This window comes from Pseudomonas sp. GM25, assembly GCF_000282255.1.
In the GTDB taxonomy this organism is placed as follows: Bacteria; Pseudomonadota; Gammaproteobacteria; order Pseudomonadales; family Pseudomonadaceae; genus Aquipseudomonas; species Aquipseudomonas aphyarum.
On the sequence record NZ_AKJQ01000038.1, the window covers coordinates 115145 to 227337 of the forward strand.

The 112193-nt window shown below is 59.4% G+C and carries 115 protein-coding genes, 1 pseudogene and 1 riboswitch (2 of these 117 running past the window's edge); of the genes and pseudogenes, 57 read left to right on the plus strand and 59 right to left on the minus strand.

Going from position 1 to position 112193, the window contains the following annotated elements:
- Positions 1–202 carry the 5' end (the start) of a transcriptional regulator GcvA gene (locus PMI24_RS14725; protein WP_007955203.1) on the minus strand. Its footprint begins 686 nt before the window's first position, so 202 of the gene's 888 nt are visible here — the first part of the coding sequence; its start codon is at positions 200–202; its stop codon lies off the left edge, out of view.
- Positions 203–310: 108 nt separating this feature from the next.
- On the opposite strand from PMI24_RS14725, the gene gstA reads away from it, so the two are divergent.
- Positions 311–922 (plus strand): glutathione transferase GstA, encoded by a 612-nt coding sequence (gene gstA / locus PMI24_RS14730; protein ID WP_007955212.1) that lies wholly within the window; start codon positions 311–313, stop codon positions 920–922.
- Positions 923–945: 23 nt separating this feature from the next.
- Here gstA and PMI24_RS14735 read toward each other — a convergent pair whose 3' ends face one another.
- A complete protein-coding gene (locus PMI24_RS14735) occupies positions 946–1632 on the minus strand; it encodes an alpha/beta hydrolase (protein WP_007955214.1) in 687 nt (228 codons plus the stop codon).
- A 176-nt stretch (positions 1633–1808) separates the two neighbouring features.
- On the opposite strand from PMI24_RS14735, the gene PMI24_RS14740 reads away from it, so the two are divergent.
- Complete coding sequence (locus PMI24_RS14740; protein WP_007955216.1) at positions 1809–2405, plus strand: paraquat-inducible protein A; 597 nt, start codon at positions 1809–1811, stop codon at positions 2403–2405.
- The gene (locus tag PMI24_RS14745; protein ID WP_007955218.1) at positions 2402–3073 is read left to right on the plus strand and encodes a paraquat-inducible protein A; all 672 of its coding nucleotides are present in this window, start codon (positions 2402–2404) and stop codon (positions 3071–3073) included. The genes PMI24_RS14740 and PMI24_RS14745 overlap by 4 nt, the downstream gene beginning before the upstream one ends.
- Position 3074: 1 nt before the next feature.
- On the opposite strand, the gene PMI24_RS14750 is transcribed toward PMI24_RS14745, so the two are convergent.
- Positions 3075–3824, minus strand: coding sequence for an SDR family NAD(P)-dependent oxidoreductase (locus tag PMI24_RS14750; RefSeq protein ID WP_007955220.1), 750 nt, complete (start codon positions 3822–3824; stop codon positions 3075–3077).
- Positions 3825–3987: 163 nt separating this feature from the next.
- Between PMI24_RS14750 and PMI24_RS14755 the strand changes: the two genes are divergently transcribed.
- The 13 genes from PMI24_RS14755 to yfcF all read left to right on the plus strand — a co-directional run bounded on the left by PMI24_RS14755 (position 3988) and on the right by yfcF (position 17106).
- Positions 3988–4884 (plus strand): LysR family transcriptional regulator, encoded by an 897-nt coding sequence (locus tag PMI24_RS14755; RefSeq protein ID WP_007955222.1) that lies wholly within the window; start codon positions 3988–3990, stop codon positions 4882–4884.
- Positions 4885–4985: 101 nt separating this feature from the next.
- Positions 4986–5837 (plus strand): putative selenate ABC transporter substrate-binding protein, encoded by an 852-nt coding sequence (locus PMI24_RS14760; RefSeq protein WP_007955223.1) that lies wholly within the window; start codon positions 4986–4988, stop codon positions 5835–5837.
- On the plus strand, positions 5834–6631 hold the full coding sequence (locus PMI24_RS14765; RefSeq protein ID WP_007955224.1) for a phosphonate ABC transporter ATP-binding protein: 798 nt from the start codon (positions 5834–5836) through the stop codon (positions 6629–6631). The genes PMI24_RS14760 and PMI24_RS14765 overlap by 4 nt, the downstream gene beginning before the upstream one ends.
- Complete coding sequence (locus tag PMI24_RS14770; protein ID WP_007955225.1) at positions 6625–7452, plus strand: PhnE/PtxC family ABC transporter permease; 828 nt, start codon at positions 6625–6627, stop codon at positions 7450–7452. Before PMI24_RS14765 ends, PMI24_RS14770 begins: the two co-directional genes overlap by 7 nt.
- Positions 7449–8216 (plus strand): phosphonate ABC transporter, permease protein PhnE, encoded by a 768-nt coding sequence (gene phnE / locus PMI24_RS14775; protein WP_007955226.1) that lies wholly within the window; start codon positions 7449–7451, stop codon positions 8214–8216. Before PMI24_RS14770 ends, phnE begins: the two co-directional genes overlap by 4 nt.
- 418 nt (positions 8217–8634) lie before the next feature.
- Positions 8635–11736 (plus strand): metallophosphoesterase family protein, encoded by a 3102-nt coding sequence (locus tag PMI24_RS28875; RefSeq protein ID WP_007955228.1) that lies wholly within the window; start codon positions 8635–8637, stop codon positions 11734–11736.
- Between the two features lie 246 nt (positions 11737–11982).
- Positions 11983–12339 carry a DUF7079 family protein gene (locus tag PMI24_RS14785; protein WP_045121760.1) on the plus strand — a complete coding sequence of 119 codons (357 nt, stop codon included), beginning with the start codon at positions 11983–11985 and terminating at the stop codon, positions 12337–12339.
- 355 nt (positions 12340–12694) lie between these two features.
- Positions 12695–13054: a DUF6124 family protein gene (locus tag PMI24_RS14790; protein WP_007955229.1), complete on the plus strand. Its 360-nt coding sequence runs from the start codon at positions 12695–12697 to the stop codon at positions 13052–13054.
- 144 nt (positions 13055–13198) lie between these two features.
- On the plus strand, positions 13199–13735 hold the full coding sequence (locus PMI24_RS14795) for an ATP-binding protein (protein ID WP_007955231.1): 537 nt from the start codon (positions 13199–13201) through the stop codon (positions 13733–13735).
- Positions 13736–13859: 124 nt separating this feature from the next.
- Entirely contained in the window at positions 13860–14834 is a 975-nt protein-coding gene (locus tag PMI24_RS14800; protein WP_007955233.1) for a quinone oxidoreductase family protein, read from the plus strand.
- A 36-nt stretch (positions 14835–14870) separates the two neighbouring features.
- Entirely contained in the window at positions 14871–15800 is a 930-nt protein-coding gene (locus PMI24_RS14805; RefSeq protein WP_007955234.1) for a LysR family transcriptional regulator, read from the plus strand.
- Positions 15801–15943: 143 nt separating this feature from the next.
- Positions 15944–16303 (plus strand): c-type cytochrome, encoded by a 360-nt coding sequence (locus PMI24_RS14810; RefSeq protein WP_045121774.1) that lies wholly within the window; start codon positions 15944–15946, stop codon positions 16301–16303.
- Positions 16304–16473: 170 nt separating this feature from the next.
- On the plus strand, positions 16474–17106 hold the full coding sequence (gene yfcF, locus PMI24_RS14815; protein ID WP_007955238.1) for a glutathione transferase: 633 nt from the start codon (positions 16474–16476) through the stop codon (positions 17104–17106).
- Positions 17107–17222: 116 nt separating this feature from the next.
- Here the strand turns inward: yfcF and PMI24_RS14820 are convergent, their stop codons facing one another.
- From PMI24_RS14820 to PMI24_RS14835, 4 genes are all read right to left on the minus strand, one after another.
- Positions 17223–17720, minus strand: a complete 498-nt coding sequence (locus PMI24_RS14820; RefSeq protein ID WP_007955240.1) for a hypothetical protein — start codon at positions 17718–17720, stop codon at positions 17223–17225.
- A gap of 74 nt (positions 17721–17794) precedes the next feature.
- Entirely contained in the window at positions 17795–17992 is a 198-nt protein-coding gene (locus PMI24_RS14825; RefSeq protein WP_007955242.1) for a hypothetical protein, read from the minus strand.
- A gap of 34 nt (positions 17993–18026) precedes the next feature.
- Positions 18027–18482, minus strand: a complete 456-nt coding sequence (locus PMI24_RS14830) for a GNAT family N-acetyltransferase (protein WP_045121775.1) — start codon at positions 18480–18482, stop codon at positions 18027–18029.
- A gap of 108 nt (positions 18483–18590) precedes the next feature.
- Entirely contained in the window at positions 18591–19247 is a 657-nt protein-coding gene (locus PMI24_RS14835) for an O-methyltransferase (RefSeq protein WP_007955244.1), read from the minus strand.
- A gap of 112 nt (positions 19248–19359) precedes the next feature.
- Between PMI24_RS14835 and PMI24_RS14840 the strand changes: the two genes are divergently transcribed.
- Together PMI24_RS14840 and PMI24_RS14845 are read left to right on the plus strand one after the other, a co-directional pair.
- On the plus strand, positions 19360–19992 hold the full coding sequence (locus tag PMI24_RS14840; RefSeq protein WP_007955245.1) for a TetR family transcriptional regulator: 633 nt from the start codon (positions 19360–19362) through the stop codon (positions 19990–19992).
- A 161-nt stretch (positions 19993–20153) separates the two neighbouring features.
- Entirely contained in the window at positions 20154–20510 is a 357-nt protein-coding gene (locus PMI24_RS14845) for a type 1 fimbrial protein (protein ID WP_007955246.1), read from the plus strand.
- 38 nt (positions 20511–20548) lie between these two features.
- Here PMI24_RS14845 and PMI24_RS14850 read toward each other — a convergent pair whose 3' ends face one another.
- From PMI24_RS14850 to PMI24_RS14920, 15 genes are all read right to left on the minus strand, one after another.
- Positions 20549–21751: an EAL domain-containing response regulator gene (locus PMI24_RS14850; protein WP_007955247.1), complete on the minus strand. Its 1203-nt coding sequence runs from the start codon at positions 21749–21751 to the stop codon at positions 20549–20551.
- A gap of 100 nt (positions 21752–21851) precedes the next feature.
- Positions 21852–25484, minus strand: a complete 3633-nt coding sequence (locus tag PMI24_RS14855; RefSeq protein ID WP_007955252.1) for a transporter substrate-binding domain-containing protein — start codon at positions 25482–25484, stop codon at positions 21852–21854.
- 6 nt (positions 25485–25490) lie between these two features.
- Positions 25491–26117: a response regulator transcription factor gene (locus tag PMI24_RS14860; RefSeq protein WP_007955253.1), complete on the minus strand. Its 627-nt coding sequence runs from the start codon at positions 26115–26117 to the stop codon at positions 25491–25493.
- A 138-nt stretch (positions 26118–26255) separates the two neighbouring features.
- Complete coding sequence (locus PMI24_RS14865) at positions 26256–27437, minus strand: EAL domain-containing response regulator (RefSeq protein WP_007955255.1); 1182 nt, start codon at positions 27435–27437, stop codon at positions 26256–26258.
- Between the two features lie 114 nt (positions 27438–27551).
- Positions 27552–28595, minus strand: a complete 1044-nt coding sequence (locus PMI24_RS14870; RefSeq protein WP_007955258.1) for a fimbrial protein — start codon at positions 28593–28595, stop codon at positions 27552–27554.
- Positions 28592–29320: a fimbrial biogenesis chaperone gene (locus tag PMI24_RS14875; protein ID WP_007955259.1), complete on the minus strand. Its 729-nt coding sequence runs from the start codon at positions 29318–29320 to the stop codon at positions 28592–28594. The genes PMI24_RS14870 and PMI24_RS14875 overlap by 4 nt, the downstream gene beginning before the upstream one ends.
- 49 nt (positions 29321–29369) lie before the next feature.
- Positions 29370–31763 carry a fimbria/pilus outer membrane usher protein gene (locus PMI24_RS14880; protein WP_007955261.1) on the minus strand — a complete coding sequence of 798 codons (2394 nt, stop codon included), beginning with the start codon at positions 31761–31763 and terminating at the stop codon, positions 29370–29372.
- A gap of 142 nt (positions 31764–31905) precedes the next feature.
- Positions 31906–32439 (minus strand): fimbrial protein, encoded by a 534-nt coding sequence (locus PMI24_RS14885; RefSeq protein ID WP_007955263.1) that lies wholly within the window; start codon positions 32437–32439, stop codon positions 31906–31908.
- A gap of 242 nt (positions 32440–32681) precedes the next feature.
- Complete coding sequence (locus PMI24_RS14890; protein WP_007955266.1) at positions 32682–35192, minus strand: fimbria/pilus outer membrane usher protein; 2511 nt, start codon at positions 35190–35192, stop codon at positions 32682–32684.
- 90 nt (positions 35193–35282) lie between these two features.
- Positions 35283–36023: a fimbrial biogenesis chaperone gene (locus tag PMI24_RS14895; RefSeq protein ID WP_007955268.1), complete on the minus strand. Its 741-nt coding sequence runs from the start codon at positions 36021–36023 to the stop codon at positions 35283–35285.
- A gap of 87 nt (positions 36024–36110) precedes the next feature.
- Complete coding sequence (locus PMI24_RS14900) at positions 36111–36659, minus strand: fimbrial protein (RefSeq protein WP_007955270.1); 549 nt, start codon at positions 36657–36659, stop codon at positions 36111–36113.
- Positions 36660–36923: 264 nt separating this feature from the next.
- Positions 36924–37988: a fimbrial protein gene (locus PMI24_RS14905; protein WP_007955272.1), complete on the minus strand. Its 1065-nt coding sequence runs from the start codon at positions 37986–37988 to the stop codon at positions 36924–36926.
- Positions 37989–38172: 184 nt separating this feature from the next.
- The gene (locus PMI24_RS14910; RefSeq protein WP_007955274.1) at positions 38173–38799 is read right to left on the minus strand and encodes a response regulator transcription factor; all 627 of its coding nucleotides are present in this window, start codon (positions 38797–38799) and stop codon (positions 38173–38175) included.
- Between the two features lie 225 nt (positions 38800–39024).
- Positions 39025–39924, minus strand: coding sequence for a pirin family protein (locus PMI24_RS14915; RefSeq protein ID WP_007955276.1), 900 nt, complete (start codon positions 39922–39924; stop codon positions 39025–39027).
- Positions 39925–40009: 85 nt separating this feature from the next.
- Complete coding sequence (locus PMI24_RS14920) at positions 40010–40447, minus strand: DoxX family protein (protein ID WP_007955277.1); 438 nt, start codon at positions 40445–40447, stop codon at positions 40010–40012.
- A 173-nt stretch (positions 40448–40620) separates the two neighbouring features.
- Here PMI24_RS14920 and PMI24_RS14925 point away from each other — a divergent pair, with 173 nt between their 5' ends.
- The 6 genes from PMI24_RS14925 (at position 40621) to PMI24_RS14950 (ending at position 46454) form a co-directional block, all read left to right on the plus strand.
- Positions 40621–41535, plus strand: a complete 915-nt coding sequence (locus tag PMI24_RS14925; RefSeq protein WP_007955278.1) for a LysR family transcriptional regulator — start codon at positions 40621–40623, stop codon at positions 41533–41535.
- Positions 41536–41598: 63 nt separating this feature from the next.
- Positions 41599–42507 carry an alpha/beta fold hydrolase gene (locus PMI24_RS14930; protein WP_007955279.1) on the plus strand — a complete coding sequence of 303 codons (909 nt, stop codon included), beginning with the start codon at positions 41599–41601 and terminating at the stop codon, positions 42505–42507.
- Between the two features lie 66 nt (positions 42508–42573).
- A riboswitch (cobalamin riboswitch) is annotated at positions 42574–42779 on the plus strand.
- Between the two features lie 93 nt (positions 42780–42872).
- Positions 42873–44810, plus strand: a complete 1938-nt coding sequence (locus PMI24_RS14935; protein WP_007955280.1) for a TonB-dependent receptor plug domain-containing protein — start codon at positions 42873–42875, stop codon at positions 44808–44810.
- A complete protein-coding gene (locus PMI24_RS14940; protein WP_007955281.1) occupies positions 44810–45169 on the plus strand; it encodes a (2Fe-2S) ferredoxin domain-containing protein in 360 nt (119 codons plus the stop codon). Before PMI24_RS14935 ends, PMI24_RS14940 begins: the two co-directional genes overlap by 1 nt.
- Positions 45166–46113 (plus strand): ABC transporter substrate-binding protein, encoded by a 948-nt coding sequence (locus PMI24_RS14945; RefSeq protein ID WP_007955282.1) that lies wholly within the window; start codon positions 45166–45168, stop codon positions 46111–46113. The genes PMI24_RS14940 and PMI24_RS14945 overlap by 4 nt, the downstream gene beginning before the upstream one ends.
- Positions 46114–46190: 77 nt before the next feature.
- Entirely contained in the window at positions 46191–46454 is a 264-nt protein-coding gene (locus PMI24_RS14950; RefSeq protein WP_007955283.1) for a hypothetical protein, read from the plus strand.
- 56 nt (positions 46455–46510) lie between these two features.
- On the opposite strand, the gene PMI24_RS14955 is transcribed toward PMI24_RS14950, so the two are convergent.
- The gene (locus PMI24_RS14955; protein WP_045121762.1) at positions 46511–46912 is read right to left on the minus strand and encodes a winged helix-turn-helix transcriptional regulator; all 402 of its coding nucleotides are present in this window, start codon (positions 46910–46912) and stop codon (positions 46511–46513) included.
- Positions 46913–47011: 99 nt separating this feature from the next.
- Here PMI24_RS14955 and PMI24_RS14960 point away from each other — a divergent pair, with 99 nt between their 5' ends.
- Entirely contained in the window at positions 47012–47932 is a 921-nt protein-coding gene (locus PMI24_RS14960) for an aromatic alcohol reductase (protein ID WP_007955287.1), read from the plus strand.
- 19 nt (positions 47933–47951) lie between these two features.
- Here PMI24_RS14960 and PMI24_RS14965 read toward each other — a convergent pair whose 3' ends face one another.
- Positions 47952–48542, minus strand: coding sequence for a CGNR zinc finger domain-containing protein (locus PMI24_RS14965; RefSeq protein ID WP_007955288.1), 591 nt, complete (start codon positions 48540–48542; stop codon positions 47952–47954).
- Between the two features lie 127 nt (positions 48543–48669).
- On the opposite strand from PMI24_RS14965, the gene PMI24_RS14970 reads away from it, so the two are divergent.
- The 7 genes from PMI24_RS14970 to PMI24_RS15000 all read left to right on the plus strand — a co-directional run bounded on the left by PMI24_RS14970 (position 48670) and on the right by PMI24_RS15000 (position 53887).
- Positions 48670–49545: an alpha/beta fold hydrolase gene (locus PMI24_RS14970; RefSeq protein ID WP_007955290.1), complete on the plus strand. Its 876-nt coding sequence runs from the start codon at positions 48670–48672 to the stop codon at positions 49543–49545.
- A 255-nt stretch (positions 49546–49800) separates the two neighbouring features.
- Positions 49801–50283 (plus strand): HIT family protein, encoded by a 483-nt coding sequence (locus PMI24_RS14975; protein WP_007955292.1) that lies wholly within the window; start codon positions 49801–49803, stop codon positions 50281–50283.
- A 37-nt stretch (positions 50284–50320) separates the two neighbouring features.
- Entirely contained in the window at positions 50321–50752 is a 432-nt protein-coding gene (locus PMI24_RS14980; RefSeq protein WP_007955294.1) for a bleomycin resistance protein, read from the plus strand.
- A gap of 18 nt (positions 50753–50770) precedes the next feature.
- Positions 50771–51808 carry an alpha/beta hydrolase family protein gene (locus tag PMI24_RS14985; RefSeq protein WP_007955296.1) on the plus strand — a complete coding sequence of 346 codons (1038 nt, stop codon included), beginning with the start codon at positions 50771–50773 and terminating at the stop codon, positions 51806–51808.
- 66 nt (positions 51809–51874) lie between these two features.
- Entirely contained in the window at positions 51875–52198 is a 324-nt protein-coding gene (locus PMI24_RS14990) for a gamma-glutamylcyclotransferase family protein (RefSeq protein ID WP_007955297.1), read from the plus strand.
- A 21-nt stretch (positions 52199–52219) separates the two neighbouring features.
- Positions 52220–52912, plus strand: a complete 693-nt coding sequence (locus tag PMI24_RS14995) for a phytanoyl-CoA dioxygenase family protein (protein ID WP_007955298.1) — start codon at positions 52220–52222, stop codon at positions 52910–52912.
- A 57-nt stretch (positions 52913–52969) separates the two neighbouring features.
- Positions 52970–53887 carry a bifunctional helix-turn-helix transcriptional regulator/GNAT family N-acetyltransferase gene (locus PMI24_RS15000; RefSeq protein ID WP_007955299.1) on the plus strand — a complete coding sequence of 306 codons (918 nt, stop codon included), beginning with the start codon at positions 52970–52972 and terminating at the stop codon, positions 53885–53887.
- Positions 53888–53890: 3 nt separating this feature from the next.
- Here the strand turns inward: PMI24_RS15000 and PMI24_RS15005 are convergent, their stop codons facing one another.
- Entirely contained in the window at positions 53891–55093 is a 1203-nt protein-coding gene (locus tag PMI24_RS15005) for an FAD-dependent monooxygenase (protein WP_007955300.1), read from the minus strand.
- Positions 55090–55611 (minus strand): MarR family winged helix-turn-helix transcriptional regulator, encoded by a 522-nt coding sequence (locus PMI24_RS15010; RefSeq protein WP_007955302.1) that lies wholly within the window; start codon positions 55609–55611, stop codon positions 55090–55092. Before PMI24_RS15010 ends, PMI24_RS15005 begins: the two co-directional genes overlap by 4 nt.
- A gap of 325 nt (positions 55612–55936) precedes the next feature.
- Here PMI24_RS15010 and PMI24_RS15015 point away from each other — a divergent pair, with 325 nt between their 5' ends.
- Both PMI24_RS15015 and PMI24_RS15020 read left to right on the plus strand, forming a co-directional pair.
- Complete coding sequence (locus PMI24_RS15015) at positions 55937–56386, plus strand: hypothetical protein (RefSeq protein ID WP_045121763.1); 450 nt, start codon at positions 55937–55939, stop codon at positions 56384–56386.
- A gap of 199 nt (positions 56387–56585) precedes the next feature.
- Positions 56586–57293: an SDR family NAD(P)-dependent oxidoreductase gene (locus PMI24_RS15020; protein ID WP_007955310.1), complete on the plus strand. Its 708-nt coding sequence runs from the start codon at positions 56586–56588 to the stop codon at positions 57291–57293.
- Between the two features lie 69 nt (positions 57294–57362).
- On the opposite strand, the gene PMI24_RS15025 is transcribed toward PMI24_RS15020, so the two are convergent.
- Entirely contained in the window at positions 57363–57908 is a 546-nt protein-coding gene (locus PMI24_RS15025) for a GNAT family N-acetyltransferase (protein WP_007955312.1), read from the minus strand.
- A gap of 475 nt (positions 57909–58383) precedes the next feature.
- Between PMI24_RS15025 and PMI24_RS15030 the strand changes: the two genes are divergently transcribed.
- Positions 58384–58746 carry a DUF6124 family protein gene (locus tag PMI24_RS15030; RefSeq protein ID WP_007955319.1) on the plus strand — a complete coding sequence of 121 codons (363 nt, stop codon included), beginning with the start codon at positions 58384–58386 and terminating at the stop codon, positions 58744–58746.
- A 781-nt stretch (positions 58747–59527) separates the two neighbouring features.
- On the opposite strand, the gene PMI24_RS28880 is transcribed toward PMI24_RS15030, so the two are convergent.
- The 3 genes and pseudogenes from PMI24_RS28880 to PMI24_RS15040 form a co-directional block, all read right to left on the minus strand.
- The gene (locus PMI24_RS28880) at positions 59528–59941 is read right to left on the minus strand and encodes a hypothetical protein (protein WP_007955320.1); all 414 of its coding nucleotides are present in this window, start codon (positions 59939–59941) and stop codon (positions 59528–59530) included.
- A 302-nt stretch (positions 59942–60243) separates the two neighbouring features.
- Positions 60244–60405 (minus strand): annotated as a pseudogene (locus PMI24_RS28885) (LysR family transcriptional regulator); the annotation flags it as partial.
- 111 nt (positions 60406–60516) lie between these two features.
- Positions 60517–60756 (minus strand): hypothetical protein, encoded by a 240-nt coding sequence (locus tag PMI24_RS15040; RefSeq protein WP_007955322.1) that lies wholly within the window; start codon positions 60754–60756, stop codon positions 60517–60519.
- 144 nt (positions 60757–60900) lie between these two features.
- On the opposite strand from PMI24_RS15040, the gene PMI24_RS15045 reads away from it, so the two are divergent.
- Entirely contained in the window at positions 60901–61710 is an 810-nt protein-coding gene (locus tag PMI24_RS15045) for a DUF1206 domain-containing protein (RefSeq protein ID WP_007955323.1), read from the plus strand.
- Positions 61711–61767: 57 nt separating this feature from the next.
- Here PMI24_RS15045 and PMI24_RS15050 read toward each other — a convergent pair whose 3' ends face one another.
- Together PMI24_RS15050 and PMI24_RS15055 are read right to left on the minus strand one after the other, a co-directional pair.
- Positions 61768–62244 carry a hemerythrin domain-containing protein gene (locus PMI24_RS15050; protein ID WP_007955324.1) on the minus strand — a complete coding sequence of 159 codons (477 nt, stop codon included), beginning with the start codon at positions 62242–62244 and terminating at the stop codon, positions 61768–61770.
- Positions 62245–62528: 284 nt separating this feature from the next.
- Positions 62529–62777 (minus strand): hypothetical protein, encoded by a 249-nt coding sequence (locus PMI24_RS15055; protein WP_045121764.1) that lies wholly within the window; start codon positions 62775–62777, stop codon positions 62529–62531.
- Positions 62778–62938: 161 nt separating this feature from the next.
- Here PMI24_RS15055 and PMI24_RS15060 point away from each other — a divergent pair, with 161 nt between their 5' ends.
- The gene (locus PMI24_RS15060; RefSeq protein WP_007955328.1) at positions 62939–63406 is read left to right on the plus strand and encodes a metallophosphoesterase family protein; all 468 of its coding nucleotides are present in this window, start codon (positions 62939–62941) and stop codon (positions 63404–63406) included.
- A gap of 57 nt (positions 63407–63463) precedes the next feature.
- Here PMI24_RS15060 and PMI24_RS15065 read toward each other — a convergent pair whose 3' ends face one another.
- From PMI24_RS15065 to PMI24_RS15080, 4 genes are read right to left on the minus strand one after another with little or no spacing between them, the layout of a single operon-like run.
- On the minus strand, positions 63464–65074 hold the full coding sequence (locus PMI24_RS15065; RefSeq protein ID WP_007955330.1) for an AAA family ATPase: 1611 nt from the start codon (positions 65072–65074) through the stop codon (positions 63464–63466).
- A gap of 27 nt (positions 65075–65101) precedes the next feature.
- Positions 65102–65623, minus strand: coding sequence for a 4Fe-4S single cluster domain-containing protein (locus PMI24_RS15070; RefSeq protein WP_007955332.1), 522 nt, complete (start codon positions 65621–65623; stop codon positions 65102–65104).
- Entirely contained in the window at positions 65624–66253 is a 630-nt protein-coding gene (locus PMI24_RS15075) for a DUF2997 domain-containing protein (RefSeq protein WP_007955334.1), read from the minus strand.
- A 2-nt stretch (positions 66254–66255) separates the two neighbouring features.
- Positions 66256–67215, minus strand: a complete 960-nt coding sequence (locus tag PMI24_RS15080) for a hypothetical protein (protein WP_238553827.1) — start codon at positions 67213–67215, stop codon at positions 66256–66258.
- 279 nt (positions 67216–67494) lie between these two features.
- Between PMI24_RS15080 and PMI24_RS15085 the strand changes: the two genes are divergently transcribed.
- From PMI24_RS15085 to PMI24_RS15105, 5 genes are all read left to right on the plus strand, one after another.
- A complete protein-coding gene (locus PMI24_RS15085) occupies positions 67495–68115 on the plus strand; it encodes a LysE family translocator (RefSeq protein ID WP_007955338.1) in 621 nt (206 codons plus the stop codon).
- A 117-nt stretch (positions 68116–68232) separates the two neighbouring features.
- The gene (locus PMI24_RS15090; protein ID WP_007955340.1) at positions 68233–68580 is read left to right on the plus strand and encodes a metalloregulator ArsR/SmtB family transcription factor; all 348 of its coding nucleotides are present in this window, start codon (positions 68233–68235) and stop codon (positions 68578–68580) included.
- Between the two features lie 9 nt (positions 68581–68589).
- Positions 68590–69060, plus strand: coding sequence for an arsenate reductase ArsC (locus PMI24_RS15095; RefSeq protein ID WP_007955348.1), 471 nt, complete (start codon positions 68590–68592; stop codon positions 69058–69060).
- 11 nt (positions 69061–69071) lie between these two features.
- Entirely contained in the window at positions 69072–69761 is a 690-nt protein-coding gene (gene arsH / locus PMI24_RS15100; protein WP_007955349.1) for an arsenical resistance protein ArsH, read from the plus strand.
- Positions 69762–69878: 117 nt separating this feature from the next.
- Positions 69879–72263: a DUF3772 domain-containing protein gene (locus tag PMI24_RS15105; RefSeq protein ID WP_007955350.1), complete on the plus strand. Its 2385-nt coding sequence runs from the start codon at positions 69879–69881 to the stop codon at positions 72261–72263.
- Positions 72264–72290: 27 nt separating this feature from the next.
- Here the strand turns inward: PMI24_RS15105 and PMI24_RS28890 are convergent, their stop codons facing one another.
- From PMI24_RS28890 to PMI24_RS15125, 5 genes are all read right to left on the minus strand, one after another.
- Positions 72291–72455 carry a DUF2986 domain-containing protein gene (locus PMI24_RS28890; protein ID WP_081493568.1) on the minus strand — a complete coding sequence of 55 codons (165 nt, stop codon included), beginning with the start codon at positions 72453–72455 and terminating at the stop codon, positions 72291–72293.
- Positions 72456–72569: 114 nt separating this feature from the next.
- Positions 72570–73034 (minus strand): nuclear transport factor 2 family protein, encoded by a 465-nt coding sequence (locus PMI24_RS15110; RefSeq protein ID WP_007955352.1) that lies wholly within the window; start codon positions 73032–73034, stop codon positions 72570–72572.
- Positions 73035–73101: 67 nt separating this feature from the next.
- Entirely contained in the window at positions 73102–74079 is a 978-nt protein-coding gene (locus tag PMI24_RS15115; RefSeq protein ID WP_045121765.1) for a saccharopine dehydrogenase family protein, read from the minus strand.
- Positions 74076–74477 (minus strand): VOC family protein, encoded by a 402-nt coding sequence (locus PMI24_RS15120; protein WP_007955355.1) that lies wholly within the window; start codon positions 74475–74477, stop codon positions 74076–74078. The genes PMI24_RS15115 and PMI24_RS15120 overlap by 4 nt, the downstream gene beginning before the upstream one ends.
- 15 nt (positions 74478–74492) lie before the next feature.
- The gene (locus PMI24_RS15125) at positions 74493–75236 is read right to left on the minus strand and encodes an SDR family NAD(P)-dependent oxidoreductase (protein ID WP_007955357.1); all 744 of its coding nucleotides are present in this window, start codon (positions 75234–75236) and stop codon (positions 74493–74495) included.
- Positions 75237–75374: 138 nt separating this feature from the next.
- Here PMI24_RS15125 and PMI24_RS15130 point away from each other — a divergent pair, with 138 nt between their 5' ends.
- A complete protein-coding gene (locus PMI24_RS15130) occupies positions 75375–76271 on the plus strand; it encodes an AraC family transcriptional regulator (RefSeq protein WP_081493569.1) in 897 nt (298 codons plus the stop codon).
- Between the two features lie 8 nt (positions 76272–76279).
- Here PMI24_RS15130 and PMI24_RS15135 read toward each other — a convergent pair whose 3' ends face one another.
- The 3 genes from PMI24_RS15135 to PMI24_RS15145 form a co-directional block, all read right to left on the minus strand.
- Entirely contained in the window at positions 76280–76975 is a 696-nt protein-coding gene (locus tag PMI24_RS15135; RefSeq protein ID WP_045121766.1) for a tRNA (adenine(22)-N(1))-methyltransferase, read from the minus strand.
- 105 nt (positions 76976–77080) lie between these two features.
- Positions 77081–77677, minus strand: coding sequence for a LysE family translocator (locus tag PMI24_RS15140; RefSeq protein WP_007955363.1), 597 nt, complete (start codon positions 77675–77677; stop codon positions 77081–77083).
- Between the two features lie 51 nt (positions 77678–77728).
- The gene (locus PMI24_RS15145; RefSeq protein ID WP_007955364.1) at positions 77729–78565 is read right to left on the minus strand and encodes an AraC family transcriptional regulator; all 837 of its coding nucleotides are present in this window, start codon (positions 78563–78565) and stop codon (positions 77729–77731) included.
- 167 nt (positions 78566–78732) lie between these two features.
- Here PMI24_RS15145 and PMI24_RS15150 point away from each other — a divergent pair, with 167 nt between their 5' ends.
- Together PMI24_RS15150 and PMI24_RS15155 are read left to right on the plus strand one after the other, a co-directional pair.
- Positions 78733–78927: a PLDc N-terminal domain-containing protein gene (locus PMI24_RS15150; RefSeq protein ID WP_007955366.1), complete on the plus strand. Its 195-nt coding sequence runs from the start codon at positions 78733–78735 to the stop codon at positions 78925–78927.
- A 210-nt stretch (positions 78928–79137) separates the two neighbouring features.
- A complete protein-coding gene (locus tag PMI24_RS15155) occupies positions 79138–80232 on the plus strand; it encodes an alpha/beta fold hydrolase (RefSeq protein ID WP_007955367.1) in 1095 nt (364 codons plus the stop codon).
- Here PMI24_RS15155 and PMI24_RS15160 read toward each other — a convergent pair.
- Positions 80220–81515 (minus strand): OmpP1/FadL family transporter, encoded by a 1296-nt coding sequence (locus PMI24_RS15160; RefSeq protein WP_007955369.1) that lies wholly within the window; start codon positions 81513–81515, stop codon positions 80220–80222. The genes PMI24_RS15155 and PMI24_RS15160 overlap by 13 nt on opposite strands.
- Positions 81516–81625: 110 nt before the next feature.
- Positions 81626–82699: an amidohydrolase family protein gene (locus PMI24_RS15165; RefSeq protein WP_007955376.1), complete on the minus strand. Its 1074-nt coding sequence runs from the start codon at positions 82697–82699 to the stop codon at positions 81626–81628.
- 194 nt (positions 82700–82893) lie between these two features.
- Between PMI24_RS15165 and PMI24_RS15170 the strand changes: the two genes are divergently transcribed.
- The 7 genes from PMI24_RS15170 to dmpG all read left to right on the plus strand — a co-directional run bounded on the left by PMI24_RS15170 (position 82894) and on the right by dmpG (position 90141).
- Positions 82894–83499, plus strand: coding sequence for a TetR/AcrR family transcriptional regulator (locus PMI24_RS15170; protein WP_007955378.1), 606 nt, complete (start codon positions 82894–82896; stop codon positions 83497–83499).
- 169 nt (positions 83500–83668) lie between these two features.
- Positions 83669–84538, plus strand: coding sequence for an alpha/beta fold hydrolase (locus PMI24_RS15175; protein WP_007955380.1), 870 nt, complete (start codon positions 83669–83671; stop codon positions 84536–84538).
- A 9-nt stretch (positions 84539–84547) separates the two neighbouring features.
- Positions 84548–85558: a VOC family protein gene (locus PMI24_RS15180; RefSeq protein ID WP_007955382.1), complete on the plus strand. Its 1011-nt coding sequence runs from the start codon at positions 84548–84550 to the stop codon at positions 85556–85558.
- A gap of 13 nt (positions 85559–85571) precedes the next feature.
- A complete protein-coding gene (gene mhpA, locus PMI24_RS15185; protein WP_007955384.1) occupies positions 85572–87323 on the plus strand; it encodes a bifunctional 3-(3-hydroxy-phenyl)propionate/3-hydroxycinnamic acid hydroxylase MhpA in 1752 nt (583 codons plus the stop codon).
- On the plus strand, positions 87320–88111 hold the full coding sequence (locus PMI24_RS15190) for a 2-keto-4-pentenoate hydratase (protein WP_007955385.1): 792 nt from the start codon (positions 87320–87322) through the stop codon (positions 88109–88111). Before mhpA ends, PMI24_RS15190 begins: the two co-directional genes overlap by 4 nt.
- Positions 88112–88169: 58 nt before the next feature.
- Positions 88170–89111: an acetaldehyde dehydrogenase (acetylating) gene (locus PMI24_RS15195; protein ID WP_007955388.1), complete on the plus strand. Its 942-nt coding sequence runs from the start codon at positions 88170–88172 to the stop codon at positions 89109–89111.
- A gap of 10 nt (positions 89112–89121) precedes the next feature.
- Positions 89122–90141, plus strand: coding sequence for a 4-hydroxy-2-oxovalerate aldolase (dmpG, locus tag PMI24_RS15200; protein ID WP_007955391.1), 1020 nt, complete (start codon positions 89122–89124; stop codon positions 90139–90141).
- Between the two features lie 124 nt (positions 90142–90265).
- Here dmpG and PMI24_RS15205 read toward each other — a convergent pair whose 3' ends face one another.
- The 9 genes from PMI24_RS15205 to PMI24_RS15245 form a co-directional block, all read right to left on the minus strand.
- Positions 90266–91291: a GlxA family transcriptional regulator gene (locus PMI24_RS15205; protein WP_045121780.1), complete on the minus strand. Its 1026-nt coding sequence runs from the start codon at positions 91289–91291 to the stop codon at positions 90266–90268.
- 128 nt (positions 91292–91419) lie between these two features.
- Positions 91420–92910, minus strand: a complete 1491-nt coding sequence (locus PMI24_RS15210) for an aldehyde dehydrogenase (RefSeq protein WP_007955393.1) — start codon at positions 92908–92910, stop codon at positions 91420–91422.
- 1 nt (position 92911) lies between these two features.
- Positions 92912–93814: a dihydrodipicolinate synthase family protein gene (locus tag PMI24_RS15215; RefSeq protein WP_007955394.1), complete on the minus strand. Its 903-nt coding sequence runs from the start codon at positions 93812–93814 to the stop codon at positions 92912–92914.
- A 66-nt stretch (positions 93815–93880) separates the two neighbouring features.
- The gene (locus PMI24_RS15220) at positions 93881–95209 is read right to left on the minus strand and encodes an MFS transporter (protein WP_007955395.1); all 1329 of its coding nucleotides are present in this window, start codon (positions 95207–95209) and stop codon (positions 93881–93883) included.
- A gap of 63 nt (positions 95210–95272) precedes the next feature.
- Entirely contained in the window at positions 95273–96589 is a 1317-nt protein-coding gene (locus PMI24_RS15225) for an NAD(P)/FAD-dependent oxidoreductase (RefSeq protein ID WP_007955396.1), read from the minus strand.
- Between the two features lie 117 nt (positions 96590–96706).
- A complete protein-coding gene (locus PMI24_RS15230) occupies positions 96707–97765 on the minus strand; it encodes a GlxA family transcriptional regulator (protein ID WP_007955398.1) in 1059 nt (352 codons plus the stop codon).
- A 42-nt stretch (positions 97766–97807) separates the two neighbouring features.
- On the minus strand, positions 97808–98830 hold the full coding sequence (gene proX / locus PMI24_RS15235) for a glycine betaine/L-proline ABC transporter substrate-binding protein ProX (RefSeq protein ID WP_007955400.1): 1023 nt from the start codon (positions 98828–98830) through the stop codon (positions 97808–97810).
- A 42-nt stretch (positions 98831–98872) separates the two neighbouring features.
- Positions 98873–99826 carry a glycine betaine/L-proline ABC transporter permease ProW gene (gene proW / locus PMI24_RS15240; RefSeq protein WP_007955402.1) on the minus strand — a complete coding sequence of 318 codons (954 nt, stop codon included), beginning with the start codon at positions 99824–99826 and terminating at the stop codon, positions 98873–98875.
- Positions 99827–99877: 51 nt separating this feature from the next.
- Positions 99878–100912 carry a quaternary amine ABC transporter ATP-binding protein gene (locus PMI24_RS15245; protein WP_007955404.1) on the minus strand — a complete coding sequence of 345 codons (1035 nt, stop codon included), beginning with the start codon at positions 100910–100912 and terminating at the stop codon, positions 99878–99880.
- A gap of 366 nt (positions 100913–101278) precedes the next feature.
- Here PMI24_RS15245 and PMI24_RS15250 point away from each other — a divergent pair, with 366 nt between their 5' ends.
- The 4 genes from PMI24_RS15250 to PMI24_RS15265 all read left to right on the plus strand — a co-directional run bounded on the left by PMI24_RS15250 (position 101279) and on the right by PMI24_RS15265 (position 106280).
- Positions 101279–102238, plus strand: a complete 960-nt coding sequence (locus PMI24_RS15250) for a LysR family transcriptional regulator (RefSeq protein WP_007955405.1) — start codon at positions 101279–101281, stop codon at positions 102236–102238.
- 123 nt (positions 102239–102361) lie between these two features.
- Positions 102362–103702, plus strand: a complete 1341-nt coding sequence (locus tag PMI24_RS15255) for an MmgE/PrpD family protein (protein WP_007955406.1) — start codon at positions 102362–102364, stop codon at positions 103700–103702.
- A gap of 102 nt (positions 103703–103804) precedes the next feature.
- Positions 103805–105040 carry an aromatic ring-hydroxylating oxygenase subunit alpha gene (locus PMI24_RS15260; RefSeq protein ID WP_007955407.1) on the plus strand — a complete coding sequence of 412 codons (1236 nt, stop codon included), beginning with the start codon at positions 103805–103807 and terminating at the stop codon, positions 105038–105040.
- An 85-nt stretch (positions 105041–105125) separates the two neighbouring features.
- Complete coding sequence (locus tag PMI24_RS15265; protein ID WP_007955408.1) at positions 105126–106280, plus strand: MFS transporter; 1155 nt, start codon at positions 105126–105128, stop codon at positions 106278–106280.
- Here the strand turns inward: PMI24_RS15265 and yddG are convergent.
- Positions 106246–107184, minus strand: coding sequence for an aromatic amino acid DMT transporter YddG (yddG, locus tag PMI24_RS15270; protein WP_007955409.1), 939 nt, complete (start codon positions 107182–107184; stop codon positions 106246–106248). The genes PMI24_RS15265 and yddG overlap by 35 nt on opposite strands.
- Positions 107185–107554: 370 nt before the next feature.
- Between yddG and PMI24_RS15275 the strand changes: the two genes are divergently transcribed.
- A complete protein-coding gene (locus PMI24_RS15275) occupies positions 107555–108865 on the plus strand; it encodes an MFS transporter (protein WP_007955411.1) in 1311 nt (436 codons plus the stop codon).
- Positions 108866–108925: 60 nt separating this feature from the next.
- On the opposite strand, the gene PMI24_RS15280 is transcribed toward PMI24_RS15275, so the two are convergent.
- From PMI24_RS15280 to PMI24_RS15290, 3 genes are all read right to left on the minus strand, one after another.
- The gene (locus PMI24_RS15280) at positions 108926–110914 is read right to left on the minus strand and encodes a peptidase U32 family protein (RefSeq protein ID WP_007955412.1); all 1989 of its coding nucleotides are present in this window, start codon (positions 110912–110914) and stop codon (positions 108926–108928) included.
- Positions 110915–111155: 241 nt separating this feature from the next.
- On the minus strand, positions 111156–111536 hold the full coding sequence (locus PMI24_RS15285) for a RidA family protein (protein ID WP_007955413.1): 381 nt from the start codon (positions 111534–111536) through the stop codon (positions 111156–111158).
- Positions 111537–111637: 101 nt separating this feature from the next.
- Positions 111638–112193, minus strand: partial view of a DUF72 domain-containing protein gene (locus tag PMI24_RS15290; protein WP_007955414.1) — the 3' portion only. Its footprint extends 176 nt past the window's final position; 556 of the gene's 732 nt are visible here — the last part of the coding sequence; the start codon falls outside the window, past its right edge; its stop codon occupies positions 111638–111640.

A 112193-nucleotide genomic window follows, 5' to 3' on the forward strand; every position in this document is an offset into this window, starting at 1 on the left:
CATTGCCCTCCTCCGTCAGCGCCAAGCCGTCCTTCAATCGCATGAACAGACGCACGCCAAGTTCATCTTCGAGGCGCCGGATCTGATGGCTGATCGCGGTCTGCGTGACGTTCAGTTCTTCAGCGGCGCGGGTGAAGCTCAGGTGCCGGGCCGCACATTCGAAGGCTCGCAATCCGTTGAGCGATGGCAGTCGGGGGAGCATATGACCTCTTCAGTCCATGAGATTTTGTCATACGCTAGCACTGGATTTGTCCTTTGCGAAGCGGCGCGGCGATAGCGGATTCTGAGGCTCTACCTGCAAGGGGATCCCATGAAACTGTACTTCGCCCCCATGACCTGTTCGCTGTCGCCGCACATTGTGCTGCGCGAGCTGGCGCTGCCGTTCGAGCTGATCCGCGTCAACAACCAGACCAAGCAAACCGCCGACGGCCGGGACTTTCGCCAGATCAATCCGAAGGGCTACGTGGCTGCGCTGATGCTGGACAACGGTGAAGTGCTGACCGAAGGCCCGGCGATTCTGCAGTACCTCGCCGACCTCGTACCCGGTCATTCGATGGCCCCGGCCAATGGCACCTGGGAACGCTCACGCTTGCAGGAATACCTGAATTTCATCAGTTCGGAAATTCATGGGGGCAGCGCGCCGTTGTTCAGCAGCGAAATCCCGGAAACCACCAAAACGATCTTCAAGCACAAACTGTTCAAGCGTCTGGATTACCTGAACCGCATCCTCGCGACACAGCCCTTTCTGATGCAGGCGTTCGGCGTAGCGGATGCCTATCTGTTCACGGTGCTGAAGTGGTTGCCGACATTCAGTATCGCCATCGAAGACTGGCCGGCGCTGGCAAACTACATGACGCGCATAGCCGAACGGCCCAGCGTGCGGGCGGCCATCGCGGAAGAGGAAGCCACGCAACCGGTGTGAAACCTCCGGTTGCGCGGCCGTCGTCAGGCCTTGGCGGCTTCGTCGATCAACGCCGCCACTTCCGCCGCGTGAGAAGCCAACGACGCATGGCCGGCGTTCAAGGTAATGACCTTTTTCGCGTTGAGTCGCGCCGACATGCGCTTCTGGTTGTCCGGATGAATCATCCGGTCCTCGCTGGAAATCTGATACCACGACGGTTTGTTCTTCCACGCGGGATTGTTGATTTCATCGCCGAAGGTGCTGGCCAGCGGCGCCTTCTGCGTGACCGCCATCACCAGCGCTTCATCCGCCGGCAGATCCTGGCAGAAGCTTTCATGGAATTTGTCGGCCTTGAGCCAGAGAAAGCCGTCGCTGTCCGGCGCCAGATTCGGTGCGGCGGCCGGCAAATGTTCCTGAGTGATGGCGCCGGGGCTTTCGCCTTGATCCGGGGCGAACGCGGCGATGTACACCAGGCCCACCACATTCGGCTGATTACCGGCCTGAGTGATGACCGCGCCGCCATAGGAATGCCCGACCAACAGCACCGGCCCGTTCACCTGGGCGACCATCTTGCGCGTGCGCTCGGCGTCGTCGGCCAGCGAGGTCAGGGGCATTTCCACGGCCTGGATCGCGCTGTAGCCCTTGCGCGACAGTTCCACAATGACCTTGCCCCAGTGCGCGGCACCGCCCCAGAAACCGTGCACCAGCACAATCGTCGGCTTTTCACTCATGGCCTTTCTCCTGCTGTTCATGAAGGTCGATTTACCAATGGCGCTCAGGAGTATGGAGCGGTTCTGCCGATGCGCCCGCCGGCCAGACCAAAGGTGCGTTTCGGGATATGACAGTTGTTGAATGCCCCAGCGCTTCTATAGTGAAGGGGTTCAAGCCCTCCTCCATCGAGCGCCCCATGGCCAGCACCGATCAACTGATCATCTGCGAGCATTGCGACTGCGTGTACGAAAAAGTCACGCTGGCCAAACACCAGAAGACCCTCTGCGTGCGTTGCGGCGGCGTGCTCCAGCGCTACAACGGCCTGAGCGTGGAGCAACGTCTGGCGCTGAGTTTCACGGCGGCGATGCTGTGGCTGTTCGCCAATTTCTACCCGGTGATGAGCATCAGCATGAAGGGCCTGAAAAACAGCGCGACCCTGTGGGATTCAGTGCTGGCCCTGAGTCAGGGGCCGATCACCTCCATGGCGATGGTCGCCGCGATCTCGATCATCATCGCCCCGGCCTTTCAGTTGGTTCTGTTGATCTGGGTCTTGAGCTTCGCCCTCGCCTCGCGCCGTTCGCCGGGGTTCAAGCTGTGCATGCGCTGGCTGGAAACGCTGCGACCGTGGAGCATGCTCGAAGTGTGTTTACTTGGCGCGATGGTGGCGGTGTTCAAACTGGCGGGCATGCTCGACGTCATTCCCGGCATCGGCCTGTTTGCGCTGGCCGTGCTCAGCCTGTTGCTGATCCGCATCGCCGGGCGCGACGTGCGCGAACTGTGGGACATTCTATGAAACGACCACCGACGGCAACCGAACTCAACCTCTGCCTCTGCCACAGCTGCGGGCTTGCCTGCGACATGACCGGCGAACCGCACCAATGCCCGCGTTGCGACGCCCCGCTGCACCGGCGCAAGACCAACTCGCTGACCCGCACCTGGGCCTACATGTTCGCCGCGCTGGCGTTTTACGTGCCGGCGAATCTGCTGCCGGTGATGAACACCACCCTGCTCGGCAGCGGCGCCGACAGCACCATCATGAGCGGCGTGCTGGAGTTCTGGGAACACGGCGCGTGGGACATCGCCCTGATCATCTTCGTCGCCAGTATCGCGGTGCCGGGGGTGAAATTCGTGGCGCTGACCTTGTTGTTGGTCACCGTGCAACGGGACAGTCATTGGGCGCGCAAGGAGCGTTCGAAACTGTACCGCTTCGTCGAACTGATCGGCTATTGGTCGATGCTTGATGTGCTGGTGGTCGCATTGGTGGCGGCGCTGGTGAAATTCCAGGCGCTGGGGGATATCGAGCCGCGACCGGGGATTCTGTTCTTCGGTCTGGTGGTGGTGTTCACTATGTTGTCGGCGATGAGTTTCGACCCGCGCGCGATTTGGGATAACGCGCCGGACGAAGAAACGGAAGAACCCCGACACTCGACTGAACAAGTGCCGGGGCATCAAGCGACTTAAATCAGATCTGCGCAGTACCGCCGTCAACGAACAACTCGATGCCATTCACGAAGCTGCTGTCATCCGAGGCCAGGAACAGCGCAGCCTTGGCAATCTCGCTCGGCTCGCCCAGACGGCCGATCGGCACGATAGACGCCAGTTGATCGAACAACCCCTGCGTGTGCTCCGCCGGCACCAGCCCTGCCAGACCAGGCGTGCGTACCGGGCCGGGGCTGATGGCGTTGACGCGGATGCGCCGTGGTTTCAGGTCCAACAACCACGACCGCGCGAAGTTGCGCACCGCCGCTTTGCTCGCGCTGTAGACGCTGAAGTTCTCCGTGCCCTGCACCGAAGTGGTCGATGAGGTCAGCAGGATCGATGCGCCATCGCGCAGCAGCGGCAAGGCCTTCTGCACGGTGAACAGCGTGCCCTTCACGTTGGCGCCGAAAATCCGGTCGAAGTGCTCTTCGGTGATCGAGCCCAGCGGCAGCATGTCCCCCCCGCCAGCGTTGGCGAACAGGATGTCGAGGTGCCCGGCCTTCGCGGCGATCTCGCTGTAGATGCGATCCAGATCGTCCAGCTTCGCCACATCGCCCTGAATGCCGATGGCTCGCGGGCCAATAGCGGCGACCGCTTTGTCCAGTTCGGCCTGACGACGGCCAGTGATAAATACCGTGGCGCCCTGGGCGACGAATTCCTGCGCCGACGCCAGGCCGATGCCGGTGGTGCCGCCAGTGATCAGTGCGATTTTGCCTTCAAGTCTGTTGCTCATGATGAATCTCCAGTAACCGTTTCGAGGAAGGTGACGGGTCGTAGGTGAGCCGTTGGAAGCGACTTTAGGCCGATCGGTTGATCTGAAAAATCCGCCAAATCGGTTTTGTTTGTGCACAGACATGCACAATACTCAGCCAGTCCAATCCACTGAGCCCGAGCCGATGAATCAGTTAATGGCGATCCGCACCTTCGCCCGCGTTGTGGAAAGCGGTTCGTTCACCAAAGCCGCCGACTCGCTGAACCTGCCGAAAACCACCGTCAGCAAACTGATCGGCCAACTGGAAAACCACCTCGGCGTGCGCCTGCTGCAACGCACAACCCGCCGCCTCACCGTCACGGCCGACGGCGCTTCCTATTACCAGTTGACCCAACAACTGCTGCATCAACTGGACGACATCGACCAAGGTTTCAGCCAGGCCCAGGGACTGCCGCGCGGCAGAATCCGCGTGGACATCGGCGGCTCGACCGCAACGATGCTGGTGATCCCCGAACTGCCGAAGTTCTTCGAACGCTATCCGGACATCCAGGTTGATCTGGGCGTCAGCGACCGCCCGGTGGACCTGATCAGCGAACGCGTCGACTGCGTGATTCGCGGCGGCCCGCTGACAGAACAAACCCTGGCCGTGCGCCGCCTCGGCGAAGTGTCCTGGACCACCTGCGCCACGCCCGATTATCTGCAACGCCACGGCACCCCGAGCCACCCGCTCGAACTGGCCAGCCATCAGGTGATCGCCTACCGCTCGGCATCCACCGGGCGCATCCTGCCGTCGAACTTCCAGCGCAACGGCGAACGCCATCAGATCGAAGGCAAAGGCCTGATCAGCGTCAACGAAAGTAACGCGCACCTGGCGGCCGGGCTCGCCGGGCTGGGGATCATCCACACCTTCAGCTACACGGTCAGGACGGCGATCGAGCGCGGCGAACTGGTGCCGATCCTCGAGGATTGGCGGCCGCCGGCGTATCCGTTTCATGTGCTGTATCCGCCGAACCGGCATTTGAGCAATCGGGTGCGGGTGTTTATCGACTGGCTGGTGGAGCGGTTTGCGCAGGTTGACTGAGCCCTCGCAATCGCGCCGTTTCGTCTAACCTGACTTTGCACCCGACGATGATTCCCCATCGTCGGCGCACTGATCTTGGTGCCCACGAAACGGAGAATTCCATGCTCAAGCGAACCCTGGCACTGACCGCTGGTTTGGCCCTGTCCCTGTCCGCCGTGCTGGCGCAAGCCGCGGAGGTGTTGAAGGTCAGCGCGATTCCCGATGAAGCCCCGACCGAGCTGCTGCGCAAGTTCGAGCCGCTGGGCAAGTACCTGCAACAGCAATTGGGCATGGACGTGCAGTTCGTCCCCGTGGCGGATTACCCGGCGGTGGTCGAAGCGTTGGCCACTGACCGTCTCGACCTGGCGTGGCTCGGCGGTTTCACCTTCGTTCAGGCGCGGCTGAAAACCGGCAACGCCATTCCCCTCGTGCAGCGTGAGCAAGACGCCCAGTTCACCAGCAAATTCATCACCGCCGACCCGAACGTCAAAAGCCTCGCCGACCTCAAGGGCAAGACTTTCGCCTTCGGCTCCGTGTCGTCCACCTCCGGCAGCCTGATGCCGCGTTATTTCATGCTCAAGGACGGCATCAAACCGGAAAGCTATTTCAGCCGCGTCGGCTACTCCGGCGCCCACGACGCCACCGTCGCTTGGGTGCAGGCCGGCAAGGTCGACGCCGGTGTGCTGAACGCCAGCGTCTGGCAGAAACTGGTAGACGCCGGCAAGGTCGACACCAACAAGGTCAAGGTCTTCGCCACCACCCCGGCCTACTTCGATTACAACTGGACCGTGCGCGGCACCCTCGACCCGGCGCTGGCGGCGAAGATCAAAAAAGCCTTCCTCGACCTCGACCCGGCCAACCCCGAGCACAAGAAAATCCTCGACCTGCAAGCCGCCAGCCGCTTCATCGAAACCAGCCCGGACAACTACAAAGGCATCGAGGAAGCCGCCCGCGCCGCCGACTTGCTGAAATGACGCTGCGCCTCAAACAGGCTTTTCTGCACCACACCAATGGCGTCGATGCCCTGCGCGGTGTGGATTTGCAGATCGAGGCCGGCGAGCAGGTGGCGATCATCGGCCCGTCCGGCGCCGGCAAATCCAGCCTGCTGAACCTGCTGGCAACCGCCATTCGGCCCAGCAGCGGCGACATCGAAGTGCTGGGCGAGCGCGCCTGGCATTTGTCCGCCCGTCAACGGCAACGCCTGCGCGCCCGCATCGGCCTGGTGCATCAGGCGCCGCCCCTGCCGCCCCGGCAACGGGTGGTGACGGCGGTGCTGGCCGGCAAACTCGGCCAATGGAGCCTGGGCAAAAGCCTGATCAACCTGCTGCATCCGCTCGACGTGCCCGGCGCCCGCGCCGCACTGGCGCGACTGGATCTGACCGACAAACTCTTCAGCCAGTGCCAGCAACTGTCCGGCGGGCAATTGCAGCGGGTCGGCATCGCCCGCGTGCTGTATCAGGCGCCGGAAGTGCTGCTAGCCGACGAACCGGTCTCGGCGATGGACCCGGTGCTGGCCGGGCACACGCTGTCGATCCTGTCGCGCCATGCCCGGGAGCACAACGTCACGCTGGTGGCGAGCCTGCACGCGGTGGAACTGGCGCTGTCGCACTTCCCGCGCATCGTCGGTCTGCGCGAAGGGCAGATCCTGTTCGACTGCCCGTCCGCGCAGGTCAGCCGCGACATGCTCGACACCCTCTACGCCAACGAACAACTGCAACCCCCGGCGCCCGCCGTCGCGCCGCTGGTTGTGCAGATTCCGCGATGCTGAGCGCCGACACCCGCGACCCCGCCGCGCTGCCACGGTTGCTGCTGACCGGACTGGCGATTGCCTTGCTCTGGCCCGGCATTCAGCTCAGTGAGCTGGATCTGGGCGTGCTGTTTCACGCCGACAGCCAGAGCGAAATGGGCCGCTTCATCTCGATGTTCTGGCCACCGGAGCACGATCGCGAGTTTCTTCAATTACTCCTCAAAGCCACCCTGCAAACCCTGGCCATCGCCACCGCCGGCATGGCCCTGGCGCTGCTGTTGGCGGTGCCGGCCAGCCTGCTCGCCAGCCGCGCTTTGTCGCTGACCGCCGCCTCCCGCAGCGGCCGCCCGAGCCTGTTGGGCCGACTGCTGCGCTGGCCGGTGCGCGGGCTGCTGATCTTCCTGCGCAGCGTGCCGGAAATCGTCTGGGCGCTGCTGTTCGTGCGCGCCGTCGGCCTCGGCCCGGCGGCGGGAGTGCTGGCCATCGCGATCACCTACAGCGGCATGCTCGGCAAGGTCTACGCCGAAATCTACGAATCCACCGACCAACGCCCGGCCCACGCCCTGCTCCAGGCCGGCAGCGGCCGCCTCGCCAGTTTCGCCTACGGCGTACTGCCCAACGTCGCGGCGGAACTGCTCTCCTACACCGTCTACCGCTGGGAATGCGCCATCCGCGCCTCGGTGGTCATGGGCTTCGTCGGCGCCGGCGGCCTCGGCCAACAGATCGACCTGTCAATCCGCATGTTCGCCGGCGGCGAAGTCGCCAGCATGCTCCTGACCTTCCTCCTCCTCGTCCTCGGCGCCGACCAACTCAGCCGCCTGCTGCGCTGGAGGCTGGCATGAAACGCCTGATCAATCCGGTGCTGATTCTCGCCATTGTTGCGGCCGTCAGTGCCTCATTCACTTACCTGGGCCTTGATCTTGAAGAACTTGGCAGCCCCACCAGCGTGAAACAGATGGGCCTGTATGTGGCGCGCTTTCTCAGCCCAGACCTTAGCGCTGACTACCTGAGCGCCATCTTGCGTGGGTCGATGGAAACGTTGGCCATGTCTGCGCTGGGCACCCTGCTCGCTGCCGTGTTGGGGCTGTTATTGGCGCTCCCCGCCGCTGGCCGGTTTGGCTGGTTTTTTCAGAGTGCTGCGCGCCTGTTACTCAACGCACTGCGCGCTATTCCTGAACTGGTGTGGGCTGCGTTGATGGTGCTCGCGGCTGGGCTTGGGCCGAATGCCGGGACACTGGCGTTGGCCCTGCACACCACGGGCGTGTTGGGACGGTTGTTTGCTGAAGCGCTGGAGAACACACCGCCGGAGCCGGCGGATGCGATTCGGTTGCAGGGAGGGAATCCGGTTTTGGCGTTCTGTTACGGCACGCTGCCGAACCTGGCGCCGCAGTTGCTGGCGTACTGTTTGTATCGGTGGGAGAACAATATTCGGATGGCTAGCGTGCTGGGGTTTGTCGGGGCTGGGGGGTTGGGGCAGATGTTGTATGTGAGCTTGAGTTTGTTTCAGGAGGCGCAGGCGGGGACGGTGATTTTGGCTATGCTGATTTTGGTGTGGGGGGTGGATTGGTTGAGTGGTTGGGGTCGGGGGCGGTGGGTTAAAGCGTAGTTTTTATCCCCCCCGGCTATCATTTTTTCGAACGCGGTCAGCTACATAGCTAAGTACTTTCAATTGAGCGCAATCTGCCAAAGGCCCTATACGATATATCTTAGAACAGCAATCCACCCAAGCAAACTCGAATATAAAAATTACCACTTGGTAGTGTATGCATCCATAGTGGCACTATGCTAGTCTAAAAATTCAACCTAATAAAAGCAACACTACAGCCGGCGAAGAACATGGAAATAGTTCTCAAACATCTCAAGCCAAATACAACCCCTACTCTACAACTTGAAAAATCTCCAACCACTCGAAAAATCAAGTATTTGCGAGAACACTTATTAATTGAATAATAACTTCCATCTGAAAACTTAGCAAAAATATACTACTTATTAGCATTTATCTAAAATTAGCGAGCCGGATAAAAATGAGAATTTTACACATCTCCGACCTACACATAACAAATAGCGCGGACCATACCCGAACAATCGAAGCCTTGTGCGTAGACATAACTAAAATCGATAAACTAAAAAAAATAGACGCAATACTTTGCACTGGAGACATAGCAAATAGAGGTGACACATCCGAGAGCGCCATTAAGTCTCAAGAAGCCGTCATCCGGAGAATATTACAGTCAACTATCGCTCCCGCAATTTTTTTATGCTGCCCGGGTAATCACGATGTAAACCTGAAGGCAAGGGAAGAAATTTACGAGCCAATATTTACTGGAATTAAGACCCCCGAAGAAGCGAATAAACTAATCGACAACCTAATAAAAAAAGGAAATTCTGAACTATGGGGACACTTACATGGATATATTAACCTTTCAAAAAAAATAGACCCTACAACATATTCCGAAAACATTTTATTCACTACGAAAATAATCAACACCAATTCAATCAAAGTAGGTGTAGCTTCCCTAAATAGCACATGGAGAACTACGGGCGGAGGAAGCAAAGATAGAAATTGCTTGTACGTTGGTGAGCGACAGATTGAATTAGCCTTAGAGCAAATACATGAATGCGATATCAAAATCGCCTTAATGCATCATACCCTGGACTGGCTCACACCAGATGAAAAAAATAGAATCCAGCGCGTACTCTCAAATAATTTCGATGCTCTTCTGTGCGGCCATAATCACAACAACAATGCTAGCCACACCACGTCAACACTTGGGGATCTATTAGTTAGCAATACAGGATGCATTTACGAGAACAGAGACCACTTCAACGGATATTCCGTCATCGACATTTGTAATGATGACGTGTGGAAAATAGAGGCCCGAGAATACTACAGCCAACGAAATGTATTTGACATATCACCAAGATTTTCTGAAAACGGCGTCTGCGAATTTAACATTTCAAAAAGAAACAGCATATCAAAAACAATAATCTCAAGCACCGCAATCAATGCCGCTTTGGAGAAAGCAAACTCAAAACTTTTGTCCTTTTCGGCCTCTGAAATTGCACCTAAACACTTATCGTCAATATTTGTAGAGCCTCCACTAGCCAAGAAAAGCGAGAAAAGCTTAGCAGCCAGTGAGAATATAGATACAGACGATAGTGATGAGTTTGTGAGTCTTCATAGCCTATCCCAAGAAAAGACTGACATCATGTTTATTGGGAAAAGAGAATCGGGAAAGTCCACCCTCCTCAACCATATTGCCGTTAATCGCTTTATGGAATTCCATGGCAACGCTAGAGTTGGAATTCTCGTTGACGTATCGATACTTAACAAACTAACAATCGCTGCCATTCTCACGCAAGCGATTGAGTTCCTTGATAATGAAATAATAAAGCGAGATCTCATAGCCTTACTCGAAAGCGGTGAAGTCCTTGTAATCTTCGACAGTTTCAACATACATAATCCGACACACCGAAAGGTCATTGAGGAATTCAGAGACAAATATCCTGCACCACGTTATATATTAGCAACCAGTGAGGAAATGCAAGACGATCTTAGCCTCGAGAAACTACCCACACTAAAGAAAAACCCCGTAGCCATATACATTCACTCATTCAAAAGAAGACAAACCAGAGAACTTGTCAAAAAGTGGTTTGGTGAGCACGATCAAGGCTCCGAAGAAAAGCTAGCACTTGTAAAAAAGTTACTTTCAAAATTAAACGTACCACAAACACCTTTTTTGGTTTCCATATTACTTTGGGTAATAGAGCAGCAGCCTACTGCAAAATTAATCAATCAAGCATCTGCTGTAGAGGCGTTGATCTATGGATTACTTGAAAAATTTACAGAGTCAAAATTGCGATCAAGCTATGACTCCAATATACAGTCCCACTTTCTATCCGAACTTTCCAGCAACATGGACGAGCAGGGCGTGGAATGGATAGAGTCCAACAAGCTAGAGATTTTTGTTGCATCTTATTTCCAAAGACGCGGACTGGCCGTACCTTCACGCGGCTTCACAGAAGAACTTCTAAGGAAGGGGTTGCTATATGAAAGCAACCAAATGATCACCTTTAAGTTTGACTGCTTTAGAGCATTTTTTCTCGCAAACAAGCTCGCTGAAAACAGTGAGGCTTTAGCTAAAGTCTTGACACCACTATCAATCGCAAAATACACAGCTGAATTGGATCTGCTTACAGGACTACATCGCGGACGCAAAGAAATACTTACAATGGCAAAAGATTGCTGTCAAAAACTACTTTCCCTGTCCGAATTTAATGTGGACATTTCCCTTTTTGAAAACTATGGAAAAGAGCAAGGGATTTTCAATCATGAGGAAACACTGACAAAAATAGAAGACGAGTTTTTAAATGAACCATTCGACGATAACAAAAGAGCACAACTTATCGAAGATGTTGATTTCTCTTCTAAAGCGTCTATTGACCATAATCATGCAAGAAAAAGATATCCGACTGCTCCGCTGTCCAGTCAGATGAACTTCATTGGGGCTCTAAGAGCATATTCAAACATCCTGAGGAATAGCGAACTGATTGACGACGTAGCGCTAAAGACAGCATGCCTAAATGATGTCCTCACCATGTGGTCAAAAGTAATCGTATCAACGATAAATTATATTAACAATGCAGAATCCAGCGAATTCCCAGATGATCTTGGCGACATGACGCCAACGGAGTTCAAAGTATTCGCAAAACTAATGATCCCACAACTCGTATCCTCTTTAATGGCAGAGTCACTATCCACACCAAAGCTTGAAAAATTTATATTGGCCGAAGCGAATAGTCCAGACCAGTGCATCAGTTTCTTATCTACTATGCTGACCATAGAAAACATGAACAAGTCCAGCATACAAGCGATTCAAAAATTACTGAAGGAATCGGGAACCAACAACATCGTAGCGCAAGCAATCTTTATAAGATTATTAACCTTATACCACTACGAAGCCCCATCCTATTCCATAAATGCTATAAGGGAATGCATTGGCGAAGCCTTCATTGTTCTGCGCGGCTCTACCCTTAAAGAAAAATCAGCATTAAAGGGAAAATTTTTACAGCATATTGACGAAAAACGCGCAAGCAATCTTGAAGAGCTCGATGCTGCCGATTAATAATTATTAATGCTATAGGACTTGGGCAGGCTTGTATTCTTTACGCAACTCTGCCCTCCCACCCTAATTTCAAATATATAGTTCACCCATACACTAAAACCCTCTGAAGAATCAAAGATGGCATAATCAAAAGGAACAGATTTATTTTACGCCCCCTTTTCACCAACAGCCCAGAGCTATCCCTCAAGAAATAACCCCATCATCCTGCCCTTAACCACTGGGTGGCGAACTAAAGGAGTTCTGGTTCTGGGACATCTTCTGACTGAGCCGCAGCTGACCGACGTCAGAGCTGCACTCTCCTGGCCTTTCAACGATTTGCCGGTCGAATACGATTATGTAGCGGCGGAGGTCAGAGGCATCGATCCTGACGTGCTCTACAAAATCCTTTATTCAGAGGTCGCGCCGGTGTGCTTCACCAACCTTGTGGCTGCTGTGCCTCCGGTATGGACTGGCTTTGATCCAGACTCGCTCAGGGCAATGATCGAGGAAAGGCTGGCCGCGAGGGAGAACAGCTGGTTTCGCAGGCAGTTTGATAAGGCGTTGGTTCGCTGGCTGCAATACAACTATGGCTACATCTGGAAGGAGATTTCCTCCAGGCTTTGAGCGCTTAAACAGCTTCGTTTAAAGCAATCCGCCGTAACTTCCCCAAGGCTACAACGCCTTGCGTCATTGCCTACGACTACGCCAGAATCCGCCGGCTTGTGCGCCTACGACGCGGGTCTTATCGTTTCCCGGTCACTGAAAAACAGTGATGGGGTTTGGTAGCCCCGGATTATCGTAGGTTGCATAAGCATCATGATGTGCAGTGTCTGAAAGACTCCGCGTCATGGTGGTCATGCACAGGGCGTCTTCGGGCGCGCCGGTTCCTACGTCCCGGTCTACCAACCTGAGCATGGCCGTCACCCATCGTTTGGTAGCGAGAGTGTCGGCTCCCATTTGACGATGTAGGAGTTTCACCATGATCAAACCAACACCCAACCCACCCGAAACCGACCCCACCTCCCCCTACGAATCCCCAAACTCCAAAAAGCTCCACGACGCCGCCGAGCGCGCGCTGGATCACTACCTCTTCCCCGCCGCCGGGATCATGTCGTCCTTGAACGAGCCCGAGCGGATGTACCTGGCCAATCCGAAGTACAACACCGAATGTTTGCTGGCCAACGCCAGCGAAAACTTGGGGGCGGCCAGTGAGATGCTCAGCAATTTCGCGGCAACGCTCGATCCGTCGCATCGCAAGACGGCGATCGGTATCGCGCAGGTGGTGATGGTTGCCGAGCTGGCGGTGAATCAGGCGCTGGATCACGTCGAGGTCGCGTAACCCGGCGATGGCTGTAGGGGCAGTCGGTGGCTGCTTCTACAGCGGATTCGTTGCGGCCCGTTTTGTGGCAGGAACAAGTGCGATACAGGCCGGCATGGGATATCGTGCCGGCCTCTAAATCGACGTGTGTTCATGGAGGATAAAGTGCGGATTTACATTACAGGCGCGTCGTGTGCGGGCGTGACCACGTTGGGGCAAAACCTCGCGGCTCAGCTCGGTGTGCAGCAAGTCGATGTCGATGATTTTTTCTGGATGCCGACCAACCCTCCTTTCACGACCAAGCGCCCTGCCGCCGAGCGTGTGTCGTTGATCCAACAAACCTTCGGGGACGACGGTTGGGTACTGACCGGTTCTTGCATGGTGTGGGACGAGGCGCTGCTGACCCAGGCCGATCTGATTGTGTTTGTCGTGACGCCTACGCCCGTTCGCCTCGAACGGTTGGCGGCACGTGAAAAGGATCGCTTTGGCGATCGGATCGCGCCCGGTGGCGACATGCACGAGATCCACGTGGCCTTTCGGGAATGGGCGTCGGAGTATGACAATCCGGACTTTTCCGGACGCAACCGCGCGTGGCACGAGCGATGGCTAGCCGCGCAAACGGCGCCGGTGCTGCGGGTTGACGGGGTGAACAGTCCTGAAGCGATGGCGGCGGAGGTCATTCGGGCATTGTCGCCAGCGTGAAGCTGAATCCACCCCGAATCTATTGCTGCAATCACTGCACATATGAACTGCATTCAACCCGACTAGTGCTCCAAACGCAGGCCTTTAGACTCTTCCCCACGATCAACGTAAGGGAGCGTCCAACATGGTCACCACCGCCGTCATCCATCAAACCGGTGAGCCTCAAGTCATTCAGTTTGAGCAATCCACCGCGCAAGCACCCGGCCCCGGCGAGGTCTGGCTTGAGCAGCTCGCCATTGGCGTCAACCCGCTCGACTTGAGCCAACGTTCCGGTGCCGCGCCGTTGGCGTTGCCTTCCGGTCTGGGGCTTGAGGGCTCCGGGCGGGTTGTGGCGGTGGGGGCCGATGTGACGAACGTGGCGGTCGGCGACCGGGTCGCTTATGCCACGGGTCCTGTCGGCGCCTATGCCAGCGCCCGCCTCTACCCGGCCAATCGGCTAGTGAAGATCCCTGACAGCCTGAGTTTCGAGGACGCGGCAGCTGTGCTGTTCAAGGGCATCACCGCGCAGTATTTGCTCAAGTCCACTTACCCGGTCGGGCCGGGTTCGACGGTGCTGATCTACGGCGCGGCCGGTGCGCTGGGGCAGATCATGGTGCCGTGGGCGAAGCATTTGGGGGCGTTTGTTATTGGCGTTGTGTCCAGCGCCGAGAGTGTCGAGCGAGCCCGGTTGGCGGGTTGTAATGAGGTGTTGGTGTTCGATGCGGCGACGCTGGCCGACGCGGTGGTCGACATCACCCAAGGCAAGAAAGTGGATGTGGTGTACGACCCGATTGGCCGGGTGTCTTTCGAGGCGTCGTTGAATTGCCTGCGACCGCGCGGGTTGCTGGTGTCGTTCGGCATGGCGTCGGGTGCGCCGGCGCCGGTCGAGATCAGCACTCTGAATGCCAAGGGTTCGTTGTTCCTGACCCGACCGTCCCTCGCGGTCCACACCGCCACGCCGGAGGAATACCAGCAGCGAGCAAAGGACGTGTTGCAAGCGATTGACGCCGGTATCATCCAGCCCACTGTGGGGCGTCGCTATCCGCTGGCGGACGCCGCCCGGGCCCATGCCGATCTGCACCGGGGCGGTTTGCCGGGGGCGGTTGTGCTGGTGCCTTGAGTCTTTTTTCGCGTCATCCACGAGGGTTGTCGTTGCATGGATCTGTTCGATAGCCGTCAGGCCGATGAAGTCGCCACCCTGCTGGCCCTGGCCGAGCACGGCTCGTTTGCGGCGGCGGGCCGGACGTTGCAGCGCCATCCCTCGGTGCTGTCGAAACGGCTCAGCGCGCTGGAGTCGCGGCTGGGGGTGCGGCTGATCGAGCGCACCACCCGGCAATTGCGTTTCACCGATGAGGGGCAACGGCTGGTGGCGCGGTTCGGGCATGCGGTAAGTCTGATCGCCGAAGCGGAGCAGGATGCGCGCGAGGGCGCCGCCGAGGTTCGCGGGCGTTTGCGCATCGCCCTGCCGGCCGCCATGGGCCGGCTGTGGCTGGGCGATATCGTTTCGGCGTTTGCCCTGGCCCATCCGAACGTGGCGCTGGAGGTTGAATATGCCGAGCGCTTCGTCGATATCGTCGCTGAAGGTTTCGACGCAGCGATCCGCATCGGCGAGCTGGCGGACAATCGGCTGGTGGCGAAGAAGCTCTGCGATCACCGCCGAATCCTGTGTGCCGCGCCCTCCTATCTTCAACAGCACGGCGAGCCGAAAACGCCGGCGGATCTTGCCGATCATCATTGCCTGGGGTTTACCGGGTTGCATTCGTATCCCGAATGGCGGCTGACCCGAGGCGACGAGAAACACACTCTGAAAATCCGCAGCCGACTGGTCAGCAACGACAACGAAGCGCAGCTGTGTGCCGCGCGCATGGGCGTGGGGATTTTGGCCGGCGGCGACTGGCTGATGACCAAAGACCTGCGCGAGGGGTGCCTGGTGCGGGTGCTGCCCGAGTGGCAACTGGATGCCGACACGGGGGTTTATCTGGTGCGGCCTTCGGCGCGGTTCAACACGGCGACGACCACGGCGTTCAAGGACTGGATCGAGGGGGCTTTTGCTGAGGGTGCGCCTTGGGTGACGCTGCCCCGCTGATTTACCAGCCGCGATGGGATATCGTGCCGGCCTCGGAATCGACGTGCATTCATGGAGGAAAAATGCGGATTTATAGGACAGGGGCTTTTTGCGCGGGCGTGTCCATACCGGGACGCCTGAGATTCAAAACATTCCTCATCGCCATGTCAGGCTTCTTTGCCCTCCCCCAAACAGCCGTATCCCTTGCGGATACTGCCAACGGAAAAAACCTCTACTCACAGCGATGCGCCGTATGCCACGGAGCCGATATCAAGGGCACCGGGCCGTTGGCCAGGAAAAGCAATCCGCCGACACCTGACCTGACAACCACCGCGTTCAAGAAGCGACTGAGTGATTATCCGGGCGTGATCGTGTCCTCGGTAATACTCCGCCCCAACGGGGATTTGATTCCAAAGACCTTGCGAGAGAATGGCGTGAAGATCCCGCCGCACGCATGGAGCGTTAACGACTTTCGCGACTTGCACCAATATATGAGCGGTGTGATTTCCCACACGGACAAATAAAAATGAAATAAAAATGGGGACAGATCTATTTATCCGGTGGTGAAAAAATAGATCCGTCCCCATTCCTGTGGTACTGCATTCCTGACAGGAATGCCCCCATAAAAAACATGAATTTTATTTAAAGCGTCGAATCTTTTAGCGTCGTCCACTCAGCATATGGAGATGACGCTATGAATGACTCAAGCCTGCGCCTTTACGTCGATACTCAATTCACCAGTCCCTACGCAATGTCGTGCTTTGTCGCCCTTCGAGAAAAGGGGATCGAGTTCGAAATGAGTACCCTGGACCTGGACAAACTGGAGAATCAGGCCAGCGATTACGCCCGTCTTTCGCTGACTCAGAGGGTCCCCACCCTGGTGCATGGCGACTTTGCGTTGTCGGAGTCATCGGCGATCACGGAATACCTGGAAGATGTGTTCCCCCAGACAGCTGTTTACCCACGGCACCCACAGAAGCGCGCGGCGGCGAGGCAAGTTCAGGCGTGGCTGCGCAGTGATTTGCTCCCGATCCGACAGGAGCGCTCTACCCTTGTCGTGTTCTATGGTCAGAAATACGGAGCGTTGTCAGCGTCGGCTGAGGCTGCCAAGCAAAAGTTGTTTGATGTCGCTCAATGGCTGCTGACCGACAATCCGGATTACCTTTTTGGTGAATGGTCGATCGCCGACGTTGATCTCGCGTTGATGCTGAACCGATTGATACTCAACGGGGACACGGTGCCGGCTCAGCTGGAGGATTACGCTCAACGCCAATGGCAGCGCCCGACAGTACAAGAGTGGATCAAGCTGCAACGACCTCGGATGTAACGGCACCCATTTTTTTGAATCCCCATTGTTCACTGGCTGCCGGGAGCCCCCGGCAGCAAATCTGAAAATAAAGCTGCCCCCATTTAAATGAAGCCGGACAACAGCCCCCCTCTGCTTCAGCCCGTCTTTTTGTCGGAGCCTTTTATGTTCTCGATCAGGTCAACGACATAGTCTTGATTGAAGCCCGCCACAAATGACCAGAACAGCAACTTGGCATAGGCCGCATACCCCTCCGCATGTTGGCAAAAGATATCGTTGAAGATTTGCCTCAAACACTGCGGATCATCGTCTGGAACGATCACCGGAAACAGATCGCCCTTGATAACGCCGGAGAGGAACAAAAGATATAAGAGCCCCGCCAAAATCCCGCCGATGAATGAAGGCAGGATCAAGGCGAACCATGATCTGGAGAGGTTTTCGATTTCCGGATCGGTGAGTATCGACAGTCGCCTGTGAAACCCAACGTAGCCCCCGATATTCCCGGCGATACAAACGATAAAGGGCACTTTGTAGTCGGGCAGACTGTAGGTGACGATAATCGCCAGCACCAACAGGGCGATGAAAATCCAGAATATCCGCTTCCAGATGATGTTCAGGTCTTCCTGACGATTCATGATCAGCTCCCTGATCTTGACCCTGTGATGATTTTTTAGACGATAGACGAATCCTGACTCATGATCAGTGGCTGTTACCCGCTGCGAGACAGGATGAGCAAAGCAATGAATGCCACGAACGGTGCGAACAACACCAGCCCACCGACGGCGACCGCCCAGCCCCAGGCAAAACCACTTTCACCCTTGAATCGGCCGCCACTCAGCAAGCCAAGCACGCAGACCCCGATTCCATGAGCCAACCGGTTGAGCAAGATATCGAGGATGTAATCCATTCTTTGGCCTCGTGCCTCTCTGCACTCTGGAGCGTTACAACTCCAATGCCTTCGTCATGATCACCGTACGCTCCGCCCCGTGAAACTCGTCTCGTACCTTTTCAAACCCGAGCGAAGCATAGAAGCCTTCCGCGGTGATTGAAGAAGGCACACGCAGCCGTTTCAGATCTGCATTGATGGCAAGTGATTGAAGCCTCTCCATGAGCTGTCTTCCGATACCCTTTCCTTGATAGCGCGGGTCGACAAACACACTTCGGACAATGTCGTTATCCAGACTCGCGGTTGCAACGATATGACTGCCGGCTGTAGCCACCAGGAATTGACGCTCAGTCAACAGATGAAGGATCGCCAGGGGAGAAAAGCTTTGCGCCACTTGCTCGATGATTTCGGCGGAGTAGTCCTGAACGTTGGACTCGCGCAAAGCACTGAGGATCGTTCGACTGATCGCTGGCGCATCTGCATTCGTAGCGTTTCGAATCAGGTAATCCATCATGGGCCGCTCCTTGCGCGTCATCACTTGATCGTAGCGAAAAATGGGGACTGATCCATTAATCCATGGACCAGTCCCCTTTTTTTGAAGCATGGACAGCAACGGCCATCACCCCAACCGCATCGACACCTCAATATCATCCGCAAACGGCACGCTCACGTAACCATTCACCGGCGAGCGCACATGCCTCAGATACTCCGGGCAATAATCAGTGTTGTCCGCTACCACCAGAGCGCCGGGGCGCAGGTGTTTCTCCACGAGTTTCAGCACGTCGCCATACAGCGCTTTCGCACCATCAAGCAGAAGTAAATCCACAGTCGGTGGCAGATCGCAAGCCAGGGTGACAAGCGCATCCCCTTCGCGAATCTCAATCAAATCACTCACCCCGCCCTCAACAAAATGATGCCGAGCCAGTTCAATCTTCGACGGTTCAAACTCGCTGCCAATCAGCACGCCGCCACCGTTGTCCCGCAGCGCTGCCGCCAGGTGCAGGGTGGACAGGCCAAACGAGGTGCCGAATTCGACGATAGCTTTGGCGCGGGTGCTGCGGGCCAGCATGTACAGCAGTTTGCCGGTGTCGCGGGAGACCGGCAGCCACAGGTCTTTGAGCATGGCGTAGAGTTCGCGGTATTCGGTTTTGCTGTGCATCAGGCGTTCGCGTTCTTCGCCGGATACGTTGTTCAGCGCCGGGCTGGTGGCGGCGCTGGCCTGGGTGTAGAGGCGTTCGATGAGGGGCGCCAGCGGTTCGGTGGTCAGGGTTGTCATGATGGTTTTCCGTGGGTTGAGAGCTAATATGCGAATGATTCGTCGCATTTAAATGATGCGAGCGAATGGCGCTGTTCGCTATTCGCATTCCGTCCCGACGCCCGAGCTGCCCATGACCGATCGCCAGACCGCCCGTATTTCCTCACGCAAACAGCCGCAGCAGGCACGCTCCGCCGAGCTGGTGGCGGCGATTCTGCAGGCGGCTATTCAGGTTTTGGCCAAGGAAGGCGCGGCGCGTTTCACCACGGCGCGGGTTGCGGAGAAGGCTGGCGTGAGTGTCGGGTCGCTGTATCAGTACTTCCCGAACAAGGCGGCGATTCTGTTTCGCTTGCAGAGTGATGAGTGGTTACAGACCACCGGAATGCTGCAGCGGATTCTGGAAAATCATGACGAGCCGCCGCTGGAACGCCTGCGCACGCTGGTGCATGCGTTCATTCGATCGGAGTGCGAAGAGGCGCAGATGCGCGGCGCGTTGAGTGATGCGGCGCCGCTTTATCGCGATGCGCCGGAGGCTCATGAGGTGCGAGCGGCGGGCAAACGGATCTTTGCGGCGTTCATGGAGGAGTTGCTGCCCGGGGCCAGCGAAGCCGTTCGCACGCAGGCCTGCGATCTGATCCTGGCCACGCTCAGTTCGGTGGGGAAGGATTTTTCACTCACCTCACGCACCGACGCGGAAATCACCGCCCGCGCCGAGGGGATGGCCGACATGTTCAGCGCTTATGTGGTGGCGCTCGACGCCCGCTGAAGAGTGGTGCTGAAAAATCAGCCAACTGGACAAACACCATTGCCGGATCTTGTATGAATGGTGCGCGCTCCCTCAACCCGCCAACTCGCCGGCCTCGAAGAGCGCTCAAGTTCTGCCCGTCCGTGACGACGTAGTGCTTACCATCCCGAGGAGTGTCAGCCATGAAGATCCTGCCAGCCGTCATCAGCCTGAGTTTCGTCCTGAGCAGTGCCTGCTGGGCGGCAACTCCGGTCACGCAAGGCGTCATCCGGTTCGAGGGGCGTATCGTCGAGCAGCCCTGCGCTACCGGCACGGACGAGGCTGTCAGCATCTGGTTGAACGACTGCCCGACCTCCATGCGGGCCACGGTGCTTGAAGCACGTAACGTCGACGCATCGAGCGCGGCGTCCAGCATCAAGGTCGAACGGCTGTCCGACAGCGATCATGGCCGTTACCACGATCAGCAATACCGACTGGTCGACGTCGCGGGTTCGCCGGTCAAGGCCGGGAGTTACCTGATCACCATGAGTCTGCCTTGAGCCTCATGACCTAATCGTGTGACTGCATCTGCGTGCGCTCAGCACACGCTCGACGAACGCGGTTGCAGCCAGTTCAGCAGCTCTTCGCCCGCCATCGGCCGGGCAAACCAGTAGCCCTGCCCGACCGTGCAGCCCAGGTTCAACAACTGCTGGCGTTGCGCGTCGGTCTCGATGCCTTCGATGACGACCGACATGTCGAGGGTATTCCCAAGCGCGAGGATGCTGTCGATCACCGCCAGGCAGCGCGGCTCCTGTTCCAGGTTGCGCACGAATTCGGCATCCAGTTTGATTTCGTTGAAGGGCAACTGACACAACCGTTGCATGGACGAGAAACCCGCGCCGAAATCATCGATCGACAACCGACACCCCATCATCCGCAGGCGCACCAGGCTTTCAAGGCTGTCGGCAGGGGCTTCGAGCAGGCCGCTCTCGGTGATTTCAAACGTCACGCCGGCACCGGCGACACCGTGTCGGGCCAGCAGTTGTTTGACCAGTCCGGTCAGTTCACGGTTGGCCAATTGCCCGGCGTGCAGGTTGAACGCCATGTTCAGGCTGAAGCCGCGGCGACGAGCGTCCTCCTGCAAGGCCAGCGCCTGATCCATCTGCGCGTACAGCCAGTCATCCATCAAGCCGCAGCGTTCCAGCGTCGGCATGAACGCGGCCGGTGAAAGCAGGCCCTTGAACGGATGCTCCCAGCGGGCCAGCACTTCGACGCCACAGACTGCGCCGGTCGCCAGGTTGAATTTGGGTTGGTAATAGGCCTTGAGTTCCTGACGGGCGAGCGCCCGACGCACGTCTGTCTCGCCCGCCACCTTGAGAATCGGCGCATAGGGCAACGGCGCAGGAGGCCGGACGTGGCGTTGTTTTTTCAGCAGCGACTCCAGCGCCATCGCTTGCAGGGGTTTGCCCAGATCGCCGAGAAACACCAGATTGAGCTGGGACACCATCTGACCGACCGCCCGACGCAAATCCGCCGATAGCGAGCTGCTGATGATGATCGCCCCCACCTGCCCGCTTCCGCCCACACGCTGGATGAATTCGACACCGTCCATCCCGTCCATCTGCAAATCGCACACGGCGATGTCGACGGGGCCGACACGTTTGAGCAAGGCGAGCGCCTCGGCGCCATCGGCGGCTTCGTAGATGTCGCTGCAGCCCGCCTGTTCAAGCATTCTGACCGCCACGGAGCGCTGGAACGCATGGTCTTCGAGTACCAGGACCCGGGGTGAAAGACTCGACATGTGGTCAACTCGGTAGCTGAGAGGTTCCACATTGTTGCGTAAACGAGTACCCCCGCTATTTAGGAAATTTCCGAAAGTTTGTAGGAAATTTCCGCAATGCTCAGGCGATGTACGCGTCCAGTCGCTCGGCCAGCCGCTCCATCGACTGTTGTAGGGCGTCCACCGCGACGGTCAGTTGCGCCGAGTCCAGGCCCTGGGTCGCCGCTTCAAGCGCTTCACAAGCGTCTATCAAAGTAGCGGCCTTGATGATCCGGGCGCCGCCCTTGACCCGGTGAGCCAGGTCCGCCAACCCGGGCAGGTCGTGCTGGGTGAACAAGCGCAGCAGTTTCGCCATGTCGTCATCGTTGCTCGCAGCCAGGTCCGTCAGCAGGCTCTTGACCGATTCGCGGTCGCCACGGGTCAACTGCTCCAGGCTGCTCAGGTCGATATCGTCCGGCGCCGGTGCGTCCGGCGCATCGTCCGCGACCGAACGGACCCGAGGCTCGGCCTGGGCCAGGCGCGCGTTCAGGTCCTTGAGGCTGATCGGCTTGAACAGACAGTCATCCATCCCGGCTTCAAGGCAGCGCTCTTGCTCCTGCGCCTGTGCATTGGCCGTGAACCCCAGCACCAGACTGCGGGGCAGTCCCCGTTCGGCTTCTTCCTGGCGAATCGCCCGTACCAGGTCGTAGCCGTTCATGATCGGCATGTTGCAATCGGTGATGACCACGTCGAACACTTCGTTGCGCCACGCACGCAGGCCATGAGCACCGTCCTCGGCGTCCGTGACCTGATGCCCCAGGTAGCTCAGTTGCTGGGACAGCAGCAAGCGGTTGGCCGGGTAGTCATCAATCACCAGCACATTCAGGCTGTGCGCGACCACCGCCGGCTCGACCTCGGCCACCGGCATCCGGGGCTGTGGCTCAAGAACCGGTAGCCGCAGGCAAACCTCGATCTGCGTGCCCTCCCCGACGGTGCTTTGCAACGACAGAGTGCCACCCATCATTTCGCACAACGTGCGGCTGATCACCAGCCCCAGCCCGGAACCGCCGCGGCTGGCCTGACCGTGATTGTCGGCTTGGGTAAACGGGCTGAACAACCGCTGCTGATCTTCCGGCGAAATGCCCCGCCCGCTGTCCTCGACCCGCAGACACAAGGCCAGCCGCTCCTCTCCCGTCGCAGAGTCGGCGCGGGCGCTGAGCCGGACGTGGCCGGCGTCAGTGAACTTGATCGCGTTGCTCAACAGGTTGGACAGCACCTGTTTGAAACGCAGCGGGTCGATCAGCACATCGACGTTGATCAGTGCATCCAGATCCAGTTGCAGACGCAGCTGTTTCTGCCGGGCCAGGCCTTCGAAGATCCGCGCCACGGACTCGATCAGCTCGCGCAGATTGGCGCGCTCGGGCGCCAGCGACAGACGCCCGGACTCGATCCGCGCGATGTCGAGGATATCGCCGATGAGGTCGAGCATGCCCCGCGCTGCGCCCGAAGCCACCTCGATGGCAAAACGGTCGAGGACGCCCTGATCGGCCTTTTTCAACGCCAGTTCGAGCATGCCGATCACCGCATTCATCGGCGTGCGAATCTCGTGGCTCATGGTCGCCAGGAACGTGGTTTTCGCGCGGTTGGCGTCGTCGGCGCCTTCTTTGGCGACTTGCAGTTCCTGCACCAGCCGCTGCCGCTCGCTGATGTCGATCCAGCCGGCAATCATCCCGCCGACTTTGCCGTCGCTGCCGCGATACGGCAGCATCCAGTGATAGATGGTCAATTCCCGGCCCGGGCCCAGGGTCAGCGTACGGTCCTGAATCCGTGGCTCTCCGTCTTCCATGACCTGCAAATAATCTTCGTGAAAGGACTGCGCTTCGGCCGCGTCGCTGAGCACGCCTTCGGTTACGGACTTGCCGATCACCGCTTCACGCTCGACGCCGAACACTTGCAGATAACCGGCATTGCAAGTCATCAGACGGCCTTCACGATCGCGCACGTAGATCGGGTGCGGGGTGCCGTCGATCAATACGCGCATGAACTCCAGCTGATCGCCGAGCGCGCGTTCAGCCTGACGCCGTTTGCGCATCAGCATCCGCAAATAGCCGATCCACAGGAGCGCCAACAGCAGCAACACCGCCGCGATGGCGAACCCCTGAATGATCGCGCTGCGGTTGCGCAGCCAGTAGCTGTCGTCGATGACCACCTCGTTGCGCCAACGGTTGGTCAACTCATCCATTTCTTCCGGGGTGATGCTGAGCAAGGCCTTGTCGAGAATCGAATACAGCTCCAGCGCGCCCCGGTTGGTCGCCAGTGCGATACGCGCCGGCACTGTCCCCACGGTGCTGGTGACTTGCAGGCGATTGCGGTACTGGCGCGAGATCATGTAACGCGCGCTGATCAGCGAATTGATGGCGCCGTCCGCCTCGCCTCGGGCAACCATGGCCATGGCGTCGACGGCATTCTGCGCCGGCACCAGCCTGACCTGCGGAAACTGCTCCGCCAGATAACCCTTCAGCACATTGCCGCGAATCAGTGCCAGGCGTTTGCCGGCCATCTCGTCCAGCGTCTGCGGACGATCGGCCCCCACCGGCGTGACGAGCACGAACGGATTGGTCAGGTACGGCCGGGTGAATCGCAACGAGTTTTCACGCTCGATGCTGGGCGTGAACGCAGCCAGCATGTCGGCCTGGCCACTGGTGACCTGGTCGATCAGGTCATGCACCGAGTCGGCTCGCTGCAGGTCGAACTTCAGGCCGGTGCGCTGGCTGACCTTGGTCAGAACGTCGGCACTGATGCCGCGAAAGTTGCCATCGTCGTCAAGGAAGGTCAGCGGCAGGAAGTTCTCGTTGATCGCGACCTTCACCCGTGGATGCTGATCTATCCAGCGTTGTTCGGTGGCACTGAAATGCAGGGTCTGACGGCCCGGCATGCTGGAGCCGCCGGCACTCCAGCGGCGCAGGATCGTCATGCGCTCGCTGGCCGGGATCGCCTCCATTGCGGTATTGAGGATGTGCAGCAGCCGTGCGTTACTGCGATCCACCGCGAAGGCGAACGGCTGCACCTCCATCGTCGAGAAATCGCTGAGCTGAACGTTGTTCAGGTAATTCTTGCTGATCAGGTAGTTCGAGGTGATCGAATCGCCGAGATAGACATCGGCCTGACCGAACGCCACCGCGCCGATCGCGCTCAAGGTCGACGGATAAAGCTGGACCTGCGCGTCGGGATAAAACGCCTTCACCGCGTCCACCGGCAGGTAGTGATAAAGCATCGCCACCCGCTTGCCCGCCAGATCCACCGACAGGCTCTGGCTGTCGCCGATACGCGTCACCAGGGTCGGCTGATCGTTGGCGTATTCCACGGACAGGGCCAGCGCCGGGTCGGCCGCTTCAAATCCGTTGGCCGTGCCCAGCAGATCGATCTCGCCGCTCCTGAGGGCGGCGATCACTTCGGCGCGCGACGGATAACGGCGCACCTCAACCTTGATGTGCAGCAGCTGCGCAATCAGCTGGGCATAGTCCGCCGTCAGGCCTTCGTAGTCATCGCCGTTGGCGGTAATCCCGAACGGCGAATAGTCCGGCGCCGAGGCGCCCAGCAGCAACGTTCGCTTGTGCCGCAGCCAGGTCCAGTCCTGCTCGTCGAGCGAGACGGAATAGTCGTCCACGCTCGAGCGTCCCAGCAGGTGCAGTGACTCGGGCTCGGCGACGGCCGGAAAGGTAAAGCCCAGGACGCACAACAGCGACAGGCCGGCGAGGCATTTTCCAACGGACATGGCCATCTAGATCAGGTTGTTGCGTTTGGCGAAGTCGGCGAGGTAGACCACCGACTTGACGTTGAGCTTCTCGATCAGACGCGTCTTGTACGTGCTGATGGTCTTGTTGCTCAGCAGCATCGCTTCACCGATCTCCTTGTTGCTCAGACCGTTGGCCAGTTGCTGCAGGATCGTCAGTTCGCGGTCGGACAAGGTCTGGATCAACTCCAGATCCGTGGCCTCGGCATCACTGCGTCGCACCGAACTGGTGGCCAGATTGGGGAAGAAGGTATAGCCGCCCATGACCGCCTTGATGGCCTTGACCAGTTCATCCAGATCGTTGGTCTTGGAAATGAATCCGGCCGCACCGGCCTTCATGCAGCGCATCGAATAAAACAGCGCCGACTGCGAAGTCAGTACCAGAATCTTGCTCGGCAGGCCCAGGCTGCTGATCCGCGAAATGACTTCGAGACCATCCAGCTTGGGCATGGCGATGTCCAGCAGCACCAGCTCCGGGGTGTGCTCGCGAACCAGCTGCACCGCATCGGCACCGTTGTCCGCTTCGGCCACCACGTCGAAATTTTCCTGCTTCAACAGCATTTTGACCGCAGAGCGAATGAACGGATGATCGTCCACGACTATCGCTTTATACATATCAACCCCTGTAAGACCCACCGACGTACAACAACGCCGAAGCCGTAACCAACGATAGAACAGCGGCACCTCAAACCCGTAGGGCAAAAATACACGAGCACCGCTGGAGTGTAGGAAATTTCTTGGTTGGTGCGTGATTCAGTCGCCCGATTCATTCAGCCATTGCAGCAGGCCATGGCCGGTCATGGGCCGGGCCAGAAAGAACCCCTGCCCGGTCTCGCAGCCCAGTTCCAGCAGGCCTTCGCGCACCCGTGGGCCACTGACGCCTTCAATCACCAGATTCATGCCCAACGACCGCGCCAGTGTCTGGGTGCCGAGGATCAAGGCGCGATTTCGCGAACGATGCAGACGCTGGACAAAACGACCGTCAAGCTTGATCTGGTTGAAGGGCAACTGGCAGAGCAACTTCAACGAAGAAAAGCCCACGGCGAAATCATCGATCGCCAGACTGCAACCCAAAAGCCTCAAACGCATGAGGCTGCATTGGGTGGCGGATGAACAATTGAGCAAACCGTTTTCGGCCAGCTCGAAGGTCAATGTCGATCCGTTGAAGCCGTGGCGTTCGAGGGCCTGGCGGATGTGTTCGACCAGTCGGCTGTCGGTGAGCTGCGAGGCGTGCAGGTTGAACGCCAGCGTCAGCGTCCGGTTGCGGCGGCGCAGCATGCCCAGCAGGCTCAGGCCCTGTTCGAGCAGTTGCTTGAACATCTGATCAATCAAGTCATAGGCCAGCACCGCGGCAAGAAAGTCGCCGGGCAACAACACGCCACGGGCCGGATGCTCCCAGCGCACCAGGGCTTCGGCGCCCACCACGTCACCGCTGCACAACTGAAACTGTGGCTGGAACCAGGCGCGAAACTCCCCCAGCGCAAGCCCTCGGCGAACCTCGTCTTCCGAGGGCAGCGCCGGAGGTGGCGGCAACGGCACCGGACGCGCCTGCGTGAGGCGGTAGCGATGCAGGATGCGCTGCAACGAGCGCAGCTGAATCGGCTCGCGCATTACCCCGAGCAGATGCAGCCCAGCCAGCGAGGCCATGTGCCCCAGGGCCCGGTGCAGCTGTGGTTGCAGCTCACTGCACACGGCAACGGCGCGGACCATGCCGTCGCGGTGGGCGTTGGCGAGAAAATCCAGACAATCCAGCCCGCGACTCGTCAGGGCGCACAACACAATGTCCACGCCACCCTGCAAATGCAGTTGCACCAGCGCCTGTTCGGGGTCACTCGCTTGCAGAACGTGCCGGACACCGAGCCGGCGCAGCATCTGTACCAGCACGCGGCGCGCGAAAACCCGATTGTCCAGCACCAGAACCCGTGGGAAGGCCATGTCCCCTGCCCTTACTCAATCAACCTGTCGAGCCCCATAGTGACCAGCGAGGCTGACATCGAGCGAAGGATTTATCCGAGCGACTTGTAGGAATTTTCCTCACGAAAACCCCGCTCAGTAATAGACCACCTGCACCACCATGATCGCCTCGAACGGCCCGACCTTCGGGTCACCCAACGATACGACCGTTGCACTGAACGGCACGTCGATGTGGCTCACGTCCGCCGGAAAACTGGCCAGGGGGAAAGGTTCGTTGATCGGCACCAGCGTGTTGCGCGCATCCCGGACCTGAATCCCGAGCTGACTGTCCGCCGCCGGCAGGAGCGTGTTCTGGCCCTGCTGATAAGGGGTGACAAAGGTCGCGCCGATATTGATCGCACTGCTGCACTTCTTCTCCAGCGCCAGGTTGAACGGCTGGGTCGGACTCGGCGGCTCCAGTCCGGTGGAGGTCTTCTGGATCACACCGAAATCGACGATACCCGGCTCCGGCGTGACTTTGACGTCGACCGTGCAGGCCGTCCCGACGATGTTCTGCAGCCCGCTGAGCTGGAACCGGAAGTTGCCCGCCGGATTACTCGGCCCGCCATTGAGTCCGTAGAGCCCGTCAAACTGGAACACGTCATAGGTGTCCTGCGACGGTCGTTGCAGCGGCAGCAACCCGCGCTTGCGGATCACCACCTGAAACGCGATGGTCGGGTTTACCGTGGAGCACGCCAGCATATCGGCACCGCTGGTCGCCGTCGGGCAACCACGGGAAATGAACCCCGTGTTGACGCCCTGGGTCGGGTTGGAACTCCAGTCGCCGTCCCAGGCCGTCACCTGTTTGTAGACCAGACCGAACTCGATGCCCCAAGGGGTGGCGTCAAGGCCGGCGGGGTTGCCGTAGAAGTAGATCGGATCGTCTTCATTGAAATGCTGGTCGAACAGTTTCCAGCATTTGGCCGGCACCACATGGGTTTTCGAACGCCAGATAATGGTGCCGTCCGGGACCGTGTCGGGCACCGAAACCGGGCCGATGTATTCATTCAGATAGGTGCCGCCGTCCATGGATTTGCACAGCATGGCCCACGATGCCGGGGAAAATCCCAGCATCAGCACAGCGGCGCACACACCGAGCAGCGAACGCACCACGCCCCTGCCCCTCAGCCTGCGAGTCATGGCGCCACGGCCTTGCACACCGACGCGGCGCAATGGAACAGCGTATCGGTCTGGCCACCGAAATCATTCATGTTCGAGACCCGTAACTCGGTGAACGAGGTGAGGCTCAACGGCAACCGGGCGCCACTGTACGGCGCGATCATCACGGTCTCGATCGGCATTTTGCTTCGCTCCGCGCCCGCCAGCAGGCCGACCACGGTGATGTGAAACGGCGTCGGGTTGTCCACCAGCAACTGCTTGCCGGGCCCGTCGATTTTCAGGTTCAGGCTCAGCGCCAGATCCTGCCCTCGCTCGCGCTTCACCGAGGCCGGGCGATAGAACAGCTTGATTTTCGACTGCAAGGCAATCTGCATGGCGTTGACCGCTTCGCTTTTCGGCGGGATCTCGCGCACGTTGAGATAGAACACCGATTCGCGGTCAGCGGGCAGCGACGTCTGCGGCAGTTTCACAATGCGCAGCACGCTGCTTTCGTTGGGTTCGATGCGCTGCAACGGCGGCAGCACCATGAACGGTGTACTGACCTTTTTGCCTGCGGCATCTTCGATCCAGGACTGCACCACGAATGGCAACTGAGGGTTCTTGTTGCTGACGGTGACGCCCACCGACGGCGCACTCTCCTCGAAAATCACCCGTGTCCGGTCGGGTACCACGGCGGCGTTGACCAGCAGCGGCGCGCACAATCCTGTCAACAGGCCGAGACGGTTGAAAAAACGAAGTCGAAACATTGGGAACTCCAATAAAGGTGAAAGGAAGAAATCCATCATCGCGGCGGGCTCAAAGGCACCGCACGGGGGTGGCAATGTTGCTCACCACATCGGCGTCGGGCAGCACGGCCAACGCGCAGCTGTGGGAGTCGTCCCAACGCGCCACCAGCTCGGCGCCGGTCTTGGCACCGAGCAGATAGGTCACGCCCGCTTCGCCGACGATGCCGATTTCCTTGTGGGTGTGGCGGTCCTGGACCGAGGCCCCGAACGGCACCGGCTGGCCGTTGCTCCGGGTCAGCTCGACATAGGCGTTATGGCCTTGGCCGGTGGCGAAGTTGACGTAGCCGATGGCGCCTTCGGTCAGCGCCAGACGCTGGACCGGGTTGGTGACTTCGGTGTTGAGCGGCAACTTTTCCATGTTCACCCGGGCCTCGTAGGCCTGGAACGAAGGCAGGCCGTCCATCACGGCAAAACCATCGCGGTTGGAGCGGGCCTGCCCGGTGAATGCCACGTCCGGCACGCCATCGGTGGACGCCAGCAACCGGGTGTCGCCGTTCGAGCCATTGCCGTGGGCCGCCACTCCGTAGCGGGTCACCACCAGCGAACTGTCGAGTTCACCGGTCACCGATTGATAGGTGCTGCCATCGGTGGTGGCCGAGGCATTCGCCCGGTAGGTCGAGGCGCGTTTGCCCACGTAGGCGTTGACGTATTTGTTGTCGCCGACGCCGCCGTAAACCTGGTAGTTCATGCCTTCGCCATCGTCATGGCTGTAGCCGACGCTGGTCGATGTCGCCCCGGAACCCGAGCGCTGGAGATTGCTCGACACCATCGAGTTGCCGCCCAGAGGAACGCTCACCCCGAGGTAGATCTGCGAGTCGTTGCTGCGAGCGTTCTGCGTCTGGTACGCGGACAGGTTGACGTTGATGTTCTTGACGTTGCCCAACGTGAAACTGCGCGCCAGCGACAGGCCGAAGCGATCGGACGGTGACGCGTCCCAATACGTGGAGTGGTCGTAGGACAGGCTCGTCGACAGCCAGGAAAAATGCTTGGCCAGGGTGACCGTGTAACGCTGCTTGCCGGCGTTCTGCGAGTAGGCTTCCGGGTCGCCGACAAACTGCGAGAAGTTGGTGAACGTCTTGTCGGAAAACCGGTAGCCGAGAAAGCGCAAATCCGTGCCGATGGCGTCGAATCGCTTGGAATAGTTGATACGGTAAGAGTTACCCGTCGCGGTATCGCGGTTGCCGCGCAGCTTCGCCCGGGACGTTGTAATGTCCGCCGACACGGCGCCGAACACGCCCAGATCCTTGCCCACGCCGAACGCATTGGACAGATAACCGGTGGCCGCCAGCGAGCCGCCATACAGCGTCCATTCCCGGGGCAGACCGTACGCCACTTCCGACGCGACGAAGCCAGGCTCCGTCCCGCCCCGGCCCGTCAGCCTGGGCTGCCCCGCCGACACCTTGTAGCGAAACTCGCCCTCACGGGACAGGAACGGCACCGCCGCCGTGGTGACGGTGAAGGTCTGTTCGCTGCCGTCTTCTTCGCGCACAGTCACGTCCAGTGTGCCTTGCACGCTGCTGTTGAGATCCTGCAGGCTGAAGGCCCCCGGCGTCACCGTGGTCGAATACAGGACGCGGCCCTGCTGGGCGACCGTGACCGTCGCATGGGTGCGCGCCACGCCGCTGATCAACGGCGCATATCCGCGCAGGCTGGGCGGCAGCATCCGGTCGTCACTGCTCAGGGACGCGCCGCGCAGGGCGAACGTGTCGAACACATCAGAGTTCAGGTAATCCTCACCCACCGACAACTTCGAACGGATCGAAGGCAGTGCGCGATAGGCATACAGCCGGTTCATCTGGAAGGCTTTTGCATCCCCGTCATCGGCGGCGTGACCCGTGTCCTGCCGGGCTTGGTAGTCAGCGCGGATTCGCCAGGCATCGACGTTCAAACCGGCAGTGCCGTAGCTCTGCAGCGAACTGTTGTTGCCCGAAGACCCGCCGGCCGACGACTGTCGATGATTGGCAATCACCCGGTAATCCAGCAGCGCGCCGTCCAGGCCGTTGCTCCAGGCCGCCGGCGGAATGTAAGTGGGGTCGTCGTATTCGAACGAGGCTTGCGGCAGGCTGATGGACAGCCGACCGAGGTTTTTCAGGTACTTGACCGAGGCGTTCTCGATGCCACTGAGGTCAACACATTGACCGTCGGCCAGACGCGGCAAGTCGCGCAAGACGTCAGGCTTGAGTCCAAACATGTTGACCAACTCCAGCGGCAGGCAGGCATAACTTTCCTGCGCGTTATCGAGCCCTTTGAATTCAATTGAGCGGGTACCGAAATAACGTTGATTGACCACGATATCCAGCAAGTAACTGCCCGGCACCGTGTATTGGGCATGTGCAAACTGCCCGAGCCTGACATCGTCATTCCGATCAATATTCAGAAACTCCGAATTGAACTCCAGCGCCATTGAACACGGGGCGCAGAAAAGCAATACGCTAGACACGACAAGTTGGCGGCAGCACACGGGGACAACCCTTTTAATCAGCACTGTGACAGACAGGAAAAAGGGGCTTGCGCCCCTTTTTTTTACAACTTTCGATACAGGCGTATCAGTTGTAGGCGACGGTGAAGTTGGCGACGCTGTCCGCCTCACCGGTGGTCACGGTCGCAGCGGTAGCTTCGTACATGGCAGCGAAGGTGACGGTGTTGTTGCCGTTTTGCAGTACGACCGGAGCCACTTGTTCCTTGCCGTTATCGAGCATTTCGCCGGCGCTGGCCTGCAGGCGGATACCGACGTTCTGGGCCAGACCGGTGGTGGCGAACAGCGCTGGTACAGCTGGGTCCTGCACGCCGCTGAAGGTGAAGCGCGCGTTTTTCTGGGTCGCGGTATCGCAGTCGGTCAGGACGATGTCGAACTTGGTCGGCGTCGAACGATCACCAATCGCCTTGAACTGGTTCGAAGGCACCTGGCCCAGGGAAACGGTCTGGTCCAGGGAGTTGGCGTCGATACCACAGGCGCCGGAAACGATTTCACCGATGAAGCGCACGGTGCCCGGATTGCCGCTCGCCGGCGAAGCGGCGTTGGCAAAGGAAGCAAGACCCATAACAACAGTAGCGGCGGTAACAGCGACAATCTTTTTCATGAATACAACTCTTGGGATAGTTATTGAGTGCGCAGGATGCCAACTTGCAGAACATCGATGAGCGGTTACTTTTCACTACTTGATGAATCCCTCCATCTTTCCCCTTTTCGAAAAGTAACTTCATCCATGCTCTTGCAAGTTGAGCATCTCTGCTGCGAAACAATAATGTTCGATTCAAAGCATCGAAAATGTACGTTCTTTCCCCTCAACTTGTAGGACATTTCCCAGCACTGGTTTTTATTTCAAGGCGCGGTGCAGGTTGCTTCCATGACCCGATAACCGTCCACCACCGGCGTCTTGCTGATGTCCAGGCGGATCTTGCAGCTTTGCCCGGCCTTCTCGCCCCACTTCATGCTGTAGACCTTGCTGTCATTGACCGACAGCAACACTTGACCGGCCTGGCCGACGACCCCGGCGCTCGCCCCTTTCTCGTCGAGCACCGTGGTGCCGAACGGCAGCAGCGCACCGTCCTTGAGCCGCACATTCAGCAAGACCTTTTCCGAGCGGCTGGCGGCGAACGTGGCCTTGACCACAGCGCCACGGCGCGGCACGACGTTGGTCACGCCTTCCTCGATGTCCACGCTGGTATCGAGTTCACCGGTGTCCACCGCCACCCGGTTTTTGCGGTACGGCGTCACGTAGGGCACCAGCGCATAACCCTTTTTGTTGGTCAGCGTGCCGGGGGCATTGAGCACACCGACATTCGGCGTGTCCTTGACCTCGACGAGGGCGACGGTTTCACCCAGGGTCTGGCCGAACTCCAGGCCATCGCCATGGGCCAGGACCGAACCGGCGGCGCTGACCGATGCCTGACGGTAGCCGTTGCCCACGCTGACACCGGCGCCCAGTTGGGCAAACGGCGCGCGGTAGCTGACCAGCGCCGAACCGTTGTTGCCGGCGTTGTCCGAGCGGTTGGCGTTGACGTTGTAAGTCACGTCGCCATTGCGTCCGCTCAACCCCGCCCGCTGATCGAGACTGCCATCGTTGTTGCGGGTGACCGAGTAGGTGCCGGTGCTGCGGGTCTGGCCGATCGGCATCGAAACGGTGAACACCACTTGATTGTTCTGGCCGAAGTTGTCGGTCAGGGTCTTGCTCGCGTACACACCGTAGGTGACGCCTTTGTGCTGGGTGTTGAAGCCCAGTTGCATCTGCTTGTCCTGGCGCGATGAACCCCAGTAGTTTTGCTGGCTGACGTTCAGGTAGAACGAGCCATAGCTGTCGAGCGCCTGGTTGACGCTGGCCTCCACTTTGCTGCGGCGCGAGGCGTTGTTGAAATCGTTGGGTTCCTGCAGGCGCACCGCTTCTTCGAAGTCACGATAGCCTTCGGTGGAATAGCGATAGCCGGCGAAACGCACCGAAGTGCCGGTTTCAAAGGCCTTGCCATAACGCACGCCAACGCTTTGGCCCTTTTGCTTGCCGCTCTGCTGTGCGGTGCCGCGCGGCACGGAGGTCTGGGCTTGCGTGACATCGAGGGACACCGCGCCCAGGCTGCCGAGGCTTTTGCCAACCCCGACCACGCCGGCGCCGTAGAACTCGGCGCCGAGCACGCCGCCATAGAGCGTCAGGTCAAATGGCAAGCCATACGCCAGCGATGCCTGGGCGAAGGCCGGGCGACTGCCGCCGTCCACCGCGTTGTACTCACCCGCCGTCACGCTGTAGCGCCAGGTCTTTTCCCGCAGCATGTTGGCCAGGGTGGCGTACGGCTGAGTGAAGCGGCGCTCGCGACCATCGGCCTCGGTGATGATCACTTCCAGGTCGCCACTGCCCGAGGCGGCGTTGAGGTCATCGATTTCGAACGCACCCGGCGCCACGTACGTGGTGTACAGCGAATAGCCGTTCTGCCGCACTTCGACCTTGGCCTGGGTTTCGGCGATGCCACGAATGATCGGCGCGTAACCCTGCATCGAGTCGGGCAGCATGCCCATGTCCGAAGCGATCTGAGCGCCGCGAAACGGAACGCTGTCGAACACGTCGCCCGGGGTGAAGCTTTCGCCGAGGGTCAACGTGCCTTTGATCGCGGTCAGATCGCGCTGGGCGTAGGTGTTGCTGCGCTGCCACTCCTGCTTGCCGGATTCGTCCTGACGGAACGAGGAACTGGAGCGAAAACGCCAGTCGCCCAGGTTGAAACCGCCGCTGCTGTAAAGGTTGTATTGCATCCCGCTGTCACGATTATCGGACTGGGTCTGCGCGGCCGAAAACTGATAGTTGAGCATCGCCGCATTGATGCCGCGATCCCACTCCTGCGGCGCGACATAACCGGCGGCATCACGGCGCAAGGCGATCTGCGGCACGCTGATGTCCAGGGCCAGGCGACTGGCATCGAAACTCACCGAAGCGCCGTCGATCATGCCCGCCAGATCGATGCATTCCGGCAGCGTTTCGCGCGGGGTCACGAACGCGTCGAGCTTCACGCCCATTTCCTTGAGAAACGCCTCTGACAGGCACACCCGCACCTCACCGGTTTTCTCGTCTTTGGCGAACGTCATGTCGCGGCGATCGAAAAAGCTCTGGTTCAGGCGGATGAGCACCGGGTAAGTACCGGGAACGATGGTGCCGCCGTTGGCAATGGCGTCCAGGTCGAGGTTCGGCCCGGCGCTGGTGCCACCGAATGACTGCATGAAACTGGCGTCGAACTTCGCCGGTTCTTCGGCGCACGCCACGCCCCCCATCAGCGCGGCCAGAATGGCGGCAGACAGACGCAACGGGGAAAACGGCACGGACGGGCAGACAGGGTTCAGGGCATCGTTTCGCATGGCAATACTCAATACGCGCCCGTCACGCTGGCGCAGCAACGCGAGGGTTCGTTCGCAAGGAGAAAGGACGGTGGGTGTTTCCGGGCGGTGTTACTGGGCGCTGCTCAGGGAGACCTTGGAAGGCTCGCTGTAACCGCCGAAATCGTTGATCACGGAGAACACCACTTCACCGCTGCGGCCGTTGAAGCCGGGCAACGGGTAACGCTGGCTGCTCATCGGCGCGACCATTTTCGGCTCATTGACTTCAACCGATTGCGCCCCGGCATTGACCTTCACCCCGATGAACGAGACATGGAACGCCGATGGGTTATTGACCAGCAGCACAGGCTTGCCCTGTTCCTGGACCAGGCTCCAGCGCAGCTGGGACAAGGCGTCCAGCGAGGTGCCCTTGAGACCGGCCGGGCGATAGAACAGTTTGATGCGGGTGCGCATGGCGATTTTCAGGGTGTTTTCGTCGGCCTTGCCGGCCACCGGAATTTCCTGGGCATTGAAATAGAACACCGACTCGCGATCCGTGGGCAGCGTGCCCGGTACTTTCTGGATCCTGACCATCTGCTCTTTGCGCGGGTCGAGGCGAAACAGCGGTGGCGTGGCCACAAAAGGAGTTGCGGTGGTGTTGTCGTCGGCTTCGGTGTTGATCCAGGTCTGCACCGCGTACGGTTGAGCGGTGGTGTTGCCGACACTGATGGAGGCGTCGCGCTTGCTGCCGTCGAACACGATGCGCGTTCCGCCGAGCATCACACCGGCCTGGCTGACGCCGGCGAACAGTGCGCCGCTCAACATCAGGGCCAGTACCGCTGTGGTTTTGAAAGGGGTCGCAAAACGTTTCATTTCGATCATCCTCTTGGCACCACGGCCACCGGGCCATGGTGAAGGAAGGGACAGCCGGGTGGTTGCCCGGCTGTTCATCGACAGGTGTTACTGGTAGTCGACGGTGAACGCCGCCTTGGCGTTGGCCGGGCCCGCAGTCGCGGCGCCGGTGGCGATGTAGTTGGCGGTGAAGCGCAGTGGCTGGGTCAGGTCCAGGTAAGGAGACGACTCCAGGCCCACTTGCACGTCCTTGCCGGTGGCGTCCTTGATCTGCACGGCGACGTTGGTGGCGACACCGGCTTCCGGGGTCAGACCGATCCACTGGCCACTGGAGCCGGCGTTGCCGCTCAGGGACAGGAACTTCACCACGGCTTTCTTGCCGGCCACGCTGCAGCCCGGTGCGGTGGTGTCGATGGTCAGAGTGAAAGCACCGCCGCCCGCGATCTGGCCGGCCGAGGCCAGGGAGGTCACTGGAACACTGCCCAGGCCCACATCACCGGCACCCGCCGAACCGTTAAGGTCACTGACCACCACCGGGCAGGTGTTGTCGGTGACGCTGCCGGTGAAGTTGATTTCGCCGTCCGCCGCCATCGCTGCTTGCGATGCGCCAGCCAGAACCAGAGCCAGGGTCAAACCTTTGAGAGCAAACTTTTTCATGATCACATCCAATTAATGAAGGAGTGTCTGCAAGCCTTCACCAGGCCGTCAGACGGAGCGACGTGGCCATCCAACCTCGGGATGATGCGTTTCGTCTGGGTTCATTATCGGAAGACAGGGGGTGCTGCTCTGTAGGAAACGTCCCTGTGCTTGTAGGAAATTTCCGACCGTCAAGCCACCCGACACAGCACGGTCCACACGGCAAAAACGACGACGCCACAGATCGAAAAATCTGTGGCGCCAAGAGAGGAAATGCAGAGGGAATCAGCGATAGGTAACCGAGAAGCTGGCATAGCCGTTGGCTGAACCCGGCATCGGCGTCGGGCCATCACCGGTCTGGATGTAGCGGGCCTTGAGCGGCACCGTGGTCGTGCCGTTGACCACCCGGTTCAGCCTGACCGGCTGCCCCAGATTCATCGGCGTACCGTCATCGCGCAGCACCTGAATGGCAACGCCTTGCGCGGTGGAATCACTCGACAGACTCAGAATGCCGTTGGCCGCGTCGATGATGTTCGACGTCTTGTGGCCATCAATCTGGACGTTGGCGTAATTGCCGTTGAAATAACCGTTGGAGTTGCCGGGGTAGTTACTGCCGGCAATGCACGAGTTCAAGGTGATGGCGAACGACTGGGGAGGCGTCGTCGAATTCTTGCCATTGAACACACGCTTTTCCCAGTTGCCCATGGGCACGTTGATCTGATTGGCAGGCGCAGCCGGCATCGAACAACCCGCCACCGTGACCGTCGCGGTGAACGTCAGATCGAAGATGTGACCACGGTCCGAGTTACCTCGCGCCACCAGTTGGTTGATGGTGTGCGTGCCCGGTGCGATTTCACCGGTCTTGATCAGTGCATAACGCATCATCGCCGAGGACATGCCGCTAAGGGCGTAGGAGATGTTGAGGTTGAGGGCAAACGGCATGAAACGACTCGGGTTGCCAGCAGGCGATTGCCATGGCGTTGCAAAACCCGTCATGTAGATCGCTACGCCGATTCCGGGGACATTGGTCTGCAACAAGGAACCGGCCGGGACATTGAGCGAATCCACCGGAATATTGCTCGCCAAGGGGCCGATCAGGGTCGTGCTGTAGGACGCCGTGAGACCACATACCAGCCGGTCGCCAAAAGGCAACTCGCGGATCGGACTGAAATTGTTCAGCGTCGTGCCGACCGGCACATCACGGGGCGCGAAGACCGTACCCGCGGCAAGGGTCAGTTGCTTGGGAGTCCAGTCGCTGCCGGTCCAGGTACACGCCGCGATGACCGGCGTGGCCGCCAGTAACAGGGCCGAAACACCCAGACCGCCTAAAATTCGTGTGCTCATGTGCATGGTTGAAGTCCTCATGGAAGCGACTGTCCGCATCGATTGCCGCCAGCCTGCCCGTTGATCGAGGTCTGGCGTAAAAGCCAGATGAAACAGGATTATCGGAAACGGGCGTCACCCGACGCGTAGCCTTCTTCCTGCCGATTTGTAGGAATTTTCCTGCGCAGAGCACCCACACTGACTTCACCTTTCAGACCAGGTGATTGCGCCTGGCAAACTCGGCCAGCGACACCACCGACCTGACCTTGAGCTTGGCGATCAAGCGCGTTTTGTAGGTGCTGACGGTCTTGTTGCTGATCAGCAAGGCATCGGCAATCTGCTTGTTGGTCATGCCACGGGAGAGCTGTTGCAGAATGCTCAGCTCCCGTTCGGACAGGCTCTGAACCAGCACGGGATCGGCGGCCCATGCATCATGACGGCGTTTCGCGCCGTGCCCCGAATCGGGAAAGAAGGTATACCCGCCCATCACCACCTGGACGGCTTTGACCAGTTCCTCCGGCTCATCGGTCTTGCAGAGAAACCCCGCCGCCCCCGCCTTCATGCAGCGCATCGAATAACGCACGGCCAGCTCCGAAGTCAGAACCAGGATTTTGCTGGCGGCGCTCGCACGGGTGAGGCGCGAGATCACCTCCAGACCACCGATGGCGGGCGATGAGAATTCCAGCAGGACCAGATCCGGTTCAAGTTCCCCGGCGAGCCTGACCGCGTCCGTTCCATTGTCGGCCTCGGCTACCGCACCAAACCCCTGCTCGACCAGCAATCGACCGACCGAAAGGCGAATGCAGGGGTGATCGTCCACAACCAGTGCGCTGTACATAAAGCATCCTTTTCAATGATCGGGCAGCACTCGCCGCTCAGCCCTGCTGACGCTGGGCCGAGTGAGAAAATCTAGAGAAGGACGGGACGGGAAGAAGCAGGAAAATTCCATGCGCACGTAGGACTTTTCCCAAACATACAGGCGATGGGGGCATTGCCCGCCCCCATCGGTAAGGGCTTTGCAATCTTTGGGGTTAGCGGCTGTCGTCGGTCACGGACCGGATCGTCATTTGAACACCGGCACAGCAACCAACTCATCCGACTTCTGGAGATACTCGCGCAACCGCCCACCAATTTCCGCAATCTTCGCCTCGCCCTCTCGCAGTGCTTGCGGATTGGTGTGTACGGAGTAATTCCCAAGCGCCAGTTCATAGGGATGAGGCTGCGCCGAGCCGATCACGAACACGGTGTCTTCGCGCAAGGCCTTCAGCGTCACGGCGCCGTTGCCGGGTTCGAAGACCGCCATTTCACCGGCGCTGACCAGATCCGGCGCCGCCAGTAATCCACGGCTGACGCTCAACCATAACGATTCGTGGCCTTCGGGTGGCGTGTAAGTCCAGGTCTCGCCGAGGCCCAATGTGACCAATAGATAATTCATTCCCGCCGGCGCCCGAACCGGGCTCTGGACACCCTGGTGCAGGCCGAGAATCACCCGCGCCGGCCCCACTTCGGGCATCGCGCCGGACTCCAGGTACTGGCTGTCGACACTGCCGTTTTCCAGTTCCGGCGGCAGCGCCACCCACAGTTGAAAACCCTGGATCCGCTCGGAAGCCCCGACCGACATTTCCTTGCCGTGCCAGACCCCGCCACCCGCGCGCATCCACTCGACGCCGCCGTAGTCGATCATGCCCTTGCCAGAATCGGCATCCTCGAAACGCAAGTTGCCTTCGGTAATCAGCGTGACGGTGGCGATCCCCGAGTGCGGGTGCATGGGCATGCGGTTGATGAACGAGGCTTCACCTTCAAACAGATCGAGGAACACGAACGGCTTGATCAACTGGCCCAGATCCGAAGGGCTCATCAACCGGACAATCGAGCCATGCCCGCTGCCGCTGGTGCGGTAGCGGATGGCGCGAAGGGTATCGGGTTCGCGGGTGTAGCCAGAGAGTTGTTGCTGGACGGTCATGATGATTACTCGGTTCTGTTGCGGGGGCGGTCAACAAACAGCCTGAAGCGCGGTGAAGGACGCTGTGCTTCACCGCGCCCGACGATCAACCGCGGCGAGCGTCGAGGCTGAAGCGGCCGGCACCGAAGGCCACGACCTGCAACAGGCCACCAGCCATGGCGATGTTCTTGAAGAAGTGGATGAACTGGTTCTGATCGGCCAGTGCACTGTGGAAGGCCAGCGCGGTGAACACGCTGAACAACGCCAGGACGGCAGCGACAGTGCGGGTGCGGTATCCCGCGATCAGTGCCAGGCCACCGCCGATTTCGACAATGATCGCCACGGCCAGCGCCACGTGTGGAAGCGGCAAACCTACCGAGTCGATGTAGCCGATCATCATCGCCGGCGCGGCCAGCTTGGAAAAACCAGAGAGGATGAAAATCACGCTGAGCAATACACGACCGATCAGCGCGGCCGAAGCCTGTTTCGCGTCGGAACGGTTCTGGTGAGCGGTGGAGGTTGCGAGGTTTGCAGAAGACGTCATCAGGGCATTTCCTTCAATGAGGGTGCGATTCGACCTGAACCGCCCGGGTGAAGAAATGTTGCGCCCGGCCTGCTCATCTGAATAGCCGACTAATTTAGATCATTAGTGTCGATAAAATAGATAAGCTGCTTACCTCTGACCAAAGACTTCAATCGTGATTCGAGGAACCCGGCATGATCTCCGACCCAGGCACACCGACGCTCGATCAACTGCGCGTCTTCCTCACCGTTGTGGAAATCGGCAGTTTTGCAGGAGCTGCGCGCAAGCTTCACCGGGCCACTTCGGTGATCAGCTATTCGATTGCCAACCTTGAAATGCAGCTGGGCGTGACACTTTTTGATCGCCAGACCACCCGCAAACCGCAACTCACCGAAGCCGGGCGCACCGTGCTGGCCGAAGCCCGGACCATCGCCAACGGCGTGCATGGCCTGCGCGCCAAGGTCAAAGGCCTGCTTCAAGGGCTCGAAGCCGAGGTTCACGTGGTACTCGACGTGATGCTTCCCGCCGAACGTATCGTGGACGCGCTCAAAGCCTTTCAGGAGGAATTTCCCACGGTCGCCCTGCACTTGCACATGGAGGCCCTCGGCGCCGTGACCGAGCGGGTAATCAACCGAAACGCGGTCATCGGCGTGAGCGGCCCGATGAATGAAAGCATCGATGGTCTTGAAAGAATCGGCGCCGGCAACGTCGAGCTGATCCCCGTCGCTGCGCCGAATCATCCGCTGGCCTTGGCCATGCTAAATCCGCCGGGGGCCGGACGCGAGTTCACGCAACTGGTGCTGTCCGATCGCTCGGAACTGACCAAGGGCAAGGAGTTCGCGGTGCTCAGCAACCGCACTTGGCGACTGGCGGATCTGGGTGCCAAGCACATGTTGCTGCGCGAGGGCATTGGCTGGGGCAACATGCCGACGCCGATGATCCAGGAAGATCTGGACAGCGGCCGGCTCGTGCCACTGAACCTGCCGGAGTACACCAGTGGCAAATACCCTTTCAGCATCATCTACCGCTCGGACCTGCCACCGGGGCCGGCAGCGCGGTGGTTGATCGAGCGCTTCGTTCAACAAGCTGCGGCGCCGGAACCAGGCTGAAAACCCACGTCGGAACAGGACAAAGCCGTCTACGCTCCAGCCACCCCCTCTGGAGTGAACGCCATGATCCGAGCCCTGCTCACCGCTTCCCTGCTGCTGGCCCTGAGTGTTCCGGCCCATGCCGACGTGACGCCCTTCCCCGCCTCGTTCCGCACGCAGGACATCGCCGTGGACGGCGCAAAAATTCACACGCGCATTGGCGGCAAAGGCCCGGCGGTGGTGCTGTTGCACGGTTTTGGCGACACCGGCGATATGTGGGCGCCGCTGGCGGCGGATCTGGCGAAGGATCACACCGTGGTAGTGCCGGATTTGCGGGGCATGGGCCTGTCGTCGATCCCCGCCGATGGCTATGACAAGAAGACTCAGGCCGGTGATATCCGCGCGGTGCTGGCTTCGCTGGGCATCGAGCATTCGGTGGTGGTCGGCCACGACATCGGCACCATGGTCGCCTTCGCCTACGCCTCGCGGTATCCGCAGCAAACCGATCGCCTGGTGGTGATGGACGCGCCCGTTCCGGGGATCCCGCCGTGGAACGAGATCGTGCGCTCGCCGATGCTCTGGCATTTCGATTTCGGCGGCCCCGATGCAGAACGGCTGGTGGCCGGGCGTGAGCGCATCTACCTCGACCGCTTCTGGAACGAGTTCGCCGGCGACCCGAAAAAAGTCGACGAAGCCACCCGCCAGCACTACGCCAAACTCTACGCCCGGCCCGGCGCCATGCACGCGGCGTTCGCCCAGTTCCGCGCGATCCGCCAGGACGCGGTGGACAACGAAGCATCGATGAAGACCAAGCTGAAAATGCCGGTGCTTGCGGTCGGCGGCGAGAAGTCTTTCGGCAACAACGAAGCCATCGTGATGCGCAATGCCGCCGACAACGTCACCGAACTGGTGATCGCTGGCGCGGGGCATTGGCTGATGGAGGAAGCGCCCGTCGAAACCACTCAAGCGATTCGCAGGTTTATTGCGCAGTAACCGGCAAACCAGCCGTCGTCATCCTCAACACGTGCGGGTAGTTGACGCACGCCCACCCGAGTGTTCAGATGCCGCCCTGTTTCAGGTGTCCCATGCCGCCGTGCATGGGGTGAAACGGGAAACCGGTACGTTCCTTTCGAACAAGTCCGGTGCTGCCCCCGCAACGGTAGGCGCGTGATGCTTTCGACACACCACTGTGGCCAGACGGCCATGGGAAGGTGAAAGCGTCCATACGCGCGAGCCCGGAGACCGGCCTGAGATGTCTGTTTGGCAAAATCCTGCGGTGGGCGGGCATGGGCCGGTGTCGGCGTGTGCGCGATGCCTTCTCCTGCATGCTCTTCTGCGAAGATCCTTTCGAGAAGACGATGATCAAACCTTTCAACACTCCGGCTCCATCCCTGTTGTTCGGCTGTCTGTTCAGCCCCCTGTTGTTGGCGGATGACACGCCGCTCGAACTCCATCAGCAAATCGTTTCCGCGCCGTCCGTGGAGTCCACCACCGTGGCCGACATGGCGCAGTTCGGCAGCAAGGTCGAGATCGTCACCCGCGAGCAGATCGAGCGCGCCGGCCCCAGCGCCGATGTCAGCCGCGTGATGCAGATGTTCATTCCCGGCCTGTACGTCGCGCCGAAAAACGGCCCGTTCGACTACGGCACTTATTCGCTGCTGGGCGGGCGCAACGACGACACGCTGATCCTGCTCGACGGCGTGCGCCTGAACAATCGCCTGTACGGCGGCCTGTACCTCGACACCCTGCCGGCCAACGCCATCGAACGCATCGAAGTGCTCAAGGGGGGACAGAGCCTGTTGTTCGGCACGCAAGCGGTGTCGGGGGTGATCAACATCGTCACCCGCAGCCCGCAGAGCCGCAAAGCGTCCGGCGAAGTGAACATGGGCCTGGACACGTTCGGCGGCACTACCGGTGATGCGCGGGTCGAGAACATTTTCAGCAACGGTTTCGGCGATCTGGGTTTGCTGGCCTACGTCAGTCATAACGTCTCGGACGGCTATCAGCCGTTTCGTAATCGCGACCTGAAAAACGTCACCGAGAAGAAACGCGCCTATGAAGTCACGACCTTCGGCGGCAAGGCGATTCAGTCGTTCGGCGATGACAAACGCCTGGAGCTGTTCTACCAATACGCCGACGCCAACCTCGATTTCGCCCGCCCGGTGGACAACCACAAGACCACCAACGACCGCATCCAGCAGATCGCCACGGCGACTTTCGAGCAGACTCTCAACGAGCGCCTGAGCTACTTCGTCAAGGGTCATATCAACGACTGGGACACCCGCTATACGCGCATCAACAACACCGCCAACGGCGGCACCCGAACCATCAATCACAACGATTACTGGGGCTTCACCGACTGGGGCGTGCAGGCCGAAGGCAAGGCTGAATTGCCCGGTGGGCACGTGCTGGTGTTCGGTACGGACAACCAGTGGTTCAAGGGCCAGGACGATGTGCTGATCATCGACAACGACAAGGCCGAAGCCCACGCGCTCTATACCCAACTGCGCCCGCAGTTCGACGCCCTGCCCGACTGGCACCCGAGCATCGGCATCCGTCACGAAGCCATGGGCGGTGGCGACAGCGCCACGGTCGGCATGCTCACTTCGCTGTATGACCTCAATGAAAACTGGGCCCTGCGCGGCCAGTACGGCACGGCTTACAAACTGCCGAACGCCGAGCAATTGTTCGTCAACGAGCCCGGCGACGAACTGGGCAATCGCAACCTGAAGCCAGAGAAAAGCCGCAATGCCGAGCTCGGCCTGGATTACAAGGGCCTGCTGCTCGACCGCGATTTCAGCGCCAGCGTCACCCTGTTCAAACGCAAGATCGATGACCTGATCACCCTCGACGACATCCAATGGGTCAACGGCCAAGGTCGGGTGCAGATGCGCGGTTTCGAGGTGGACGCCAGACTGGCGCTCAACGAGCAATGGAGCCTTCAAGCCGACATGACCCGCAACCTCACCGAGTCGCGCTCGGGGGTGACACTGAACGATGTGCCGAGCTTCTTCGCCCGCTCACGCATTGGCTATGAGTCGGTCGACCGGATGTGGGGCGCCGGCGGTGCGATCCGTTATATCCGCGATGTGATCAGCTCGAAACAGGTCGAGTACGGCCATTACTCGGTGGTGGATGCCGACGCTTGGCGCTACCTCGACGGCGCCCATCAGCACCGGGTAAGCCTGCTGATGGAGAACCTGTTCGACCGCGATTACGTCACCAGTCGCTCGAACAACGTCGACAACCTCGGGCGGCCGTTCACCTCCGAAGTCCGCTACACGTACCGCTTCTGATGGCTGACATCATCACCACCGACGGCGTCGATTCGCACCCGGACTGGTCGCATGTTCCCGAGCATGCGCGCCACGTGTTCCTCTGCACCGGCCCGCGCTGCACCCAGCGCGGCGCCTTGCAGCTATGGAAAACCCTGCGCCGGCATCTGCTGGCGCATGACCGTATCGAAACACCGGGCGGCGTTCTGCTGACCCGCACCCATTGTCAGTTCCCGTGCAATCTGGGGCCGATCGTGACGGTGTATCCGGAAGCGTGCTGGTATGGCGTGCGCAATCACGCGGATGCACAACGACTGGTCGAAGGGCATCTGGTGGGCGGTGAAGTGGTTGAGGATTTGCTGATCAGGGCGCGCCCATGAGAAGGCTCGTTTTTTGGGGCGCCCTGCTCTGCGCGCTGCCCGTTTGGGCCGACAGTTATCGCAACTGCGGCGAGACCTGGAACGCACCGGCCGCACCACCTTCGCGGATCGTCGCCCTCAATCAGCACGCCGCCGATCTGGTGCTGGCGCTGGGAGCAGGCGCGGCGCTGGCAGGCGTCGCCTATCTGGACGACACCGGCGCACCTCAAACCGAATACTTCGGCGTGCCGGTGATTGCGCCCCGCTATCCGTCGAGCGAAGTGTTGTACGCGCAGAAACCGGATCTGGTGATCGGCGGGTTCGCCTCGGCTTTCGGCGATGGCGTGACGTCGCGCAGCGGGCTGGGGCGCAACGGCGTGGCGTCCTATCTGCTGGAGTCGGCGTGTAACGGGCACTCGCTGGACTACTTCGAACACATCCGCAACGACCTCTCGACCCTCGGCGCGCTGCTGCACAAACAGCCGCGCGCGCGGGAGCTGAGTGATGCACTGGACGCTGATCTGCACCGCGCCCGGGCACTGGCCGGCCCGGGCAACCCGCTGTCGGTGTTCTATCTGGACAGCGAGGTCAACGGTCTCGACAGTGAGGGCCGACGGGGTTTCGTCACCCAACTGTTGGCCGCTGCCGGCGCGCAAAATCTGTTTGCCGACATCAACCAGTATCGCGTGACCGTGAGCCGCGAAACCCTGCTCGCCAGTGATCCGGACGTGATCCTGCTGGCCGATGCGCAATGGTCGCCGGCCAGTCGCAAGCGTCAATTGCTGAAGCAGGATCCAGTGTTATCGACCCTGCGGGCGGTGCGCGAGAACCGGATGATCGACATTCCCTTCACCCATCTGCTGCCCACGGTGGACAGCGGCCGTGTGGCGCTGGGATTGGCGCAGCAGTTCAGAGCACTTCTGGAGACAGAGCCAATCATTGACTGCATCAATAACAACCATTAACTCAATGAAGTTCTCATATCGAATCCAAAGCGTAGGATCTGCTCCATACCAACCCACTGCACACGGAGTACAGAACCATGAAACGCCAAACCCTCCTCGGTATCGCCTTCTCGCTCTTCGCCCTGAATGCTTTTGCGGCGACTGAAACCGATCCACTGTTCAGCGATGCTGTTGCTGCTGCGACCCAGACCGATCCGCTGTTCAGCGATGCCGTTGCTGCTGCGACCCAGACTGATCCACTGTTCAGTGACGCCGTAGCCGCAACCGAAACCGATCCGCTGTTCAGCGATGCAGTTGCCGAAGGTGGTTCTGACCGTCTGATCGAACGTCGTAACGTCTGAATGCTGGGTTTTACCGCAGTACTCGACAAAAGCCCGGCCTTATCCGCCGGGCTTTTTCATGTCTGATGGGTATCGAAACGAACTCTCGCGCTACGAAAGTCTTCAGCGTTTTCCAACAGCCACGTCCACAACGGCACCATTCGCGCAAGAAAACTGCGACCTAGCGATGTCAATTGATAGTCGACCCGAGGCGGCACTTCGTTGTGATCGAAACGTTCAATCAGGCCATCACGTTCCAGTTGCCGCAGGCTGCGCGTCAACATGCGTTGCGTAACGCCCGGCAGGAGCCGGCCGATTTGGGCATGACGCAGTTTTCCCGCCACGCCCAGCGTATGCACGATTCCCAGCGACCAGCGATTGCCCGCATGGGTCAGCACTTCACGCTTGAGCCCGTCGTCCTCGGCACTCAGCGCATCGCACACAGCCTGGGACTGGCGAATCACCTCTTCTTCATTCATTTCGTCATGCGGTATCACGCGTGTGCCTTCTTCTGAACGTTGTTCAAGGGTGACAGGATAAAAGGACCTTCATTGCCGAGCATTATCCAGGAGTCACTGATGCAACCGTACACCCCCGCAAAAACCGACAACATTCTGGTGCTGGGCGCCGGCGAACTGGGCATGGCCGTACTTCGCGAACTGGTGGCCCTTTGCGCCACCAGCGTCACGGTCATGCTGCGTCCGTCGGAGCCCGACAGTGCGTCAGCCGCCAAGCTCAAAACCCTTGCGCAACTTGAAACTCTCGGGATCGCCGTACTGCCTGGAGATGTGGTCAATGACTCCGAGGAACAGCTTTGCAGCGTGTTCAGCGGTTTCGACACCGTGGTCAGTTGCCTGGGATTCGTCTCCGGCGCCGGAACGCAACTCAAGCTGGCCCGCGCCGCGTTGCAATCCGACGTGAAACGCTATGTGCCGTGGCAGTTCGGCGTCGACTACGACGTCATCGGTCGTGGCAGTCCGCAGGATCTGTTCGACGAGCAACTGGACGTGCGCCAGTTGTTGCGTGGCCAGTCCCGCGTGCAATGGCTGATCATCTCGACCGGCATGTTCACCAGTTTTCTGTTCGAACCGATATTCGGCGTGGTCGATCTGGCCCGCAACACCGTGCGCGCGCTGGGCAGTTGGGACACCGCCGTCACCGTCACCACACCAGAAGACATCGGTCGGCTGACCGCCGCCATTCTGTTCGACCCCGCATTGAGCAATCAGGTGGTCTACACCGCTGGCGATACCCTCACCTACGGCCAACTGGCCGACACAGTCGACTGGATGCTCGAAAAAACCGTCGAGCGCATCGAATGGACAGTGCCCTCACTCATGGCCGACCTCGCCGCTGCTCCCACCGATCAAACCCGCAAATACCGGGCCGTGTTCGCTCAGGGCAAAGGTGTTGCCTGGGACAAAGCGTGCACCTACAACGCCGAGCGGCACATCAACACCACCACCGTTGCAAAGTGGATCGAACAGCACCTGCTCTGACCGGGTAACGTCCAGCCTGTCAGGGTGCGACACCCTGACGGCGCTTGCGGAACTCGGCGACTTTATGCCGATTTCCGCACAGCGCCATGCTGCACCAGCGGCGCTTGTGCGACTTGGTGCGGTCGTAAAACATCAGCGAGCAGTCCGGGCTTTCACATTTACGCACGAGTTCGAAATTGCCCTCCGCCAACAATTCGGCCGCGGCATACGCCAGGCGCCCAAGGCGTTGACGATTGACGTCGCCCTGCCGGAAACGATCCAGTACCGGCCCGCCCGCCTCTTCCCAGACCAGTTGCGGAACCGCCCCCTGTAAAAAAGCATTGAGCGCGGACGGATCCGCTGCGCGGTTCTCCAGTCGAGCAGCGATCAGCGTCTCGATGCACTCGCGCAACTTGCGCACACCCGCCAGCAATTGACCGTCGCCTGCGGTGATGTCCGTCGCCGGGCCAAAACCGATCTGTTCCAGCCAGAGCGCTGCATCGGCATCTGAATCGAGCAGGTCGCGTCGCTGCCCTTCTACCACCATCCGGGTGTTGAGCAAGTCCAGCGCCGGGTGATCGGCCAGCAGCAGTGGCGCGGGCCGTTCGAGGGTGTTCAGGGAATCGGTCATGTAAACCTCTCGGAAATCAATGAGCGAATTGTAACCCATAAAAAAGATTTGACCAGTTACAAAATCCGTGCAAAATTAAATCCAGTAACCCGTATAAACACATTTAAACAGTTACAGGAGAAAGCAAATGGCTCAGCACATTCCCGTCGCTTACAAATCCGTCGAAGCCGATGGCGTCAAGGTTTTCTACCGCGAGGCGGGCGCTGCCGATGCGCCGGTGCTCTTGCTGTTGCATGGTTTCCCGAGTTCATCGCATCAGTTCCGCGACCTGATCCCGCTGCTGGCAGACAAATACCGCCTGATCGCACCTGACCTGCCCGGTTTCGGCTTCACTGAAGTGCCGGCGGAGCGCAACTACGTCTACACCTTCGATGCTCTTGGCGAGACCGTTCGCCAGTTCGTCGATGTACTGGGACTCAAGCGTTACGCGATGTATGTCTTCGACTACGGCGCGCCCACCGGCCTGCGTCTGGCCCTGGCTTACCCGGAGAGGGTCAGCGCGATGATTTCGCAAAACGGTAATGCCTATCTCGAAGGACTTGGAGACGCCTGGGCGCCGATCCGTCAGTACTGGGCTGACCCGTCGCAGGCCAATCGGCAGGTGATCAACGATGCCATCCTGCATCTGGAAGGCACGCGCTGGCAGTACGTCGAAGGCGTGAGCAATCCCGAAGCCATTGCCCCTGAGGCCTATTATCTGGACGCGCTGCTGCTGGAACGCGCAGGCAACAAGGACATCCAGCTCGACCTGTTTTACGACTATCAGAACAACCTGAAACTTTACCCCGCGTTCCAGCAGTTCTTCCGCGACACCCATGTGCCAACGCTGGCGATCTGGGGCAAAGGCGATCCGTTTTTCATTCCGCCAGGCGCAGAAGCGTACAAACGCGATAATCCGCAGGCCGTGGTCGAGTTGCTGGACACCGGGCATTTCGCGCTGGAAACCCATGTCGAGCACATCGCCCGGCGAATTGTTGAAGTGCTGGGCGAGGCCATAAACTGATGAACAAAAGGCACTGATCCGCTATTCAGCGATGCGGTTGCCGAAGGTCTGATCGAACGTCGCACCGTCTGAATGCCGGTTTTACAGCAGCACTCGACAAAAGCCCGGCCTTATCCGCCGGGCTTTTTCATGCCTGATGGGTAGCTGTCGCAAGCATATGGAAGCATATGGGGACAGATCTATTTTTCTGTCTTCAGCTGAAAGACCTGCACTTTTGCTACGCTGGCGCACCGCTTGCCCCAGGACCTATGGCACATGGAAATTGCCCCGCGCTTCATTCTTCATGAAACCGAGCACTGGATCGTCAACCACCATCTGGCCAGTGCACTTCCCGGCTATCTGATGCTGGGAACCAGGATCAAAACCAATTCACTGGCCGAGCTGTCGACTGAGGCACTGGCGGAGCTCGGAGGGTTGCTCGCCAGAACCCAGCAGATCATTGAGCATCATCTGAAGCCCAAGCGTCTTTATGTCGGCCGCTTCGGCCATGAGCCGGGTCTACCTTTCCACTTCCATTTCATACCGGTCTATGACTGGGTCGAAGACTTGTTCTGGAAAGACTCCCGCTATCGCCTGCTCGAGTCTTTTGCCTACGCCGAGAATCTCTTGCCATCAACCGATGGCGCAGAACTGACGCTGTTCGTTTGGCGAGAATTTGGTGAGAACCCCAATCCGCCGGCCATCAAGGGCCACTCTGTTGAAGAGGTGATTGAAGCACTGCGCAACGCCTTCAAGTGATCAACTCATCGAACCGAATGAAAAGGAATTTCACCCCATGTTTCAACGGAACAAACTGGTTCCAGAATTGATGGTCACGGATCTGCAGGCCAGCCTCGCGTTCTGGGTTTCCTGCCTGGGCTTCACCATCGCTTATCAACGCCCTGAAGATGGCTTCGCCTACCTCGACCTGAATGGCGCTCAAGTCATGCTTGAGCAGGTTGAACCGCATGCAGGCCAGTGGCTGACGGCGGAACTGAGCAAGCCCTTCGGAAGAGGCGTCAATCTGCAGATTGACGTTGAGGCGGTTGCTCCCATCATCGAGAAATTGGGCGCCGCTCAGGTCTCACTCTATAAAACCTGCAAAGACACCTGGTATCGCGCTAACGATGTCGAAGTCGGCCAGCGTGAATTTCTCGTTCAGGATCCGGACGGTTATCTCGTAAGACTGGTACAACGTCTGGGCGAACGTCCTGTTTGCCGGATTTGATCAAGGAAGATAAAAACAATGAAAAACGTTTTTGGCCTGTTGTTTCTGATCTGCCTTTCAGCCAGTGCAAACGCTGACGAAAACCCCATCGGTTTCCGCTCCGCCACGCTGGCGGACGCGCACAACGAGCGCCCGCTGGACATGGTTGTCTGGTATCCCGCCAAGACCACCGCGCCCGCGCAATTGATTGCCGACGACGCAGTCTTCGTCGGGACTTCGGCGGTGCGCGAGGCGCCGCCAACAGCCGGCGATCATCCATTGCTGGTGCTCTCGCACGGGTTCAGGGGCAACTGGAGCAATCAGGCGTGGCTCGCCAGCGCGCTGGCCCGTCAGGGTTACATCGTCGCGGCGGTCAATCACCCTGGCACCACGACGCATGACCGCAGTCCGAAAGCCGCTGCACAGTTGTGGCAACGGCCTGCCGACATCAGCCGTGTGATCGATGCGGTCACCGCTCAACCGGAGCAATTTGGCGCAGTCTCGAAGGGCCGAATTGCAGTCGCCGGCCATTCGCTCGGCGGCTGGACCGCTCTGGAAATCGCCGGCACACGCTTCGACCCCGAGCGTTTTGCCGAGGACTGCGCAGTCCATCAAAAACTCGCCAGTTGCTCGGTCTACAAGACGATCAACGTCGCCGACACACCGGAAGCGAAGAACCGGATCAGCTCAGACTTGAGCGACAAACGCGTCAGCGCCATCGTGTCACTGGATTTGGGCCTGTCACGCGGTATGACAGACGCCAGCCTCGCCGCTCTGCCGGTTCCCACACTGGTGATTGGCGCGGGCGTGCCGTCCGATGACCTTCCCGCCCAACTGGAATCGGCGAATCTCGCCACTCGCCTGCCTTCGGCCACCTCGCAGTATGTCGAGATCAGCGACGCCAGCCATTTCAGCTTCATGTCCTTGTGCAAGCCCGGCGCCGTGGCGCTGCTCGAAGAAGATTCGCCAGGCGACGGCATCATTTGCGCGGACGGCGGCGCTCGATCGCGTGAGGTGATCCAGCAACAGGTGGTGGCGTTGATCGACGGGTTTCTGAGTCGGTCGGTGCAGAACTGATCGCGCTGTTGCCTGCACACCGCGCATACGTCAGGATCCCTCCCTTTTTGACTGGCAGGAGCAATCGTGGAGCATCTCTTCGTTTATGGAACCCTGGGCCCTGGCCGGCCAAATGAGCATGTGATGCTGAACATCGGCGGCACGTGGCAGGCCGCCTCGCTGAAGGGGCGCCTGTCGCAGGCCGGGTGGGGCGCGGCGATGGGCTTTCCCGGGCTGGTGATTGCCGAGGATGGCGATGTGATCGAAGGCTACGTCTTCGCCTCCGAGAATTTCCACCTGCACTGGGCGGCGCTGGATGAGTTTGAAGGGGCGGAGTATCAGCGGGTTTTGACAAAGGTGACGCTGGATGACGGCGCCGTCGTTGAGGCTTTTGTCTACGCTCTGCGGTAGCCAACAAAACCGAGGACATCTGTGGCTGATCGCGAGCAACTCCATCGAAACGGCTACGTGCTGCTGCGCCAGGCAATTGCGCCGACATGGCTGGACAATCTGCGTGCAGTCTTCGATGCAGGCGTGAAGCCTTCAAGCGAATGGCCCGTGCCCCGTGGCAGCGACTGGCGCCATTCGCAGCTGGACACTGACCCGGTTGTTCAGGCCGTGTGCCGATTGCCACAATTGCTGGCGGTGGTCGGCGAGTTGATCGGCGAACGGTTCTTCCTCTCTCAGGTCGAGGGCCGCGAACCGCTCGCCAATGGCGGCCACCAACAGTTGCACCGCGACTTGTCGGCGCAACGCCCCGGCGACACCGTCAACGCGCTGGTGTACCTCGACGATTACAGCCCGGAAAACGGTGCAACCCGCATTGTCCCCGGCAGCCATCGCCCTGCTTTGAGCGAGCCCCCGTTCGACTTCACTGACGAGTCCCGATCCGTGCAACTGACCGGCAACGCGGGCGACATCCTGATCTTCGATGCCGACCTGATCCACGCCGGCAGCCTGAACGCCAGCGGCGCACGCCGTCGATCCCTGTTGATTACCTGTTTTTCCGAATCGCTCTACGCCACACACCTGGAAACGGTGGGCCTCAGAAGCATACAAATGGACACGACTGAGCGGTTCGATCCGGAGGACTTTGCGTTCGGGATCAGGGAATCATTCATTTGACTTGATTGTCTCAGGCAACTATATAGTTGCCTGAGGCAAACATATGAGCATCCCACCATGTCCGCAATCACCGACCGCGCCGACATCGTTCGGCAATTCAACCGTTTCTATACGCATCAGATCGGCGTGTTGCAGGAGCATCTGCTGCAAAGCGATTACTCGCTGACAGAACTGCGCATCCTCTACGAACTCGCTTCCGGCGGCGACCTGACCAGCGCCGACCTGCGCCAGATGCTCGGCCTCGACGCGGGCTACATGAGCCGCCTCATCAGCGGTTTCGACAAAACGGGCCTGATCCAGAAAGTCCCCTCCGCCACCGACGCCCGCGCCAGTCAATTGCACATCACCGACCTCGGCCGCGAGATCCTCGCGCCGCTGGAGCAAGCCTCGCGGCAAGAGGTCATCACCCTGCTCGAACGCCTGGCCGAACCGCAGCAACTGCAACTGATCGCCTCCATGAAGCAGATTCAAACCCTGCTCGAAGGTGGCCAACCGACAACCTATCTGCTGCGCGATCCGCAACCCGGCGACATGGGCCTGGTGGTACATCAGCAGACGGCGATCTACAGCCGTGAATACGGCTGGAATTCAGAGTTCGAAGCGCTCGTGGCAGAGGTTGTCGCCAAATACCTGCGCGAATTCGACCCCAAGGGCGAGCGCTGCTGGATTGCGGAGAAAGACGGCAAGGTGGTGGGTTCGGTGTTCGTGATCCGCCACGACGAAACCACCGCGAAACTGCGCATGCTCTACGTGGATGCCAGCGCGCGGGGCCTGGGAATCGGCAATCGGCTGGTCGAGGAATGCCTGCGGTTTGCCCGTGATGTCGGCTACAAAAAGATGATTCTGTGGACCACCAGCAATCTGGTGGATGCCCGCCGGTTGTATCAGCGGGCGGGGTTTGAGCTGGTCGAGGAAGAGCCGATCCAGAGCTTCGGCAAAGAGCTGGTGAGTCAGACCTGGGCGATCGAGTTGTGAGGTTTATGCCCGCGGTGAGTCGTCGTAGTCAGGCAGGACGATGGCGTCGGCTTTCGGCGAAAGTATTTTGCCGAACAGTTTCTTGAGCCCCGGCGCAGTAGCCATCCGCAGCACGGCATGGCCGAGTGCAATGCCCAGACGCGAATGCGGCGAGGCCAGTCTCGGGGCGAACTTGGGCACGCTTTGCGCCTGAGCCACGAACGGACGCATCAGCGCTTCATAGGCGGCGAAGGCCTGACGGTGATCGGCGTGGCGCCCGAGTTCTCCGGCCAATATGTAGGCGCCGCACAACCCTAGGCTGGTGCCCATGCCGCTGATCGGCGACGCACAATAGGCCGCGTCCCCGAGCAGCGCGATGCGCCCCTTGGACCAACGGGGCATTTTGACCTGACCCACCGCTTCCAGATAAAGGTCAGTCGTATCATCCAGCGCAGCGAGTACGCGAGGCGTTTCCCAACCGGCATCGGCAAACAGTTTTTTGAGCAGGGATTTCTGTTCGTCCTGCGCAAGCTTTTCGTATCCGCTCGGCGCCTGCTGAAAAGACAAAAACGCGCGCGTGGTGCCGAGGTTGTCAGGACGTAAACAGACGCAGCGACCGCCCGGCAAGTTGTGCCAGCGCATCACCTGGCCGTCGCTCGGCTGTCGAGGCACGGTGAAATAGGCCGTGTAGAGATCGAGGGGGCGCCGCTTTACTTCATCGCCGAACACCTGATTGCGGGTTGTTGAACCGATCCCTTCGGCCACGATTACCAGATCGTAAACCTGCTCCCCGCCCTGCTCGAAACGCACGTGAACCTGCTCGCCATCGTCTTCGATGGTTTCAATGCTGTCGCCGAATCGGTACGTGACCCGGTTCTCGCTGTGCTGGATCAACAGCTTGGCGAGCTCACCACGCAGGATTTCCAGCTCCGCGATCGGCCCGTCCCCGTCAAACGCGTTGACCCCGATGAACGCCTTGGTCTGGTTGTCCCGGTCAACAAACGCGATGCCCTGCTCGTGCGTCGTGTTCGCCCGAATCAGCTCCTCCAGCCCCATGCGCCGCACCACTTCACGCCCGGCGCCGCGCACATCGATAGTTTGCCCGCCATCACGAAACGCCGGCGCCCGCTCGACCACCGTGACGTCCATGCCGTGCCGGGACAGCCAATACGCTAGCGCTGGGCCCGCGATGCTTGCACCGGTGACGAGTATTTTCTGTGGTTTCATTTTGCGTCCTGCGTTTCAGACGTGGCGGTCGTTTTGCCCGGCAATGTGTTGCGGTAGACCTCGATCACCTGGCCCAGAAAGGTCTCGATGACCGCGCGATCCCGGTCGTCGAGTGCACCCAGCACCGCGCTCAGCCCATTGAGCATCGGCGCGATATGCCGATAGGCCTGCACCACTGACGCCGGCACCGGGCACACCAGCACCCGGCGCTTGTCGTCGAGCTGTCGCTCGCGCACCACGTGCCCGGCGCGCTCCAGCCGGTCGATGACCTGGGTGATGCCCGCCGTGGTCACGGACAGACGCGAAGCAAGCTCGGTCGGCGGCAACGGCCCGTCGGTGATCAGATGCTCCAGCGCCGCCACGTCGGTCTGATTGATGCCCAGCGCGACGCCCAATTGGCCGGCCGCTGCACGGGTCAGGATGGCGATCTGTTGCAACTGCTGGCCCACGGCATCGCTGGCGATCTGCAGGTTGCGCGGGTCTTCGGCAGGATTGGGCGGAGATGTAGGTGATGACATGCGCAGGTCTTGTCCGGAGATCGAGGGGTTCGGTTTGAGGTGAGCGACACTAGCATATAGCTAACTTGCTTAGCTAGTTTTGTAAAAGTCGTCCTTGCCGCTCAATTCTTCGAGAAAAAATGGCGCGCTGCTCCCTGTTGCCTACGCTCACCCTTGCTGCAGCCTTTACCGAAATCGGCGGCCAGACCCTGACGCTGCAAACCGGGCCGCGTTACTTGATAGACAGCCCGAAAGACGGCCCGCAGGGGGGCGTTTTACAGTGACGTTGGTGTTTCTGCGTTGAGTTGGTTACGGCGGGCAAAAAAAGGGAATGAGGCGTGCCGAAATGACAGGTAAAACACATGAGATGCTCTACATCACAGAAAAAAGCTTTAACAGGCAAATTCTATGGCTTTCCAATCTTCCGAATAAAACACGACTTGAGCTGGTGATTTGGCTTTACCCGGAATCAAGGGCTGAAAGCATCATTGGCTTCAATACGAACTCCCCTACCACAGTCAATGCTTTGCCGGTTACAACCTACCCCGGCAACATTGCGGGCAGATGCACTCAACGACTTCAAGTGACCGCTGACTTAATTGAAACCATTGCTTTTAATGAGCGTTGTTTTATTGGCGAGTGTGACAGCTTGTGCATTTATCACCCCGAGAAGGCTGAGTGGGACGCAAGCGTTATATTGCACGAAGGTATGATTTTGATTAGGGACAGTTCTCTACTCGTTAACCCGGAGGCTCTTGGTTTCAAGGTTTCACCGCACGCTCCATCCTGGTGGTGAACCATCCCCTTTTCTGCTTTTTCTCTTCTGCTTTTCTGGTGCACATACCTGAGTGCTAAGCCACTCATACGCATGTATCTCCCGCCAATACCCGTGCATGACAGACACCACAGTCAGGTCTTTAAACTTGCGCCATGGCCTTGCTTTATCGGCCCCATCGGCGTCCAAGCCAAACAAATACCTTTCTGGAGCAACAACCATGAGTGCAGCACAAAAGGTTGTCATCGTTACCGGTGCGTCACAGGGCATCGGTGCTGAAGTCGTCAAGGCCTTTCGAGGGCTCGGCTACAGGATCGTCGCAACGTCCCGCAAGATCACGCCATCGGACGATCCGAACATCCTGACAGTCGCGGGAGACATCGGTGATCCAGCCACCGCGCAGCGTGTGGTCAGCGAAGCGGTCGCGCGATTCGGCCACATCGACACCCTGGTGAACAACGCCGGCATCTACATCGGCAAGCCGTTCACCGAGCACACCCTCGAAGACTACAACGCCGTCATGAACGTCAACATGTCGGGCTTTTTTCACATCACCCAACTCGCCCTCGCCGAAATGCAAAAGCACGGCAGCGGCCATGTGGTGACCGTGACCGGCAGCATAGAAAACGGCATCAGCGGCGCCTGGTCGGCCTTGGCGGCGTTGACCAAAGGTGGCTTGAGCGCAGCGACCCGTTCGCTGGCGATCGAGTACGCAAAGCAAGGCATTCGCGTCAACGCCGTTGCTCCGGGCGTCACCAAGACGCCGATGCATACCGAGGAATACTACGAATTGCTGGCCTCCCTCCACCCGCTGGGGCGCATGGGCGAAGCGAGCGAAATCGCCAGCGCCATTGTGTTTCTGGATTCGGCGGCGTTCGTTACGGGAGAGATTCTGCACGTTGATGGCGGACAGAGCGCCGGGCGGTAATGGATGGTGCAGAGCCCTTTTCGGTGGTCGTGAAGGGCTTTGCGGAACACTCTGATCCAAAGGCATCGCTCAGGCGTTCTGTCGCGACGCCTCCCAAACGGCCCTTGTCAGCCCGTAACACTGGCACCAGGCGGACACAGCGGAAAGCTGTAACTCGGCGTCATACAAGTGCTTCGCCCCGATCTTCAGCGCAGCTTTTTGTGAGCGAATGTTTGTAGGCGCGATATGGAAATACACCGTGTCGTACGCCTTGAAGGCATGCGCCAGCATCAGATCCTTCAACTCGCGATTGGCATCACCGCCCCACTGCGCCCGCACCAGAAAGGTGTACCCGATGGCGATACTTTCCGGCAGGTCGGGCGGCACGTAGTAGCTCGACATCCCGACAATCTGCCCGGACTCGCTATCGGTGATGGTGAGCGTTTTGGCGGTGGCCAATCGAGCGGCGAAATACGCCGCGAACACGGGCCGTTCATGGCGATCACTGGCGGGATGGCCGGCCCAGATGCCTGGATCACTCGCGGCCAGAAACATGTCCTCGAAATCACTGTCGGTCAGCGGTCGGAGCTTTAACCTGCTGCCGAACAAAGCGGGTTGCCAGTTGAAGTCGTGCACGGTGGTGGTGTCCTTTCCTGGGGGCTCGGGGATGTAGCCAGTCTATGGCAGCAGCGCACCGGGGAAAGATCCAATACGACGGTTATTGAAGGAGCCATCGGAGGTTGTTTAAGGGTTTTGGACTTCGCTGTTTAAAGACACTCAGCGTTACTTCCTCAAGGCTACAACGCCTTGCGTCATTGCCTACGACTACGCCAGAATCCGCCGGCTTGTGCGTCTGGGACGCGGGTTTTATCGTTTCCGGGTCACTGAAAAACAGTGATGGGGTTTGGTAGCCCGCTTCGTTCTAGACTCATGGCGTCACCGTGTGCAGTCCCATCTCGGGGCTCGGATTTCATGGTGGTCATGCGTGGGGCTCATTCGTGGGCGCCGGGTTCTAGTGCGACCGGTCTACCAACCCGCGTATGGCCGCCACCCAACGTTTGGTAGCGAAGGGTGATGGTTCCTTTTGGTAATCGCGCTAGAGGATTCATCCATGTTCAAACCAACACCGAACCCACCAGAAACCGATCCGGTCTCCCCCTACAAATTCCCCGACTCCCGAACCCTCAACGAAGCCGCCGAACGCGCCCTCGATCACTACCTCACCCCGCAGCAACGCATCATGGGCAGCCACCACAAGCACGACCCGATGTACCTGGCTAACCCGGCCTACAACACCGAATCCTTATTGGCCAACGCCAGCGAATCATTGGGATCGGCGAGCGAAATGCTTAACAATTTTGCGGCAACGCTGGAGCCTGCCCATCGCAAGACGGCGATCGGGATTGCGCAGTTGGTGATGTTGAGTGAGTTGGCGGTGAATCAGGCGTTGGATCATGTTGAGGTGAACAGCTAAACGCTACCCCTCTTTGGTGACCGGCTAGTTCGGAACGACAGAGGGAATGAGCGTTGGCCGAAGCTGCCATGGTGAATGGCAGCTTTCAGCCAAAAGCAGTCGGTGGACAGACTACGGGCAAATAGATTGTGTCCTGCTAACCTCTTTATCGTAGTCGGGCTTGCCGTCATCCCTATCGCGTTATCCCTCGATAGATCTCGCGCTTACCACGACATGGCATGTCAACTAATGAGAGAGTGTCAGGATAGCGCCATGAACGTTCGATGCCCTAGCTGCGGTTATATCGCAGACAAGCTTCCGCCAAGCCTTAGGTGTCCTAAATGCGACGACTTTTCCCACGACTGGCTGATTTATGATTGGGAAAGCTTTGCTTCAATGAAGCGTCGACATATTAGATACAACTTATTCATTATTGGCATGACTCTAATTAATTTACTTGTGGCGATCGCCTTGAAATCAACAGATGTATTTCAATGGTTGTTCACCTTGCTGTTTATCCCAGCCATTATCAGTTTGTTTTATTGTCGAAAACAGCTTGATAGTAAATCGGAGTATGAGGGGCATAGAAGCAGAGCTTTACTTTTCTGGGTTTTCGGTTTCGGGGGTATCTAAAGCGGCTAAAAAATGGGGACGGATTTATTTTCCGAAAAAACAAGTCAAAAAACAGAGGCAAATTCATTTTCACCACCCCGTTCCCACCTACAAAAAAGGCCTGACTCTCAAGAAAAAACGTCCTTAACGCTTCAACTCAACAGCCAGGCCCATACATTAATACTAGCTACTAATTCCTTGTATCGAATCCACCATAGATATTGGCGCTACTTTGTGACGACCCTCGATTGCTGTAGGTAGTGTTTTGTCCGCCATAAATATTGGCACTACTTTGCGACGTACTACCATTGCTGTAGTGAGTGTCCTGCCCGCCATAAATATTGGCACTGCTTTGCGACGTACTGCCGTCGCTGTAGTGAGTATCCTGCCCGCCATAAATATTGGCACTGCTTTGCGAGGTCCGGCCATTGCTATAGTGGGTATCTTGTCCGCCATAGATATTTTTACTACTGGAAGAGGTCGTACCATCATCGTAGCTACACTCGTACCCACCATAGATATTGGCACTGCAACTATCTGCAAGGGCTTGATACAGCGGTAAAACAGACAAGACCGCCCCCAACAAAGCCATCTTAAGCTTCATGAAAACTCCCTGAAAAAACTCGATATCACCGGAAAGATCATTAGGTCGCGCGACCACGCACGAACACTTGAGTTATTGGCGAGCAAGAAAAAAACATGAGGAATTTAGTGAATGAAGCTCCTTGATAAAGTCATGAGAAACTGGACCGCTTTCGATACCCTCCGATCCGCGAAGGTGGCAGCGTGCCATTATCCATACAGACTGAGCACTGCACTCTAAGTTTCCGCGTGAAAAAAATATTTTCAAACTAAAAAAGGGGACTGATATTTTTTTCAAAAAATAAATCAGTCCCCTTTCTTGGTCCCCTTTCTTGTCCGCAGGAAAAAGGCTTGCCCGCTGGTTTGCTCAAGCACCTGCAGACGTCGCCCGACGGTCGGGTGACTGACCCCCAACTGCCTGGCGGCACCCCCCAGCGAGCCGCTGCGGGCAATCGCCAGGAAAATCCGCATGTCACTCCAGTCCATGCCCTCGTCCCATACAAAAAATGAACGATGAGGTTGCAACAATGGCCATCCTGCAGCAATACCCGTGAGCCATGTGCTTTGAGGCCATCAACAACGTCGGAGCGGATCGCTCTACTCGCCTTGGGTATCCACCACTTCGATTCGAGTGATTCCGACCAGACTCGCCTGCTCGATAACCTCCTCGGGTGTGGAGTCTGCATCAGGCATGATCAGACTGTTCTCGCCATCCCCGAAATGTAACTGCAACAAGTGCATGGCCGCGTCCTGAATGGGCAACTCAGGCTGCTTCAGTTCGAGCTGATGGGTACGGGGCTGGTCGTTGAACAGGTACGTGATCGTGTAATTGCGCATGGATGACACCCTCAGAATAGTAATCGGCACCTATCCCGACTGAGTGGTCAGCTTATAGTTCAAGTAGATGGCTGTTCATGAATTTAGAGAACCCCTTCCAGAAAGGACGGTCTGCTCTTTTATGACCTCTCGGAAGTAAATCCAATGTCCGCGCAGCGCAACCTGGTAATACTCGCTCGGGGTGGGTACGCCTCCCGCGGAATGCTCTATTTGATCATCGGTATATTTGCCTTGATGGCAGCCCATGACTCGACAAAACCGAAGGACAGCCACAAGAGCCTGGAGGCCCTGCTGAGCCAACCGTTCGGCTATTTTCTGGTGGGACTTGTGGTCGCGGGTCTGCTTGCATTTTCGGCCTGGCGTGTCCTGCAAGCCGTACGCGATGTCGATCATCACGGCAAGCAACTCAAGGGTCTGGTGATTCGTGCAGGCCTGTTTGCAGGAGGTTTGGTCAACGGTGCTCTGGCGTTTTTCGCATTGGGCCTGCTCGTAAGCGGCACCCGAAGCTCGAGCCATTCAGGAGAGCAGACCAAAGACTGGCTGGCGCATCTTCTGTCGTGGGAACACTCGAATTTATTGTTGTATCTGATCGCGCTCATACCACTGGGCGTTGGAGTGGCTCACATCATCAAGGGATGGAAGGCTTCGTTCGAAAAGTATTTTGAGGCCGACGACGAGGTCATGCGTTACGTCCGTCCGGTGTCACGATTCGGCCTGATCGCCCGCGGAGTCGTGTTTATGGAAATCGCTTTGCTGCTGGCAGTGAGCGGTTCTGCATATCAAGCCATGGATCCACCCGGCATGAAGGAAGCGCTGGACGCACTCCAGAATCTACCCGCTGGATGGCTTGTCTTGATGGTGATGGCTCTGGGGCTGATTGCCTTCTCGGTTTACAGTTTCTCTGAAGCGTGTTGGCGCAAGATAAACATGGATGTGCCAGGCGTAGCCAAATGAAAAGCCCGGCATTAAGCCGGGCTTTTGATCGCGCCGCAGGTCCGTCTATCTATTCGTTCAGGCCGCCATATTCGACCCGCTGAGGCTTTTCTTCAGTGAAGCTTTCATCACTTCCATTTCCTTGCCCAACTCCTCGAGCTTGGCATTGCCCAGCAGCTTTTTGGCCTGGGGAAACATCTCGGTTTCCTCTTCCTCGATATGGTGTTCCAGAAGCTCTTTTACCACCTTCACGCGGCCGGCAAACTCAGGTGTAGAAGGATCGGTGGACTTCAGGTCTGGCAATACCAGTGAATCTACCGTGCGGTGTTCTTCTTTCGCCTCGTAGTACATCTCATCCTGTTCCTTACCGCCTGCTTCCTTGAAAGCCGGATACAGAATCTGCTCCTCGAGCTGGGTATGAATGGTAATTTCCAGTTCAAGCTTGTCCAGCAACTCCGCACGTTTTTTTAATGCGCGATCGGTGGATTCACTGAGTTGATTCAGGATACCTTTAACTTTTTCGTGGTCAGTTTTCAGAAGGTCGATGGCGTTCATTTGAGGCCTCTATCACGGATTATTGTTCGCCGATCCAGGTCGGCAATTCTCGCGTTATTCCAGATAGATCGCGCATATTCTGTGCCAGCACCTCAGCTTTTAAATGGCATTAAATATCAACGAGTTGCGTAATGTGATGGCCAAATATAAGCATGCACTCTGCATGAGTAGGGGTTGAGGTGATTGCAAATAGCGGAAGTGAGTCATTACGCGGCAATTGCTGCGAGAGGTAATAACGATTGGATACAGACGGAGGACGCTAGGGCCAGTAGCCCTAGCTGATATCACTTTTTCTTGTTCGCCGGTTTTTCTGCTTTTTCTGATTTCTTAGCTTTGGTTGACTTGCTATCAGTTTTTTTTGCAGATTTTTTTGGTTCGGCATCTTTTTTCTTGTCTTTCTTTTCAGACGATTTGGAAAGCGCCGAGGCGGCCGCGGACTTTTTCGCCGGGGACGATTTTTTGTCTTTCAATTCCTTGGCATTTTTCGAGGACTCACCTTTATTTTTCTTCTCTTCTTTAGCCACGTCGACCACCTCTCGAAGTGCCGGTATTGGCACATTGCCTATGAAATTTTTCACAAGCTAATCATTAGGCGAGAGCGTCCTGAAGCGGTTCAAATTATTTGTTACCGTTAAATGACTTCATATATAACCGAACCAGCAATTCGTCTTTCAAAACATCAACGGAGATATTCATGAAAACCGCCCTGATCTCCGACACCCACAACCTCCTCCGCCCCGAAGCCCTCGCCGCGCTCCAGGGCTGTGACCAGATCATCCACGCCGGCGACATCGGCAACCCGGATATCCTCGCCCAACTGGCCAAAATCGCCCCCGTCCACGCCGTGCGCGGCAACAACGATCTCAACAGCCCGTGGGCCGAAAACCTCCCCGACCTTTTGACCTTTACCCTCAACGGCTGGCCAACCCTCCTCGTCCACGACATCGCCGACGTTCCCGCCGATCTCGATCCGGGCATCAGGCTCATCATCACCGGCCATTCCCACAAACCCCGCATCGAATGGCGCGGTGAGCGTCTCTACGTAAACCCCGGCAGTGCCGGCCCTCGGCGTTTCAAGTTGCCGGTCACGCTGGCGATCCTCGAGATACAACCCGACCGCATCGAACCGCGCCTGATTTCCCTGCTGAATCCCCCCGCCTGAAACCGCTACCGTTCCCCCATCCAGAAAAAAGCCTGCCCCACTGAAAATCACCCCAGATCAAAAATCAATTTGCCTGCCGCCGATTTGAGTTTCCGTATCATTCTGGCCGGCAACCATGGCCGAAGCGCTGATTGCGTTTTGATTGGCCCAATCACGCAGTTTTGTAAACTCGTCTTTGCGCATTTTGCTCATGGGTACCAAACGCGAAATAGTCGTTTCAAAATCAGCCATGGTCAGGTCACTTGCATCACCGGTGCCGCTCATTCGCCGTGAAAACGCCTCAATCAGCGAGTCCCCGACCCACGCTTCGATTTCAGCACCAGAAAGCACAACGTCTTTACCAAAGTTCGACTCGCCTCCCAGAGCAGACAATCGATCCAGATCAAATTTTTCCGGGTCACGTTTCAACTTCTTCAGATGTATTTCAAGAATCTTCTTTCTTTCCAGTGTCGACGGGAAGTCAACGAAAAATATTTCGTCGAACCGCCCCTTTCTCAACAGTTCCGGAGGCAAGCTGTTGATGTTGTTAGCAGTAGCAAATACAAAAACAGGCGCCGTCTTTTCTTGCATCCACGTTAATAGCGTGCCGAATACGCGTGTGGCCGTGCCGCCATCAGAGGCTCCTCCGGAAGAACCGGAAAGTCCTTTTTCAATTTCGTCGATCCACAGGATGCAAGGCGAAATGGCTTCGGCAGTGTGTAGTGCGGAACGAATATTTGACTCTGAAGAACCCACCACGCCCTGGAAGATTTTCCCCATATCCAGACGCAACAAGGGCATGTTCCAGGACGACGATATGCACTTTGCCGTCAGCGACTTGCCGCAGCCAGGTACTCCGGTCAAAAGCAAGCCCTTCGGGGTTTTGACACCAAACTCCTGCGCCATTTGCCCAAAACACTGGCTGCGCAAATGGAGCCACTTCTTGAGAGTCGCCAGCCCTCCAACATCCTCAAGATTTACCGTAGAGTCGATGTATTCCAGGATGCCTGTTTTTCGTATGATTTGTTTCTTTTCGAAAAGCAGATCCTTTACGGTACTTTCATTGACACTAAGACTGGATACCAGTGAACGAGACAAACTGTTGTCAATTTCCAACCCCGTGAGCCCCAAAGCGGCGTCAATGAGTTTATCTTTGGTTTCACCAGCCAGGTCGATCTTGACGCTACTGTTGCCTTGCCAGGAATTAACAAAGTCATTGACCTGACTTTTAACTTCTTCTCTCGACGGCAAAGGGAAATCAATCAACGTGATTTCTTTCTGAAGATCATTGGCAATTTCAAAACTTGGCGCCACGATGATGCAATTACTTCGATATCCACGCGAACGAATATTTATGGCCAGATCCCGAAGCCGACGGCGATAGACAGGATTCGAGTTTGGGGCAAGGTAATTATGAGCATCACAAAAGACAAAAATGTTTTTGCTGCTTTCCTCCTTGGCTCTTTCTTCGCAAAAGTCCAGGGCCATTTTCAAATCAAAGGTTTTATCCCCGGCCACGACGCCATTGATCTGAACACCCATCGTCGAGTTCCAAACGAACAAACGATGGCTGAGCGTCTTGGCGATTTCAGAGATTTCTTTGAGGGCGCGCTCTTCCTCGAACGTTTCAATGACCAGAATGGCGTAACGCGCCTTGAGGTAATCTGTTATCTGCTTGGTACGGTTCATGCCTGTTATCCCTACGCCTGAACTAAGTTATACATGCACCGGAAGACCGGTTTTGGTAACCCCGGAGTTTGAAACAACAAACTCGACAGGTCTCCTGGCACGAAAAAAGTCGATATCAACCCTATCGCTTGTTTTGATCATTTGTTTGTGCTGATAGGGATGTTTCGCGTTTTGCAGATACCGGCCCGCCAGCGTCAAGTCTACGGCCTTGACAACTCGAATCATGGCCTCATTCTTGAATATCTCTTTCGGCGTATAGCCCGTATAAAGTATCCAGTTTTTCTCGCCATTGACGGCATGTATCAGCTCTTCGAGGGCTGGCGCCTGGTCGAGCGGCTCCCCCCCGGAAAGAGTAACCCCAGCGATATCGAGTGCATTGATCTTCTTTGCCAGGTCATGAACAGACATCAGCGTACTCGCCTCGCGAGCGTGGGTACTCTGATTGAAGCATCCCTTACAATTCAGCGCACAACCCTGCACCCATAATGTCAAGCGCAACCCGGGGCCGTTAACGCTGCTCAAGTCCATGTGATGTACATTGATTTCCATCTAGAAATTGGCCCTGAGAATTTGAAGGGTTTGCTCTTCATGGACTACGGTATAGGCCGGCTTCCACTCGGTCACGAGCTCCGCAGTAGGGCGGGAAAGAAGCGCCTCAAGCTCTTCAGTGAGTTTTGTGCAAATATCGCCTTTGACGCCATGCACTTCTTCCGTCACTTCATCGCCTGTAAAAGTGACATGAATGCTGTATTCGTAGCTGGGTCCGAACTCAACCTCAAAGCCTTGAACGGTTTCTTTCACTCTTGATGGAAAACCTGATGCATCTATGCGTTTTACGGTTTCATCGATGGCCACGCTGATATAGGCTTTCTGAAAGCTTAAAGCCAAATCAGACATGATTGCTTCATCGTCGACCGAAACAGTTTCCCGTTCGATGAGGAGTTTGTAGGAACCCTGCTCAATCTGACAAACAAACAGACTGAACTCACCAGCCATGCCATAAATAGCTCTAAACTGTTGCTGACCCATATAGCCTATTGCGCTCAACACCTTTTTGCTGAAGTCACTGGCAAACATTGAAACCAGGCCGGTTGTCGGGCTGAGGCCCATCTTGCCAAAAGCTTTGGCAATGGCCTCTTCATCAACATATGAAAATTCAAACTTCGTGCAATGAGACATTGTTAAATCTCCAGCCTGCGGCCGGAAACAGTTTCTTCGGCATTCTGGATAGCATTCAACACGTGAGGAGCAACCTCAATGTTGCGCGCAGGTGCTCCGGCTGCAAGCGGCGCATCAGCCGGAACATTTTCTGAAATCGGATTTGAAGTGTCAGCGTTAACCACCACCCGACGTCTTTTGGTTGCCTGTGGTGCACCACTGTCATTCAGGAGACTTGCATCAATCGTTTCCAACAGCCCTCGAATGACCATGAGCGGATTTGACGTGAGCTTGTCATAGAGCCCAATGTAAAACAAAGCATCAACACCATCATTGAACTCCAGTTTCATGGCGTAACTCTGACTGTCCTTGCCAATGATACCAATGCCCGAGAGTTGATTCAGATCCTTTGACAGTTTCGTCCAGCCATTCCCATCAAAGGACGCTACAATAAATTTGGTCGCAGTTGCGGCAAAAGCATTGCTACCCGCTTTAACTTCGTCAGCATCAAAATTCTGGTAGCTGAGCAGAATTTTCTCCCCTGCAGAAAACCCCAGAGCGGTGGCCAGATATTCATTGGTCGAAAAATCGACATCCGCGTGAAACTTCAAACTTTTGGAATAAATATAAATAGCATAGACAGCTATCAATCCATAGCCTATAGATTTCAGCGCGTCCTTCGGAGACAAAACGATAAAACCAGCAAAAATCAAAACAGTGATTACGTAACCGTAATTTATGTATTTCTTTGTACTGAATTTCTTATTCCTGTACATCTTGAATGTTTTGCCGGGAACATATTTTTTTGAAGGCCCAAATAAAATAGCGCCCGCACCAAAAAAAACCAACCCAATAAACCCAATCATGGCCTCGCGAATTTGCCCACTTTGCAAACTTACAACAAACATCCACACACTGGCAGCGATGAACGCAGGTATGGTCGCAAGCAAAAAAAGTCCGATAATTATGCCTTTGGTGTCCATCACCATTTTCCACATCGGGATAGTTTTTATCATTTACAAACCTTTTGAGTTGGGCAGAAGTGAGTAGCAGTGGGATCGCGATGATGGCTCTATGCTACATGACCATCTTGGGTTTATCACGTTTCAGGAAAGGTCTCATTACAGGTGCACCTCTGCTGCTTGGCTTTGTAAGTGTCGGCAACTAACTACATAAACTACCGCCCCCCCTCATCTCACTGCTGGATCCCCCTGCCTGAAACCGCTACCGTTCCCCCATCCAGAACAGGGAACCCACGCACCATGTCCATCGCCGACAACCTCCTCGCCTTCACTTTCGCTGCCACGCTGCTGACCCTGACACCCGGTCTCGACACCGCGCTGGTGCTGCGCACCGCCACCGTCGAGGGCAAACAGCAGGCGTTGCGTGCGGCGTTGGGGATCAATGCCGGTTGTCTGTTGTGGGGCGCGGCGGTGGCCTTTGGGTTGGGGGCGTTGATTGCGGTGTCGGAGTTGGCCTACAACCTGTTGAAGTATTGCGGCGCGGGATATCTGGCGTGGCTGGGGTTGAACATGCTGCTGCGCCCTCGCCATTCGCTGGCACCGGCCGAAGCCGACGGCAAACCGGGGGCGAACTGGTTTCTCAAGGGCATGCTGGGGAATGTGCTGAATCCGAAGATCGGGATTTTCTACGTGTCGTTTCTACCGCAGTTCATTCCGCAAGGGCAGCCGCTGGTGCCATGGACGTTCGGGCTGGTGAGCATTCATGTAGTGCTAGGGCTGATCTGGTCGCTGGTGTTGATTGGCGCGACGCAGCCGCTGTCCGGGTTCCTTCGGCGCGAGAAGGTGATTCGCTGGATGGATAGCACCACCGGGATGATTTTCGTACTGTTTGCCGCGCGATTGGCGTTCAGCAAGCGTTGAGGCGCCTGCGCTAAACACACCTTCGGTCGAGAGCTGCCACCTCATCAAACTCAAGGCTTGCCCAATACATATGGATATCCGTATATTCGAAAAACCATATGTACTGATGGCATCGTGATGCTCAACCCCGCCTCTGTTTTCAAATGCCTCGCCGACGAAACCCGTGCCCGGGCCACGCTGTTGATCACCCGTGAAGGTGAGCTGTGTGTCTGCGAACTGGTCTGCGCGCTGGACGACAGTCAGCCGAAAATCTCCCGCCATCTCGCGCAGCTGCGCACCTGCGGTCTGTTGCTGGATCGCCGTCAGGGCCAGTGGGTTTATTACCGGCTCAACCCCGACTTGCCGGCATGGATTCGCACGCTGCTCGATACCACGCTCGCCGCCAACACCGCCTGGCTGGAAGAAAACAGCGCGCGGCTGGCAGCCATGGGCGATCGCCCGCTCAACACGTCTGCCTGCTGCTGAGGATTGATCATGCGCGTTCTATTCATGTGCACCGCCAACAGCTGCCGCAGCATTCTCTCGGAGGCGATGTTCAATCATCTGGCACCGGCCGGTTTCGAAGCAGTCAGCGCCGGCAGCTTTCCCAAGGGCCAGGTACTGCCGCGCAGCCTGACCACGTTGCAGGCGGCCGGCATTTCCATCGCCGGTTTGAGCAGCAAGGGCAACGAGGCCTTCGAAGACAACCCGCCGGATATCGTCATCACCGTGTGCGACAAGGCCGCCGGTGAAGCCTGCCCCGTGTATTTCGGCCCGGCCCTGAAAGCCCATTGGGGGCTGGAAGATCCATCGGATGTGGTCGGCGATGAACGCACCATCGATGCCGCGTTCCACGCCACCCTCGCCCAAATCGAAACCCGCTGCCGGGCCTTCCTCGCCCTGCCCTTCGCCGAACTTGACCGTGATGCCCTCAAGCGCGAGCTCGACCGCATCAGCACGCTGTAACCGGAGCCGACATGACTGACCTGCCCAACCTCGATCCCTCACTGGTTCAAACAACCACGCGTGACGAAGGCGCCCACAAGCCGCGCATCCTGTTGCTGTACGGCTCGACCCGTCCGCGCTCCTTCAGTCGTTTGCTGATCGAAGAAGCCGCACGGTTGCTGGAGCACTTCGGTGCCGAGACGCGAATCTTCAATCCTTCGGGTCTGCCGCTGCCGGACGATGCGCCGGGCGATCACCCGAAGGTCCAGGAACTGCTCGAGCTGATGCAATGGTCCGAAGGCCAGGTCTGGTGCTCGCCGGAACGCCACGGCGCGATGTCGGCGGTGTTCAAGGCCCAGATCGACTGGGTGCCGCTGGCCCTCGGCGCAGTGCGCCCGACTCAGGGCAAGACCCTGGCGGTAATGCAGGTCTGCGGCGGTTCGCAGTCCTTCAACGTAGTCAATCAACTGCGCGTGCTGGGCCGCTGGATGCGCATGTTCACCATCCCCAATCAGTCGTCGGTGCCCAAGGCTTATCTGGAATTCGACGAAGGCAACCGCATGAAACCCTCGGCGCTGTACGACCGGGTGGTGGATGTGATGGAAGAGTTGGTGAAATTCACGCTGTTGCTGCGTGATCGCCCGGACCTGGTGGATCGTTATTCCGAGCGCAAGGAGTCGGCGGAAGAGTTGATGCAGCGGGTCAATCAGCGGTCGATCTGAACAACCGCAACGCCGCGAGCGGTGGCCCGTCGGCCGGGCCACCGAAACTTTTCCGCGCCCTCCGATCCGATCACCTAACCTCAATGTTTGTGTGATCAACCGGAATCGGCCAGTCCCATGCGTAATGCATTGAAGTCATTGATGTTCATCGCTCTGATCGTGCTCGGTTCGGGGCTCGTGGCGGTGTCGGCCGCCGACTTGTCCGGCACTCCCGATGTCAGTACTGGCGCCCCGCTCCCCGGCGTCACGCAAAGCGATCTGCAAGCCTTGCAACTGCGCCTCGACGGCCTCAAGCAGCAGATTTCGTCCGCCAATAATTACAACCAGCTCGAAGGTCCGCAGGATCGGGTGCAGACGTTCATTCTGGACATCGATCGGCTGTCCGCATCGCTGTTGCCGCAGCAGGCGCAACTGACCGTGCAACTGGGCGTGCTGGGGGCCGCGCCGGCCGAAGCGGTCGCCGCTGAACAGGCCGATATCGCGGCGCAGCGGGCGACGCTGATCGAGCAGAAAACCAAAGTCGATACGGCGCTGAAGAACCTCGCCACCCTCAAGCAAAGCGCCACGGATCTGATCACCCAGATCGCCGGCATCCGCCGCACGTTGCTCGAAAGCGAACTGACGCTCAGCACCCACAGCATTCTGAATCCCGGTTTCTGGACGCCCCTTTTCAATCCATCGGGGGATGACCGCCAGCGCCTGCGTTTTTTCGTCGAACAGGTGCAACAGACCGGCGCCGAGGCGTGGCAACCCGGCCAGCGCTTTTACACCGCGCTGCTGGTGATATTGGCGTTCATCGTCTGGACGTTCGGACGGCGGCTCGCTGACCGCTGGATGGCCTGGGTGTGCATTCATCGCATGCCGGAGGGCCGGCTGCGCCGCAGTTCACTGGCGTTTGCCTCGGCACTGGCAACACTCGCGACCACCGCCATCGCCCTGCAATTGCTGTACTACGCCTGCACCCGTCATGTGCCGTTGCCGCCGATGCTGGCGACCTTTTCCGATGAGTTCGAGAAAGTCGTTTACGCCTGCGTCCTGATCACCGGCCTGAGCCGCGCCTTGCTGTCCACCGAGCACCCGTCGTGGCGGCTGCCGGCGGTGGCCGACGAGGTCGCACACACACTGCAGCCGTTTGCGCGGATTCTGGCTGCGACGCTGTTGGTGCTGGTCACGGCGGTGCAGGTCAGTAATGCCTCAGGGATGAGCAGCCAGATCGTAATCGCCGGGCGCGGGGTGATTGCGATAGTGGTGCTGGGCATCGTCACGACGTTGCTGATGCGCGTCGGCAGGGTTCGCAAGGTCTTGGTGGCGGCCGGGGATACGCAGGTGTCGGGCAACACCTTCGCCGGCGTGATTTACACCGTCGCCACCCTGGCGATGGTGCTGTCGTTCGGCGCCCTGCTGACGGGGTATGTGTCGCTGGCGCGGTTCATCACCTACGAGCTGGTGTGGGCGTTTATCGTGTTTTCCGGGTTTTACCTGCTGATGCAGTTGCTCAAGGACAGCTGCGAGTACTTCTTCTCGCCCCGCCATTCCAGCGGCAAGGCGCTGAAACAACTGCTGGGTGTCGGAGACCGGCGCCTCGAACAGGCCTCGACCCTCTTGGCCGGTTTCGGTCGCGCTGCGCTGTTGCTGTTGGCGGTCATCACGCTGTTTGTGGGCGGGATCGGCACCACTCTGGGCCAGCTGGCCAACAACATCGGTACGATCCTCGGCGGCGCCGGCCTGCGCAAACTGAACATCGTCCCCGGTCATTTGCTCAACGCGGTGCTGGCGCTGCTGATCGGCATCTACCTGATCCGCGCCCTGCGCCGATGGCTCGACAATGAGTTTCTGCCCAAGACCGACATGGACCCGGGCATGTGCGCCTCGCTCAGCACGCTGTTTTCCAACATCGGTTATGCGGTGGTGATTCTGCTGACCCTGTCATCGCTGGGCGTGCAATGGACCAACCTGGCGTGGATCGTCAGCGCCCTGTCGGTGGGCATCGGCTTCGGCTTGCAGGAGATCGTGAAGAACTTCGTCTCCGGCCTGATCCTGCTCACCGAACGCCCAGTCAAGGTCGGCGACCTGATCAGCATCAGCGGCGTCGAGGGCGACATCCGCCGGATCAACGTGCGCGCCACCGAAATCCAGCTCAGCGACCGCTCGATCGTGATCGTGCCCAACTCGCAACTGATCTCGCAGAACCTGCGCAACGTCACCCTCGGCGGCAGCGCCCAGGGCGTGGCGACGCTGGAACTGATGTTCCCGCTGGATATCGACCCCGAACAGGTGCAGAACCTGCTGTTCGACACCTACAAGGAACACGAAACCATCCTCGAAAAACCCGCGCCATTCGTGCGTTTCAGCAAGCTGACGCCGGACGGGATTACGTTGACGGTGACTGGGTATGTCGCCAGCCCGAGGATTGTCGGCACGACCAAGAGTGATCTGTTGTTCGAGATTCTCAAGCGGCTGGGGGCGGCGGGGATTGAGCTGGCGAAGCCGCCGAGTACCTGAGGGAAAACCTGCTGCGCGCCTGCCTGATCAGACCTCAGGGGTTTCAATCGACTCTGGCGCCGCTTCCGCCGCCAGTTTCAAACGATCCGCCTTGCTGATGTACTTCGGCTTGTTGCTCTTGGGTGCCAGTTTGGCGTTGGCCTTTCTGGATTTTTCCTTGAAGAGCTGTTGCAGTTTTTTCTGGCGGTTCATGGTCATCTACCCGGCTGTAAAGGCTTGAATGATAACAGCTGAATCAGCCGGCGCAGAGGCGGGCGAAACCTCACGCTCAATCAAGCCTTCACGATAACCGGCTCGCAAATCCGGTTAAACGCCGGAGAGCACCCCGGGTTCGCCCGTGCGCCAGACGTTGTCAACCGTGACGCTTTGAATCAGCCAGGCGTCGCCTGCCCGCACCAGTTTTACGTCGTAACGGTTTTTCATCAGGTAGTGGCGTGAGTGATCATTTTGCGGCACGTGCTGGGCTTCCACGAGTGCATCTACCTGCGCCTGATCGCCAGCGATGCTGACTCGCGGATTGTTAACGGAGTGCGTGGTGTCGATACCGGCTAGTGAACCTGAAAGCGCCGCCACGATGGTCTGGCGCCCCTGCAGAACAGGGTATTCGAACCCGGCCTTTGCAGCGGCAGGCCGGAAGTCGGAAATCGCATCTTCGGTAAACGCCGAAGCCAGCAATACTTCGTCGCGCAGATCGATTCCGGCGGCAAACCGGTACAGCGTTTCAACCACCGCAAGTTTGTCTGCGGTGTCCTGCAACTGTGTGGATGACATATTTGAGGCCTTAGGTGAAGTGAGCTTGAGGATTTCGCCAAGCGCGAGGCCGAAGCGGACTCGCGTTTCAGAAATCAGTAACGGTTGTACCTGCAATGCTTTCGGCAAACCCGATGCCGAACACCCGGGCCGGCGTTTCAAATCCAAGCCGCCGCTCCCCGCTCAATACGCGACGTGCAGCTTCGACAGCCACGAGCGGCGTGTAGGTGTAGCCGTTGACGGTCTCGATCACCGAGCGCGCAACACTGCCGTCGGCGCCGCGGACTTCGGCCACCGCTCGGGCGCGATGCGCTTCGCGCTGTTCGACGCTCGGTCCTTCGGGCAGTTGTGACAGATCACCTTCCGGAAACGCGTCACCGCTGATGTGCACGAACATGGCGATATCGGGAATACCGGTGGAATGCCAGCCGGTCACCAAATCACCGAATGACAGCGGCGCACAGAGCACCGGTCCATCACCAAAATCGAAGTGACGGGGTTGCGCATCGGGCGTTGCGACCAGTTGTCCATCGACCCGCGCCAACAGGCCTGCACCAATGATTTCACTGACACTCAGGGCCGAGCCGCGCGACATCGAGCCCGCGACCTGCAAGGCGATTTTTAATGAACGCGGCGCCTGTACCCGCCGAGTGACATGCATCGCCAGGCAATCGGTCGGCACCACATCCCAGCCGACGCCGGGCAGTAGCATCACGTTTGCACGGGCGGCTTGAACAGCCAACTGCTCGGCACGCCGATAGACATTGATCTCCGCCGTGATGTCCAGATAGTCGACCCCAGCCTCAATGCACGCCTGCATCAAGGCGTCTGCCGTCTGGACGAACGGCCCCGCGAAATTCAGCAGTACCGCGATGCCCTCCAGGGATTGCGCGGCCAGTTCATCGGGCTTGAACACCCGAAAAGGCACATCCAGTTGCGCGGCGAGCGACTGGAGTTTTTCGGCCGTGCGACCGGCGATGACCAGGTCCAGACCCAGAGCCTTGGCATGTTTGGCCGCCATGCGTCCGGTGTACCCGGTCGCGCCATAGATCATGAGTGTGCTCATTGGCCGTGCTGCCATTTTTTGAAGACGAATTCGAGGCTGTAACCGTCCGGATCGATGACGTTGGCAGCGTAGTAGTCAGGGTCGTAATGCAGGCGTGCGCCCGGAGCGCCGTTATCGACGGCACCAGCGTTGATTGCCGCTGCATAAGCGGCATCGACTTCGGCCTTGCTGTTGGCGACAAACCCGACATGCACCGCCCGCCCCTCCACCACGCCTTCGCGCAACCAGAAAAACATCCGGCCACGGGCACCGAAACCTTTCAGGTCCGGATGCCCCGGCGGGCCGTCCTTGCCGTCGTAATCAAGCCTTGCGGTAATGCCCAGCGGGGTCAGCGCGGCGGTGTAGAAATCAATGGAACGTTGAATGTCACTGACTGACAGAAAGATGTGATCAAGCATGGAGTTACCTCGCCTTCAAATGAAATAGCCGCCCGCGACTTCAATGGATTGGGCGTTGATCCAGTTGCCCTCTTCGGACAGCAACATGGCGATGACACGCGCGACATCCTGCGGTTCGCCGACCCGGCCGAGAGCCGTCTGCGAGGCCAGCAATGCTTCGAATTCGTCGTTCAAGCCACCTCCCAGCTCGGTACGGATCGCTCCCGGCGAAACAGCGTTGGCCCGAATGCGCCGATCCGCGAATTCCTTGGCCATGTAACGGGTCAGCACTTCCAGCCCGCCCTTGAACGCCGCGTACGGCGCAACCCCGGCGGTAGCGACTCGGGTGGTCGCGCTGGTCAGGTTGACGATGCTGGCGCCCTCGCCCATCAGCGGCAGCAAGGTTTGCGTGAGGAAAAACGGGCCCTTGAGATGAACGCTCAGCAAGCCGTCGAACTGCGCCTCGGTGACCGCTTCCAGCGGAATGAACAAGCCGTGGCCCGCGTTGTTGACCAGTCCCGCCAGCGTAGCCACGCCCCACAGGCTGTCGAGGTTATGTCGGACAGCATCACGGAAACGGCCGAATTGACTGACATCCGCAACGTCCAGTTCAAGCGCCACGGCTTTGCCGCCCGACGACTCAATCCGTTGCACGACAGCGGCGGCCGCATCGGCATTGCTCTTGTAGGTCAGGATGACGCCCATCCCGAGACGGGCACAGTGTTCGGCAGTACTGGCGCCGATGCCACGGCTGCCACCGGTAATCACGATAACGCTCATGCGCTGCTCCAATGTCTCTGTGGTGAGTGACCACAGTAGTCATCGGCTTCGAGGCGAGCGCAGCCGTTCCTCTTCGAAACCTGCCTGTTTCTGCTTTTTGCTTGCGTGGGAGTGATCGCGTGGGTTCAGATGCCTGGCATGAATAATCAACTGACAGAACTTCGCGCCCTGGCGCAACACGCCGAAAACCGCCGCACGGAGACGGGCATCCCGCGCGTTGCCATGGTTCAGGGTGAAATCCCCGAGCACATGCTGGCCGCCGTTTACGAACCGATGATCAACCTGATTCTGCAGGGCAGCAAATGCATGACCATCGCCGATCGTACGCTTCATTACGACCCGGCGACCTATTTCGTAATGTCCATCGATCTGCCGGCGGTGGGTCAGGTTCACCCCTCTGCGGACGGCGAGCCCTACCTGGCGATCAGTCTGACACTGGATCCGGTGGTGCTGACGACCCTGTTGGCCGACTTGCCCAAGCCACTCGGGCAACATGAACAGGACAGCGGATTTTCGGTGGCCGCTGTGACGCCTGAGTTGATGGATGCCTGGGTACGCATGCTGCGCCTGATGGGGCGGCCGGAAGAGATCGCGGCCCTCGCCTCGGTCTACGAGCGGGAGATTCTGTATCGAGTCCTGCAGGGCCCCCACGGCTGGATGTTGCGCGACATTGCGGCACCCGACAGCACCATGGCTCGCGTCAATCTGGCCATTCAGCACATTCGCCAGGACTTTGCCGAACCGATTCGCGTGGACGCATTGGCGCAACTCGCGTCGATGAGCGTGTCAGCCTTTCATCGGCATTTCAAAGCCGTCACAGCGCTGAGTCCGTTGCAATACCAGAAGCGCGTTCGCCTGCTACAGGCCCGCAAACTGATGGTGGCCAATGCGAGAAGCGTCACCCGCGCGGCGTTCGAAGTCGGTTACGAAAGTGCTACGCAGTTCAGCCGCGATTACGCACGGGTGTTCGGCTTGCCGCCCTCGCGGGATGCGGTGCGGATTCTCGGGGAAACCCGAAGCCGCACGCAGCACTGATCAGCCTTTCACGCCAGCACGTCAGTAATCCAGCGTACCTGCTGCTTCAGATCCTGCACCTTGCGCTCGCACACCCCATGCCGCGCCCGCCCGAAATGAGCCAGCGTCTGCTGCTTGTGCCGCAACCGATGCTGCCACTTGCTGACAAACGCCGGACTGCGTGCCTGCAATTGCAATGGCCCGAAGAACAGTTCCTCGGCGGTGTACGTCACCGGCTCGCCCCGCTCGGCCACTATGATTTCGTAGTCGAAGCGATTCTCCCGCAGGATTTCCTCGAAGAGGATTCGGTAGTCGTTGTCCATCAGCCATCGGCGCAGGGGCGGCTCGCCGCCGTTGGGTTGCAGGATCAGACGTTCGCGGCCGTTCAGGCGCGCCTTGCCGGTTTCGAGGATGTCGCGGATGGTCTCGCCGCCCATGCCGCAGACGGTAATTGCCGTGATCCCGTCGGACGATTCGACTGCCATCAAGCCATTGGCCAGGCGCACGGTGATCTGCTGCTCAAGATCGTTTTCACGCACAGTGCGCTGCGCCGAACGGAACGGCGTCACGGCCATCTCGCCCGCCACCGCCGCCGCGATTGCGCCACGGCGCAACAGGGCCACCGGCAGGTAGCCGTGATCCGAGCCGATATCGGCCAGCCGCGCACCGGCAGGCACGTGCGCCGCCACCCGTTCCAGGCGCATGGACAATGTCTGTTCGTTCAACCGCAACCCCTTTCACTCTGAACGCCCGGCACTGGTGGCCGGATCGGGGCGCGATTCTGGGGGGCAATGTCTGGTATTTCAAATTTATATGACCAACCGCGACGGCTACACCAACACCGTCAACCAGGCCGACAGCAACAACAAAAACGCCAGCCCGACATTCATCCGCCTAAACGCCCGTGGCGAGCCAAAGAACCGCGCACTGCCCACGCCCAGCAGTGCCCACGCCGTCATGCACGGCAGACTGACCAGCAGAAACGCCAGCGACAACAACGCCATCCGTGTGCTGTCCTCGCCGCCACCGGCAAACACGCTCACCACCGCCACGGCCATCATCCACACCTTGGGGTTGATCAATTGCAGGCCGGCGGCGCCGAACACGCTAAAGCCGCCATCTGCCGTTGTGGCCGAATCCAGCGACGGCGGCGTGCTGCGAAAGATCTGCCACGCCAGCCAGCTCAACCAGATCACCCCGGCCCAGGCCATCGCCTGCTGCACACGGGGATAGCGCAGCAAGGTTTCCCCCACGCCGAGCCCGACCACCAACACCACCAGCGCCGCCGACACACACGCGCCGAAGATGATCGGCACGGTGGCCGTCAGACCGCGTCGCGAGCTGTGGCTCATCACCAGAATATTGGTCGGCCCCGGGGTGATGGAGGCGACGAAGGAAAACAGCAGAAATGGCAACAACGATTCCATGACAGGACTCCCGGATCAAAACAGGAAGTCATGGTCGCGGTTGCGCGGGGTTCAGTCTGGAAGGTTTGAGCAGCGCTTGCGGTAATCCGCCGGCGTCAGGTGATAGGCACGGCGGAACCAGCGCCCCAGATGGCTCTGATCAGCGAAACCGAGGGCGCTGGCGACGGTGGCGGGTGTTTCGCCGCGCGCCAGCAACTGGCGGGCGCGGGCCAGGCGCAGCTGGATCAGATAGGCATGGGGCGCCAGTCCGAAAGCGGCCTTGAAGGCCCGGGTCAGGCGAAAGCGATCAACTCCGCAGGTTTGGGCCACGTCGTCCAGCCCGATGTCTTCGAAGGCGTGCGCATGCAGATAGTCCCGCGCCACCTGGGCCACCCGTGGCAGGCGCGGATCGAACGGTTGCCGTTTACGCCAGTCGAGGTGCGATGTCAGCGAACCGAGCAAAGTGTCAATGGCGGTCTGGCGCACGATGCGCAAATCGCCTTGATGCAGGGCATTGAAGGCTTGATTGATGGAGGTGGACAGGCGCGAATCCTGACTCAGGGTATCGGTGAACCCGAGCTGGCTGTTGTCCGGCGCATGCTCGAACAGCACGCGCAATTCGCGCTCCAGCCAGTGCGGATCGAGGTAAAGCATGGAATAGGTGAAGCCCTCCTCCGTCGGCGCGTGCCCGTCGTGGATCTCACCCGGTTCCAGCATGAAAATCTTGCCCGGCGTACTCAGATGGCGCACGCGCCGGCAATGAAACTGCTGCACGCCCTGCTCGGTGACGCCCACCAGAAAGCTGTCATGCCAGTGCGGATCGTAGGCGTGGCCCTGGAAATGGGCACGAATCGACTCGATCCCGGTGTCGGCATCCTGGGAGAGTTCGATCCAGTTGCGTTTGTCCACGCAAGGCTCCGAAGGCAGTGGTTGTTCGTCAAGGATGTCTACGTTACCGCGACTTTGCCGAGGCGTTTAGAACATTTGTGCACGTGGGCCAGGCAAGCCATCAAGCAAATTTAATGAACCCTGAGTGGCATGCCCCGCCTAAACCAATGACCATCAGGAGGTAGCCCATGCAACTTGAAACCACGTGGATCGTACTGGCCGTCGTTCTTTTGCTCATCGAATTGTGGGCGATCAACAGGGTGCGCAAGAGTGAGGGGAAAGCCAGCAACAAAGGCGTCTGGATCGTGTTGATCGTGTTTGTGCCGCTGTTCGGGCTGATCGCCTGGGCGCTGGCCGGGCCCAAGCACGTCACTCAGGCCTGAAACTCAAGGCAAGCAAGAGCCCCGAACATTCGGGGCTTTTTGTTGGCCGCTGGTTTGTATCGCAGTGTGTACGAACGCCTCCCGGATACATGCCCGCGCATCAGCCCACGAAAACGGAAACAGCGCAGATACGTGGCCAGTCTTTAATGAACGCCAGATACGAAGGGTTCAGCCAGAACCCGGCCCTCGCCGATCATAAGGAGACTTGCCATGAAGCACGCACCACACGCCACCGTCACCACCGGGAAAAACCGCCGCCGCCTGCTGGGCCTGTCGATTCTCGCCACCGCGCTGCTGCAGTTCGGCGCGTTCGCCCAGGCACAAACCGCAGCACCCGAGCCAATCAAGACCGAAGCCTCCAGTGTAAAAGCCGACCTGCCCTTCGGCCCGCTCAAGCATGTGAAGGCTGGCCTGCTGGACGTGGCCTACGCCGAAACCGGCCCGGCCGATGGCCCGGTGGTGATTCTGCTGCACGGCTGGCCGTATGACATTCACAGTTATGACGACGTCGCGCCGCTTTTGGCGGCCAAGGGTTATCGAGTGCTGATGCCGTACGCCCGGGGTTATGGCGACACGCATTTCCTGTCCGACAAGACCGTGCGCAACGGCCAGCCGGCGGCGCTGGCCAGTGACGTGATCGATTTCATGGATGCGCTGAAGATCAAGCAAGCCGTGCTCGGCGGCTACGACTGGGGCGCGCGTTCGGCGGACATCGTGTCGGCGCTGTGGCCTGAACGGGTGAAGGCGCTGGTCTCGGTCAGCGGTTATCTGATCGGCAATCAGGCCGCCGGCAAGAATCCGCTGCCGCCCAAGGCCGAGCTGCAATGGTGGTATCAGTTCTATTTCGCCACCGACCGTGGTGAGGCGGGCTACACCAGGAACACCCATGATTTCGCCAAGCTGATCTGGCAACTGGCGTCACCGAAATGGGCGTTCGACGACGCCACCTTCGACCGCAGCGCCAGGGCGTTGCAGAACCCGGATCACGTCGCGATCACCGTGTTCAACTACCGCTGGCGTCTGGGCCTGGTGCAAGGTGAAAGCCAGTACGAAGCGCTGGAGCAGAAACTCGCCACCGCGCCGTCGATCAGCGTGCCGACCATCACCCTGGAAGGCGATGCCAACGGCGCGCCGCACCCGGCGCCCGAGGACTACGCCAAGCGCTTCACCGGCAAATACCAGTTCCGCCTGATCAATGGCGGCATCGGTCACAACCTGCCGCAGGAAGACCCGAAAGCCTTCGCTCAAGCGATCATCGACGCCGATCACCTCTTGTCGTCGAGCAAGACTGATCAGAAGCTGTGATTCAACTGCAGCCCAGCGCCATTGACCGTGTTCTGGTAGGTGGCGCTATAACCCGGGCGCAGGCCACCCTGCGTCGTGTCCTGTGAAACCTTCACCGGGTCTTCATGGATGTAGCCGTATCCCAGATCCAGAGAGGTCTGATCGGTCATCTGCCAGTTCAGGCCCACCGTGAAAATCTTCCGGTCTCCCGTTGGCGCACGGGTGGACGTGTACTGATTGGGCATCGGCGTCGGCTCATAGGCGATGCCCGCGCGAACCTTCCATTGCTTGTTCAGGCGATAGGACATGCCTGTGGAGAACGACCAGGTGTCACGCCACTTCAGGGTTTCGAGGATCGTATCGAAAGGGCCATAGGCCTGTGGCACGCCGGAATTCAGCACCCTCAACTCCTGCACGCGGCTCCAGCGACTCCACAACGCCCCAGCGGAGATATCCAGGCGATCATTGATGCGCCAGGTCGCCGAGGCATCGACCGTTTCCGGTGAGGTGAAATCCAGGCTCGCGTCATATTTGCCGTTGAGCCCCGGCAGCCCCAGCCCCGGGATCGGTGCCAGCAATCCATTGGCACCGGAGACCTTGGTGTTTCCGCTCAGTTTGTAGTCGACTCTGGAGTGATAGGTGAGCCCCAGGGTCAGGTCGTCGAGCGGGTCGAACAGGATGCCCAGACTGAAGCCCATGGCCGTGTCGTCGCCGGTGACTTTGACAGTCCCGTCGCCCTGCCCGCCCACCGCGCTGTTGGCGATCTTGCTTTCGAGCAGCCCGTCGATACGGTTGATCGTCGGCCCAAACCCCACAGACAGTCGATCATTTACCCGGTAACTGACCGTCGGCTGCAAGGTGACGACCTTCACCTGAGTCTGCGAACTGCGGTAGCGTCCCTGGAAGTTGCTCTCATAGTCTGTGCTCCCGCCAAAAGGGGCGTAAACCCCGAAGCCCACGTGCCAGTCATCGTTGAGTTGCAGCGTGTAGAAGCCCGATGGCACGACGATCGGATCAGGCACCATATCGCCGTGCGAAGTGCCCGACACCGTGGTATTGACCTTGCTGATGCGCGAACTGACATCGATGAAACTGAGACCGCCACTGACGTGTTCACCCGCCAGGCGGGACATACCGGCGGGGTTGCCGTAAACGATCGAGGCGTCCTGCACATCAGAAGCCCGACCGGAATAAGCCTTGCCTGCGGAGCTTATGCTCTGTTCGTTGATTTGCAGGCCGTTGGCCAGGAGTTGAGTGGAGGTGAGGCAAAGCCCCAGCACGCAAAGCTGATTTCTTATTGTCATGATCTGGCTCTTGTTATTTTTTTGGCGGGCGCGAACACCCGAGGCACGCGGGTGGATCTTTGGATTCAATGATGTGAAACGTCGCCGCCCATCCTTGGCGACGGGTTGATTCAGCGTTTGCGCATCCGCTCGGCCAGCGCACCGATCGGTCGGGTCATGCTGCGTCGCAAGCGTTGAGAGAAAGATTCGCCCTCATAGATCGGCGCCGGAGTGACCACTTCATTCGGCTGGCGGTACTGAGGAAAAAGACTGAGTGCATGGGCCCGGTTGATGCCGTGCATGATCGCCGGCGACCACATCTCCAGGCTTTCCAGCGTCCGGCACTGCAGCGCCGTGGCGGGAGCCGGGGCGAAGGGATAGTCACTGCCGAAAAGAATGTGTGACGGTTCCACCAGTTCCTTGAGCGCCGCCATGGAATAAGGTGATGGTGACAACGCCGTGTCGAAGTAAAAGCGACGGATGTAGGTCATGACGCCTTGCGGCGCGTGCTGCTGAAATTCCGGCAGCATGTTGGCCAGCGAGACACGCCAGGCCACAAACGGCAGGAAGCCACCGGAGTGGGACAGAATCCAGCGAATGCCGGGATAGCGCTCCATGGTCCCGCCAAGGATCAGATTGACCGCCGCGCGCGTGGTGTCGCAGAGAAACTCGATGAGAAATCCCGGGGTCTGCAGACCGATGCTTTCGCTGGTCTGGTGCATGTTGGGATGGATGAATACCACGGCTTTTCGGCGGTCGAGTTCGGCCATCAGTTCGTCGAAGCGCGGATCACCCAGAAACACCCCGTCGGTGCTGCCCAGCAAAACAATGCCCTCGGCCTTGAGTACGTCCAGCGCGTGTACGGCTTCACGGCAGGCGGCCTCGGTGAACGGCATCGGCAGCACCGCGAAGTTGCCGAAGCGGCTCGGGTAGCGCGTACGCATCTGCGCGGCGAATTCATTGCAGCGTCGCGCCAGCTCGCTGGCTTGTTGGACCCCGTCACCGAAGTGGACGCCGGGCGCAGACAGCGAGGTGATCGCTCGCTCGATGCCGTTCGCATCCATCACCTCAATGGATTTTTCCGGCGTCCAGGCTGGCAGCGGCGCCCCCGCGACAGCGTGCAGTCCTCTGGCATTCATCGCGTCGACGAATGCGGGTGGAATGATGTGATGGTGGACATCGATACGGCCTTGCTTGATTGACATGCTGACTCTCTTGTTTGGGCTTCGACCGAGCGCCTGCGGCCACTGGGTAAAGAACTGTGCTCGATGGCGTACAACTTTCGAGATCAATATTGAACATTTGTGTTCAATTATGTCAATGATCGGCAAACGCTGATTTGCTTTATTTTGAACGCGCTTGTTCAATGTCCGGAATCTCTCCGTTGGAGCTCATTGCTTTGAAACTCAGTCCCGTGCAGAAGCGCATCCATGAGGCTGCGATCCGGCTGTTTGTCGAAAAACGTGTCGAAGAGGTCAATGTCAGCGAACTGGCACAGATCGCCGGGGTAGCGCGCGGTACGATCTACAACAACCTCAACTCGGTGGAGACGCTGTTCGAAGATGTCGCCAGCCAGCTCAGTGCCGAAATGAATGACAGGGCCGCGCGCAGTACAGATCCCCATGCGTCCCCTGCCGTCCGCCTGGCCACCGGTATCCGCCTGTATATCCGCCGCGCCCATGAAGAGCCGCACTGGGGGGCGTTTATCGTGCGCTACGGGGCCAGCAATGAGACGCTGCAACAGATGTGGAGCGGTCCGCCCATGCACGATGTGCTCAGCGGCCTGAGCAGTGAGCAATACAGCTTTCGACAGGAGCAACTGCCTTCGGTGATGGCGATGATCGGTGGCGGCGTGCTGGGGGCCACGATGCTGGTACTTCAGGGTCACAAGACCTGGCGCGACGCGGGTTCCGATATGGCCGAATTCGTTCTCAGGGCGCTCGGCGTGCCAGCCGATGACGCGCGCAGCATCGCTACTCAGGATCTGCCCCTTCTCGCAGCCTGAAGTCCTACGCTGATTTTTCTTGAGCCAGATCCCTTGGGAGTCTGGCTTTTTTATTGTCCATAAAAAAGACAATTGAACACTGTTGTTCAATTCTAATCTTGAGTGTTAGAGTCTGCCGAAAGCACGTACCCACCGCCTGGGTCGAAGTGCCTTACGCCAGGAACTGACAATGAACAATAAAGAACCTCTTCCTGCCCTGACCTCACGAACGGTACAAGTGGGTCGTCGGCAGATTTTCATCAGCGAAACGGGCGTCGGCCATCCCCTGTTGATGCTTCACGGTGGCGGAGCGGGAGCCTCGGGGCTTTCCAACTACTCGCGCAATATCGAATCGCTTGCCCGGCAGTTCCGGGTCATTGTGGTCGACATGCCCGGTTACGGCCGATCCACCAAAGGTGTGGATCGCAAGGACCCCTTCGGCGATCTGGCGGGGGCGATGCTCGGCCTGCTCGACACCCTGAACATCAGCAGCGCCCACGTGGTGGGCAACTCGTTGGGTGGCGCCTGTGCCTTGCGCATGGCGCTGGATGCACCCGGCCGGGTGTCGGCTCTGGTGCTGATGGGCCCCGGTGGCGTCAATACCACTCGCAGCCTGCCGACACCCGGTCTCAACCTGTTGCTCGACTACTACAACGGTGAAGGCCCGACGCTGGCCAAGATCACGCGTTTTATCCGCGACTACCTGGTGTATGACGGCAGCCAGGTCAGTGACGAGATGATCCGCGAACGTTTCGAGGCGAGTATCGACCCGCAGGTCATTGCGGCCCCTCCCCTGCGCCGGCCAACGGGTATTCCCCGCTTCTCGCGCTGGGACTTCACCCGTGATTCACGCCTCAAGCATTGCCAGGTTCCGACCCTGGTGCTCTGGGGCGCGGACGACAAGGTCAACCGTCCCAGCGGCGGCGAGGCGCTGCGCAGCCGCATGCCGGATTGCAACCTCTACCTGTTCAGCCGGACCGGTCATTGGGTGCAGTGGGAACGCGCGGACGAGTTCAATTCCGTGACCTTGGCGTTCCTCGCCAGTCGCACAGCGCGCTGAGTTGTCGTCATGAACAATCAAGCAACGATCAGTCGAACAACGCCGGACATCTTCGGCGCCAGCAGCATGGGCTATGCGTTGATCGAGTCTCGCCACCTGGCGCGTTGGCGTGAGCTGCTCCAGCACGGCATCGGTCTGCACCTGGCCAGTTCGGACGAGCAAACCCTGGCTTTTCGTATGGATCAGCACCAGCGGCGGATCATCATCCAGCGCGGTCCGCAGGAAGATTTTCTTGCCGTCGGCTGGCAGTTACGCGACCAGGCCACGCTCGACGAAGTCCTCAAGCGCCTGCAACGCCTCGGTATCCAAGCGCAGCCCAGCCAGCCGGAAGAAGCCGCACAACGCGGCGTGAAAAGGTTCTGGCGGGTGCTCGGCCCCAAACGCATGGCCGTCGAGCTGTTCTGGGAGCCGCTGCTGACCGACAAGCCACTGAACATGCTCAGTGCAGGTTTCATCACCGGTTCCGCCGGGATGGGCCACCTGGCGATCACCTCGCGCAAACCACAGCAGATGCAACGTTTCTGGCAGGAAATATTTGATGCAAGAGCCAGCGACCACATCGTCGAGCGGATTGCCGGAGTGACCCTGGACATTGATTTCTTCCGGGTCAACGAACGTCACCACTCGATTGCCATCGCCCGTTTGCGTGGCCTGCCAATGGATCCGATTCGTACCCGTGTGCAACACATGAACATGCTGACCACCTCGGTCAGCGAACTGACCAACGCCTATTTGCGCTGCCGCACGCTCGGTTTCGAAATGGCCCACGAAATCGGTGAGCACCCCAACGACCGTGAGCAATCGTTCTACGTGATGAGCCCCAGCGGTTTCGAGCTGGAACTGGGTTGCAATGCCAGGGTGGTCGATGAGGCGCATTGGCGCACAACCTCCTATCAAGGCATCAGCCTGTGGGGGCATCGCCCGCAGAAAAGCGGTGCCTGGCACACGTTGACCACCAACCTGGCCAACTTCGCCCGCGGCACGCGCTCGTTGCTCAAGCCCGAATATTCACCGCTGTAAGAGAGATATCGTCATGAATAACAAAAACGAGTCTGTAACGAGCGTCGACGTGATTATTTCCGGGCTTGGCCCGACGGGCGCCACGCTCGCGCATTTGCTCGGCAAGCGTGGTCTGTCGGTGCTTGTGCTGGAGCGCGAGCCACTGTTCTATGGCAACGCCCGGGCGGTCTACACGGACGACGAGTGTATGCGCGTCATGCAGGCGGCCGGTGTTGCCGCCGAGCTTTCAGCCAACATGCAAGTCGATACGCCCGCTCAGTGGGTGCTGGCCAATGGCAAGGTCCTCGGCCAGTACTGGCGCCTCGATCGCCCCTATGGCTGGCCGATCATCAACTTCCTTTACCAGCCCTGGCTGGAAACCACGCTGAGCGATCTGCTCGAGCGCTATCCCAATGTGCGGGTTGCCCGTGGCCGCGAGCTCACGCAGTTCACACAGGATGAACATGGGGTGACCGTGACCCATCAGGCCACCAGCACCTTTCGTTTCAGTGATGCGACGGATGCCCGTCAGGCCTGTGAAGTCGATCCGGACCCGCAAACTATTCGCGGGCGCTATCTGGTGGGGGCGGACGGCGGCCGCAGTACGGTCCGCGAGGCCTTGGGCATCGGCATGAGCGGCAAGAACTTTCCCGAACCCTGGCTGGTGGTCGACCTGGAGATGAAGGAAGGCGAGGATGCCTTGCGTCATCTGCCCTATTTCAGTTTCATCTGCGACCCGGATTGCCCGACGGTCTGCTGTCCTCAGCCCGGTCGTTTCCATCGCTTCGAATTCATGCTGATGCCTGGCCAGACTCGCGAACAGATGGAAGATCCGACCGTGGTGCGCAACCTGATCAGCCGTTACGTCGACCCGGACAAGTTCGAGGTCAAACGCAAGCTGGTCTACACCTTCAACGCCCTGGTGGCGAAGGATTGGCGCAAGGGTCGGGTATTGATTGCCGGCGATGCTGCCCACATGACGCCGCAGTTCATGGGCCAGGGCATGAGCTCCGGCGTGCGTGACGCCTACAATCTGGCCTGGAAAATCGACGCCGTGATCAAGGGCCAAGCCGGTGAGCGGCTGCTTGATACCTATGGCAGCGAACGCTTCCACCATGCCAAGGCGATGATTGATATTTCGGTGCAGATGAAAGACTTCGTCTCGATGTCCAGCCCCGTTTCCAGCCTGATGCGCAACCTGCTGGTCAAGACCGTCCTGGCGACACCATTTCTTGGCCGCTATGTTCGTGAAGGCCGTTTCAAACCGGCCCCGACCTATGCCCCTGACAGTTATCTGGGCATGCCTCGCCGCCATCGGCGCTCCCCGGAAGGCCGGATGATTCCGCAACCCGAAGTCCGCACCTTCAAGGGCCAGCGCGTATTGCTCGATGACCTGCTGGGCGACGGTTTTGCCTTGATCGGTCTTGAGGTCGATCCACGCGCCCACCTGAGTCAGGCGTCGCGGAAACTGCTGGATATCCAGCACACGCGTTTCGCCACCCTCTTCCCGTTCGGCACCCGTCCACAGGGCGCCGATACCGCTCGTTCCAATACCAGTGAACTGCTCGAACTGGAGGATGTGCAGGGTGAGATGGTCGCGTGGTTCAAGCGCTCGGGGTTCTCCAGCGGAGCCGTAGCTGTGGTGCGCCCGGACAAATTCACCTTCGCCATGGTCGAGGCCGCGGATCTGGATCGGGCGATCAACGAACTCAAGTTCCAGCTGCAATGGAGCCCTGGTTCTGACGTCGTCGCGGACGAACCCCGGCTGCTGAGGAAAATCGCATGAGCCAGTTCCCTTTGCAGCCTCTGCAAGACGCCGCCGCGGCCCTGGCCAGAGCACGGGAGCAACGCGAACCCTGTGCACGGATCTCGTCCACTTTCGGTATCGATTCGTTGACCGGCGCCTATGCCGTACAGGAGATCAACACCCAACGGGCCCTGGCCCAGGGGCGACGCCTGGTCGGCCGTAAAATCGGACTGACCTCGGCTACCGTGCAACAGCAACTGGGCGTCGATCAACCGGATTTCGGCATGCTGTTCGCCGATATGGAAATCGCCGATGGCGGTGAAATCCAGATCAGTCAGTTGATCCAGCCCAAGGCCGAAGGCGAGATTGCGTTCGTTCTGGGCCGCGATCTTCCATATGAAGATACGACCCTCGCGGAACTGCTGCGGGCGGTGGAGTACGTGGTCCCCGCGCTGGAAATCGTCGACTCGGCCATCGAGAACTGGAACATATCGCTGGTGGACACGGTGGCGGACAACGCTTCATCAGGGCTGTATGTGCTGGGTAAACAGCCGACTCCACTCGCCTCGCTGGACCTTCGGCTGGAAGGCATGCTGCTGGAAAAGAATGCCGCCACGGCCTCGATCGGTGTCGGTGCCGCGTGTCTCGGCAATCCGGTGGACGCCTGCCTGTGGCTGGCTCGCACCATGGCCCGGATGGGCCGGCCCTTGCAGGCCGGCGACGTGCTGCTCTCCGGCGCCCTGGGGCCGATGACGCCGGTCGTGGCCGGGGACAGTCTGCACTTGCACCTGACCCGACTTGGCCAGATCCGTTGCCGCTTCATCTGACCTGCCCGTCCTTCTGCGCCAGGCTGCCGTGGCCTGGCCCTTCTGAGAGATTGCTCCCATGAGTCAAACCAAACTCAAGGTCGCCATCATTGGTTCCGGCAACATCGGCACCGACCTGATGATCAAGATTCTGCGCAACGCCAGACACCTGGAAATGGCGGTGATGGTCGGGATCGACCCTGCGTCCGACGGTCTCGCCCGCGCAGAGCGCATGGGCGTCGCGACCACCCACGAGGGGGTTGAAGGCCTGATCCGCATGGACGCGTTCAAGGACATCGACTTCGTCTTCGACGCCACCTCGGCGGGTGCCCATCTGGAGAACGAGAAGCTCCTGCGCTCGATCAAGCCGGGTATCCGCCTGATCGACCTCACTCCGGCGGCTATCGGCCCTTACTGCATTCCAGTGGTCAACCTGGAGGAAAATCTGGATCGACTCAACGTCAACATGGTCACCTGTGGTGGTCAGGCGACGATTCCAGTGGTCGCTGCTGTATCCCGTGTTGCCCGGGTTCACTACGCCGAAATCGTGGCCTCGATCGCCAGCAAATCCGCCGGCCCCGGCACCCGCGCCAACATCGACGAGTTTACGGAAACTACTTCCAGAGCCATCGAAATGGTGGGTGGGGCGTCCAAAGGCAAGGCGATCATAATCATGAACCCCGCCGAACCGCCGCTGATGATGCGTGACACGGTGTTTGTACTGTCCGAAACCGCCGATCAGGCGCGGATCGAGGCTTCCGTCGTGGAGATGGTGGCAGCAGTCCAGGCCTATGTGCCGGGCTATCGCCTGAAACAGAAGGTTCAGTTTGACGTCATTGCCGAATCGACACCTCTGAACATTCCGGGACTGGGACGCTTCAGCGGCCTCAAGACCTCGGTATTCCTTGAGGTCGAAGGCGCCGCCCATTACCTGCCAGCCTACGCCGGCAATCTCGATATCATGACCTCCGCTGCCTTGGCCACCGCCGAGCGCATGGCGCAGTCGATGCTCAACGCCTGAGGGGCCCGACATGACATTCAATCCCGGCAAGAAAATCTATATCTCCGACGTCACCCTGCGCGACGGCAGCCATGCCATCCGCCATCAGTACTCTCTTCAGAATGTGCAGGACATTGCGCGCGCACTGGACAAGGCCAGGGTCGATTCGATCGAAATCGCTCACGGCGACGGCCTGCAGGGTTCGAGCTTCAACTATGGTTTCGCTGCCCATACCGATCTGGAATGGATCGAAGCGGCGGCCGATGTCCTCGAGCACGCCAAAATCACCACCCTGCTGCTGCCGGGGATCGGCACGGTGCACGACATCAAGGCCGCCTATGACGCCGGTGCACGCGTGGTGCGCATCGCCACGCACTGTACCGAGGCCGACGTTTCGAAACAGCACATCGAATACGCTCGCGAACTGGGCATGGACACCGTCGGTTTCCTGATGATGAGCCACATGATCGCCCCTGAGCATCTGGCGGCCCAGGCCCGGCTGATGGAAAGATATGGCGCGACCTGCGTGTACATGGCCGATTCCGGTGGCGCGATGAACATGCAGGACGTTCGCGATCGCTTCCGGGCTTTCAAAGCCGTGCTGAAACCGGAAACCGAAACCGGCATGCACGCCCACCACAACCTGTCGCTGGGCGTCGCCAACTCGATAACCGCTGTCGAGGAAGGCTGCGACCGGATCGATGCAAGTCTGGCCGGAATGGGGGCTGGCGCCGGCAACGCGCCGCTGGAGGTTTTTATTGCCGCCGCCGAACGTCTCGGCTGGAACCACGGCACCGACCTCTACACGCTGCTCGACGCCGCCGACGACATCGTCCGCCCGCTGCAGGACCGGCCAGTGCGGGTCGACCGTGAAACGTTGGCACTGGGTTATGCCGGCGTCTATTCAAGCTTCTTGCGGCATGCCGAAATTGCCGCCGCCAGATATGGCCTCAAGACCCTCGACATTCTTGTCGAGCTGGGCAAGCGGCGCATGGTCGGCGGGCAGGAAGACATGATCGTCGACGTCGCGCTGGATCTGCTCAAGCGTTGAACCGTGCAACATGGCCGGCTTACCGCCCACGCAGCGGTGGGCCGGTCTCTGAGCTGTATCGGGTGGAGCTCCGGCAGCGTGTGCGCTACGACTTCGGGCGCCGACGACAGGCGCCTTGTTCTTATCATTTGACGAGCCGTTTTTCCTTGGACGGGCGATAACCGAAGTAAGCGCTGTAGCATTTGCTGAAATGACTCGGCGACACAAACCCGCACGCCACCAGCACGTCCACCTGAGACAGCTCGGTGTGTTGCAACAGGCGCCGGGCCTCGGTGATGCGCAGTTCCATGTAATAACGCTGCGGCGTGGTGCCCAGTTGTTCCTTGAACAGTCGCTCCAGCTGACGCCGGGAGCGACCGGCATATACCGCCAGTTGTTCCAGCTCCAGCGGTTCCTCCAGATTGGCGTCCATCAGCTTCACCACTTCACGCAACGGCGCGCTGACGCAGATGTTCTCGGTCGGCTTGATCCGCCGGTAACGCGACTCCTCGAACGCCAGAATGTCTTCGATGCCTTCGACCAGCGCTTTGTCGTGCAGGCCCTTGATCCAGTCCAGAGCCATGTGGAACGCGCCGGAAGGACTGGACGCGGTCAAGCGGTCGCGGTCGATCACGTAGGGCTCGCTGCTGACCTGGGTCGCCTTGGAAATTTCCGCCAGTGCCGGCCGGTGCTCCGGGTGAATCGCACAGCGATAGCCTTCCAGCACCCCTGCCCGGCCCAGGAACCACGCGCCGTTCCACAACCCGGCCAGGATCACGCCGGCCTCGGCGGCCATTTTCAGCAGGTTGGTGAACTCCTCGCTCGCCTTCAATTCCGTGCGGTAACCGCCGCAGATCACCAGCAGGTCGAGTTCCTGCAACACGCTGGTTTCCAGACGCGAGTCCGGGCGGATCACCAGCCCCAGGTCGCTGATCACTTCGCCGTCGCTCAAGCCGAAAGTGCGCGTGGAAAACAGACCGGGGCGCAGCAGATTGGCGGTGACAAGGGTGTCCAGCGCCTGGGTGAAGGCCGGCAGGGAAAAATGCTCCAGCAGCACGAACCCGGTGCGGGTCATGCGTCCCGGCCCGCTGGCGGGCTCGTTCAGGTAGCGAAGGTTCTTGCCCTTCATGCCACCGCTGAATTGGCGTCGTTCGATCAAGGTGTGGTCCATCGGTTTCATTGTTGTAGCGCCATGCTAACCGCCGAAGCGGCAAAATACTCGGGAATGAACGCAATTCGCCCCAACCGGTACGCGCGTACCGATCGGGGCGAAAAAGATCTGCGAAAAACCGCGATGAATCAGGACGCGTCGATCCAGATGGTTTTCAGCTCGGTGTACTGGTCATGGGCCCAGATCGACTTGTCACGCCCACCGAAACCCGACTCCTTGTAACCGCCGAAAGGAGTCGACGCATCGCCCTCGCCAAAACAGTTCACGGTGACGATACCGGCGCGGATCCCCCGCGAGAGTTTCAGCGCATGGCGCAGGCTGCCGGTGTACGCCGACGCGGCCAGACCGTAAGCCGTGTCGTTGGCCAGGCTGATCGCTTCGTCGACGGAAGTGAACGTGGTCACGCTCAGCACCGGGCCGAAGATTTCTTCCTGGAACAGACGGCTGTCACGGCTGACGCCATCGACGATGGTCGGCTCGACGAAAATGTTGTCGGCCGTGTTGCCCCCCGCCAGCACCGAAAGATTCTCATCACGGGCATGGTCGAGGTACGAACGGACCTTCTCGAAATGTGCCTTGCTGATCATCGAGCCCAGACGGTTTTCCGGGTCCAGCGGATCGCCCATTTTCCAGTCGGCCAGATGCACCTGCACGCGCTGGAGCAATTCGTCCTTGATGTCCGAATGCACGATCAGTCGCGACGAAGCCGAGCAATTTTCGCCCATGTTCCAGAACGCGCCGTTGACCACATGCTGGGCGACCAGATCGACGTCTTCGACATCGTTCATCACCACCGCCGGGTTCTTGCCACCGCACTCCAGCACGATGCGTTTCAGGTTGGATTCGCTGGAATACTTGAGGAACAACCGCCCGGTGTCGGTCGAACCGGTGAAGCTGACCATGGAAACGTCCGGATGACGGCCCAGCGGTTCGCCCGCCTCCTTGCCGCCGCCGGGCACCACGTTGAACACACCGGCCGGAATCCCCGCCTGGTGCGCCAGCTCGGCCACACGCAGGGTGCTCAGGGTGGTTTCCTTGGCCGGTTTGACCACAATCGAGCAGCCAGCGGCCAGCGACGGGCCGATCTTCCACGCGAGCATCAGCAGCGGGAAATTCCACGGCAACACCAGACCGACCACGCCGATTGGTTCACGCACGACCATGGTCACCGCGCCGTTACCCGTCGGAGCGGTCGAGTCGTAAATCTTGTCGATCAGCTCGGCGTGCCAGCGCAGGGTATGAATCGTCTCGGGCACGTCGATGTTCTGGCATTCGCGGATCGGTTTACCGCTGTCGAGGCTTTCCAGCACCGCCAGTTCATGGGAGTGGTCGTCCAGCAACTGGGCGAATCGCAGCAACACCGATTTGCGCGCCGACGGTGCCAGCCCCTGCCAGCGTCCGTCCTCGAACGCCTCTTTGGCGGCCGCGACGGCGACGTCCACGTCCTGGGCACCGCACGCAGCAATCTCGGTCAACACCGCTTCAGTGGCCGGATTGGTCGTGGTGAACGTCTTGCCGGACAGCGCGCTGCGGAACTCGCCGTTGATGAACGCCTGATTACGAAACTCGAGCTTCGCCGCCAGCTCACGGTATTGCGCTTGACTCAGAAGATCGGCCATTTCAAACCTCCGCGACGATGCGCGCCACATTCTGTTTGAGGGTTTTGATCACGCTTTCCAGCACTTCCTTCTCGGACGCTTCCAGCGGCTGCATCGGCTTGCGCACGCCGCCGGCCCGCAGGCCGACCAGCTCGCTGCCGTGCTTGATCGACTGAACGAACTTGCCGCTTTCCAGCACGTCCATCAGCGGCAACAGCGCCGACATGATCCGCCGGCCCTTGTCGAAGTTCTTCTCCAGAACGCAGGCTTCGTACAGCGCGATGTGCTCGGCCGGAATGAAGTTCGAACCAGCGCAGACCCAGCTGCGCGCGCCCCAGGCGAAGAACTCAAGAGCCATGTCATCCCAGCCGCAGGACAGTTGAATCGAAGGATGCGAATGTGCCAGACGATGCAACTGGGCGGTGTCGCCGGAGCTTTCCTTGATCGCGACGATGTTCTTGCAACCGGCAATCGCCTCGAAGAACTCAGGGCCCATCGCCACGCCCATCCGCGCCGGGTAGTTGTAAAGCATGATCGGCAGGCCGGCGGCCTTGTCCACGGCCAGCACGTGCGCGGCGATTTCCTTTTGCGTCGGCAAGGCATACGGCGGCGAGCCCACCAGGATCGCGTCGGCCTCGATCGACTTGGCGTGCTCGGCAAAGGCCACCGCATCTTCGGTGCGGATCCCGCCCGTGCCGATTACCAGCGGAATACGGCCGTTGATCACTTCCTTCGCGCGCTCGGCCACTTTCAGCCGCTCGGCGGTGGTGTGGGCGTAGTACTCGCCAGTCGAACCACCGATGACGATGCCGTGAACCCGCGACTCGATCAGGTATTCGACCACTTCGGCAAACGCCGAGTAATCGATCTGGCCATCGGCGGACAAAGGCGTAATGGCTGGGGTAAAGATGCCGTCAAAGTTCATAGGGTTTTCTCCAGTGATTGCAGTGTTCAATTCGTTGGCCCGACGCCGTTAAGGCCCGGGCAAGGTTCAGTTCAGCGAGGCAGCCTGTTGCAGGTTGAGCGAGCGGGTTTCCGGCGCGAGCACCCACGACAGCACCAGGCCGACCAAGGTGACGGCCGCCGCGATGTACATGGTCTGGGCGATGCCCAGCGTGCTCAGGGAAACCGGCACCAGATAAGTCCCCGCCGCTGCGCCGATGCGCGACAGTGAGGTGCCGACACCGACCGCAAAGGCGCGGATTTCCGTGGGAAACAGTTCATTGGGGTACACCAGCGTCAGCACCTGGGCGCCGCCGATGAACAAGGCGTAAACGGCAAAGAAGGCGAGCACCAGCGCATTGGGCCCGGCGTGACCGACGGCCAGCCCGAGCAGCGCAAGGCCCGAGCAGAGAAAGCTGTAGATCAGCAGATTGCGTCGGCCGACACGGTTGATGATCCGGGTCGAAATCACGCAGCCGATGACAAAGAACAAGGTAATCGCCACCGACCCCAGGGACGACCAGTCGCCCTGCAGATTCAGCGCGGCCAGCACCTTCGGCGCAAAGGCATACACGGCGAACAGCGGCACCACCGAGCAGGTCCAGAACACCACGACAAACAGCATGCGTTTGCCGTAGCCCGAGTGCAGCAGGTTGAAGATCGTCAGCTTCTCGCCCATCCGGTGCTCGGGGAGATTGGCAAGGGAGAAATCGTTGCCGTAGACCTGTTTGATGATCGCCTCGGCTTCGGCGGCGCGGCCCTTGCTCAGCAGCCAGCGCGGCGATTCGGGTGTGCCGATGCGCACCAGAAACAGCATGGCGCCGATGATCGCCGCGCTGGCCAGCACCAGCCGCCAGGCATCCGAGCCCCACAGCTTGAACATCAGCTCGCCCACCACATACGCCGTTGCAGCTCCGGCGAACCACATGATCGTCAGCGTCGCCAGACGCGGGCCGCGATACTTGCGCGGCATGAACTCGACCAGCAGCGAGGTCGCCACCGGGTACTCGATGCCGACCGCCACCCCCAGCAGCAGCCGCAGAAAAAACAGCGCCACCGCCGAATCGACCCACAGCTGCGCCAGTGAGGCCACGATGAACAGGGTCGGCCCGACAAACAGCAGACGCTTGCGCCCCAGCACATCGGTCAGCCAGCCGCCGAGAAAACCGCCGAAGAAAATGCCGATCAACGCCGAGGCGGCGATCATGCCTTCCCAGAAATCGTCCAGCGCCAAAGACCTGGACATGTGCACCAGCGCCACACCGATGATGCTCAGAACATACCCGTCGACAAAGGAGCCACCGGCCGAACGGATCGTCAGCAGACGATGAAAGCCATTGAGCGGTACGTCCTCGATTGATACAGCAACGTTGTTCATTTCTTGTCCTTGTATTCAGTGCATCGCTACTTCAGTTCATCGCGCAGGTCGGGCGATGAGCGTTCAACTTTCGCGGCCGGCGCGGTATTGCCCCCACTTCAGGTTCATGTTCACGCCCAGCGACAGAAACGGTTCGGGCGGGTTGCCCGTCGGCCCCGGGGCCTGCAACAGAAAATCGATCAAGCCGTCGCGCTCCCCGGCCAGCCAGTCGGCCAGCAACTTGCCGGTGACCGTGCCACGGGTGACGCCCAGTCCATTGCAGCCCAGCGCGCCGTAAACGTTCGGCGCCAGTTCGCCGAAGAAGCCGTTGTGGTTCCTCGACATGGCCAGCGCCCCGCCCCAGGTGTATTCGAACTTCACCCCCGGCAGCATCGGGAAGCGCTGATCGAATGAGGCGCGGTGCCGGCGCACGAAGCGCTCGTTGTATTTGCTGTTGCTGCGGCCATCGGGGTTGAAGCTGAAGCTGTTGCGGATCAGCAAACGGTTGTCGGGCGTGCGCCGCACCGTGGTGCCGAACGGGTCGGCGGGAATCGCGCCCCAGAACGGTTTGCCGCCCAGCCGCGCCTGCTCCTCGTCGGTCAGCGGGCGGGTGATGCTGGCGTAGGTGTAGATCGGCAACATGCGGCCCTGCAGAAAACCGAAGCGCATGCCGAACGAGTTGTTGGCCAGGATCAGTTTGTCGGCGGTGATGCTGCCGTGAGCGTGCTTGAGCAAAGTCTTGGCGCCGTACTCCACTTCGAGAATCGGCGTGCGCTCGTAGAGGGTGACGTTGGCCGGCAAACTGTCCGCCAGGCCCTTCACCAGCGCCGACGGCTGAACCAGCACTGCCCCGGGGGTGAACAACGCCTTGCGGTAAAAACGGGTGCCCAGATGCTCGGGCAATTCTTCGGCCTCGATCATCTGGTACGGCTGACCGAGTTTGTCGAGGCCCCGGCGATAAGCTTCCAGCACCGCGATCCCGCGTTCTTCCACGGCGGCCTGATACTTGCCGCAGGCTTTCATCTGGCAATCGATGCCGAACTGGTCGACCAGATTGCGCAGGATCGACTGACCTTCCAGGTTCAGCTTCAGACTGATCCGGGCCAGATCGATATCACCGATATAGTCCTCGGCCCCGATGTCGTGGGGCAGATCGATCGCGAAACCGGCATTGCGACCGGACGGCCCCAACCCCACTTCCTGCGCTTCGATCAGCACCACTTCATCGTCGGGGAAGTTCAGCGCGAGCTGGCGTGCCGCCGCCAGCCCGGTGAAGCCGGCACCCACGACCACCCATCGCGCCGAACGATGGCCGCGATGGCCTGGCTCGGGGCTGCGCGGCCGGCTCAGGTGGAACCAGCCACAGCTGTCATCATCGGCGGGCAGCGAACTGACTTTCATAGTGTTGAACCGTTTATTGTTGAAATGACAAATCGAACCCGACACGAAGCAAACGCGCGGAATCGCGTTGAATGGAAACAGCCGTCAAAGTTGCGTTACTTGAATCTTTTCAATCGCTCAGAAGTTGGCGGCGAGCGCATATCGCCCGGCATCGGAATCGTTCGCGTAGTAGTAATCCCGGAAGGTCATGGGCGGCAGTCCGAACAGATCCTTGAAGCGTTTATAGAAATGCGGATAGCTGACAAACCCGGTTGCCAACGCCACATCCGTCAATGAGCGATCACTTTGCACAATCAACTGCCGGGCCCGGGTCAGCCGCAACTCCAGGTAATAGCGGTTGGGAGCGGCATTCAGATACCGCGCGAAACGTCGCTCCAGTTGGCGACGGGAAACACCGACGTGACTGGCGATCTCGTCAATTTCCAGCGGCTCCTCGATGTGTTGTTCCATCAGCGAAAGCGCCATGTTCAACGGCTTGGGAATGGCCGCCGGCCGGACATCTTCGGTGCGCAGCGTTTCCCGGCTTTTCGGCTGGTGCACTCGTCTGATCTCACCCACCAATGACGCATCGCTGCGCGAACCCAGTTCCTGCATCAGCGCCAGGGTCATGTCCAGCGCCGAGCAGGCATTGGCGCACGTCCCGCGACGCTGGCCAAAGGCAAAGTCCCGGCTGCACACCTTCAATTGCGGGAAATACTCGCCGATCAGTGCGCGACTATCGCCATGGCAGGCGAATTCCTGCCCCTCCAGCAATCCCGCATCCGCCAGGTAGAACGCAGCGTTCCAGCAACCCGCCACGATGCCTTTGGCGCAAGCCACTTTTTTCAGAACCCGACGCAACATCGGGTTGGACGACAGCCGGACCCGCTGACCACCCACAACGATCACCGCATCCTGATTGAACCCTTCCGCCGCCAGCCGTTGCGAGGAAATCGGCACGCCGACATCACTGTCGACCAGACCGCCTTGCAACGAATAAGTCGAAATCCTGTAAACCGTATCGCCGTTGATCAGGTTGCCGGTGGCCAGCGCGTCCATGGCTGTCGAAAGGGTCGTCAGCGAGAAGTGATCGAGCAGAATGAACGCCACCCGCACGACGCGTTCATGCCCGACCAGATCCGTGGTCTGGCGAAACCCGATGTTCTGCAGTTTCAATGTGCTTTGGAAAGTGTCCATGCTGCGCCACCCGATACCGTCACTTGACAAGGAACAACCCGCTTACTTGGCCGCCGCCCGCGCATCGCTCAGCCAGCTGTCGTAACTTTGCTGGTGGGCCTTGATCCACTCGGCGGCGTGGCGCTTGATGTCGGCCAGGGACTTCTCGCCCTGCTGCATCTTCAGGTTCTGCGCACTTTCGTCGGCGGTGCTGATGCTGACTTCAGAGAGGAACTTGCGGGCCACCGGGTTCTTCTCGGCGAACTCCTTGTTCATGACAACGTTGACCGTGTCCACCGGGAAGCCGAGGTTCTTGCCTTCGTAGAAGGTGTCCTTGCTTTCCTTGCCGTCAGGCAGATCGGTGTACGGCACCGGCAGCCAGACCACATCGCGCCCTTCGACCAGCACGCTGGAAATCCACTGCGGCACCCAGGTGAAGAACAGCACCGGTTTACCTTGCTGGTAGCGGGCGATGGTGTCGGCCATCAGTGCGAAGTACGAGCCGCGGTTGTCGACGACTGTCGGCTCCAGGCCGTAAGCCTTCATGTGGTGTTCGACCATGACTTCGCAGCCCCAGCCCGGGTTGCAACCGGTCAGATCGGCCTTGCCGTCACCGTTGCTGTCGAACAGCTTGGCGATCTCCGGCTTCTTCAAATCCGACAGATCCTTGATGTGATAGGCGTCTGCGGTTTTCTTGTCGATCAGGTAACCCTGCAAAACGCCTTTCATGATCTGTCCGACCTTGACCATCACGTCATCGCCGCCAGCCTTTTCATAAAAAGCTTCGTGCAGGTGCTCCCACTCATGCACGGTGAAATCCGCGTCGCCGTAGGACAGCGCCAGGAACATCGCCGGGTAATCGGTCTCCTTCGGCTGCTTGACGTCGTAGCCCAGCTCCTTGAGCCCGGCGATCACCACTTCACCGCGAAAGCGCTCTTCGGCGATGGTCGGGAAAATCGGCGTGATCGACACACCGGCGCCGGGCTTGTTGGCGTCCGCCGCGAACGCTGCGGAACACAGGATCGTGCCCATGACTGAAGCAACCACACCCGCTACGACGCTTTTCTTGAGATTTGCCAGTTTCATGTTTCACCACGCTTTGGAGTTTTGATCGGTGAGCAGAAAGGTTCAGTTAATAACCGCACGAGCAACGTTCTTCTTTTTCTTCAACTTCATGACCAGGCCGACCGGTCCGCTCTCATACCAACGCTGCCCGGTGGCCAGATCGCTGCTGCGTTCACCCATGGCCTGGGTCAGGCGATCGAGGAACACCGCCAGCAACACCAGCCCCGCTCCGCCGACACTGGCCAGGCCCATGTCGAGGCGACCGATGCCGCTGAGCACCATCAGCCCCAGCCCGCCGACCGAAATCATCGAGGCGACCACCACCATCGACAGCGACAGCATCAAGGTCTGGTTCAAGCCGGCCATCATGGTTGGCGCGGCCAGCGGCAATTGAACCTTCATCAGCATCTGCATCGGTGTGCAGCCAAAGGCCCGCGCCGCCTCGACCTTGTCCGCCGGCACCTGACGGATGCCGAGGTTGGTCAGCCGCACCAGCGGCGCGACGGAGAAGATGATCGTGACGATCACACCGGGCACGTTGCCGATACCGAACAGCATCACCACCGGCACCAGGTACACGAACGCCGGCAGGGTTTGCATGGCGTCGAGCACCGGGCGGATGACCATTTCCGTGCGGTCGCTGCGGGCGCAGAGAATGCCCAGCGGAATCCCGATCACCGCGCAGAACAACAGCGAGGTCAGCACCAGTGCCAGGGTGACCATGGCGTCGTTCCACACGCCGATCAGCCCGAGCCCGGTCAGGGTCGCCACGCTGAAGATCGCGATGCGTTTGCCGCCGATCTGCCAACTGATCAGCCCGGCGATGATGATGAACACCGTCGGCGGAAGGGAAAGCAGCCCCCACTGGACGCCGTCGAGCACCTGATCGACCGGCCAGCGAATCGAGCGGAAGACATCCCGAAAGTTATGCACCAGGTATTTAAGGGCGGTTTCAACCCACGACCCCAGCGGAATATTCAAACTCTGGAAGGGATCCAGAAAGTTAAAGTCGGACATGACGCTACCTCGCACTTGCTTACTGCGTGATCATTCTTGTTTAACAGAAGCTCAGCTATTACCCAGGCAACTTAAAAGATGCCCCTGCGAGATCGAACCTTTATAAAGTCCAACTTCATCGACCACCGGCATCGGTGTTGAAGAAGCGGCGACAATATGAAAGATCTCGCGCAAGGAAGCGTCAGCCTTTATCGGAGTTTGGCGACCCGGTTCATAAACAATGTCCGAATCGGTTTGGGCGATATCGCCGGCGCGCAATATCCGGCTGGTGTCGAAACCGTTGAAAAAGTCCCGGACATATTTGTTCACCGGGTTGCACAGCAGCTCACGGGGCGTGCCGATCTGCACCACGCGCCCGCCTTCCATGATCGCGATGCGGTGACCGATGCGAACGGCTTCTTCAATGTCGTGGGAGATGAAAATGATGGTGCGATCCTGCTCGGCCTGAAGCTTGATCAGTTCGCCCTGCATTTCGCTGCGAATCATCGGATCAAGCGCGGAGAACGCTTCGTCCATCAGCAGGATGGCCGGGTCGTTGGCCAGCGCCCGGGCCAGGCCGACCCGCTGTTGCATGCCGCCAGAGAGCTGATGAGGAAAGCACATTTCCTGCCCGGAAAGCCCGACTTGCTCAAGGGCGCCCATGGCCCGGCAGTAGCGTTCCTTTTCGCTGACGCCGCTGATTTCCAGGCCGAAGCTGACGTTGTCGATGACGCTCATGTGTGGCATCAGGGCAAACGACTGGAAGACCATGCCCATGTCTTTGCGGCGCACCTGCAACAGGTCCTTGTCGCCCAGGCCGGTGATTTCCCGGCCATTGAGAAAGATGCTGCCGGAGGTCGGTTCGATCAGGCGATTGAACAGTCGGACCATGGTCGATTTGCCGGAACCGGACAAACCCATGATGACAAAGATCTCGCCGCGCTTGACCGAGAAGTTGGCATCGAACACACCGATGGCCTGGCCGGTCTTTTTGAAAACTTCCGCTTTCGATGCGCCTTCTTCGATCAACTTCATAGCCAGTGCTGGCTGAGTGCCGAAGACTTTATAAACATTCTTTACGCAAATTATTTCGTCGGAGCGAGTCATACCTTGCCTCCATCGCGTAGTGCATATTCGGGTTCAAACAATATGCAATCGAGCGAAACTGGTTTTAAGCGGCAGCGGTAATAGTTATATGTCGTCACGACGGGTTTCCTTTTATTATTTTTGGGACCCCAGGAACGAGGGACGTTTCAAATTTATTAGCATCCCCCTGCTTAATCCAACGACATTTACAGGGACATGTTGATAACGTCGGGTTATGGATCGTGCGAGCGTCGATGTGACGGGCCAGACATCGCCCATCCGCGACCGGGACTATCCTTGCAGCGACGCTGGCGTATCCCTGCCCGCAGGCTTCCGCTACCCTCGTCGCGCTTCGCCCGCAAGCCGCAATATCAGGAGGCTGTACGAATGACCAAGCATGTCGACCCAGACACCATCTTGCTGAAGATGCCGTCCTTGAGGGCCGTAAAGGCATTTGTCGCGGCCGCGAAGTACCAGAGTTTCACCCGTGCCGCCGAAGCATTGTGCGTTTCGCAAGCCGCGATCAGCCGGCAGATCCGCGAGCTGGAAAGCTACCTGGGCGCCCAGTTGTTCACCCGCGTCGGGCGGGCCGTCGAACTCACGTCGGCGGGCGCGCTGTTCTTCGATGCCGCGCAGCTGTCGTTCGTGAACATCGCCCAGGCTGCCGAGCGCATTCGCAGCAGCCAGTCCGGCAAGAAAGTGCTGACCATCTGCTGTTCCCCGGCGTTCTCTGCATTGTGGCTGTCGAATCATCTGCCCGAGTTTTTCGCCCAGAGTGAAGGCATCGAGCTGAACCTGATCACCACCCAGAACTTCCTGACCATGGAACCCGGTGTCCAGCCCGACGTGTTCATCACCAAGATTTCGCGTGTCCGCGAAGGCTACCGCAGCTACCCGCTGTGCCATGACCTGATCTACCCGGTGTGCACGCCGCAGTATCTGGAGAAGCATCCGGAAATCTCGACCATCGAGGGTGTGCGCGATTCGGCCCTGCTCAACCTCAGCCCCTACGGGCGCTCGCAGGTGGCCGAGCATGTCGACTGGGGCGTGTGGCTGGCATTTCAGGCCATCGATATCGATGATCGTCCGGCAACCAGTCCGCAGATTTTCAATGCCAATGACTACAACCTGCTGATCAGCATGGTGCTCACCCATCAAGGCATCGCGCTGGGCTGGAATCATCTGGTGGCACCGCTGGTGCAACAGGGATTGCTGGTGCGCCCGATTGAACAGGAAGTCCAGCTGCGCAACAGTTGGCACTACCTGGCCTGCCGGGAAAATGCGGACAACGAAGACGCATTGCGCCGGTTTCGCGAATGGATCCTGTCGAAGTTTCCCCGCCGCTAGCCATCGATTTGGTTATCAATTGCCCGACGAAAATGTCGTTGGAGCCACACAACCTTCCTGACTCATTGTGGAGCGGCGCCGGCCGGGATCTGGCCGGTTCCCCTCACAGGAAGGAATTGTTGAATGTCACTCTACGAATTCTGCCGCGACTTTGACTTCATCCAGGCCCCGGCCAAGACCCGGGAGATTTTGCAAAACAGCCTGCTGGATATCGTCGGCGTCATGGCCGGTGCTGCGTCCAATGACACCAGTGTGGCGCTGCGCCGTTTTGCTGTTTCGCACTATCCCACCGGCGAATACGGCAGTCGTCTGCTATTCGACGGTCAGCGTGTAAGCCTGTTGGGCGCGGGTTGGGCTGGCGGCTTTTCTGCCGACAGCCTCGATGCCCACGAAGGGCACTTCCGATCCAAGGGGCACGCCGGCGCGACCGTGGTGCCGGCCCTGCTCGCCCTCGCCGATGCGCTGCATCACCAAGGCAAGGAAGTCAGCGGACATGAGCTGTTGAGCGCGTTGTGCATCGGTTATGAAACCGGACTGCGTGCCGGAACCGCCCTGATGGCGACCTCCCCGACCTACCATGCTTCCGGCGGTTTTTCGGCGATTGGCGTGGTCTGCGCCGGCGCCCGGCTGCTGGGTTTTGACGAACCGACCTTTCGCCATGCGCTCGGCATCGCCGAATACTTCAGCGCCCGTTGCCCGATGATGCGCCTGATCGCGTTTCCGACCATGTTGCGCGACGCCCACGGCAGCGGCGCCTTTGTCGGTTTGAATGCGCTGCTGATGGCAAAGGAAGGCGTAACCGGCGCGCCAGCGGAAACCGTCGAGGACGCCTCGGTCGCCGAGCACTGGCTCGACCTCGGTCAGCGCTGGGAAATCGACAGCCAGTATTTCAAACCCTGGCCGGTGTGCCGCTGGGCGCAACCGGCGCTGACCGCGATGCTGCAACTGCAACAGGATCATCCTGCGCTCAACGCTGAGGTGATCGAGACCATCCGCGTCGAGACCTTCTACGAATCGATGTGCCTGCAAGGTCACACCCCGGCGGATGCCGATCAGGCGCAATACGCCCTGGCCTTTCCGCTGGCGGCGCTGATCGTCAGGGGCAAACTCGGACCGGACGAAGTCACCGGCGAATCGATCCACGCGGCCGACATCCGAGCCTTGAGCGCACGCATCGAGATCGTCGAAGCCGCCGATATTTCCGCGCGATTCCCCAATGAAATCCTTTCGCGCGTCACCGTCACCCTGAAAAACGGCAACGTGCTCGTCAGCCCGATCACCGCCGCACGCGGCGATCCCGAAACGGCCCTGAGCCGCGAAGAACTGGAGCAGAAATTCGACCTGTTCGCCTCAAGCCTCGGCAGCGAACGCAGCCTCGCGGTGAAACAGGCGATTCGCAATCTGGACCAGTCTGCGTCGGCCATCGCCACGCTTGAGCCGATCTTCGAACGCCCTCACCCATAACCGCAACGCATCGATTGCCCGCAGGAAATGTCGTTTGTGACGGCTTTCCCGGCACAGATAGGCTGGACCTGTTCCGGCCCTACGCGCATGACGAGGAAAACAATGAACAATAAAGACACCGTGTTTGACCTGATCGCCCAGCGCAAACCCTGGCACTCGCTGCCGGGCGTCCTCTACAAGGATGAAAACGTCTATCGCCAGGATCTCGAGCAGATCTGGCACAAGGACTGGATTTTCGCCGGGCACACCTTCGAAATTTCCAAACCCGGCCAGTACTTCACCCTGCAGATCGGTGATTACCCGGTCGCCGTGGTGCGCGGCAAGGATGGCGAGGTCCGGGCATTTCACAACGCCTGCCGCCATCGCGGCGCGAAGATCTGCGAACACGAGCACGGCAAGGTCGCGAAGATGGTCTGCCCCTATCACAAGTGGACCTACGAGCTGGACGGCAACCTGCTGTACGCCGGCAACATGGGCCAGGATTTCGACAAGGCCCAGTACAACCTGAAGTCCGTGCATTGCGAGATCGTGCACAGCTACATCTATGTCTGCGTCGCCACCAAGGCGCCGGACTTCGAAGGCTTTCGCAAGGCCGTCAGCCCGTTCATCGCCCCGCATTATCTGGACAACTGCAAAGTGGCGTTTGAGTCGACCATCATCGAGCAAGGCAACTGGAAGCTGGTGTTCGAGAACAACCGCGAGTGCTACCACTGCGACGGCTCCCACCCGGAACTGCTGAAATCCTTCGTCGACAACCTGTCGGTGGGCGGCCTCAGCGGCGAAGACGACCCACAGTTGTCGGCCTACTGGAACACCTGCGAGCAGGCCGGTTTGCCGAGCCGTCTGGTGATGGACATCAATGGTCAGTACCGCATGACCCGCATTCCGCTGTCGTCCGGGGCCGTCAGCTACACCATGGACGGCAAGCCGGCAGTGAACGGGCGTCTGGACAAAACCGCCGAGCCGGACATCGGCGCCCTGCTCTATTTCCACTACCCGTCCACCTGGAACCACTTCCTCGGCGACCATGCGCTGAGCTTCCGGGTGTTGCCGATCAGCGCCACGCAAACCATGGTCACCACCAAATGGCTGGTGCCCGACACGGCAGTGGAAGGCGTGGACTACGACCTCGAACGCCTGACCAAAGTCTGGATCGCCACCAACGATCAGGACCGCACGCTGGTCGAAGGCACCCAGCGTGGCGTGACGTCCCCGTCCTATGAACCGGGGCCGTACTCGGAAACGGCGGAAACCGGCGTCTGCCAGTTCGATGACTGGTATTGCGCCACGATGATGGACCGGCTCAAGGGGCCGATTCCGTTGAAGTCCGTGGGCTGACAGCCTTCGTTGCAACGTCGGCTCCTGCAACGCAAGAGCCGACGCTTTCTGAACCATAACCCCATCGATAAGGATGTCAGCCTCCATGTCTGCCTCTACGCCCGCCTTGGCGATCAACGCCAATGACGGCGAACGCCTTTCCACCCGCATCACGTTTTTGATCACCGGTATCGTCATGTCGGCCTGGGCGCCGCTTGTGCCGTTGGTGAAAGCGCGCACCGGTCTGGACGATGGCGGCCTGGGATTGCTGCTGTTGGGCTTCGGCATCGGCTCAATCGTAGCGATGCCTTTTGCCGGGTATCTGACGGCGCGCTTCGGCTGTCGCCCTGTGATCATCTGTTCGACGATTGCCTTGTGCGCTGTGCTGCCAATCCTGAGTCATCTGGCCTGGCTGCCCGGGCTTGCACTCGCCGTTCTGCTGTTCGGCGCGAGCATGGGCATGCTCGATTGCGCCATCAACATTCAGTCGATCATCGTTGAAAAGAACAGCGGCGAAACGCTGCAATCCGGATTCCATGGGCTCTACAGCGTGGGCGGTATTGCCGGTGCAGTGGCGATGACCGCGATGCTCAGCCTGGGCCTGGCGCCATTGCTCTGTGTTCTGTGCCTGGTCGCCATCATTCTCGCGGCGCTTTACAAAGCTGCGCCGAGCCTGCTGCCCTATGGCACCGAAAGAGATGGGCCTTTGTTCGCGGTTCCACGGGGAATCGTGCTGCTGTTGGGCAGCCTGTGCTTCATCGTTTTTCTGACTGAAGGCGCAATGCTGGACTGGAGCGCGGTGTTTCTCGCGTCCCATCGGGGCATGGAGCCCAGCTACGGCGGATTGGGATACGCGTGTTTTGCAACGACCATGACCATCGGACGCCTGACCGGTGACGCAATTGTCCGGCGCTTGGGCGGCGTGCGAGTGCTGGCACTCGGCGGTGTTTGCGCGGCAGCGGGCATGGCGATTTCGTTGGGATTCGACAGCTGGCAGGCATCCTTGCTCGGCTATGCGTTGGTCGGGGCAGGATGCTCGAACATTGTCCCGGTGTTGTTCACCGCCGCCGGTCGCCAGCAACACATGCCGCAGCGGGCAGCCATTCCGGCCATCATTTCCATGGGTTATGCAGGCATTCTGATGGGGCCGGCCTTCATTGGCATGGTTGCTCACCTCAGCACCCTGACCGTCGCCTTGAGTGGCTTGGTGTTTCTGTTGCTGTTCGTCAGCTACGCCGCTCGTTTACTGAAGGTTCAATGACCTGCGCCGGAGTCGCCTTCCGTTGCCGGGTCGCGTACCAGCAAAGCAGCGATCCGGCGGTCACCAGCACCGCGCCCTGCCAGAACTGCATCTGCAAACTGACGCCCAGCCACAACGCGGCGAACGCAGAGGACAGCACCGGCGCGCCGTAGGACGCGGTCGCCAGCAAAGTCAGATTGCCGCGCAGGATGCCGATATTCCACAGCGCATAACCGCCGGCCATGGCGATGCCGGTGGCAATCAGTTCGAGGGAGTTGCCCAGCGTGAATGCGGAAATCCGTTCACTGCTGACGCCCCACTTCACCCACAGCACAATGGCCGTCAGCACGAAAAACAGCACCACCAGACTCTGCCCGTTGGCATAGCGGCGCGTGACGTTGCAGTACAGCGCAAACGTGATCGCACAGGCCAGCGCCAGGCTGTAACTCAGCGGGTTGGAATTGACGTTGGCGATGATCCCCGGCAGCGACAGGCCCTGACCGCTGACCACCCAGAGGATGCCGAACAGCGCGAGCGCACTGCCGGGGACGATGAACCAGCGGGTTTTCTGCCCGTTCATGAAGATCGCCAGCACCACGGTCAGGCACGGCCACAGGTAATTGACCACGCCCAGTTCGATCGCCTGTTGCCGGTCACTGGCAAACCCCAGCGCCAAAGACAGGCACACCTCATACGCAACGAACAATCCACTGCCGAGCAGGAGATAGAGTGTTGACGTGGAACGAAGACGCGGTCGCCCGAGAAACATCACCAGCAGGATCGCCCCCAGGGTGTAGATCATCGCCGCTCCGCCGAGCGGGCCGAAATGTTCACTGACGCCCCTGATCAACCCGGCGGCGGTGCTCCACAACACAATCGCCAACAGCCCGCACGCCGTGGCGGCACGCTCGCCTCTTATCTGCATCATTGCCTCTGGATCAACATCGCGATTCGACCGCACAGGCTAACGAGGGAAACCGGATCGATACAGCGACTTTTCATTCAGGTAATGAATGCGCTGCCGTTATCGATCCGGCCTGCGTCCCAACGTCGCAGGCCCGGCATCTTGGCAAACGCTGCACAAGGCTTAAAATCGCGCCTCCTCTTGCAGTTGCCCGACCGGCGCCTGCCCGCAGCCATGACAACCCTCAGGTTTGAACAGCCGGCCACTTCCACGAAGCGCGCCAGGCTCAATCGTCCTGCCCGTTCGGCGGTCGTTTGTCTTCAACACACTTCGGCTTGGCACTCGCATGCGCAGAGGCGCACGTTCCGCTGTTCGATCACTTGAGGTTTTTATGACACCGCGTTTGCTGGCCATGGCGCTGGCGCCCCTGCTCGGGCTATTCATTGTTGCCCTGGGCAACGGCTTTCTGTCTTCTTTGACCACCCTGCGCCTGGGCGCGGCCGGCGAATCGGCGACGATGATCGGCATCGTGTCCTCGGCCTATTTCATCGGCCTGACCCTGGGCGCGATCTTCAACGACCGACTGATCCTGCGTATCGGCCACATCCGCGCCTACAGCAGCTTCGCCTCGCTGATCGCCGCGACCATCCTGCTGCAAGGGCTGTTTTATGACACCTGGGGCTGGGTCGTGCTGCGCCTGATCAACGGCTGGGCCACGGTCGGCGTGTTTCTGGTGATCGAGAGCTGGCTGCTGCTGGCCGGTGACGCGAAGATTCGCGGTCGTCTGCTGGCGCTGTACATGATCGTCCTCTACGGCGCCGGCGTGCTGGGTCAGGCATTTTTGGGAAAAATCACCGGGCTGGGCGACACCGCGCCATTTATGGTCGCCGGCATGCTCGCGACCTTGTCGGTGCTGCCGATCGTGATCCTGCCGCGCGTTTCGCCGCTGCTGGAACAGGTCGAACCGCTCAAACCACGGGCCTTGCTCGGCGTGTCGCCCACCGGACTGGTCGGCTGCTTCGGCTCCGGCGTGACCATCGCCGCCATCTACACCCTGCTGCCGCTGTACCTGCAACGCATCGGCCTGAACGTCGGCGAAGTCGGCAGCATGATGGCCTGGACGATCCTCGGCGCGATGCTGCTGCAATATCCGGTCGGGCGTTGGTCCGACCGCAAGGATCGCCTGCAAGTGCTGACAGTGCTCTGCGCCGCGTGCACCTTGCTGTCGCTGGTGATCGTGCTGGTGCCGCTGTCCTCGGCCATGCTCGCTGCGATGCTGTTTCTGCTGGGCGGCGGCGTGTTCGCGCTGTACCCGGTAGCGGTCAGCCACGCTGCCGACCGTGCGCCGGTCGAAACATTGGTGCCGATGATTCAGGGCATGTTGCTGATCAACTCGCTGGGCTCGGCGATGAGCCCGCTGCTGATCTCGCCGGCGATGAACGCTCACGGCGAAACCGGCCTGTTCTGGGCCTTCGCGCTGGTCAACCTGGCCATGGTGACGTTCTTCTTCTGGCGTCGTGGCAAGCGTCCGGTGCCGGCCAATCCGGCGCCGTTTGCGGCGGCAGCGACGTTCTCGCCAACTGGTGCCGAGCTGCGGGTGACCGAGGATCTGCGTCAGGCAGCGCAGGAACATCCGCCGATGGTCGACGCGTTGAGTGGCGAAGCGGCGCCGCAAACAGGATCGCGCTACGAAGCCAGTTGAGTTTCTGGCAGGCATAAAAAAACCGGTGACTTTCGTCACCGGTTTTTTATTGCCTGCTAATCAGTGTGGAGCCCGAGGAATGGTCTTCATCAAGTCTTCAGGGCTGATATGCCCCACCACACTGCCCGGCTGCGGCAGATTCAGGATGTGGCCCTTCATCTTGCCGATCACGTGCATCTCGCACGGTTTGCAGTCGAACTTCAGGGTCAGCACTTCGTCGCCGTGAATCAGCTGCATCGGCGCGACTTTGGTTTTCACGCCGGTCACGCCTTTGGCCTGTTTCGGGCACAGGTTGAAGGAGAACCGCAGGCAGTGCTTGGTGATCATCACCGGCACTTCGCCCGCCTCTTCGTGGGCCTCGTACGCCGCGTCGATCAGCTTCACACCGTGGCGGTGGTAGAAGTCGCGAGCCTTCTGGTTGTAGACGTTGGCCAGGAACGACAGGTGCGCTTCCGGGTACACCGGCGGTGGCGTGGTCTCGGCCTTGCGCGAACCGCGCGGGTGGGCGGCAACACGAGCGGCGGTCAGCGCTTCGATCACTTCACGGCGCAACGACTTGAGCTGCGAGTTCGGGATGAAGAACGCTTGCGGCGCATCGAGTTTGATCGAGGTCGCGTGGTACTCGGTGGTGCCGAGCTGACCGAGCAGATCGTGCAAGGTGTCCAGCGCCTGTTCCGGTTTGTTGGCGACGCCGAACGGGCCTTCCAGCGCAACGCTGGCGCTGATGCCCTCTTCGCTGGTCACGGTCAGTTCCAGACGCTCTTCACGCAGCTTCGCCAGCCAGCTCACGCCGATACGACGCTCGGCGGAGGTCTTGAGCAAGGCCTGCTGCCAGTTGTGGTCGAGGTTGCGGTTCAGCGGATGGTTCGGGCGCAGCTTGTACAGGCCTTCCGGCATTTCGTTCGGCTCGACGCGGTAGCGGTAGCGCTTCTCGCCTTCTTCCTCGAACTCGCCCTTGGCTTCGGCGATGTTGGCGCGGAACCCCACCACTTCGCGCTTGACCAGCACGTTGAGGCCGTCGCCGTTCGACAGCGGCTCGTGGGTGATGACCTGCATGTCACGCTTGCCGACTTTCTCGACCGTGCCCACCGCCAGACCGGTGAAGGTCGGCGAATCGAACGCGCCGATGTCGATCTTGCGCTCGCTGACGAAGTAGTCGGTGCTGCCACGGTGGAAGGTCTTTTCCGGGTCCGGCATAAAGAAATGCGCGGTGCGGCCGCTGGAAGCGCGGGCCAGGTCCGGGCGGTCGTTGAGCACGTCGTCGAGGCGCTGACGGTAATAGGCGGTGATGTTCTTTACATAGCCCATGTCCTTGTAGCGACCTTCGATCTTGAACGAACGCACACCGGCCTCGACCAGCGCGCGGATGTTGGCGCTCTGGTTGTTGTCCTTCATCGACAGCAGGTGTTTTTCGTAGGCGATCACGCCACCCTTTTCGTCTTTCAGGGTGTACGGCAGACGGCAGGCCTGGGAGCAGTCGCCACGGTTGGCACTGCGCCCGGTTTGCGCGTGGGAAATGTTGCACTGACCGGAAAACGCCACGCACAACGCGCCGTGGATGAAGAACTCGATGGCGGCATCGGTTTCATCGGCGATCGCGCGGATTTCCTTGAGGTTCAGTTCACGGGCCAGTACCAGTTGCGAGAAACCGGCCTGATCGAGGAACTTGGCCCGCTCAAGGGTGCGGATGTCGGTCTGGGTGCTGGCGTGCAGCTCGATGGGTGGAATGTCCAGCTCCATCACGCCCAGGTCCTGGACGATCAGCGCATCGACGCCGGCGTCGTACAACTGATGGATCAGCTTGCGCGCCGGCTCCAGTTCGTTGTCGTGCAGGATGGTGTTGATGGTGGTGAAGATGCGCGCGTGATAGCGACGGGCAAATTCCACCAGTTCGGCGATTTCGCTCACCTCGTTGCACGCGTTGTGGCGCGCACCGAAGCTCGGGCCGCCGATGTACACCGCGTCGGCGCCATGCAGGATGGCCTCGCGGGCGATGGCCACGTCACGGGCGGGGCTGAGCAGTTCCAGGTGATGTTTGGGCAAGGACATATATAGTTTTTAGTCAGGCTGTCACGGTCGAGGCGCGCATTGTAGCCGCGAAACGCGTGGGCGGCACGCCTGTGCTGCCGGGTGGCAGCTTTCGTTCGGCCCTGTCCCTGCTGGGGACACCCCGTAACCCTGTGGGAGCGAGCCTGCTCGCGATTGCGGTGAATCAGTCAACATCTTTATCAACTGACAGTCTGCTATCGCGAGCAGGCTCGCTCCCACAGGGAAGTGTCACTGGGCTGAATCAGGCCTTCGCGGCCATCGCAGTCACTTCAACCTTCATCCCTTCAACCGCCAGCGCCGCCACGCCCACCGCCGCACGCACCGGCCAAGGTTTGGCGAAGTAGCGTTTGTACACCTCGTTGAACGCGGCGCGATCAGCCATGTCGGTCAGGTAAATGGTCAGGTGCAGCACGCGGTCCATCGAACTGCCGGCCTTTTCCAGCGCCACTTTCAGCGCCTGCAACGTGCATTCGCTTTGCGCGGTGACGTCGCCCAGTTCCAGGCTGCCGTCGGCGCGGGTCGGAATCTGGGTCGACATCAGGATGCCGTTGAATTCGGTGACGTCCGAAGAGATCGAGTCTGCATCCGGATCCGGGGTGTAGGTGATGTCTTGGTTGGCCATGGGAAAGTCCTTCGCTGGCAGTGAGGACGGCGCCATCGCGCGCCGTTTCGGGCGGCCAGTTTACAGACACGCTCGCCGGTTGGAAGACCAGACATCGAGTGTCAGCCGTGCGCCAGTATCCGCCGCAGCTCCAGCGCATTGCCGATTGCCACGCCGCTGGCGGTATTGTCGAAGATGCACCACGTTTCGACGCCATCGACAGCCGCCTCCCGCAAATCGCCGGCGAGCCTTTCCAGATACGCCGAGTCATAGGGGCTGTAATAAATGCGCGGCGAACCGTGCAGCCGCCAATAACGCACGCTGGGCCAGCCGCGCGGAGCCGCATCGGTGCTGATTCGCGAGGGATCGACCACCGTTTGCGCAATGCGATACGCCATCAACAACAGTTCGGCGGCGGCCCAGGAATCGTGGCGCAGCTCAAGAAACACAGCCCCGGAATAGCGCTGGCGCAACGCGACGAAAAAGGCCTCAGCAACCGTTTCGTCGAACGCCAGCGACGGCGGCAACTGCAGCAGCAGGCAACCCAGGCGATCGCCCAGCCCCGCGCACTGTTCAAGAAATGCATCGAGCGCCTGTTCGCAGTCCCGCAGGCGCCGCTCATGGCTGATCGACTTGGGCACTTTCACGCAAAAACGAAATCCGTCCGGCACCGACTCG

Coding starts and splice junctions, on each gene's coding strand:
- gstA (WP_007955212.1), top strand. CDS start 311: ATGAAACTGTACTTCGCCCCCATGACCTGTTCGCTGTCGCCGCACATT.
- PMI24_RS14735 (WP_007955214.1), bottom strand. CDS start 1,632: ATGAGTGAAAAGCCGACGATTGTGCTGGTGCACGGTTTCTGGGGCGGT.
- PMI24_RS14740 (WP_007955216.1), top strand. CDS start 1,809: ATGGCCAGCACCGATCAACTGATCATCTGCGAGCATTGCGACTGCGTG.
- PMI24_RS14745 (WP_007955218.1), top strand. CDS start 2,402: ATGAAACGACCACCGACGGCAACCGAACTCAACCTCTGCCTCTGCCAC.
- PMI24_RS14750 (WP_007955220.1), bottom strand. CDS start 3,824: ATGAGCAACAGACTTGAAGGCAAAATCGCACTGATCACTGGCGGCACC.
- PMI24_RS14755 (WP_007955222.1), top strand. CDS start 3,988: ATGAATCAGTTAATGGCGATCCGCACCTTCGCCCGCGTTGTGGAAAGC.
- PMI24_RS14760 (WP_007955223.1), top strand. CDS start 4,986: ATGCTCAAGCGAACCCTGGCACTGACCGCTGGTTTGGCCCTGTCCCTG.
- PMI24_RS14765 (WP_007955224.1), top strand. CDS start 5,834: ATGACGCTGCGCCTCAAACAGGCTTTTCTGCACCACACCAATGGCGTC.
- PMI24_RS14770 (WP_007955225.1), top strand. CDS start 6,625: ATGCTGAGCGCCGACACCCGCGACCCCGCCGCGCTGCCACGGTTGCTG.
- phnE (WP_007955226.1), top strand. CDS start 7,449: ATGAAACGCCTGATCAATCCGGTGCTGATTCTCGCCATTGTTGCGGCC.
- PMI24_RS28875 (WP_007955228.1), top strand. CDS start 8,635: ATGAGAATTTTACACATCTCCGACCTACACATAACAAATAGCGCGGAC.
- PMI24_RS14790 (WP_007955229.1), top strand. CDS start 12,695: ATGATCAAACCAACACCCAACCCACCCGAAACCGACCCCACCTCCCCC.
- PMI24_RS14800 (WP_007955233.1), top strand. CDS start 13,860: ATGGTCACCACCGCCGTCATCCATCAAACCGGTGAGCCTCAAGTCATT.
- PMI24_RS14805 (WP_007955234.1), top strand. CDS start 14,871: ATGGATCTGTTCGATAGCCGTCAGGCCGATGAAGTCGCCACCCTGCTG.
- PMI24_RS14810 (WP_045121774.1), top strand. CDS start 15,944: ATGTCAGGCTTCTTTGCCCTCCCCCAAACAGCCGTATCCCTTGCGGAT.
- yfcF (WP_007955238.1), top strand. CDS start 16,474: ATGAATGACTCAAGCCTGCGCCTTTACGTCGATACTCAATTCACCAGT.
- PMI24_RS14820 (WP_007955240.1), bottom strand. CDS start 17,720: ATGAATCGTCAGGAAGACCTGAACATCATCTGGAAGCGGATATTCTGG.
- PMI24_RS14825 (WP_007955242.1), bottom strand. CDS start 17,992: ATGGATTACATCCTCGATATCTTGCTCAACCGGTTGGCTCATGGAATC.
- PMI24_RS14830 (WP_045121775.1), bottom strand. CDS start 18,482: ATGGATTACCTGATTCGAAACGCTACGAATGCAGATGCGCCAGCGATC.
- PMI24_RS14835 (WP_007955244.1), bottom strand. CDS start 19,247: ATGACAACCCTGACCACCGAACCGCTGGCGCCCCTCATCGAACGCCTC.
- PMI24_RS14840 (WP_007955245.1), top strand. CDS start 19,360: ATGACCGATCGCCAGACCGCCCGTATTTCCTCACGCAAACAGCCGCAG.
- PMI24_RS14845 (WP_007955246.1), top strand. CDS start 20,154: ATGAAGATCCTGCCAGCCGTCATCAGCCTGAGTTTCGTCCTGAGCAGT.
- PMI24_RS14850 (WP_007955247.1), bottom strand. CDS start 21,751: ATGTCGAGTCTTTCACCCCGGGTCCTGGTACTCGAAGACCATGCGTTC.
- PMI24_RS14855 (WP_007955252.1), bottom strand. CDS start 25,484: ATGTCCGTTGGAAAATGCCTCGCCGGCCTGTCGCTGTTGTGCGTCCTG.
- PMI24_RS14860 (WP_007955253.1), bottom strand. CDS start 26,117: ATGTATAAAGCGATAGTCGTGGACGATCATCCGTTCATTCGCTCTGCG.
- PMI24_RS14865 (WP_007955255.1), bottom strand. CDS start 27,437: ATGGCCTTCCCACGGGTTCTGGTGCTGGACAATCGGGTTTTCGCGCGC.
- PMI24_RS14870 (WP_007955258.1), bottom strand. CDS start 28,595: ATGACTCGCAGGCTGAGGGGCAGGGGCGTGGTGCGTTCGCTGCTCGGT.
- PMI24_RS14875 (WP_007955259.1), bottom strand. CDS start 29,320: ATGTTTCGACTTCGTTTTTTCAACCGTCTCGGCCTGTTGACAGGATTG.
- PMI24_RS14880 (WP_007955261.1), bottom strand. CDS start 31,763: ATGGCGCTGGAGTTCAATTCGGAGTTTCTGAATATTGATCGGAATGAC.
- PMI24_RS14885 (WP_007955263.1), bottom strand. CDS start 32,439: ATGAAAAAGATTGTCGCTGTTACCGCCGCTACTGTTGTTATGGGTCTT.
- PMI24_RS14890 (WP_007955266.1), bottom strand. CDS start 35,192: ATGCGAAACGATGCCCTGAACCCTGTCTGCCCGTCCGTGCCGTTTTCC.
- PMI24_RS14895 (WP_007955268.1), bottom strand. CDS start 36,023: ATGAAACGTTTTGCGACCCCTTTCAAAACCACAGCGGTACTGGCCCTG.
- PMI24_RS14900 (WP_007955270.1), bottom strand. CDS start 36,659: ATGAAAAAGTTTGCTCTCAAAGGTTTGACCCTGGCTCTGGTTCTGGCT.
- PMI24_RS14905 (WP_007955272.1), bottom strand. CDS start 37,988: ATGCACATGAGCACACGAATTTTAGGCGGTCTGGGTGTTTCGGCCCTG.
- PMI24_RS14910 (WP_007955274.1), bottom strand. CDS start 38,799: ATGTACAGCGCACTGGTTGTGGACGATCACCCCTGCATTCGCCTTTCG.
- PMI24_RS14915 (WP_007955276.1), bottom strand. CDS start 39,924: ATGACCGTCCAGCAACAACTCTCTGGCTACACCCGCGAACCCGATACC.
- PMI24_RS14920 (WP_007955277.1), bottom strand. CDS start 40,447: ATGACGTCTTCTGCAAACCTCGCAACCTCCACCGCTCACCAGAACCGT.
- PMI24_RS14925 (WP_007955278.1), top strand. CDS start 40,621: ATGATCTCCGACCCAGGCACACCGACGCTCGATCAACTGCGCGTCTTC.
- PMI24_RS14930 (WP_007955279.1), top strand. CDS start 41,599: ATGATCCGAGCCCTGCTCACCGCTTCCCTGCTGCTGGCCCTGAGTGTT.
- PMI24_RS14935 (WP_007955280.1), top strand. CDS start 42,873: ATGATCAAACCTTTCAACACTCCGGCTCCATCCCTGTTGTTCGGCTGT.
- PMI24_RS14940 (WP_007955281.1), top strand. CDS start 44,810: ATGGCTGACATCATCACCACCGACGGCGTCGATTCGCACCCGGACTGG.
- PMI24_RS14945 (WP_007955282.1), top strand. CDS start 45,166: ATGAGAAGGCTCGTTTTTTGGGGCGCCCTGCTCTGCGCGCTGCCCGTT.
- PMI24_RS14950 (WP_007955283.1), top strand. CDS start 46,191: ATGAAACGCCAAACCCTCCTCGGTATCGCCTTCTCGCTCTTCGCCCTG.
- PMI24_RS14955 (WP_045121762.1), bottom strand. CDS start 46,912: ATGAATGAAGAAGAGGTGATTCGCCAGTCCCAGGCTGTGTGCGATGCG.
- PMI24_RS14960 (WP_007955287.1), top strand. CDS start 47,012: ATGCAACCGTACACCCCCGCAAAAACCGACAACATTCTGGTGCTGGGC.
- PMI24_RS14965 (WP_007955288.1), bottom strand. CDS start 48,542: ATGACCGATTCCCTGAACACCCTCGAACGGCCCGCGCCACTGCTGCTG.
- PMI24_RS14970 (WP_007955290.1), top strand. CDS start 48,670: ATGGCTCAGCACATTCCCGTCGCTTACAAATCCGTCGAAGCCGATGGC.
- PMI24_RS14975 (WP_007955292.1), top strand. CDS start 49,801: ATGGAAATTGCCCCGCGCTTCATTCTTCATGAAACCGAGCACTGGATC.
- PMI24_RS14980 (WP_007955294.1), top strand. CDS start 50,321: ATGTTTCAACGGAACAAACTGGTTCCAGAATTGATGGTCACGGATCTG.
- PMI24_RS14985 (WP_007955296.1), top strand. CDS start 50,771: ATGAAAAACGTTTTTGGCCTGTTGTTTCTGATCTGCCTTTCAGCCAGT.
- PMI24_RS15000 (WP_007955299.1), top strand. CDS start 52,970: ATGTCCGCAATCACCGACCGCGCCGACATCGTTCGGCAATTCAACCGT.
- PMI24_RS15005 (WP_007955300.1), bottom strand. CDS start 55,093: ATGAAACCACAGAAAATACTCGTCACCGGTGCAAGCATCGCGGGCCCA.
- PMI24_RS15010 (WP_007955302.1), bottom strand. CDS start 55,611: ATGTCATCACCTACATCTCCGCCCAATCCTGCCGAAGACCCGCGCAAC.
- PMI24_RS15015 (WP_045121763.1), top strand. CDS start 55,937: ATGACAGGTAAAACACATGAGATGCTCTACATCACAGAAAAAAGCTTT.
- PMI24_RS15020 (WP_007955310.1), top strand. CDS start 56,586: ATGAGTGCAGCACAAAAGGTTGTCATCGTTACCGGTGCGTCACAGGGC.
- PMI24_RS15030 (WP_007955319.1), top strand. CDS start 58,384: ATGTTCAAACCAACACCGAACCCACCAGAAACCGATCCGGTCTCCCCC.
- PMI24_RS28880 (WP_007955320.1), bottom strand. CDS start 59,941: ATGAAGCTTAAGATGGCTTTGTTGGGGGCGGTCTTGTCTGTTTTACCG.
- PMI24_RS15040 (WP_007955322.1), bottom strand. CDS start 60,756: ATGCGCAATTACACGATCACGTACCTGTTCAACGACCAGCCCCGTACC.
- PMI24_RS15045 (WP_007955323.1), top strand. CDS start 60,901: ATGTCCGCGCAGCGCAACCTGGTAATACTCGCTCGGGGTGGGTACGCC.
- PMI24_RS15050 (WP_007955324.1), bottom strand. CDS start 62,244: ATGAACGCCATCGACCTTCTGAAAACTGACCACGAAAAAGTTAAAGGT.
- PMI24_RS15060 (WP_007955328.1), top strand. CDS start 62,939: ATGAAAACCGCCCTGATCTCCGACACCCACAACCTCCTCCGCCCCGAA.
- PMI24_RS15065 (WP_007955330.1), bottom strand. CDS start 65,074: ATGAACCGTACCAAGCAGATAACAGATTACCTCAAGGCGCGTTACGCC.
- PMI24_RS15070 (WP_007955332.1), bottom strand. CDS start 65,623: ATGGAAATCAATGTACATCACATGGACTTGAGCAGCGTTAACGGCCCC.
- PMI24_RS15075 (WP_007955334.1), bottom strand. CDS start 66,253: ATGTCTCATTGCACGAAGTTTGAATTTTCATATGTTGATGAAGAGGCC.
- PMI24_RS15080 (WP_238553827.1), bottom strand. CDS start 67,215: ATGGACACCAAAGGCATAATTATCGGACTTTTTTTGCTTGCGACCATA.
- PMI24_RS15085 (WP_007955338.1), top strand. CDS start 67,495: ATGTCCATCGCCGACAACCTCCTCGCCTTCACTTTCGCTGCCACGCTG.
- PMI24_RS15090 (WP_007955340.1), top strand. CDS start 68,233: ATGCTCAACCCCGCCTCTGTTTTCAAATGCCTCGCCGACGAAACCCGT.
- PMI24_RS15095 (WP_007955348.1), top strand. CDS start 68,590: ATGCGCGTTCTATTCATGTGCACCGCCAACAGCTGCCGCAGCATTCTC.
- arsH (WP_007955349.1), top strand. CDS start 69,072: ATGACTGACCTGCCCAACCTCGATCCCTCACTGGTTCAAACAACCACG.
- PMI24_RS15105 (WP_007955350.1), top strand. CDS start 69,879: ATGCGTAATGCATTGAAGTCATTGATGTTCATCGCTCTGATCGTGCTC.
- PMI24_RS28890 (WP_081493568.1), bottom strand. CDS start 72,455: ATGAACCGCCAGAAAAAACTGCAACAGCTCTTCAAGGAAAAATCCAGA.
- PMI24_RS15110 (WP_007955352.1), bottom strand. CDS start 73,034: ATGTCATCCACACAGTTGCAGGACACCGCAGACAAACTTGCGGTGGTT.
- PMI24_RS15115 (WP_045121765.1), bottom strand. CDS start 74,079: ATGAGCACACTCATGATCTATGGCGCGACCGGGTACACCGGACGCATG.
- PMI24_RS15120 (WP_007955355.1), bottom strand. CDS start 74,477: ATGCTTGATCACATCTTTCTGTCAGTCAGTGACATTCAACGTTCCATT.
- PMI24_RS15125 (WP_007955357.1), bottom strand. CDS start 75,236: ATGAGCGTTATCGTGATTACCGGTGGCAGCCGTGGCATCGGCGCCAGT.
- PMI24_RS15130 (WP_081493569.1), top strand. CDS start 75,375: ATGAATAATCAACTGACAGAACTTCGCGCCCTGGCGCAACACGCCGAA.
- PMI24_RS15140 (WP_007955363.1), bottom strand. CDS start 77,677: ATGGAATCGTTGTTGCCATTTCTGCTGTTTTCCTTCGTCGCCTCCATC.
- PMI24_RS15150 (WP_007955366.1), top strand. CDS start 78,733: ATGCAACTTGAAACCACGTGGATCGTACTGGCCGTCGTTCTTTTGCTC.
- PMI24_RS15155 (WP_007955367.1), top strand. CDS start 79,138: ATGAAGCACGCACCACACGCCACCGTCACCACCGGGAAAAACCGCCGC.
- PMI24_RS15160 (WP_007955369.1), bottom strand. CDS start 81,515: ATGACAATAAGAAATCAGCTTTGCGTGCTGGGGCTTTGCCTCACCTCC.
- PMI24_RS15165 (WP_007955376.1), bottom strand. CDS start 82,699: ATGTCAATCAAGCAAGGCCGTATCGATGTCCACCATCACATCATTCCA.
- PMI24_RS15175 (WP_007955380.1), top strand. CDS start 83,669: ATGAACAATAAAGAACCTCTTCCTGCCCTGACCTCACGAACGGTACAA.
- PMI24_RS15180 (WP_007955382.1), top strand. CDS start 84,548: ATGAACAATCAAGCAACGATCAGTCGAACAACGCCGGACATCTTCGGC.
- mhpA (WP_007955384.1), top strand. CDS start 85,572: ATGAATAACAAAAACGAGTCTGTAACGAGCGTCGACGTGATTATTTCC.
- PMI24_RS15190 (WP_007955385.1), top strand. CDS start 87,320: ATGAGCCAGTTCCCTTTGCAGCCTCTGCAAGACGCCGCCGCGGCCCTG.
- PMI24_RS15195 (WP_007955388.1), top strand. CDS start 88,170: ATGAGTCAAACCAAACTCAAGGTCGCCATCATTGGTTCCGGCAACATC.
- dmpG (WP_007955391.1), top strand. CDS start 89,122: ATGACATTCAATCCCGGCAAGAAAATCTATATCTCCGACGTCACCCTG.
- PMI24_RS15205 (WP_045121780.1), bottom strand. CDS start 91,291: ATGGACCACACCTTGATCGAACGACGCCAATTCAGCGGTGGCATGAAG.
- PMI24_RS15210 (WP_007955393.1), bottom strand. CDS start 92,910: ATGGCCGATCTTCTGAGTCAAGCGCAATACCGTGAGCTGGCGGCGAAG.
- PMI24_RS15215 (WP_007955394.1), bottom strand. CDS start 93,814: ATGAACTTTGACGGCATCTTTACCCCAGCCATTACGCCTTTGTCCGCC.
- PMI24_RS15220 (WP_007955395.1), bottom strand. CDS start 95,209: ATGAACAACGTTGCTGTATCAATCGAGGACGTACCGCTCAATGGCTTT.
- PMI24_RS15225 (WP_007955396.1), bottom strand. CDS start 96,589: ATGAAAGTCAGTTCGCTGCCCGCCGATGATGACAGCTGTGGCTGGTTC.
- PMI24_RS15230 (WP_007955398.1), bottom strand. CDS start 97,765: ATGGACACTTTCCAAAGCACATTGAAACTGCAGAACATCGGGTTTCGC.
- proX (WP_007955400.1), bottom strand. CDS start 98,830: ATGAAACTGGCAAATCTCAAGAAAAGCGTCGTAGCGGGTGTGGTTGCT.
- proW (WP_007955402.1), bottom strand. CDS start 99,826: ATGTCCGACTTTAACTTTCTGGATCCCTTCCAGAGTTTGAATATTCCG.
- PMI24_RS15245 (WP_007955404.1), bottom strand. CDS start 100,912: ATGACTCGCTCCGACGAAATAATTTGCGTAAAGAATGTTTATAAAGTC.
- PMI24_RS15250 (WP_007955405.1), top strand. CDS start 101,279: ATGACCAAGCATGTCGACCCAGACACCATCTTGCTGAAGATGCCGTCC.
- PMI24_RS15255 (WP_007955406.1), top strand. CDS start 102,362: ATGTCACTCTACGAATTCTGCCGCGACTTTGACTTCATCCAGGCCCCG.
- PMI24_RS15260 (WP_007955407.1), top strand. CDS start 103,805: ATGAACAATAAAGACACCGTGTTTGACCTGATCGCCCAGCGCAAACCC.
- PMI24_RS15265 (WP_007955408.1), top strand. CDS start 105,126: ATGTCTGCCTCTACGCCCGCCTTGGCGATCAACGCCAATGACGGCGAA.
- yddG (WP_007955409.1), bottom strand. CDS start 107,184: ATGCAGATAAGAGGCGAGCGTGCCGCCACGGCGTGCGGGCTGTTGGCG.
- PMI24_RS15275 (WP_007955411.1), top strand. CDS start 107,555: ATGACACCGCGTTTGCTGGCCATGGCGCTGGCGCCCCTGCTCGGGCTA.
- PMI24_RS15280 (WP_007955412.1), bottom strand. CDS start 110,914: ATGTCCTTGCCCAAACATCACCTGGAACTGCTCAGCCCCGCCCGTGAC.
- PMI24_RS15285 (WP_007955413.1), bottom strand. CDS start 111,536: ATGGCCAACCAAGACATCACCTACACCCCGGATCCGGATGCAGACTCG.